Annotated in this window: 98 protein-coding genes, 5 tRNA genes and 1 pseudogene (2 of these 104 running past the window's edge); 51 read left to right on the plus strand and 53 right to left on the minus strand. The window is 66.4% G+C overall.

Annotated elements, in window-relative coordinates; translation table 11 throughout:
* The 3 genes in view from AC3A6F_RS16185 to AC3A6F_RS16195 are tightly spaced (at most 49 nt apart) and all read left to right on the plus strand, a layout consistent with a single transcriptional unit that may run on beyond the window.
* On the plus strand, window positions 1-127 hold the 3' portion of the coding sequence (locus tag AC3A6F_RS16185; RefSeq protein WP_487682458.1) for an HD domain-containing protein. 533 nt of this gene lie to the left of the window's left edge; 127 of the gene's 660 nt are visible here — the last part of the coding sequence; its start codon lies beyond the left edge, outside the window; its stop codon occupies window positions 125-127.
* A 49-nt stretch (window positions 128-176) separates the two neighbouring features.
* Window positions 177-1,421 (plus strand): MFS transporter, encoded by a 1,245-nt coding sequence (locus AC3A6F_RS16190; protein WP_487682460.1) that lies wholly within the window; start codon window positions 177-179, stop codon window positions 1,419-1,421.
* Between the two features lie 3 nt (window positions 1,422-1,424).
* A complete protein-coding gene (locus AC3A6F_RS16195; RefSeq protein ID WP_487682462.1) occupies window positions 1,425-2,267 on the plus strand; it encodes an EamA family transporter in 843 nt (280 codons plus the stop codon).
* 13 nt (window positions 2,268-2,280) lie between these two features.
* On the opposite strand, the gene AC3A6F_RS16200 is transcribed toward AC3A6F_RS16195, so the two are convergent.
* On the minus strand, window positions 2,281-4,449 hold the full coding sequence (locus AC3A6F_RS16200) for a TonB-dependent receptor plug domain-containing protein (RefSeq protein ID WP_487682464.1): 2,169 nt from the start codon (window positions 4,447-4,449) through the stop codon (window positions 2,281-2,283).
* Window positions 4,450-4,735: 286 nt separating this feature from the next.
* Between AC3A6F_RS16200 and asd the strand changes: the two genes are divergently transcribed.
* Complete coding sequence (asd, locus tag AC3A6F_RS16205) at window positions 4,736-5,590, plus strand: archaetidylserine decarboxylase (RefSeq protein WP_487682466.1); 855 nt, start codon at window positions 4,736-4,738, stop codon at window positions 5,588-5,590.
* Here the strand turns inward: asd and AC3A6F_RS16210 are convergent.
* Window positions 5,580-6,545, minus strand: a complete 966-nt coding sequence (locus AC3A6F_RS16210; protein WP_487682468.1) for a LysR family transcriptional regulator — start codon at window positions 6,543-6,545, stop codon at window positions 5,580-5,582. The genes asd and AC3A6F_RS16210 overlap by 11 nt on opposite strands.
* 111 nt (window positions 6,546-6,656) lie before the next feature.
* On the opposite strand from AC3A6F_RS16210, the gene AC3A6F_RS16215 reads away from it, so the two are divergent.
* The 10 genes from AC3A6F_RS16215 (at window position 6,657) to AC3A6F_RS16260 (ending at window position 17,004) form a co-directional block, all read left to right on the plus strand.
* The gene (locus tag AC3A6F_RS16215) at window positions 6,657-7,253 is read left to right on the plus strand and encodes an FMN-dependent NADH-azoreductase (protein WP_487682470.1); all 597 of its coding nucleotides are present in this window, start codon (window positions 6,657-6,659) and stop codon (window positions 7,251-7,253) included.
* Between the two features lie 40 nt (window positions 7,254-7,293).
* Window positions 7,294-8,163, plus strand: coding sequence for a pirin family protein (locus tag AC3A6F_RS16220; protein ID WP_487682472.1), 870 nt, complete (start codon window positions 7,294-7,296; stop codon window positions 8,161-8,163).
* A 104-nt stretch (window positions 8,164-8,267) separates the two neighbouring features.
* Window positions 8,268-8,738 carry a hypothetical protein gene (locus AC3A6F_RS16225; protein WP_487682474.1) on the plus strand — a complete coding sequence of 157 codons (471 nt, stop codon included), beginning with the start codon at window positions 8,268-8,270 and terminating at the stop codon, window positions 8,736-8,738.
* Window positions 8,739-8,810: 72 nt separating this feature from the next.
* Window positions 8,811-9,779: a succinylglutamate desuccinylase/aspartoacylase family protein gene (locus AC3A6F_RS16230; protein ID WP_487682476.1), complete on the plus strand. Its 969-nt coding sequence runs from the start codon at window positions 8,811-8,813 to the stop codon at window positions 9,777-9,779.
* Between the two features lie 99 nt (window positions 9,780-9,878).
* Complete coding sequence (locus AC3A6F_RS16235) at window positions 9,879-10,175, plus strand: ArsR/SmtB family transcription factor (protein ID WP_487682478.1); 297 nt, start codon at window positions 9,879-9,881, stop codon at window positions 10,173-10,175.
* A gap of 9 nt (window positions 10,176-10,184) precedes the next feature.
* Complete coding sequence (locus tag AC3A6F_RS16240; RefSeq protein WP_487682480.1) at window positions 10,185-11,249, plus strand: alkene reductase; 1,065 nt, start codon at window positions 10,185-10,187, stop codon at window positions 11,247-11,249.
* A gap of 229 nt (window positions 11,250-11,478) precedes the next feature.
* Window positions 11,479-14,136 (plus strand): aminopeptidase N, encoded by a 2,658-nt coding sequence (gene pepN / locus AC3A6F_RS16245; RefSeq protein ID WP_487682482.1) that lies wholly within the window; start codon window positions 11,479-11,481, stop codon window positions 14,134-14,136.
* Between the two features lie 7 nt (window positions 14,137-14,143).
* Entirely contained in the window at window positions 14,144-14,863 is a 720-nt protein-coding gene (locus AC3A6F_RS16250) for a hypothetical protein (RefSeq protein ID WP_487682484.1), read from the plus strand.
* A 381-nt stretch (window positions 14,864-15,244) separates the two neighbouring features.
* The gene (locus AC3A6F_RS16255) at window positions 15,245-15,682 is read left to right on the plus strand and encodes an acyl-CoA thioesterase (RefSeq protein WP_487682486.1); all 438 of its coding nucleotides are present in this window, start codon (window positions 15,245-15,247) and stop codon (window positions 15,680-15,682) included.
* 122 nt (window positions 15,683-15,804) lie between these two features.
* Entirely contained in the window at window positions 15,805-17,004 is a 1,200-nt protein-coding gene (locus AC3A6F_RS16260) for a right-handed parallel beta-helix repeat-containing protein (RefSeq protein WP_487682488.1), read from the plus strand.
* A gap of 26 nt (window positions 17,005-17,030) precedes the next feature.
* On the opposite strand, the pseudogene arsC reads toward AC3A6F_RS16260, so the two are convergent.
* Window positions 17,031-17,375, minus strand: a pseudogene (gene arsC / locus AC3A6F_RS16265) (arsenate reductase (glutaredoxin)); the annotation flags it as partial.
* 190 nt (window positions 17,376-17,565) lie between these two features.
* Here arsC and AC3A6F_RS16270 point away from each other — a divergent pair.
* Window positions 17,566-18,195: a 1-acyl-sn-glycerol-3-phosphate acyltransferase gene (locus tag AC3A6F_RS16270; protein WP_487682489.1), complete on the plus strand. Its 630-nt coding sequence runs from the start codon at window positions 17,566-17,568 to the stop codon at window positions 18,193-18,195.
* A gap of 9 nt (window positions 18,196-18,204) precedes the next feature.
* On the opposite strand, the gene AC3A6F_RS16275 is transcribed toward AC3A6F_RS16270, so the two are convergent.
* Complete coding sequence (locus tag AC3A6F_RS16275; RefSeq protein WP_487682491.1) at window positions 18,205-19,881, minus strand: SulP family inorganic anion transporter; 1,677 nt, start codon at window positions 19,879-19,881, stop codon at window positions 18,205-18,207.
* A 122-nt stretch (window positions 19,882-20,003) separates the two neighbouring features.
* A complete protein-coding gene (locus AC3A6F_RS16280; RefSeq protein ID WP_487682493.1) occupies window positions 20,004-21,494 on the minus strand; it encodes a GGDEF domain-containing protein in 1,491 nt (496 codons plus the stop codon).
* Window positions 21,495-21,649: 155 nt separating this feature from the next.
* Here AC3A6F_RS16280 and AC3A6F_RS16285 point away from each other — a divergent pair, with 155 nt between their 5' ends.
* The 5 genes from AC3A6F_RS16285 to AC3A6F_RS16305 all read left to right on the plus strand — a co-directional run bounded on the left by AC3A6F_RS16285 (window position 21,650) and on the right by AC3A6F_RS16305 (window position 26,610).
* On the plus strand, window positions 21,650-22,618 hold the full coding sequence (locus tag AC3A6F_RS16285) for an SDR family oxidoreductase (protein WP_487682495.1): 969 nt from the start codon (window positions 21,650-21,652) through the stop codon (window positions 22,616-22,618).
* 33 nt (window positions 22,619-22,651) lie between these two features.
* Complete coding sequence (gene ku / locus AC3A6F_RS16290) at window positions 22,652-23,731, plus strand: non-homologous end joining protein Ku (RefSeq protein ID WP_487682497.1); 1,080 nt, start codon at window positions 22,652-22,654, stop codon at window positions 23,729-23,731.
* A 2-nt stretch (window positions 23,732-23,733) separates the two neighbouring features.
* Window positions 23,734-23,967, plus strand: a complete 234-nt coding sequence (locus AC3A6F_RS16295) for a hypothetical protein (RefSeq protein ID WP_487682499.1) — start codon at window positions 23,734-23,736, stop codon at window positions 23,965-23,967.
* 152 nt (window positions 23,968-24,119) lie between these two features.
* Window positions 24,120-25,583, plus strand: coding sequence for a catalase (locus AC3A6F_RS16300; RefSeq protein ID WP_487682501.1), 1,464 nt, complete (start codon window positions 24,120-24,122; stop codon window positions 25,581-25,583).
* Window positions 25,584-25,734: 151 nt separating this feature from the next.
* Entirely contained in the window at window positions 25,735-26,610 is an 876-nt protein-coding gene (locus AC3A6F_RS16305; RefSeq protein ID WP_487682503.1) for a hypothetical protein, read from the plus strand.
* Here AC3A6F_RS16305 and ligD read toward each other — a convergent pair.
* Entirely contained in the window at window positions 26,573-29,143 is a 2,571-nt protein-coding gene (ligD, locus tag AC3A6F_RS16310) for a DNA ligase D (protein WP_487682505.1), read from the minus strand. The genes AC3A6F_RS16305 and ligD overlap by 38 nt on opposite strands.
* Window positions 29,144-29,368: 225 nt before the next feature.
* Here ligD and AC3A6F_RS16315 point away from each other — a divergent pair, with 225 nt between their 5' ends.
* Together AC3A6F_RS16315 and AC3A6F_RS16320 are read left to right on the plus strand one after the other, a co-directional pair.
* On the plus strand, window positions 29,369-29,662 hold the full coding sequence (locus AC3A6F_RS16315; protein WP_487682507.1) for a hypothetical protein: 294 nt from the start codon (window positions 29,369-29,371) through the stop codon (window positions 29,660-29,662).
* 150 nt (window positions 29,663-29,812) lie between these two features.
* On the plus strand, window positions 29,813-30,754 hold the full coding sequence (locus tag AC3A6F_RS16320) for a D-2-hydroxyacid dehydrogenase (protein WP_487682509.1): 942 nt from the start codon (window positions 29,813-29,815) through the stop codon (window positions 30,752-30,754).
* 13 nt (window positions 30,755-30,767) lie between these two features.
* Here AC3A6F_RS16320 and AC3A6F_RS16325 read toward each other — a convergent pair whose 3' ends face one another.
* A complete protein-coding gene (locus tag AC3A6F_RS16325; RefSeq protein WP_487682510.1) occupies window positions 30,768-34,652 on the minus strand; it encodes a sensor histidine kinase in 3,885 nt (1,294 codons plus the stop codon).
* 109 nt (window positions 34,653-34,761) lie between these two features.
* Between AC3A6F_RS16325 and AC3A6F_RS16330 the strand changes: the two genes are divergently transcribed.
* From AC3A6F_RS16330 to AC3A6F_RS16360, 7 genes are all read left to right on the plus strand, one after another.
* Window positions 34,762-34,838 (plus strand) — tRNA-Arg (locus AC3A6F_RS16330).
* Between the two features lie 134 nt (window positions 34,839-34,972).
* Window positions 34,973-35,049, plus strand: a tRNA-Arg gene (locus tag AC3A6F_RS16335).
* 79 nt (window positions 35,050-35,128) lie between these two features.
* Window positions 35,129-35,788 (plus strand): NUDIX hydrolase, encoded by a 660-nt coding sequence (locus AC3A6F_RS16340; RefSeq protein WP_487682512.1) that lies wholly within the window; start codon window positions 35,129-35,131, stop codon window positions 35,786-35,788.
* A gap of 44 nt (window positions 35,789-35,832) precedes the next feature.
* Window positions 35,833-35,909: transfer RNA gene (locus AC3A6F_RS16345), tRNA-Arg, on the plus strand.
* A gap of 152 nt (window positions 35,910-36,061) precedes the next feature.
* Window positions 36,062-36,138, plus strand: a tRNA-Arg gene (locus AC3A6F_RS16350).
* A gap of 154 nt (window positions 36,139-36,292) precedes the next feature.
* A tRNA-Arg gene (locus AC3A6F_RS16355) sits at window positions 36,293-36,369 on the plus strand.
* A 408-nt stretch (window positions 36,370-36,777) separates the two neighbouring features.
* Window positions 36,778-37,326, plus strand: a complete 549-nt coding sequence (locus AC3A6F_RS16360; RefSeq protein ID WP_487682514.1) for an FxDxF family PEP-CTERM protein — start codon at window positions 36,778-36,780, stop codon at window positions 37,324-37,326.
* A gap of 89 nt (window positions 37,327-37,415) precedes the next feature.
* Here the strand turns inward: AC3A6F_RS16360 and AC3A6F_RS16365 are convergent, their stop codons facing one another.
* The 3 genes from AC3A6F_RS16365 to AC3A6F_RS16375 are packed head-to-tail and all read right to left on the minus strand — an operon-like array spanning window position 37,416 to window position 41,852.
* Window positions 37,416-39,311: a sensor histidine kinase, YfiR-like protein-associated gene (locus AC3A6F_RS16365; RefSeq protein ID WP_487682516.1), complete on the minus strand. Its 1,896-nt coding sequence runs from the start codon at window positions 39,309-39,311 to the stop codon at window positions 37,416-37,418.
* A complete protein-coding gene (locus AC3A6F_RS16370) occupies window positions 39,308-39,895 on the minus strand; it encodes a TOL_0243 family YfiR-like periplasmic protein (protein ID WP_487682518.1) in 588 nt (195 codons plus the stop codon). The genes AC3A6F_RS16365 and AC3A6F_RS16370 overlap by 4 nt, the downstream gene beginning before the upstream one ends.
* A 16-nt stretch (window positions 39,896-39,911) precedes the next feature.
* On the minus strand, window positions 39,912-41,852 hold the full coding sequence (locus tag AC3A6F_RS16375) for a TOL_0244 family TonB-dependent receptor (protein ID WP_487682520.1): 1,941 nt from the start codon (window positions 41,850-41,852) through the stop codon (window positions 39,912-39,914).
* A gap of 394 nt (window positions 41,853-42,246) precedes the next feature.
* On the opposite strand from AC3A6F_RS16375, the gene AC3A6F_RS16380 reads away from it, so the two are divergent.
* The 3 genes from AC3A6F_RS16380 to AC3A6F_RS16390 all read left to right on the plus strand — a co-directional run bounded on the left by AC3A6F_RS16380 (window position 42,247) and on the right by AC3A6F_RS16390 (window position 47,482).
* Complete coding sequence (locus tag AC3A6F_RS16380; RefSeq protein ID WP_487682522.1) at window positions 42,247-43,083, plus strand: response regulator; 837 nt, start codon at window positions 42,247-42,249, stop codon at window positions 43,081-43,083.
* Between the two features lie 139 nt (window positions 43,084-43,222).
* Complete coding sequence (locus AC3A6F_RS16385) at window positions 43,223-46,279, plus strand: ATP-binding protein (protein ID WP_487682524.1); 3,057 nt, start codon at window positions 43,223-43,225, stop codon at window positions 46,277-46,279.
* A 186-nt stretch (window positions 46,280-46,465) separates the two neighbouring features.
* Window positions 46,466-47,482 (plus strand): response regulator, encoded by a 1,017-nt coding sequence (locus tag AC3A6F_RS16390; RefSeq protein WP_487682526.1) that lies wholly within the window; start codon window positions 46,466-46,468, stop codon window positions 47,480-47,482.
* Between the two features lie 261 nt (window positions 47,483-47,743).
* Here the strand turns inward: AC3A6F_RS16390 and AC3A6F_RS16395 are convergent, their stop codons facing one another.
* Entirely contained in the window at window positions 47,744-48,163 is a 420-nt protein-coding gene (locus AC3A6F_RS16395; protein ID WP_487682528.1) for a hypothetical protein, read from the minus strand.
* 225 nt (window positions 48,164-48,388) lie between these two features.
* On the opposite strand from AC3A6F_RS16395, the gene AC3A6F_RS16400 reads away from it, so the two are divergent.
* A complete protein-coding gene (locus AC3A6F_RS16400; protein ID WP_487682530.1) occupies window positions 48,389-50,053 on the plus strand; it encodes a response regulator in 1,665 nt (554 codons plus the stop codon).
* 31 nt (window positions 50,054-50,084) lie between these two features.
* On the opposite strand, the gene AC3A6F_RS16405 is transcribed toward AC3A6F_RS16400, so the two are convergent.
* Window positions 50,085-50,549: a hemerythrin domain-containing protein gene (locus AC3A6F_RS16405; protein WP_487682532.1), complete on the minus strand. Its 465-nt coding sequence runs from the start codon at window positions 50,547-50,549 to the stop codon at window positions 50,085-50,087.
* Window positions 50,550-50,740: 191 nt separating this feature from the next.
* Between AC3A6F_RS16405 and AC3A6F_RS16410 the strand changes: the two genes are divergently transcribed.
* Entirely contained in the window at window positions 50,741-51,463 is a 723-nt protein-coding gene (locus tag AC3A6F_RS16410; RefSeq protein ID WP_487682534.1) for a sensor histidine kinase, read from the plus strand.
* A 242-nt stretch (window positions 51,464-51,705) separates the two neighbouring features.
* Here AC3A6F_RS16410 and AC3A6F_RS16415 read toward each other — a convergent pair whose 3' ends face one another.
* The 3 genes from AC3A6F_RS16415 to AC3A6F_RS16425 form a co-directional block, all read right to left on the minus strand.
* Window positions 51,706-53,007: an NAD(P)/FAD-dependent oxidoreductase gene (locus tag AC3A6F_RS16415; protein ID WP_487682536.1), complete on the minus strand. Its 1,302-nt coding sequence runs from the start codon at window positions 53,005-53,007 to the stop codon at window positions 51,706-51,708.
* 105 nt (window positions 53,008-53,112) lie between these two features.
* A complete protein-coding gene (locus AC3A6F_RS16420) occupies window positions 53,113-53,895 on the minus strand; it encodes a LytR/AlgR family response regulator transcription factor (protein ID WP_487682538.1) in 783 nt (260 codons plus the stop codon).
* Window positions 53,885-55,165, minus strand: a complete 1,281-nt coding sequence (locus AC3A6F_RS16425) for a sensor histidine kinase (protein WP_487682540.1) — start codon at window positions 55,163-55,165, stop codon at window positions 53,885-53,887. The genes AC3A6F_RS16420 and AC3A6F_RS16425 overlap by 11 nt, the downstream gene beginning before the upstream one ends.
* A 234-nt stretch (window positions 55,166-55,399) precedes the next feature.
* On the opposite strand from AC3A6F_RS16425, the gene AC3A6F_RS16430 reads away from it, so the two are divergent.
* The 3 genes from AC3A6F_RS16430 (at window position 55,400) to AC3A6F_RS16440 (ending at window position 57,015) form a co-directional block, all read left to right on the plus strand.
* A complete protein-coding gene (locus AC3A6F_RS16430; RefSeq protein WP_487682542.1) occupies window positions 55,400-56,077 on the plus strand; it encodes a hypothetical protein in 678 nt (225 codons plus the stop codon).
* 101 nt (window positions 56,078-56,178) lie between these two features.
* Window positions 56,179-56,487: a hypothetical protein gene (locus AC3A6F_RS16435; protein WP_487682544.1), complete on the plus strand. Its 309-nt coding sequence runs from the start codon at window positions 56,179-56,181 to the stop codon at window positions 56,485-56,487.
* A gap of 99 nt (window positions 56,488-56,586) precedes the next feature.
* A complete protein-coding gene (locus AC3A6F_RS16440; RefSeq protein WP_487682545.1) occupies window positions 56,587-57,015 on the plus strand; it encodes a hypothetical protein in 429 nt (142 codons plus the stop codon).
* A 9-nt stretch (window positions 57,016-57,024) separates the two neighbouring features.
* Here AC3A6F_RS16440 and AC3A6F_RS16445 read toward each other — a convergent pair whose 3' ends face one another.
* The 23 genes from AC3A6F_RS16445 to AC3A6F_RS16555 all read right to left on the minus strand — a co-directional run bounded on the left by AC3A6F_RS16445 (window position 57,025) and on the right by AC3A6F_RS16555 (window position 78,038).
* Window positions 57,025-57,537, minus strand: a complete 513-nt coding sequence (locus tag AC3A6F_RS16445; protein WP_487682547.1) for a hypothetical protein — start codon at window positions 57,535-57,537, stop codon at window positions 57,025-57,027.
* Window positions 57,534-58,025: a hypothetical protein gene (locus tag AC3A6F_RS16450; RefSeq protein ID WP_487682549.1), complete on the minus strand. Its 492-nt coding sequence runs from the start codon at window positions 58,023-58,025 to the stop codon at window positions 57,534-57,536. The genes AC3A6F_RS16445 and AC3A6F_RS16450 overlap by 4 nt, the downstream gene beginning before the upstream one ends.
* Before the next feature lie 122 nt (window positions 58,026-58,147).
* Window positions 58,148-58,354: a hypothetical protein gene (locus tag AC3A6F_RS16455; protein ID WP_487682551.1), complete on the minus strand. Its 207-nt coding sequence runs from the start codon at window positions 58,352-58,354 to the stop codon at window positions 58,148-58,150.
* Window positions 58,355-58,366: 12 nt separating this feature from the next.
* Window positions 58,367-58,966, minus strand: a complete 600-nt coding sequence (locus tag AC3A6F_RS16460) for a DUF1444 domain-containing protein (RefSeq protein WP_487682553.1) — start codon at window positions 58,964-58,966, stop codon at window positions 58,367-58,369.
* Window positions 58,967-58,984: 18 nt separating this feature from the next.
* Window positions 58,985-60,307, minus strand: a complete 1,323-nt coding sequence (locus tag AC3A6F_RS16465) for a DUF6630 family protein (protein ID WP_487682555.1) — start codon at window positions 60,305-60,307, stop codon at window positions 58,985-58,987.
* 43 nt (window positions 60,308-60,350) lie between these two features.
* Window positions 60,351-61,661 (minus strand): DUF6630 family protein, encoded by a 1,311-nt coding sequence (locus tag AC3A6F_RS16470; RefSeq protein WP_487682557.1) that lies wholly within the window; start codon window positions 61,659-61,661, stop codon window positions 60,351-60,353.
* Window positions 61,662-61,900: 239 nt separating this feature from the next.
* Entirely contained in the window at window positions 61,901-62,467 is a 567-nt protein-coding gene (locus AC3A6F_RS16475) for a hypothetical protein (protein WP_487682559.1), read from the minus strand.
* A gap of 236 nt (window positions 62,468-62,703) precedes the next feature.
* Complete coding sequence (locus AC3A6F_RS16480) at window positions 62,704-63,888, minus strand: hypothetical protein (RefSeq protein WP_487682561.1); 1,185 nt, start codon at window positions 63,886-63,888, stop codon at window positions 62,704-62,706.
* Between the two features lie 8 nt (window positions 63,889-63,896).
* On the minus strand, window positions 63,897-65,435 hold the full coding sequence (locus tag AC3A6F_RS16485) for a polymorphic toxin-type HINT domain-containing protein (RefSeq protein WP_487682563.1): 1,539 nt from the start codon (window positions 65,433-65,435) through the stop codon (window positions 63,897-63,899).
* Window positions 65,426-66,256 (minus strand): TadE/TadG family type IV pilus assembly protein, encoded by an 831-nt coding sequence (locus AC3A6F_RS16490; protein ID WP_487682565.1) that lies wholly within the window; start codon window positions 66,254-66,256, stop codon window positions 65,426-65,428. The genes AC3A6F_RS16485 and AC3A6F_RS16490 overlap by 10 nt, the downstream gene beginning before the upstream one ends.
* Window positions 66,253-66,609, minus strand: a complete 357-nt coding sequence (locus AC3A6F_RS16495; RefSeq protein ID WP_487682567.1) for a DUF192 domain-containing protein — start codon at window positions 66,607-66,609, stop codon at window positions 66,253-66,255. The genes AC3A6F_RS16490 and AC3A6F_RS16495 overlap by 4 nt, the downstream gene beginning before the upstream one ends.
* Window positions 66,610-66,615: 6 nt before the next feature.
* On the minus strand, window positions 66,616-67,503 hold the full coding sequence (locus AC3A6F_RS16500) for a type II secretion system F family protein (protein WP_487682568.1): 888 nt from the start codon (window positions 67,501-67,503) through the stop codon (window positions 66,616-66,618).
* Window positions 67,504-67,519: 16 nt separating this feature from the next.
* Window positions 67,520-68,371, minus strand: a complete 852-nt coding sequence (locus AC3A6F_RS16505) for a type II secretion system F family protein (RefSeq protein WP_487682570.1) — start codon at window positions 68,369-68,371, stop codon at window positions 67,520-67,522.
* The gene (locus tag AC3A6F_RS16510; RefSeq protein ID WP_487682572.1) at window positions 68,368-70,074 is read right to left on the minus strand and encodes a TadA family conjugal transfer-associated ATPase; all 1,707 of its coding nucleotides are present in this window, start codon (window positions 70,072-70,074) and stop codon (window positions 68,368-68,370) included. Before AC3A6F_RS16510 ends, AC3A6F_RS16505 begins: the two co-directional genes overlap by 4 nt.
* Before the next feature lies 1 nt (window position 70,075).
* Window positions 70,076-71,485, minus strand: a complete 1,410-nt coding sequence (locus AC3A6F_RS16515) for a type II and III secretion system protein family protein (protein ID WP_487682574.1) — start codon at window positions 71,483-71,485, stop codon at window positions 70,076-70,078.
* Window positions 71,486-71,508: 23 nt separating this feature from the next.
* Window positions 71,509-72,597 carry a Flp pilus assembly protein CpaB gene (gene cpaB / locus AC3A6F_RS16520; RefSeq protein ID WP_487682575.1) on the minus strand — a complete coding sequence of 363 codons (1,089 nt, stop codon included), beginning with the start codon at window positions 72,595-72,597 and terminating at the stop codon, window positions 71,509-71,511.
* Window positions 72,598-72,623: 26 nt separating this feature from the next.
* On the minus strand, window positions 72,624-72,803 hold the full coding sequence (locus AC3A6F_RS16525) for a hypothetical protein (protein WP_487682577.1): 180 nt from the start codon (window positions 72,801-72,803) through the stop codon (window positions 72,624-72,626).
* Window positions 72,800-73,480, minus strand: coding sequence for a hypothetical protein (locus AC3A6F_RS16530; protein ID WP_487682579.1), 681 nt, complete (start codon window positions 73,478-73,480; stop codon window positions 72,800-72,802). The genes AC3A6F_RS16525 and AC3A6F_RS16530 overlap by 4 nt, the downstream gene beginning before the upstream one ends.
* 5 nt (window positions 73,481-73,485) lie before the next feature.
* A complete protein-coding gene (locus AC3A6F_RS16535) occupies window positions 73,486-74,235 on the minus strand; it encodes a hypothetical protein (RefSeq protein WP_487682581.1) in 750 nt (249 codons plus the stop codon).
* On the minus strand, window positions 74,235-75,242 hold the full coding sequence (locus AC3A6F_RS16540) for an OmpA family protein (protein WP_487682583.1): 1,008 nt from the start codon (window positions 75,240-75,242) through the stop codon (window positions 74,235-74,237). The genes AC3A6F_RS16535 and AC3A6F_RS16540 overlap by 1 nt, the downstream gene beginning before the upstream one ends.
* 44 nt (window positions 75,243-75,286) lie before the next feature.
* On the minus strand, window positions 75,287-76,129 hold the full coding sequence (locus tag AC3A6F_RS16545) for a hypothetical protein (protein ID WP_487682585.1): 843 nt from the start codon (window positions 76,127-76,129) through the stop codon (window positions 75,287-75,289).
* A complete protein-coding gene (locus AC3A6F_RS16550) occupies window positions 76,126-77,643 on the minus strand; it encodes a pilus assembly protein TadG-related protein (RefSeq protein ID WP_487682587.1) in 1,518 nt (505 codons plus the stop codon). Before AC3A6F_RS16550 ends, AC3A6F_RS16545 begins: the two co-directional genes overlap by 4 nt.
* 50 nt (window positions 77,644-77,693) lie before the next feature.
* Window positions 77,694-78,038 carry a Flp family type IVb pilin gene (locus AC3A6F_RS16555; protein WP_487682589.1) on the minus strand — a complete coding sequence of 115 codons (345 nt, stop codon included), beginning with the start codon at window positions 78,036-78,038 and terminating at the stop codon, window positions 77,694-77,696.
* A gap of 924 nt (window positions 78,039-78,962) precedes the next feature.
* On the opposite strand from AC3A6F_RS16555, the gene AC3A6F_RS16560 reads away from it, so the two are divergent.
* Both AC3A6F_RS16560 and AC3A6F_RS16565 read left to right on the plus strand, forming a co-directional pair.
* The gene (locus tag AC3A6F_RS16560) at window positions 78,963-79,103 is read left to right on the plus strand and encodes a hypothetical protein (protein WP_187271562.1); all 141 of its coding nucleotides are present in this window, start codon (window positions 78,963-78,965) and stop codon (window positions 79,101-79,103) included.
* Window positions 79,104-79,227: 124 nt separating this feature from the next.
* On the plus strand, window positions 79,228-80,472 hold the full coding sequence (locus AC3A6F_RS16565; protein ID WP_123071785.1) for a DEAD/DEAH box helicase: 1,245 nt from the start codon (window positions 79,228-79,230) through the stop codon (window positions 80,470-80,472).
* Window positions 80,473-80,481: 9 nt separating this feature from the next.
* Here AC3A6F_RS16565 and AC3A6F_RS16570 read toward each other — a convergent pair whose 3' ends face one another.
* Window positions 80,482-81,354 carry an AraC family transcriptional regulator gene (locus AC3A6F_RS16570; protein ID WP_487682592.1) on the minus strand — a complete coding sequence of 291 codons (873 nt, stop codon included), beginning with the start codon at window positions 81,352-81,354 and terminating at the stop codon, window positions 80,482-80,484.
* 67 nt (window positions 81,355-81,421) lie between these two features.
* Here AC3A6F_RS16570 and AC3A6F_RS16575 point away from each other — a divergent pair, with 67 nt between their 5' ends.
* Entirely contained in the window at window positions 81,422-81,778 is a 357-nt protein-coding gene (locus AC3A6F_RS16575; RefSeq protein ID WP_487682594.1) for a cupin domain-containing protein, read from the plus strand.
* Here AC3A6F_RS16575 and AC3A6F_RS16580 read toward each other — a convergent pair.
* The 3 genes from AC3A6F_RS16580 to AC3A6F_RS16590 all read right to left on the minus strand — a co-directional run bounded on the left by AC3A6F_RS16580 (window position 81,771) and on the right by AC3A6F_RS16590 (window position 85,173).
* Window positions 81,771-82,055: a hypothetical protein gene (locus AC3A6F_RS16580; RefSeq protein WP_487682596.1), complete on the minus strand. Its 285-nt coding sequence runs from the start codon at window positions 82,053-82,055 to the stop codon at window positions 81,771-81,773. The two genes, AC3A6F_RS16575 and AC3A6F_RS16580, sit on opposite strands and share 8 nt — an antisense overlap.
* A 7-nt stretch (window positions 82,056-82,062) precedes the next feature.
* Complete coding sequence (locus AC3A6F_RS16585) at window positions 82,063-82,338, minus strand: hypothetical protein (protein ID WP_487682598.1); 276 nt, start codon at window positions 82,336-82,338, stop codon at window positions 82,063-82,065.
* A gap of 144 nt (window positions 82,339-82,482) precedes the next feature.
* Window positions 82,483-85,173: a bifunctional acetate--CoA ligase family protein/GNAT family N-acetyltransferase gene (locus tag AC3A6F_RS16590; RefSeq protein ID WP_487682600.1), complete on the minus strand. Its 2,691-nt coding sequence runs from the start codon at window positions 85,171-85,173 to the stop codon at window positions 82,483-82,485.
* A gap of 116 nt (window positions 85,174-85,289) precedes the next feature.
* Between AC3A6F_RS16590 and AC3A6F_RS16595 the strand changes: the two genes are divergently transcribed.
* The 4 genes from AC3A6F_RS16595 to AC3A6F_RS16610 are packed head-to-tail and all read left to right on the plus strand — an operon-like array spanning window position 85,290 to window position 88,859.
* Entirely contained in the window at window positions 85,290-85,685 is a 396-nt protein-coding gene (locus AC3A6F_RS16595; RefSeq protein ID WP_487682602.1) for a hypothetical protein, read from the plus strand.
* A 56-nt stretch (window positions 85,686-85,741) separates the two neighbouring features.
* A complete protein-coding gene (locus tag AC3A6F_RS16600; protein WP_487682604.1) occupies window positions 85,742-86,092 on the plus strand; it encodes a hypothetical protein in 351 nt (116 codons plus the stop codon).
* Window positions 86,092-87,474, plus strand: a complete 1,383-nt coding sequence (locus tag AC3A6F_RS16605) for a TolC family protein (RefSeq protein WP_487682606.1) — start codon at window positions 86,092-86,094, stop codon at window positions 87,472-87,474. The genes AC3A6F_RS16600 and AC3A6F_RS16605 overlap by 1 nt, the downstream gene beginning before the upstream one ends.
* Window positions 87,471-88,859 (plus strand): multicopper oxidase family protein, encoded by a 1,389-nt coding sequence (locus AC3A6F_RS16610; protein ID WP_487682608.1) that lies wholly within the window; start codon window positions 87,471-87,473, stop codon window positions 88,857-88,859. The genes AC3A6F_RS16605 and AC3A6F_RS16610 overlap by 4 nt, the downstream gene beginning before the upstream one ends.
* Here the strand turns inward: AC3A6F_RS16610 and AC3A6F_RS16615 are convergent.
* The gene (locus tag AC3A6F_RS16615) at window positions 88,856-91,612 is read right to left on the minus strand and encodes a PAS domain S-box protein (protein ID WP_487682610.1); all 2,757 of its coding nucleotides are present in this window, start codon (window positions 91,610-91,612) and stop codon (window positions 88,856-88,858) included. The two genes, AC3A6F_RS16610 and AC3A6F_RS16615, sit on opposite strands and share 4 nt — an antisense overlap.
* Window positions 91,613-91,776: 164 nt before the next feature.
* Window positions 91,777-94,251 carry a heavy metal translocating P-type ATPase gene (locus AC3A6F_RS16620; RefSeq protein WP_487682612.1) on the minus strand — a complete coding sequence of 825 codons (2,475 nt, stop codon included), beginning with the start codon at window positions 94,249-94,251 and terminating at the stop codon, window positions 91,777-91,779.
* 179 nt (window positions 94,252-94,430) lie between these two features.
* Here AC3A6F_RS16620 and AC3A6F_RS16625 point away from each other — a divergent pair, with 179 nt between their 5' ends.
* Entirely contained in the window at window positions 94,431-95,936 is a 1,506-nt protein-coding gene (locus AC3A6F_RS16625) for an aryl-sulfate sulfotransferase (protein WP_487682614.1), read from the plus strand.
* A gap of 72 nt (window positions 95,937-96,008) precedes the next feature.
* Here AC3A6F_RS16625 and AC3A6F_RS16630 read toward each other — a convergent pair whose 3' ends face one another.
* Entirely contained in the window at window positions 96,009-96,335 is a 327-nt protein-coding gene (locus AC3A6F_RS16630) for a hypothetical protein (RefSeq protein ID WP_487682616.1), read from the minus strand.
* Between the two features lie 200 nt (window positions 96,336-96,535).
* Here AC3A6F_RS16630 and AC3A6F_RS16635 point away from each other — a divergent pair, with 200 nt between their 5' ends.
* From AC3A6F_RS16635 to AC3A6F_RS16655, 5 genes are all read left to right on the plus strand, one after another.
* Window positions 96,536-97,072: a nuclear transport factor 2 family protein gene (locus AC3A6F_RS16635; protein WP_487682618.1), complete on the plus strand. Its 537-nt coding sequence runs from the start codon at window positions 96,536-96,538 to the stop codon at window positions 97,070-97,072.
* Between the two features lie 180 nt (window positions 97,073-97,252).
* Window positions 97,253-97,561, plus strand: a complete 309-nt coding sequence (locus AC3A6F_RS16640) for an iron uptake protein (RefSeq protein WP_487682620.1) — start codon at window positions 97,253-97,255, stop codon at window positions 97,559-97,561.
* A 1-nt stretch (window position 97,562) separates the two neighbouring features.
* Window positions 97,563-99,242, plus strand: coding sequence for a PepSY-associated TM helix domain-containing protein (locus AC3A6F_RS16645; protein WP_487682622.1), 1,680 nt, complete (start codon window positions 97,563-97,565; stop codon window positions 99,240-99,242).
* A complete protein-coding gene (locus AC3A6F_RS16650; RefSeq protein WP_487682623.1) occupies window positions 99,235-99,561 on the plus strand; it encodes a DUF3325 family protein in 327 nt (108 codons plus the stop codon). The genes AC3A6F_RS16645 and AC3A6F_RS16650 overlap by 8 nt, the downstream gene beginning before the upstream one ends.
* A 225-nt stretch (window positions 99,562-99,786) precedes the next feature.
* Window positions 99,787-100,425 carry a superoxide dismutase gene (locus AC3A6F_RS16655; protein ID WP_487682625.1) on the plus strand — a complete coding sequence of 213 codons (639 nt, stop codon included), beginning with the start codon at window positions 99,787-99,789 and terminating at the stop codon, window positions 100,423-100,425.
* A gap of 235 nt (window positions 100,426-100,660) precedes the next feature.
* On the opposite strand, the gene AC3A6F_RS16660 is transcribed toward AC3A6F_RS16655, so the two are convergent.
* The 5 genes from AC3A6F_RS16660 to AC3A6F_RS16680 all read right to left on the minus strand — a co-directional run bounded on the left by AC3A6F_RS16660 (window position 100,661) and on the right by AC3A6F_RS16680 (window position 107,326).
* The gene (locus AC3A6F_RS16660; RefSeq protein WP_487682627.1) at window positions 100,661-102,721 is read right to left on the minus strand and encodes a TonB-dependent receptor; all 2,061 of its coding nucleotides are present in this window, start codon (window positions 102,719-102,721) and stop codon (window positions 100,661-100,663) included.
* A gap of 96 nt (window positions 102,722-102,817) precedes the next feature.
* Window positions 102,818-104,131: a fumarylacetoacetase gene (gene fahA / locus AC3A6F_RS16665; protein WP_487682629.1), complete on the minus strand. Its 1,314-nt coding sequence runs from the start codon at window positions 104,129-104,131 to the stop codon at window positions 102,818-102,820.
* A 19-nt stretch (window positions 104,132-104,150) separates the two neighbouring features.
* Window positions 104,151-105,101 carry an alpha/beta fold hydrolase gene (locus tag AC3A6F_RS16670; RefSeq protein WP_487682631.1) on the minus strand — a complete coding sequence of 317 codons (951 nt, stop codon included), beginning with the start codon at window positions 105,099-105,101 and terminating at the stop codon, window positions 104,151-104,153.
* An 83-nt stretch (window positions 105,102-105,184) separates the two neighbouring features.
* Window positions 105,185-106,138: a tripartite tricarboxylate transporter substrate-binding protein gene (locus AC3A6F_RS16675; protein WP_487682633.1), complete on the minus strand. Its 954-nt coding sequence runs from the start codon at window positions 106,136-106,138 to the stop codon at window positions 105,185-105,187.
* A 153-nt stretch (window positions 106,139-106,291) separates the two neighbouring features.
* Window positions 106,292-107,326: an alpha/beta fold hydrolase gene (locus tag AC3A6F_RS16680; RefSeq protein WP_487682635.1), complete on the minus strand. Its 1,035-nt coding sequence runs from the start codon at window positions 107,324-107,326 to the stop codon at window positions 106,292-106,294.
* A gap of 246 nt (window positions 107,327-107,572) precedes the next feature.
* Between AC3A6F_RS16680 and AC3A6F_RS16685 the strand changes: the two genes are divergently transcribed.
* Window positions 107,573-108,145: a TetR/AcrR family transcriptional regulator gene (locus AC3A6F_RS16685; protein WP_487682637.1), complete on the plus strand. Its 573-nt coding sequence runs from the start codon at window positions 107,573-107,575 to the stop codon at window positions 108,143-108,145.
* Between the two features lie 28 nt (window positions 108,146-108,173).
* Here AC3A6F_RS16685 and AC3A6F_RS16690 read toward each other — a convergent pair whose 3' ends face one another.
* From AC3A6F_RS16690 to AC3A6F_RS16700, 3 genes are all read right to left on the minus strand, one after another.
* On the minus strand, window positions 108,174-111,278 hold the full coding sequence (locus AC3A6F_RS16690) for a sensor histidine kinase (RefSeq protein WP_487682639.1): 3,105 nt from the start codon (window positions 111,276-111,278) through the stop codon (window positions 108,174-108,176).
* A gap of 81 nt (window positions 111,279-111,359) precedes the next feature.
* The gene (locus tag AC3A6F_RS16695) at window positions 111,360-112,562 is read right to left on the minus strand and encodes a Ca2+-dependent phosphoinositide-specific phospholipase C (RefSeq protein ID WP_487682641.1); all 1,203 of its coding nucleotides are present in this window, start codon (window positions 112,560-112,562) and stop codon (window positions 111,360-111,362) included.
* Between the two features lie 9 nt (window positions 112,563-112,571).
* Window positions 112,572-114,035: the 3' portion of a TonB-dependent receptor gene (locus tag AC3A6F_RS16700; RefSeq protein ID WP_487682643.1), read on the minus strand. The gene runs 807 nt beyond the window's last position; the window shows 1,464 of its 2,271 coding nt (coding positions 808-2,271); the start codon falls outside the window, past its right edge — the gene reads right to left on this strand; it ends in the stop codon at window positions 112,572-112,574.

The raw sequence follows: 114,035 nt of genomic DNA on the forward strand, positions 1-114,035 counted from the left end.
CATGGTCAAGCTGCAGAAGCTCCCGGACATGATGCAGACCGACGCCGCGCGTGCACTGGGCCGCGAGCGGCTGGCCAAGTTGCTGGCCTTCCGCGAGGAATTCGCGGCCGAATGGAGTGGATCCTAGGCTCTTAGAGCAATGCTAAGATAGACGAACTGTATTGACCGAGGTGTCCATGACCAGTTCGACCGCAGCACCGCAACCCGTCTCCGGCAAGCTCAATTTCGTCCTCGTCTGCGTCTTCATCGACATGCTCGGCATCGGCCTGATCGTCCCGGTCCTGCCGCTGCTGCTCGACCAGTTCGTCGACGGGCCGGACAAGCGGGCCTTGTGGTACGGGCTGCTGGCGGCGACCTTCGGTATCCTGCAGTTCCTGTTCATGCCGGCGCTCGGCGCGCTGAGCGACCGCATCGGGCGCCGTCCGGTGCTGCTGTATTCGATGGCCGGCATGTGCCTGAACTTCCTGGTCACGGCCTGGGCGCCCAGCCTGGCCTGGCTGTTCGTGGGCCGCATCATCGGCGGCATGTCGTCGGCCAGCATGTCGGTCGCCTCGGCCTACGCCTCTGACATCTCGACCCGCGAGAACCGCGCCAAGGCCTTCGGCAAGATCGGCGCCGCCTTCGGCCTGGGCTTCATCTGCGGCCCGATGCTGGGCGGCCTGCTGGGCGACGCCAACCTGCACCTGCCGTTCTACGTGGCGGCGGCGCTGTCGGCGGCGAACCTGGTGTATGGCTTTTTCTTCGTGCCGGAGTCGCTTGCCAAGGAAGGCCGCGAACCGTTCAAGCTGGCGCGCCTGAATCCCTTTTCGGCCTTGCTCCGATTGGTGAAGCGCGAAGACATCCGCGGCCTGGTGGTCGTGATCACCCTGGCCACCTTCGCCCAGATGATGCTGCAGTCGACCTGGGTGCTGTACACCACCTTCCGCTTCGACTGGACGCCGCGCGACAATGGCATCGCCCTCTTTTGCGTCGGCCTCGGCTCGGTGGTGGTCCAGGCCTGGCTGCTGGGCAAGCTGATCCACCGCTTCGGCGAGGTGCGGCTGTCGCTGATGGCGCTCACCTCCGGCATGCTCACCTTTCTCGCCTACGGCCTGGCCACCGAGGGCTGGATGATGTACGTCTTCATCCTGGCCAATGTGCTGGCCTATGCCACCGGGCCCGCCCTGCAGGGCATCGTCTCGAAGTCCTCGCCACCCGATCAGCAGGGCGAGGTGATGGGCTCACTGCAGTCGATCGGCAGCCTGGGGGTGATCGTCACGCCCCTGCTCGGCACCGGCATCCTGAGCGCGGTCAGCCACCTGCCCCCTGGCGACTGGCGGGTCGGCAGCAGCTTCTTCTTGTGCGCGGCCATGCAGGCGGTGGCATTGATCGTGGCGTGGCATTACTTTCGCAGCCATCAATATGCCGGCGTGAAGGCCTAGGCCATGCCAACCCACGTGCTTGCCGCGATCCTGTTCGCGGCCTTGCTGCATGCGGCGTGGAATGCCGCCCTCGAGTCGCAACCCGACACGTTCATGGCGGCGCTGGCCGTGACCAGCGGCGCCGCCGTGCTGGCTGCCCTTGCGCTTCCCTTCCTGCCGGCGCCGGATGCGTCCAGCTTTCCCTTCATTGCTGCCTCCAGCATGCTGCAGATCGCCTACTACCTGCTTCTGGCGGCAGCCTATCGGGTGGCCGACATCGGCCATGCATACCCGCTGATGCGTGGCGTCGCACCGGTCCTGGTGGCGCTGGGCGGCGGACTGCTGGCCGGCGAGTCGCTGCACGGCGCCCAATGGATCGCCATCGGCCTGATCTGCGCCGGCGGCGCCGCACTGACGCTGGGTGCGCGCGGCCACGCCTCGGGCGGGCTGCGTCCAACCGCCCTGGTGCTGCTCACCGCGACGGTGATTGCGGCATACACTCTGGTCGATGGCCTGGGCGTGCGGCGCTCGGGCGCTCCAGCTGCCTACACCGCCTGGATCTTCTTGTTAACCGGGATCGGCATCGCGGCCCTGTCATGGCGCCGCAGCGCCGGCCAGCTGCCGGCCTACCTGATCCGCCATCCCGGACTGGCGCTGATGGGCGGCGCAGCAACCACCGGCTCGTACGGCATCGCCTTGTGGGCGATGACTCAGGCGCCCGTCGCGGTGGTCGCCGCCCTGCGCGAAACCTCGATCGTGTTCGCCACCGCGATCGCCGTCTTCGTGCTGCGTGAGCGCGCCACCCGCGCCCGGATCTGCGGCGCCGGCCTGGTGGCGCTGGGCGCGGCGGCGGTGCGCCTGGCGTAACCGGGATCGACGGTCAAAACTTCAGCTCATAGTTCGCCTGGATGCGCACCGCGCCCGGATAATCGAAGCGGCGCTTCTCGACGCCGGCAACCGGATCGGCGTAGGTCACCTCGAAGCCCGAATCCTCGTGCGCCAGGTTCGATAGCGACAGCCGGACCAGCCGCTTCGGATCGAAGCGCCACGCCGCATAGGCTTCGAGGTCGGTGCGCGCTTCCGAGTAGTAGCCACGATTGGCGGTCACCCTCACCTGCCCGTTGCGCGTGAAGGCGACGCTGCCTCCCAGCGCCAGCGCTCCCGCCTTGTAGTCGAGACCGATATTGGCCGACAACGGCGTCTGCCGCTCCAGTCGGTTATCGGGGCCGGGGACCGATTTCACGCGCGCCCAGTGACGGCTCACGCCAGCACGCACATCGATCGCCGGCGCTTGCGCAAACAGCGAAGTCAGGGGGAATTTGGTTTCCAGTTCAAGCGTGCGGACCTCGGCGCGGCCGTCGTTCACCGGCGTGACGATCCAGCGGTAGCCGTCGAAGTAGATGCGGTTGCTGGTGTAGTCCTCGATGCGGCGCAGCGACGCACGCAGCGCGACCATCGCGCTCTCGGCCCAGTAATGTTCGTATCCGGCATCCACGCCCCAGGCCAATTCGGGCTTGAGCTCCGGATTGCCCTGGAAATCGGCCTCGGTAGCGCTGTTGTTTTCCCAAACCTGGCGGCGCGGCAGCAGATTCCACAGATCCGGCGCCTTGTAGGTACGGGTCACGGCGAAGCGCAGCTGGTCGCCCTTGCGGTCGGGGATCTTCCACAAGGTCTGCAGGATGGGACTCCAGACGTTGGAGCTGCTGCGGGTGGCGTCGAACGAGTCGCCCGAGGCGCGGATGCGGATACCTTCCCAGCGCAGGCCCAGGTACATCGACCACTGCGGCGTGATATTCCATTCATCCTGGGCGTACATCGCCATGCGGGCCACGCGCGCCTCGAACGTTTCGTCGAGCGGCAGGCCGGGCGGAAAGACCCGGATCGCGTCGCGTTCGTGGCGCATCTCGTCGCGCCAGCCGACGCCGCCGTCCCAGCCGGCCGCGATGGCGTGGCCGTTTTCCAGCTTGCGCATATACTTGCCGGTCGAATTCGCACCGCGATCACGCCAGCCGGAAGCGACCCAGCCGTCGGTGACCGGAACGCCAAGGGGGGCGGCGCCCCGGCGGAAGATCATGTTGTCGGCATTCTCGCCGCTGAGCCCCAGCTTGGTCTCCAGGGTCGCGCCGGAATCGAGTTCGGTGGTCCATTTCAGGTCGGTGCGCAGGTCTTCGGCGTCGGCCCTCATCCGGTTGTGCTGGTCGGGGACCGGTGGCGGCTGGCCGATCTCGGTCGCGATCGACAAATGGGTGCGGTTGCGGAAGCGATTGACGTTGACGAAGGTCTCGACACTGAACGTGTCGCCATCCGCCAGCGTCCATTCGAAACGCGGGGTCAGGTTCATCCGCCGCATGCGGCCCTCTTCCGGCGCGCTCGTCATCCGCGCCAGGGCAACTGCGCCGCCTGGCGCGATGGTCTCTTCGAAGATGCTCCAGGCGCGGTCATAGCGCTCCGCGGTCGCGTCGCCGGCGAGCGACCAGGCGAAACCCTCCCCGCGCTCGCTCAACTGCAGCGCCGCATTGGGGCCCCTGAACTGCGACGATTGCAGCATCCCCAGCTTGAGCTGGCGCTCGCGTTCCTTGGCAACGCGACGCAGGATGATGTTGACGGTGCCGGCCACCGACTGCGTCGAGAGGTCGGCAGTGGCCGCACGCAGCACTTCGATGCGTTCAACCACCTCGGGCGACAGCGAATCGAAGTCGAAGCCGCCAGGCGGCCGCTCGCCATTGATCAGGATCTGCGTATAGCCGGCGCCGAGTCCGCGCATCTGGATTTCACCGCCCCGCGCCTGGTTGGTGTTCACGGTCACGCCCGGCACACGCTTCAAGGCATCGAGCACCGAACGGTCGCCATAGCGGCCCAGCTCATCGCGCCCGATCACGGTGCGGGTGGCGGTGTCGTCGCGGCGCGGGTCATAGCTGGCGCTACTGCCCTTGATTTCTACCTGTGAGACAGGAGCTCCTGCTTCTTCCTGCTGTGCGCACGTCGGGCCGGCGAACGCCGCCAGGATGATGAGGGAAAGGGGACGGCGGCTTCGGTTCGGCGTTTTCAAAGGGGATCTCCTCGTTATTGGGTGTATATGGAGGAAATATATGCCCATCATTGGCACAATGTAAACGTCTTATTGGAAGTTTATGCTTCTCACATGAAGAATTATATTATTCCATGTACTAGCAATCCGAACTTCCATACAAAAGCATCAGCACCAGCGTTCGCCACTGTGCCACCACCTGGAGTACACTCGGGCATGCCTTGACATGGAAATATCATTTCCATTCGGCACTTTCGCTGTAGCACGCCCGCTATAATGCGCACTTTTCGAAGAAAGGCGATCGCCCGTGTCCCGCATAAAAGTCTTGCCGCAATACGTCATGCCGAAACAGGCGATGACCAACTTCGCCGGCCGTGTCGCCGGCCACAAGGGCGGGTCGATGACGACCAGCCTGATCCGTTGGTTCGTGGGCAAGTACGGGGTTAACATGGATGAGGCGGCCAATCCGGACATCGCCAGCTACCCCAGCTTCAATGAATTCTTCACCCGTCCGCTGCGCGACGGCGTGCGTCCGCTGGCGGCCAGCGACTATGTATGCCCGGTCGACGGCGCCATCAGCCAGTTCGGCGACATCGACGACCACCAGATCTTCCAGGCCAAGGGCCACAAGTTCACCACGGCCGAACTGGTCGGCGGCGACCAATCGCTGGCCGCGCATTTCCAGCACGGCCACTTCGCCAACGTCTACCTGAGCCCGAAGGATTACCACCGCATCCACATGCCGTGCGACGGCCGCCTGACGCGCATGATCTATGTGCCGGGCAAGCTGTTTTCGGTGAATCCGACCACGGCGCGCGGCGTGCCGGGCCTGTTCGCGCGCAACGAGCGCGTGGTGTGCGTGTTCGAGAGCGACGAATTCGGGCCCTTCGTGATGACGCTGGTCGGCGCGACCATCGTCGGCAGCATGGCCACCGTCTGGCATGGCGTCGTCAATCCGCCGCGCATGCCGCGCATCTGCGACTGGCACTACGAGCCGGGCCAGGTCACCCTGAAGAAGGGCGAAGAAATGGGCCGCTTCCTGCTCGGCTCCACCGTCGTGATGCTGTTCCAGCGCGGCGCCATCGCCTTCAATCCGGCCTGGGCGCCGGAAGGCAAGGTGCGCCTGGGCGAACCGATGGGCGAGCGGCCGCTCACCGCCTGAGTTCATCCTCCAGCGCCGCGCGCGCCTTGAATGCGGCCACCGCGGCATGCGGGCTATGGCCTTTCTCGGTGCACGCCGATTCGATCATCTCCAGGAAGGCCCGGGTCTTGGCCGGCATCAGCTTACGGCTTGGGAACACCGCCCAGCCGCTGGCGGTCGGCATATCCCATTCCGGCAGCACCCGCACCAGCTCACCAGTCTGAATATAGGGCTGGGCGAACAGCGTCGAACTGAGCGCGATGCCGGCGCCGCGCGAGGCGATGCGCGCCAGCAGGTCGGGCGAGTTCGCCGTCAGCCGCGCGTTGAGCGCGCGCTCCCACCTCAGCTTCCCGCGCATCAGGACCCACGGCATGGCCCCACCGGTGCGGCTCAGGATGCACAGCACGTCGTGTGCATCGAGGTCGTCGGGATGCTCGGGAATGCCTCGCCGCGCCAGGTAGCTGGGCGCCGCGTACAGGCCGGGCTGCTCGAGCGTGATCGGACGCGCGCTCAGGGTCGCGTCGTTCGGCAGATCGCCCATGCGGATCGCGATATCGAAATTCTCCGCCACCAGGTCGACCCGGCGCGGCGTCAGGTCCATCTCGAGCCTGACCGCCGGATAGCGCTCCAAAAAGCGCGCGATGACTTCGTTCAGGCCGCTGTTGGCGAAGTCGCCCGGCGCCGAGATGCGCAGCTTGCCGCTCGGTTCGCCCTGGCGGTGCTGGGCCAGCGCGCCGGCGGCGTCGACTTCGTCGGCCAGGCGGCGCGCGTGCTCGTACAGGCTGGCGCCGAATTCGGTGACCACCAGCTTGCGGGTCGTACGCTGCAGCAGGCGCTCGCCCAGGGTCGTCTCGAGCAGCGCCAGGCGGCGCGAGACGGTCGACTTGGGCAGATTGACGCGCTCGGCGGCGCGGGTGAAGCTGCCCGACTCGACGATCCGGGCAAACAGCAGCAAGTCATTCGGTTCCACATCCATGATTGTCCCACCAGCAGAATAATGTTATCCATTTTACTGGCTTCCGGACTGATTTTGGAATTGATAAAGTGTTCCCCATCGAAACTCTCTACCAAACGAAGGGGCCTGACCATGAACATCCTGCACATCACCACCAGCGTTCGCGGCGACGCATCGGAATCGACCCGCGTCACCCAGCAGATCGTCGACAAGCTGACCGCCGCCAACCCGGGCGCGACCGTCGTGCGCCGCGACTTCGGCGCCCAGCCGCACCCGCTGCTGGACGGCGCCACCGTCGGCGCCCTGTTCACCCCGGCGGACCAACGCAGCGCTGAACAAGCAGCGCGCGTCGCCCTGGACGATGCGCTGATCCTCGAGGCGCAGGCGGCCGACGTGATCGTGCTGGGCGCCCCGATGTACAACTTCGCGATGCCGGTGCAACTGAAAAGCTGGTTCGACGCGATCGCCCGCGCCGGCGTGACCTTCCGCTATACCGAGACCGGTCCGGAAGGCCTGCTGAAAAACAAGAAGGTGTACGTGGCCGCGGCCCGTGGCGGCGTGTACGACGAAGCGGCCGACCCGCAGGTGCCGCAGATGCGCGCCCTGCTGAACTTCCTGGGCCTGAACGACCACACCTTCATCTATTCGTCGGGCATGGCGATGGGTCCGGACGCCGTGACCCAGGGCCAGGCCGCGGCCAACGCAGCGATCGAGGCAGCACTGGCGTAATCTGCCGCCCGCCAGGCGGCGCAACCAACAGGAGAACAGCATGAATACCGCAGTTGCCACTACCACCATCCAGAAAACGCGTAGCGTCGAGCGCATCATCAACGGCCAGTTCGTGATGGACGGCGCGGGCGTGAAGATCAACCGCGTGCTGACCGGTCCCCTGCAGCGCCGCCTGGATCCGTTCCTGATGCTCGACGCCTTCGGCAGCGACAAGCCGGGCGACTACATCGCCGGCTTCCCGGAGCATCCGCACCGCGGCTTCGAAACCATCACCTATATGCTGGCCGGCCGCATGCGCCACCGCGACAGCGCCGGCAACGAGGGCATGATCACCGATGGCGGCGTGCAGTGGATGACGGCCGGCCGCGGCGTGATCCACTCCGAGATGCCGGAGCAGAACGAGGGCCTGATGGAAGGCTTCCAGCTGTGGCTGAACCTGCCCGCCAGCGACAAGATGGTCGAGCCCTGGTACCGCGACATCCCGCTCGAGGACGTGCCGCGTTTCACGTCGGACGATGGCGTGACGGTGCAGGTGATCGCCGGCAGCACCCACGGCGTGGCCGGGGCCGTGCAGCGCGCGCATACCGAGCCGCTGTATCTCGACCTGGAGATCCCGGCCGGCGTGAGTTTCGAGCAGCCGATCCCGGCCGGCCACAATGCCTTCGTCTACGTGTTCCGTGGCGAGGCGGTCATCGAGGGCAAGGGTGTCGGCTCGGGGCGCATGGCGATCCTCGACAATGCGCCCGGCGCCGATGGTGTGCGCATCAAGGCAGTGGAGAATACCCGCGTGCTGGTGCTGGCCGGACGTCCGCTGAATGAACCGATCGCGCAGTACGGTCCGTTCGTGATGAATACCCAGGCCGAGCTGCAGCAGGCGGTGGAGGATTTCCGGGCCGGCCGTTTCGTGTAACTGGTATCGCTGCAGGGCGCCCACCAGCCGCCCTGCAGCTCGCTGTGCGAAGGGGCCTGCCATGCGCTACACTCTCGGGATGACACAAGCGCAACAACATTGACATGGCACTGCTGGACACCCTGGGCGAGCTCTGGATGCGCGCGAGCCGGGCCATGGGCCTGGAAAACGCCGACCGCTTCCCGCCTGGCCACGCCTATCCCCATACTCGCTGGAACAAGGCGTATTTCGACATCCCGTCCGACTACAAGGCGGACCGGATGGAGACCATCGTCTGCGCCGCGATCGCCAACACTCCCTATGTGTTCGGCGAGATCCGCAACCCCACCCCACGCATGCAGCGCGCGCTGCTGTCCATCGTCGAGTCGCGCCTGCGCCGCGCCGATGCGCCGGCCGACCTGGTGCATCTGTTGATCAAGGCTTACCGCCAGCCGCATACGCCGGACATCGTGCCGGGATTGCGCGCCGCAATCGCCGCCAACGCCCAATACGACGCCAATATCCAGGCGCATGCGGTGCTGGCCTACCTGGGCGACGCGCCGGCGGGGTTTGGGGTGATCGAGGCACAGGGCTGAGCTGTCCTTTCGAGCCCTTGCGCATTGTCCGCTAGAATAACCACCCTCCTTCGTCCTACAGCCCACACCGCCATGACTTCCGCCCGCCAGTTCCAATTCAAATCCATCAACTACACGGCCCTAGCGGCCGGCCCGCGCGTCATCATCATGGGCGCCACCCATGGCAACGAGGTGTGCGGCACCAAGGCGATCCAGCGGGTCATGGAGGAAATCGACAGCGGCGTCCTGCACATCGCGGCCGGCAGCGTCACCTTCGTCCCGATCGTCAATCCGCTGGCCTATGCCCAGAACACCCGCAACGGCGACCGCAACCTGAACCGCGACCTGTTCCCCAAAGAGAAGCCGCTGGACTTCGAGGACCAGATCGCCAACTGGCTGTGCCCCCTGCTCGGCCAGCACGACGTGCTGCTCGACCTGCACTCCTTCGCCGCCACCGGCGAGCCGTTCGTGATGGTCGGGCCGCTCGACAACGACGGCACGCTGCAGCCGTTCCGCCACGCCGCGAAGGAACGCGCCTGGGCGCGCCGCCTGGGTGTGCACCGCTTCGTCGACGGCTGGCTGGCCACCTATGGCGACGGCGTGCAGCGCCGCAGCCGCAGCGCCGACGAACTGGAAACGGTGCTGCGCTACGGCGTCGGCACCACCGAGTACATGCGCAGCACCGGCGGTTTTGCGCTGACGCTGGAATGCGGCCAGCACGACGATCCGGCCGCGCCGGACGTCGCCTACCGCGCCATCATGAACACGCTGGCCCACCTGGGCCTGATCGCCGCCGCGGATCCGGAACCGGTCGCCTTCGACGAGATGGAAGCACTGTCGATGGTCGTGGTGCACGACAAGCTGCACGCGGACGACGCCTTCGTGCGTCCGTGGAAAAGCTTCGACCCGGTGAGCGAAGGCGAACTGCTCGGCCACCGCGCCGACGGCACGCCGGTAGTGGCCGAATTCGGCGGCCGCATTCTGTTCCCGGCCGCGAACGCCGCCGCCAACACCGAGTGGTATTACCTGACCCGCCCGAACGCGACTTTCGGCCGCGAGTAAGACCTTGAACAGGGCATTTCGAGCCGTCGCCAGCAAACATTTCTTGAATATCGTAAGATGACGATATTCGGATCGAAAGAAGCCGATATAAGGAAATCCATGGACATCGACGCGATCCACAAGGCCCTGGCCAACCCGGTGCGGCGCCAGATCCTGCAGTGGCTCAAGGAGCCGCAGCAGCACTTCATCGAGCAGGAACACCCGCTCGAGATGGGTGTGTGCTGCAAGCTGATCGACCAGAAAACCGGCCTGTCGCAATCGACCGTGTCGGCGCACCTGGCCACCCTGCAGCGCGCCGGGCTGGTGAGCACGCGTCGCGTCGGACAATGGATTTTCCTCCAACGGAACGAGGAAGCGATCCATGCCTTCCTCGCACAACTGAACGACGGACTTTAGGAATACCCGATGACTACAATGTTTGACCCGATCAAGGTGGGCGCCCTCGAATGGCCGAACCGCATCGTCATGGCGCCGCTGACCCGTTCGCGCGCCGATGGCGGCGCACGCGTGCCGAATGCGCTGATGGCCGAATACTATGTGCAGCGCTCGTCGGCCGGGCTGATCCTGTCCGAAGCGACGTCGGTGACCCCGATGGGCGTGGGCTATGCCGATACGCCGGGCATCTGGTCCGACGAACAGGTCGAAGGCTGGAAGATCGTCACCGAGGCCGTGCACAAGGCCGGTGGCCGTATCTTCCTGCAGCTGTGGCACGTGGGCCGCATCTCGGATCCGTCCTTCCTCGACGGCGAGCTGCCGGTCGCGCCGTCGGCAATCCAGCCCGATGGCCACGTGAGCCTGCTGCGTCCAAAGCGCCCCTTTGTCACCCCGCGCGCGCTCGCACTCGATGAAATCCCCGGCATCGTCGCCGCCTACCGCAAGGGCGCCGAGAACGCCAAAAAGGCCGGCTTCGACGGCGTCGAAGTCCATGGTGCCAACGGCTATCTGCTCGACCAGTTCCTGCAGGATTCCACCAACAAGCGTACCGACGCCTATGGCGGCCCGATCGAGAACCGCGCGCGCCTGATGCTCGAAGTGACCGACGCCTGCATCGACGTCTGGGGCGCCGACCGCGTCGGCGTGCACCTGGCGCCGGCCCGCGATTCGCACGATATGGGCGATTCGACCCCGGCCGAGACGTTCGGCTACGTGGCGCGCGAACTTGGCAAGCGCAAGATCGCCTTCATCTTCACCCGCGAAGGACAAGGTCCGGACGCACTGGGCCCGATGATCAAGAAGGAATTCGGCGGGGTCTGGATCGCCAACCAGCAGCTCACCCGTGAAAAGGCCGAAGAACTGATCGCCAGCGGCACCGCCGACGCGGTGTCGTGGGGCCAGCTGTTCATTGCCAACCCGGACCTGCCGAAGCGCCTGCAGCTGGGTGCGCCGCTCAACGAACCGAATACCGATACCTTCTACCATCCGGGCCCGGTCGGCTACACCGACTATCCGGAACTGGAACAGGCTGCCTGATTTTTCGTTTTCGCCACCGCTTCGCTGCCCTGTCGCCGGCGAAGCGGCGGCGCCTCTTTCAACGGGACCTACGCGGTCCCGTTTTTTCGCGTATTGACACCGACATCGAATCTGCATAGCGAAAGTACGCAATCTCTCCAACAGGTGTCCAGCGTGGAACGTTAGTGCTATTCTTGCGCGATTGACATTTCGCGCACCCAGATGCGCCCACCGAGAGAGAGGATATTCAGTGAACTTTCCTGCACACCGCACGATGGCCGTCGCCATCGCTTCCGCCTTCGTCTTCGGCGGCGCCGTCCACGCCGCGCCGGCCAAGCAAGCCGCCCCGGTCCGCGCCGAAACCGCCTTCCTGTCGCAGGACGACGCGTTTGCCCGTTCCGCGCGCATCGCGAACGTGGACTATGTGCTGGACTTTACGCTGACCGGCAAGGAAACATTCGCCGGCACCACGACCGTCACCTTCGACCTCAAGGACACGAATTCCGCCGTCACCCTCGACCTGAACAAGGCCACCGTCAAGTCGGTCAGCGTCAACGGCAAACCGGTCCAGGCTCGCTACAATGACTGGTTCATCACCATCGATCCGGCGCATCTGGCGAAAGGCCGCAACACCGTCACCGTCGCCTACGAGCGCCTGCACAGCACCAATGGCGAAGGCCTGCACCGCATGGTCGACCCGGCCGATGGCCGGGTGTATGCCTATTCGCACTTCGAGCCGGTCGCCGCCCAGCAAATGTTCCCGCTGTTCGACCAGCCCGACCTGAAGGCCAGCTATACCGTCACCGTCACCGCGCCGAAGGACTGGCATGTGGTCACCACCACCCGCGAAACGAAGATCATTGATGCCGGCGCCAACCGCCGCTGGACCTTCAAGCAAACGAAGCGCCTGAGCCCCTACAACTTCTCGCTGCACGCCGGTCCCTACCAGGTCTGGGAAGACAATAGCGGCAAGTACCCGATGCGCCTGTTTGCGCGCCAGTCGCTGGCCAAGCAGGTGGTTCCCGCCGACTGGTTCCGCCAGACCAAGGCCGGCATGACCTTCTTCGAAGAGTACTTCGGCATCCCCTACCAGTTCGAGAAATACGACCAGCTGATCGTGCCCGACTTCCTGTACGGCGCGATGGAAAACGCCGGCGCCATCACCTTCGCCGAAGCGCGCTACGGCGTGGCCAATATGACGGCCGACCAGAAGCAGTCGATGACCGAAGTGATCATGCACGAGATGGCTCACCAGTGGTTCGGCAACCTGGTCACCATGAAGTGGTGGAACGGCCTGTGGCTCAACGAGAGCTTCGCTTCCTTCATGGGCATCCTGGCCACCGCCGAATCGACCGAGTTCAAGGACTCGTGGCAGAAGTTCTACCAGACCGGCAAGCAGCGCGCCTATATTCAGGACCAGACCGCGAGCACCCACCCGATCGAGGTGCCGGTGCCGTCCTCAAGCAATGCCTTCGACAATATCGACGCCATCACCTATTCGAAAGGCGGCGCCGCCCTCAAGCAGCTGCGCCACCTGCTGGGTGAAGAAGTGTTCCGCCAGGGTGTGCACAACTACCTGGTCAAGTATTCGTGGCAGAACGCCACCCTCGATGACTTCATCAACACCCTGGCCAAGACCGCCGGCCGCGACCTGTCGGGCTGGACGAAAGAATGGCTGTACCACGCCGGCGTGAACACGATCGCCGCCAATTACAGCTGCAGCAACGGCAAGATCAGGGACTTCACCCTCACGCAAACCGCGCCGGGCAAGGACCTGCCGACGCTGCGCGAACAGCGCGTGCAGGTGGCGGCGTTCAAGATCGACGGCGGCAAGCTGTCCCTGATCAAGAACGTGCCGGTGACCTACAAGGGCGCGAAGACCGCGGTCAAGGACCTCGATGGCGCGGCCTGCCCGGACCTGGTCTATCCGAACTACGAGGACTGGGGCTATGCGAAAGTCCAGCTCGACGCCCGCTCCTTCGATACCGCGCGCACCAAATTGTCGCAAGTCGACGATCCGCTGCTGCGCGCCATGCTGTGGCAAAGCCTGTGGGACGGCGTGCGCGACGCCCAGCTGCCGCTGAACGACTTCATCACCGTGGCGCTGAACAATGCGCCGCAAGAGAAGGACTACACCCTGCTCGGCGACGTGCTGGGCAAGGTCGTCCAGTCGAAGGCCTACCTCGACGCCATGCGCCTCGATAACGCGTATGCGAAAGAGACCTATGCGGCCCTGGAGAAGATGGCCTGGGACGGCGTGCTGGCGCACAAGGCGAACGCCGACGTCCAGCGCCGCTGGTTCGGCCTCTACGTGAGCGTGGCCTCCAGCCCCGACGCGCTGGCGCGCCTGGCCGGCATCCTCGACGGCAAGATGGATGCCGCCGGCCTGCAGCTCACCCAAGACGTGCGCTGGTCGATCATCGCCCATCTCAACCGCTACAACCATGCCGGCGCCGACGGACTGATCGCGGCGGAGAGTGCGCGCGACAAATCCGACGCCGGCCAGGTGGCGGCGGTGGCTGCCACCGCGGCGCGCCCGGATCCGAAGGTCAAGGCCGAGTGGGTCGGCAAGATCGAAGACCTCAAGTCGCCGCTCCCATTCTCGCGCATCCGCACGGCGATGGGCAGCGTGTTCCCGGCCGAGCAGGGCCAGTTGAACGAGCTCGAGGCCGATGCGCGCCTGGCGCGCCTGCCGGCGATCGACAAGGCGGCGGGCCCGGTCTATATGCGCGCCTACGCCATCACCATGATCCCGACCGCCTGCACGCCGCAGAGTGTTCAGCGCCTGAGCCGCGCCGCCGACCAGATGAAGGACCTGTCGGCCTTCACCCGCCGCTCGCTGCTGGACACCTTGCAGAACGAGCAGCGCTGCGTGGCGATCAAGGCGGCGATGACGGCGCCGAAGTAAGCGCTTGATGCGCGCGGACGCCGGCCTGATGCCGCGCCGCGCGCCGGGTTGGCCGCTTGCGGCCACGCTCGGCGCGCACCTGCTGCTCGCATGGTGGTGGCTCGATGCCACTGGCGTGCGTTCGTTGCCATCCATCGTGCCGGCGCTGCGTGAATTCCTCGTGGTGCCGGTGCTGGTGCCGCCTGTCCCTGAATCCACGCCAGCCGTTCCAATTCCCCGTTCCACTCCTCGCTCGCCGGCACGCGTTCCTGTCGAAGCACAGCCCATCACGCCCCCCGCGGATGCCCCGGTAGCGGAGTCTGTCGCCGGACCCTATCCCGATCCACTGGCGCAGCCTTCGCCGCAAGACGATGCCGCATCCGAAGAAGCCACGCTGGCCGGCCGCGCCAGGCGTGCGGCCGGTAGCGTCGATCAAGACCTACGCAAGGGCAAGCTGGCCCCGCTCGAGCCGACCGACACGCCATGGAAGCGCTTTGCCAGCGCCGTCGAAGGCGCCCGCAAGGATACTTCGCGCACGCTGACCTCGGAGAGCTACACCTCGCCCGACGGCACCATCGTCTACCGCTTCCGCAAGAACGGCAAATATTACTGCCGCACCGGCGGCGGCGTGCGGCCGAGCATGTTCGGCGCCGAGGGCGGCGGCGCAGTCCTGTTCGACAAGCCCGGTGGCGGCGGCATCGCCGGCCTCGTGCCCTGCCCCTCCGGCGCCGAGTTCAAACGCGACTGAGCGTTGCCCGTCACGCCGCCGGACGGAACGCACAGCTCCGCCACCCGGCGCCATGCGCCGTCCGCTCCGCACTCTGCCGGCGGGTGTTCGCGCAGCAGCGCGCCCAGGTCGAGCGGCGCGCTGCTGCGCACCTTGACCCCGCGCGCGATCGGCACGCACACCGCGTCATGCCAGGCCGCCGCCTGACCTTCTGGCGTGGGCAGTGCACCGCGCAAGCGGACGGCGGCCTCCTCGCACGCGGCGCTGCTGGCGAACTCGCCGCGCAGGCTGCTGCTCTCCAGCGTGACATCGAGGTTCTGTTGCAGATACAGCAGCAGGATCATCGTGAACATATAGAATAACGAAGTTCGCGGCCCGGGCCGCGCTTGCAGAGGAAACACATTGGACTGGGATTATCCGCAACCGTTCATCCTGCCCGTCGTGCCGCAGTCCGGCGACATCGATGGCCTGAACCACACCAATAACGCGGTCTACGTGCGCTGGTGCGAACAGGCCGGCTGGGCCCACTCGGAGGGGCTGGGCCTGTCGCTGGACGACTACCGGCGCCTGGACCGCGCGATGGCGATCCGGCGCGGCGACTACGAATACTTGCTGCCCACCGTGGAAGGCGAGGCGCTGAGCCTGGCCACCTGGCTGGTCGGCGGCGACGGCAAGCTGACGATGGAGCGCCGCTTCCAGCTGGTGCGCGACAGCGACGGCGCCACCGTGCTGCGCGGGCGCTGGGAGCTGGTCTGCATCGAGATCGGCAGCGGCCGGCCGCGCCGCATGCCAGCCGAATTCCTGGACACCTATATGCCCGTGGTGGTCGCACCAGCCTGAGCCCCGGCCCGCGCGCATGGTTGCATTGCGCATGCTCAAGGACGAGTTTGATCGATCCGGCGTACCACCCGCTTGGGCGCGATCAGACTGGTTCCGTCACCCGATCCGACGACGAGGATGCGATGCTCCGGATTCTGCCCAAGATCCCGATCGATATGCGCCTGATCCTGTTCTGGCTGCTGGCCTGCCCGCTGCTGGCGGGGCAATTGCTGGCCGGCTGCCGGCTGCGCGACGGCGGGCACGAAGAATTGGTGGTGCCCGAGCTGGTGCGCACCCACCTCTATCTCGCGCCCAGCGGGTCGGACAGCAATCCCGGCACCCGCGCCGAACCCTTTCGCACCCTCGCACGCGCGGCCCAGGTGGTCACGCCGGGCACCACCGTGCACGTGGCGCCCGGCATCTATTCAGGCGGCGTGCGCACCGTCACCAGCGGCACGCTCGAAGCGCGCATCGTCTTCCAGAGCACCGAGCGCTGGGGCGCCAAGATCGTGCCGCCGCTCGACGCGCGCCAGAGCGCAGCCTGGGACAACCGCGGCAACTACGTCGACATCATCGGCTTCGAGGTCGACGGCACCCAGTACCAGAGCGGCATGAAATGGCTGAGTGGCATCTATAACGGCGGCTCGCACAACGGCGTGCACGGCAACCGCATCCACCACATCGGCAACGACGTGCCGTGCGAGCCCAAGGGCGGCTCGGGCATCGGCATCGACAGCTACTTCAAGGGCGTGGACGTGGTCGTGACCGGCAACCACGTGCACGACATCGGCCCACCAGGCTGCCGCTACATGCACGGCATCTATGTCAGCACCACGGCCAGCGTGCGGGGCAACGTCGTCTATCGCGTGTCGGGCGCGGGCATCCATTTGTGGCACGACGCCAACCGCGTGACCGTGCGTGGCAATACCGTGGCGGCATCCGGCACCGGCATCGTGGTCGGCGGCGGCGACTTTTATCACAGCAAGGGGCCGAACGACCACACCCACGTCAGCAACAACATCGTCTACGACAACGGCAACGGCATCCTCGAACAAGGGGCGATCGGCCGCCACAACAGCTTCCGCAACAACCTCGTGTACCAGAATGCCGGCGACGACTGGAAGCTGTCGCCCGGCCGCGAGCATACGGGCAGCATCAGCGCGCCGCCACAGTTCGTCGAATACAGCGCCAGCGGCACGCCGGACTTCCGCCTGCGCCGCGGCTCGCCGGCGATCGGGCAAGGCTTGCAGTCCGACTCGGCGCCGCCCGGCAGCGGCAATACCGGGGCGCGGCCGATACGCAAGGCCGATATCGGGGCGCTGCCGTCGGCGCCGCCGTCATAGCGGCGCCGCTTACAAGTCTTCGCTTACAGGATTTCGCGCACCCGCTCGAACGGACGGCACAGGCGCACGCCTTTCGGTGTGACCACGAAGGGCCGCTCGATGAGGATCGGATGCGCGGCCATCGCATCGAGCAGGGCGGCATCGTCTACTTCCGACCGGTCGAGGCCAAGCTCGGCGTACAAGGCTTCCTTGCGGCGCACGGCGTCGCGCGGCTGCAGGCCGGCATCCGCGATCAGGCGCGCCAGTTGCTCGCGGCTGGGCGGCGTGGCCAGGTACTCGATCACTTGCGGTTCGTGGCCGGCCTCACGGATGACGGCCAGGGTATTGCGCGAGGTGCCGCAGCGCGGGTTGTGGTAAATCGTGATATCCATTGTCATTACGCGTCGTATCGGATTGTTATCGGTTTGTCGTTCAGACAGCGGCATGATAACCACAGTGCATACCCGGCACCAGCGTTTTTGCTTGTCCCCCCTCCCCGCTCCGGCTAGAATCCCACGCTTGATTTTCTAGAGCGTAATGGAACTCCATAGCCACATGTCATTACGCCGTAACGGAGACCGGATGGACGATTACCTGCAGCGCCCCGAAGCATTGCCTACCCTGCGCCAGCGCACCGCGCTGCGCGTGCTGCAGCTATTCGGCTGGAAGGTCTACTTCAAACCGCTGCCCGGTCCCCACGGGATCGCGGTCATCTACCCGCATACCTCGAACTGGGACTTCCCCATTGGCATGGTCGCCAAATGGGCGCTGGATACCCCGTTCCGCTGGCTGGCCAAGGATACGCTGTTCCGCGGCGCGATGGGCCGCCTGATGCGCTACTGGGGCGGGATCGCCGTCGACCGCCGGGCGCCGATGGGCGCCACGCGCCAGCTGGCGCAGCAGATACTGAAGGAAGACTGGTGCTGGGTCGGCATCACGCCGGAAGGCACGCGCGGCTATCGGCCTCACTGGAAGAGCGGCTTCTACCACCTGGCGCAGACCGCCGGCGTGCCGATGCTTCTGGTCAGCTTCGACTACAAGAAGAAAGAGCTGCGCCTGACCGAAACGCTCCAGCCATCCGGCGACATCGAGCGCGACATGGAATTCATCCGCGCCGTGTACCGGGACGTCACCGCCCTCTTCCCGGAGAATGCGGCGCCGATCGTGCTCGCTTCGAAGGACGACAAGGACGCCGAGCGCAAGCGCGCCTGACGTTTTTTCTCAGGCGGCCGGCTGCGGCCGGCCAGCCGCACTCGACCCCGCCAGCCTGTCCCAGGCATTCGCCGCGCTCAGGAATACCTGCCCGCTAAGCTGGCCCAGCAGATCGCTGTCCCGCAGCCGGTCCATCACCGGTCCTTTCACTTCGGCCAGGTGCAGGGTCACGCCACGCTGGCGCAGCGACGCGTTCAACTCTCCCAGTCCGAACAGGGCCGAAGTGTCGATCGCATTCACCGCCGACAGCACCAGCACCAGGTGGGAGGTAGAGGCATGTTCCGCCAGTTCCTCGTCGATGCGCTCGTTCACCGCATCCACGTTCCCGAAGAACAGCCCGGCGTCGACCCGCAGCATCAGCAAGCCCGGCGTGGTCTCCGCCGAATAGCGGTCGACGTTGCGGAAGTGTTCGGTGCCGTGGATGCGGCCGAGCACCGCGATGTGCGGCCGGCTGGCGCGCCAGATCAGCGCGCCCATCGACAGCGCCACACCCACCAGCACGCCCGCCTCGACCCCCAGCACCAGCACGCCGCCGGCGGTGGCCAAGAGCGCCAGCGCGTCGGCGCGGTCGTAGCGCCAGGCGGTGCGCAGGGTCGACCAGTCGAGCATGCCAAGCACCGCCACGATGATGGTCGCGGCCAGCGTCGGCAGCGGCAGCAGGGCCAGCCAGCCGGTGGGCGCCACCAGCGCCAGGGCCAGGAGGCCCGCCGTGATCATGCTCGCCAGCTGGGTGTTAGCCCCGGCCGCGAAATTGACCGCCGAGCGCGAGATGCTTCCGGTGACGGGAAAGCCGCCGGAGAGGGCACTGCCGACGTTGGCCGCGCCCAGGCCGACCAGCTCGCGGTTGCTGATCAGCTTTTCGCCGCCGCGCTTGAGCGCCAGCGCCTGGGCGCCGGACATGCTGATCAGGAACACCATGAAGCCGATCAGGAGCGCCGGCTGCAGCAAGGCCTGCCAGTGGGCGCCCGAGGTGGCCAGGTTCAGTCCCGGCAGGCCGGCCGGCACCGCGCCGGTAGTGGCCACGCCCAGGCGGTCCAGGGCCAGCAAGGGCACCAGCGCGGTCGCGCCCAGCACGACGAACATCGGCGCCAGCTTGGCCGCGATGTCGGCCACGACGGGCTTGACGCGCAAGCAGCGCAACAGCGGCGCCAGCCATTCGCGCGCCATCACCAGCAAGGCCAGGGAGCCGAAGCCCAGCGCGATGCTGGGCCAGTGCGGCGTGGCGTCCAGTGCGATCGGGCCGCCGACCAGCGTGCGCAACTGGCCCCAGGCGATGACGATCGCCGAGCCGATGGTGAAGCCGCTCATCACCGGGCGCGAAAAGAAATTGGCGAGAAAGCCGATGCGCAGCAGGCCGCAGGCCAGCAGGACCAGGCCCGACATCAGCGCCAGCTGGGCCGCCAGCACGCCATACAGGCCGGTGCCGGGCGTGGCCAGCGGCGCCAGCGTCGACGCCGTCATCAGCGACACGATGGCCATCGGCCCCACCGATTGGGTGCTGCTGGTGCCGAACAGCGCGTACAGCAGCGGCGGGAAGATGCTGGCATAGATCCCGACCACCGGCGGCAGACCGGCTACCAGCGCATAGGCCATGCCCTGCGGGATCATCATCATCGCCACCACGATGCCGGCGCTGATGTCGCCCGGCAGCGCGGCGCGCCGGTACTCGCGCAGCCACTGAAGCATGGATTACCCTGGGACGTCTTGCCTGTTTGAAAGGCCGCTAGCGTAGCATAAATACTGCATATCGATATTCGGTTTGTGATCGCCCAACCTGCAGGCCTTGCGCAGGGCTGGCGGCAAGCCGCTCAGGACATCGCCAATTCCACGCAGTTGCGGCCAGCCCGCTTGGCGCGCGCCAGCGCGGCGTTGGCCCGCACCGCCAGCGAATCGCCACTTTCGCTCTCGCCCAACTGGGCCACACCCAGGCTGATGGTCACATGGTCGCAGCCCGGGATCTCGACCTGCTCGATCGCGGCGCGCAGCTTCTCGGCCATCTTGAGGCCGTCGATCGCGCTGGTATGCGGGGCGATCACCAGGAATTCCTCGCCGCCCGAGCGCACCAGCACGTCGCTCGCGCGCAGCAGCGCGCGCGCGGTGTTGGCCACGGTGCGCAGCACGATGTCGCCCACCGGATGCCCGAAGCTGTCGTTGACCTGGCTGAAGCGGTCGATGTCGAAGCTCACAAGCGCCAGCGGCAGGCGGTAGCGGCGGGCGCGCTTGATCTCTTGCTCGAGCAGGTGTTCGCCGTGGCGGCGGTTGGCGACCTCGGTCAGGGCGTCGGTGGTGGCCAGGTGGGTCACCCGCGTCAGCAAGACCTCGTTCTCGCGCGTCACCTCGGCCATGCGCAGGCCGTGCGAGGCCAGCTGGGCCAGGTCCTCCAGCGCCTGCAGCTGCGCGCGCGAGAAGGCGCGTGCATGGTTGAACATCAGGCATAGCGAGCCGCGCGGGCCGCCCGGGCCCTGGCCCGGGATCGGCAGGCCGACCACCATGCGCACGCCAAAGCGCTCCAGGCTGGCCGCCAGTTCAGGCTCGCCCGCCTTCTCCGGCGCGTCGAGCAGGGTGAATTCCCCGCTGGCGGCGGCCAGCAGGCCGGGGAAGGCGTGGCGCAGCGGCGACTGCAGCAGGCGGCCCTCGACCTCGAGCAGCGCCATCAGGTGCAGGCCGGCCACACCCTGCTCGGCTTCCAGGTGCAGGTCGTCGTCGCGGTGCTGGAACAGCGCCGCGTGCACCAGGCCCGGCCAATCCATGACGGCCGCACACAGGCGTTCGGCAAAGCGCACGCTGTCGTCGGCCTCGCCCAGCGCCTGCTGACTGGCGCCGCGCAGCGCAAGCAGGGTGTGCAGCTCGTCCTCGGCGGAGGTTGGCACGAGCACCGGCGCCAACGGTCGCGCGAAGCCGGTGCGCAGGCGCGCGTCGAGCAGCGCGCGGGTCTGCTGCGCGCGCAGCGGTCCGATGGCGTAGTCGATCGGGCCGAAGGCCATCAGCGCCGGCAACCAGCGCGCATTGGTGAAAGGGCACAGCGCCAGGGTCGGCTTGCCGGCCCGTTCGGCCACCAGGGCGCCCAGGGCCGCCAGGTCGATGCCCAGCTCGCAGCGTTCGAGGTCCAGCACCACGAGATCGGCCGGCTCGCGCGCCAGCAGGCTGCGCGCCTGCTCGGCGCCGGAGGCCACCCGCAACTGCGCGAACACGCCGGCACAGGCGCTCTGGAAATCGGCGCGGCGCTGGCCCACCGGGTTCACAAAAAGGCAGCTGTAGTCGATGTTCACTTCGTCCGCGTGCGCGCCGTCTTCTACCATCCTCATTCTCCAAAACGTTTCCAGGCATTACCGATTCGCCATGTTTGCCTCGCGAGTGTGCCATAACCTCGGCACTGTGTGTGGAACCGCACCGTCGCGCCGGGCCGTGCGTCCAATACTCTCCAGATCGAATGCATATTCATGGGAGAAGCGCGATGGGACAGCAGGACGATGTGGCGAACAAGCAGAAGGCCATCCAGAGCCGCCAGGACCAGATCGACGGCAGCATGCAGAAGGCCAAGAGTGACGACAAGGGCGCCGTGCAGACCGGCGTCCCGCAGCCGGAGACGCCGATGCCCGGCCAGCACCTGGCCAAGCCCGGCATCGAGGCGCAGATGGAACTGAAGCCAAAATTCATGGCGGAGGGCTACAAGGGCAGCGGCAAGCTGGAAGGCATGAGCGCCATCGTGACCGGCGGCGACTCCGGCATCGGCCGCGCGGTCGCCGTGCTGTTCGCGCGCGAGGGCGCCGACGTGGCCGTGATGTACCTGAACGAACACGAGGACGCCGAGGAAACCAAGCGCTGCATCGAGGCCGAAGGCCGCCGCTGCATCACCATCCCGGGCGATGTCAAGGACGCCGCCTTCTGCAACGAGGCAGTGGAAAAAGTCGTCGCCGAATTCGGCCGCCTGGACGTGCTGGTGAATAACGCCGCCTTCCAGGAACATGCGAACTCGCTGCTCGACATCACCGACGAGCGCCTGGACGAAACCTTCCGCACCAATATCTACGGTTACTTCCACATGGCGCGCGCGGCGCTGCCCCATCTGAAGCGCGGCGCGGCGATCATCAACACCGGCTCGGTCACCGGCCTGCAGGGCTCGAAGAAGCTGCTCGATTATTCGGCCACCAAGGGCGCGATCCACGCCTTCACGATGTCGCTCGCCTCGAGCCTGATCGAACAGGGCATCCGCGTCAATGCGGTTGCCCCAGGCCCGGTCTGGACCCCGCTGAACCCGGCGGACCAGACGCCCGAGCAGCTGAAGGAATTCGGCGCCGCCACCGACTACAAGCGCCCGGCCCAGCCAGAAGAACTGTCGCCGGCCTATGTGTTCCTGGCCTCGCCCGTCTGCTCGGGCTACATCACCGGCATCGTGCTGCCGATTACCGGTTCGGTCGGCTGACAGGCCGGTCTGCGAATTACGAGGAGAGCATCCATGCGCAGCATGTGGAAGGGGGCGATCAGTTTCGGGCTGGTCCATATTCCGGTCGATATGTACACCGCGGTCGAAAGCAAGGGGCTGGACCTGACCATGCTCGACCGCCGCGACTTTTCGCCGGTCGGTTTCAAGCGCTACAACAAGGGCAACGGCAAGGAGGTGGCGTGGGACGACATCGTCAAGGGCTATGAATATGAAGACGGCGAGTACGTCGTGCTGTCCGACGAAGACCTGCGCCGCGCCAACCCCGAGGCGACGCAGACCATCGACATCCAGGCCTTCGTGGATGCCGAGGACGTACCGCTGATCTACTACGACCAGCCCTACTACCTCGCGCCCGGCAAGGGCGGCGCCAAGGTGTATGCGCTGCTGCGCGAGACCCTGCGCGAGGCCGGCAAGATCGGCATCGCGCGGGTGGTCATCCGCGTCAAGCAGCACCTGGCGGCGCTGGTGTGCGTGGGCGACACCATCGTGCTCAATACCCTGCGTTATCCGGACGAGATGCGCGACGCGGGCGAACTCAAGATCCCGTCGCCCGACTCGAAGACCGCCGCCGTCACCGTCAAGGAACTCAAGATGGCGATGGCACTGGTCGAAGGCATGAGCGAGGACTGGGAGCCTAAGCAGTACCACGACACCTACCGCGAGGACGTGCTGGCCCTGGTCAAGAAGAAGATCAAGGCCAAGCAGACCAAGACCATCACCCAGCCCGAACCCGAGAAAGAGAAGCGCACGAGCGGCAAGGTCATCGACCTGGTCGCCCTGCTCCAGGCCAGCCTGGGCAAGAAGCCGGCCAAGGCCGCGCTGGCGGCGCTCGAAGATGACGACGACGATGACGACGATCCGCCGCCGCGCAAGTCGAGAAAGCCGGCCGAGGACGACGACGACGACGACGCTCCCGCGCCGCGCGCGCGCAAGACGTCCGGCGCGGGCAGCCGTTCGGGCGCCACCGCCTCCAAGTCGACCGGCACTGCCGCGAGCAAAACCGCGGCCAAATCGTCGGCCAAGCCGACCGCAAAGAAAGCCGTGGCCAAAAAGGCAGTCGCCAAGGCCCCGGTACGCAAGAAGGCGGCGTGAGGATGGGGGAATTAATTGACCTTCTCCAATGGCCGGCCATGGTGGTCAGCCTGTACGCCGCCTTCCTGATCGGTTCCAAGCGCGCCGAACGCCGGGTGTTCGGGTTCTGGATGTTCATCCTCAGTAACCTGATGTGGATCGTCTGGGGCTGGCACGACGAAGCCTGGGCCCTGATCACCCTGCAACTTGCGCTCATGGCGATGAATGTCCGGGGCATTTTCAAGAACGACCACTGACGTTCCCGGGAGGCGGCGGCGCCTCCCGGCATCTCTTCCTTGAGCTGTATTGTAAAAACCTATCAATTTAATTAAAGTAATTAGCTTTTACTTATGGGGATTGCTCCGTAGAATCTATCTCATTGAAATCACACGCAATGAGGAGTCTCCGCATGAGCCAACCCCGCCTGACCACCGCTTCCGGCATCCCGCTTGCCGACAATCAGAATTCGCTGAGCGCCGGCCCGCGCGGCCCGCTGCTGCTGCAGGATTTCCACCTGATCGAAAAGCTGCAGCACTTCAACCGCGAGCGCATCCCTGAACGCGTCGTCCACGCCAAGGGCTCGGGCGCCTACGGAACCTTCACCGTCACCCATGACATCACCAAGCTGACCAAGGCCAGGCTGTTCGGCCACGTCGGCAAAGAGACCCCTGTGTTCCTGCGCTTTTCGACCGTCGGCGGCGAAAAGGGCAGCGCCGATACCGAACGCGATCCGCGCGGCTTCGCCCTGCGCTTCTACACCGAGGAAGGCAACTGGGACCTGGTCGGCAACAACACGCCGGTGTTCTTCATCAAGGACCCGATCAACTTCCCGGATTTCATCCACACCCAGAAGCGCGATCCGCAGACGAACCTCAAGTCGGCCAATATGATGTTCGACTTCTGGAGCAATGCGCCGGAAAGCCTGCACCAGGTGACGATCCTGTTCTCGGACCGCGGCACCCCGGACGGCTACCGCCACATGGACGGTTTCGGCAGCCACACCTATAGCCTGATCGATGAACAGGGCGAGCGCGTCTACGTGAAATGGCACTTCAAGACCCGCCAGGGCATCAGGAACCTGAGCGCGGCGGATGCCACCCGCATCGCCGGCAGCGACCCGGATCACGCCCAGCGCGACCTGTTCAATGCGATCGCGGGCAACGACTTCCCGCAGTGGGACGTGCAGGTGCAGGTCGCGACCATCCAGGAACTGGAAGCCTGGAGCGCACGCACGGGCTGGAATCCATTCGACCTGACCAAGGTCTGGCCGCATGGCGACTTCCCCGTGCAGCCGGTCGGCGTGCTGGAACTGAACCGCAACCCGCAGAACTACCACGCCGAAGTCGAGCAGGCCGCCTTCTCGCCGGCCAATGTGGTGCCGGGCCTGGGCTACTCGCCCGACAAGATGCTGCAGGGCCGCCTGTTCGGCTACCACGACGCCCAGCTGTACCGCGTCGGCACCAACCACCAGCACCTGCCGGTGAACGCACCACGCTGCCCGGTCCACAACCACCAGCGCGATGGCGCGATGGCAATCTCCAACGGCGGTTCGGCGCGCAACTACCACACGCTCAATAGCGTGGGCGCCGGCGCCACCGGCATGGGCCACGGCGAGCGCGAACTGGCCCTGGAAGGCGATGCCGGCCGCTTCGATTTTCGCGGCCAGGAAGACGATTACACGCAGGCCGGCAACCTGTTCCGCCTGATGGACGCCCAGGCGCGCCAGAACCTGTGCGACAACCTGGCCGGCCCGCTGAGCCAGGTGGACGAAGTCATCCTGCAGCGCCAGCTGGGCCACTTCGACCAGGCCGATCCAGCCTACGGACGCGGCGTGCGCGCCTCGCTCAAGGCGCTGGGACGCAACGTCGACTGATCCAGTAGCGCCTCCCTCCTTCCGCCACCCGGGACTGCCGTTCCGCGTGGCGGTTTTCTGTGTTGCGCGAGATGCGCATTCCCGTACAGGGCATGCTCGGCCATACTCCGGAACCGCGCCGTCGATGCGGCCAACCCAACCGGATCCCCGCATGCTCGCACCAACCGCCCCACGACAACCCCTGCTGCTTGCAGCGAGCCTGGTACTCGCCGGCGCCATCGCCCTGACGATCCACGTGGCGATGCTGGCCTGGGGCATCCCCTTTCCGATGTCATCGCCGCCGGCCTGGGCGCGCTGGCTCAACCTGTCGCTCGCGATCGGCGCGGTGTTCGTCGTCCTGCGCGTGGCCGGACCGGCGTTCGCGCGGCGTGGCTTCGTGGCGCGCACACTCATCGTCTTCGCCCTGCTGCTCACCATCCGCGAAACGGCGCGCGCCGGCATCATGAGCGGCGTGGTGACGAGCGGATGGGCCTATTCGGCGATCGGGCTGATCGAGCCCGTGGCACGGATCCTGATCCAGGCCGTGCTGTGCGTTGCCGCCGTGCGCTGGGTGCGCGGCGGCGTGTCGCTCGTCTTCGCCGCTTTGGCGACGGGGGCAGTATGCATGGGAGGCCAGCTGCTGGCCGGCATGGCGCTGGCGCCGCTCATGGAGCACTTCGCCTGGCTCGCCCGTCCCGCGCTATACGTCTTCCCCTACCCCTTCCACGTCACGCTGGCTGCGTATCTCACCATGCTCGAACCGGTGATCGGCGCGACGTTGTTGCTCGCCCTGGTATGGGAGCGCCTGCCCGGAACGAAGCTCGCCCGTCTGCTGACTGCTGCGCTGCTGGTCGCGCTGCTCAAGGGAATCGTCGGCATCACTTTCGTGTTCAGCTTTTTCATGCAGCAGCCGCCGCTGGAAGGAATGCTCAGCTACAGCCAGTTCCTGTTCGAATTCCTCGCCCTCGGCTTCCTGGCCGCACTCGCCTGGGACGCCTTCGGGCCAGGGATCAAGGCGCAAAGCCGAGCGCCTTCATCGCCTTCGTGAGCGTCTTCGCCGCACTGGCGTAGCCTTCCCACGGCGCGTTGCCCTCGTCCAGCCGCGTGTGCACATTGGCCACCGTCCACTGCGTGCTCGACTTCAGGCCCGGCAGTTCTTCCCAGCGCAGCGGCACCGAGATCCCGAGTCCGGGCCGCACCCGCGCCGACCAGGCGGCGACGGTGGTTGCGCCCTGCCCGTTGCGCAGGTAGTCGATGAAGATCTTGCCGACCCGGTTCTTCGGGCCGCTCTTGAAGGCGAAGCGGTCGGGCAAGGTGTCGGCCATATGCCGCACGATCGCCTGCGAGAAGGCCTTCACCGTATCCCAGTCGTAGCTACCCTTGATCGGCACCACCACGTGCAGGCCCTTGCCGCCGCTGGTCTTGAGAAAAGCCGGCAAGCCCAGCTCGTCGAGGAAGGCATGCATCAGCTGGGCCGCTTCCTGCATCGCCGGCCAGTCGACGCCCTCGCCCGGGTCGAGGTCGAATACCATGCGGTTCGGCTTCTGGTACGTGCCCTTGAGCGCGTTTTGCGTGTGGATCTCGACCACGTTCCACTGCGCCGACGACAGGATGCCCTCTACTTTCGCTACTTCGAGCATCGGCGGATGGTCGGGATCGAGCGCCTGATCCAGCTGGCGCAGGCCCGGCATCTTGCGTACGTCGGCATGCTTCTGGAAGAACAGCTCCCCGCCCACGCCCTCGGGCGCCCGCACCAGCGACACCGGACGCCCCTTCAGGTGCTCCATCATCAGTTCGCCGACCAGCGCGTAATAGCGGATCAGGTCAAGCTTGGTCGCGCCGCTTTCCTTGTCGATCACGCGGTCGCCGTTCGTGATCTTCATCGATGCCGGCAGCTTGCCGGGCGCCGCGACGGGATCCTCATCGTCCTTTGGCGTTGCTTCGGTCATGTGCTGTGCCTTCTCACGTGTGATGCCCTTGGCCGGCTTGTCTTCGCGCAGGCCCTGGAATACCGGATGGCGCACGGCGCCGGCGCTTGTCCATTCCGAGAAGCTGACCTCGGCCACCAGCACTGGCTTGACCCAATGGTGCTTGCGGCCGGGGACGGCGCGCGCCGGGAATGGACTTTCATCGGTGCGCAACTTCTCCAGGCGCTTGGCGATCGAGGCCAGCGAGGAATGGTTGAAGCCCGAGCCGACGTTGCCCGCGTAACGCAGCACTCCCTCCTCATCATACGTCCCGAGCAGCAGCGCACCGATGCCGGTGCGCGAACCCTTGGGATCGGTAAAGCCGCCGATCACGAACTCCTGGCGTAGCCCGCACTTGAGCTTGATCCAGTCGGGCGAGCGCCGCGACACGTAACGCGCATCGCGGCGCTTGCCGATCACGCCTTCCAGGCCGATCTTGCAGGCGGCGACCACCAGCTCGTCCGGCTTGTCGCCGAATTCGGCGGAGAAGCGCACCTTGTCCGACTTCTTCTTTGCCAGCAGTTTTTCGAGTAGGCCGCGCCGCTCGACCAGCGGCAACTCGCGCAGGTCGTGGCCGTCGAAGTACGGCACGTCGAACAGGAAGAATTCGATGTGCTCGGCATGCTTGCCGTCGAAGGCCAGCTGCAGCTTGCCGAAATCGGGCTTGCCGCTCTCGTCGTGGACCACGATTTCGCCGTCGTACCAGCCGTCGGGGAGCTTCATGCGCTCCAGCTCGGCCTTGAGCGGCAGCAGCTTGTCGGTCCAGTCGTTGGCATTGCGCGTGATCAGGCGTACCGCGCCATGCTCGATGCGCGCCAGCATGCGGTAGCCGTCGAACTTGACCTCGAATACCCAGTTCTCGGGGTCGGGCGGCGGCGCATCCACCAGTGTGGCCAGCTCGGGCGAGAATTTCTCGGGCAAGGCGACCAGATCGGCTACCGGCGCCACCGTGGGCTTGGCGGCCGCTTTTTTCTTCGCAGCCGTCTTCTTTTTCGGCGCCGGCGCATCTTTTTCTTCCTCTTCCTCGCGCAGCGCGTCGACCTTGCGCTGCGCCCGCTCGGGCATCGGCAGACTCTTGACGCTGTCGGGCATCTCGTCGACCAGGGAGAATTCCTCGGACGAGCGCGCATACTCGTCCTTTTCCTTGATCAGGAGCCATGGTTCCTGCTTCTCACTGCCGCGGCCCTTCATGCGCACCAGGGTCCAGCGGCCGCGCATCTTGTGCCCATGCATCTCGAACTTGATGCTGCCCTTGGCGAATCCCTTGTGCGGGTCTTCCAGCGGTTCCCAGGTGCCCTTGTCCCAGATGATGACTTTCCCGGCGCCATATTGCTTGGCCGGAATCGTTCCTTCGAAATCGGAGTAGGAAATCGGGTGGTCCTCGACGTGCACCGCCATGCGCTTGTCGTGGGTGTCGTAGCTGGGCCCTTTCGGCACCGCCCAGCTCTTCATCGTGCCATCCAATTCGAGGCGGAAATCGTAATGCAGGCGGCTGGCCCAGTGCTTCTGGATGACGAAGGTCAATTCATCGACGCCGGGCGTGCCGCCCTCGGCGGGCTCGGACGTGATCGTGAAATTGCGCTTGGCTTTATAGACTTTCAGTGCGTCGGGCATGGCGGTGCTCCTGGACCTATTGATCACAGCCTATTCCAGCCTACCGTCGAGGACTGTTCGGCAACGAACGCTGACCGGACCGTTACGATAAATGTAAGTGGATGTAAATCCGGTCAACTGGACCGTAACGGGCCCCGTTATCAGCTCAGTAACACGGGGAAAACAACTCCACGGAGCCCCACACGAGAGCAACCGAGTTTCAAACCACTTTAAAGGAATGACACCATGAGCAAAATCGCCGCTACCCTGATCGCTGGTCTGTTCGCTACTTCCGTGTTCGCCCAGACGCCTGCCGCCACCACCGCTACCCATGCCGAAGCGCAGGCCAATAAAGATGCAGCCAAGGCCGACGCCAAGCATGCGAAAGAAGTCGCCAAGGCCGACGAAAAGGTAGAGAAAGCCAACGCCGAAGCAAAGGCCGACGTGGCCAAGGCAGAAGCGAAAGCATCCGAGAAGAAAGCTGAAGCCAAGGCCGACCAGGCCGAAGCAAAGGCCGACAGCGTCGCCCGCTCGCAGTAATCCCCACGGCTCAGGGCCCTCACCAGAAGCCGGCTCGAGCCCCACCATATCGCGGCGTCCCCGACGCCGCTCCCATGCAAAAGACAGGCCTTCCTGTCTTTTGCCTTGTCTGTTCTACAATAGGCTTTTGCCCGCTGTGTAAAGGACATCATGGACCGTATCGTCTTCCTCGACCGCGACAGCCTGCAAGCCAATGTGCGCGTGCCGGGCTTTGCGCATACCTGGCAGGATCACGCGGGCACCAGCCCGGACGAGGTCGTGGAACGCCTGGCCGGCGCCACTGTCGCGATCACCAACAAGGTGCCGCTGCGCGCGGACGCGATCGCGCGACTGCCCGACCTGAAGCTGGTCGCGGTCGCGGCCACCGGCCTTGATAACGTCGACCTGGCCGCCTGCCGCGAAAGCGGTATCGTGGTCTCGAACATCCGCGACTACTCGCTGGTCTCGGTGCCGGAACACTGCTTCACCCTGATGCTGGCGCTGCGCCGCAACCTGCGCGCCTTTGCCCTCGACGTCGAGGCGGGCAAGTGGGAAACGTCCAGCCGCTTCTGCCTGCTCGATCATCCGATCGGCGACCTGGCCGGCAGCCGCCTGGGCATCGTCGGCTACGGCGCGCTCGGACAACGCGTCGCCGGCATCGCGCGCGCCTTCGGCATGCGGGTGGCCGCCACTTCGCGTTCGCCGATCAAGGACCCGGACGTCACCGAACTGGCGCTGGACGAACTGCTGTCCACCTCGGATATCGTCAGCCTGCACCTGCCGCTCACCGAACAGACCCGCGACCTCATTGGCCGGCGCGAGCTGGGCCTGATGAAGCCGGGCGCGCTGCTGATCAACACCGCGCGCGGCGGCCTGGTCGACGAGGCGGCGCTGGCCGAGGTGCTGATGGAAGGCCGCATCGGCGCCGGCTTCGACGTCCTCTCCAAGGAACCGCCATCGTCCGCCAATCCGCTGCTGGGCCTGCGCCTGCCGAACTTCATCCTGACCCCGCACGTGGCCTGGGCCAGCGCCGGCGCGATGCAGACGCTGGCCGACATGCTGGTCGATAATATCGAGGCCTGGCGCGCGGGCGCCCCGCGCAACGTGGTCTAAACGCCGTCTTTTCTTACACTTGCGCCGGCGCGTCCGGGGCGTGCAGCGGCAGGTCGAGCACGAACAACGTGCCAGCGCCGGGCGTGCTTTCGACCCGGATCGTCCCGCCCAGGAGGCTGGTGACGATGTTGTAGACGATGTTCAGGCCCAGCCCGGTGCCGCCCTGCCCCATGCGGGTGGTGAAGAAGGGATCGAAGATGCGGCCGAGATGGGCCGCCTCGATGCCGCGGCCATCGTCGCGGAAGCTGATGGTCACCCGGCCGTCGTGGGGCGCGGCGCAGATCATCATGGTGCCGCCCGGCCCCTCGAAGGCGTGCAGCATGGCGTTGTTGACGAAGTTGATCAGGACCTGGCCCAGCGGGCCGGGGAATCCATCCATCACGATCCCGGCCGGCACGTCGAGCAGCAGGCGGTGTTCGGCCAGGCGCACCGTGTTCATCAGCGTCGCGACGATCTCATGGCAGGCCTGGGCCAGGTCGAAGCGGCGGCGCTGGGCGCTGGCCTGGTCGACCGAGACCTGACGGAAGCTGCTCACCAGTTCGGCCGCATTGTGCAGGCTGCGCACGATCAGCTCCGACGCCTCTCTCGACGCATCCATGTAGTCTTCCAGGTCGGAGCGCTTGAGCGTGGCGTGCGAGAAGCGCGCCGCCACCGCGTTGGTGCGCTCCTGCAGGGTACTGGCCATTAGCAGGCTGTTGCCGATCGGGGTGTTGAGCTCGTGCGCCACGCCCGCCACCAGCGAGCCGAGCGAGGCCAGTTTCTCTTGCGCCGCCAGCTGGGCCTGGGTTTCCTTCAGGCGCAGATAGGCTTCGGCATTGTCCATGGCCACGCCGACGTAGGCGGCCAGGGTGCCCAGCATGTCGAGGTGGACCTGGCCGTAGGCGCCGGGCTGGCGGCTCTGGACGGTCACCGCGCCCAGCACCCGCTCGCCCACCGTCACCGGCACGCACAGCAGCGAGCGCGGCGCCAGCGCCGCCGTGCCCGACACCGCCACCGCATCGACCGCGTCGACCGGCTGGGCCAGCACGGCCGGCAGTTCCGCCTCGACGTCGATCAACAGGAATGCGCGCCCCTCGGCCACGCAGCACGACAGCAGGTGGCGCGCCGGGTCAAAGCGCAGCTCGCGCGGCGCCATGCGCCGTCCCACCATCATCGCATACGGCAGCTCGAGCATCCCGCGCTCGGGGCGCCATAGCGCAACCGCGAACACCGGCGCGTCCATCAGCGCCACCACGTGCTGGTACAGCGTGCTCATGATGGCCTCGTTGTCGAGATTCGTGGTCAGCACCCGGCCCATGTCGGACAGCAGCGCGATATTGCGGTGCGCGCGCTCGACCGATTCCTTCTGGCGCTCGACTTCGCGCTTGTCGCGTTCGGCCGCTTCCTTCTGCAGCAGCAGTTCGGCGGTGCGGGCATGGACTTCGCGCGCCAGCAGCCCCTTCTGCTCGACCAGCGCGCGCACCCGCAGCCGGTAGGCCATGTACGATAACGCCAGCACCGCGGCCGCCGCCAGCGTGCGGAACCACCAGGTCTTCCAGTACGGCGGCGTGATCGTGATCGCCAGCGTGGCGGCATCCGGGCTCCACAGGCCGTCCTTGTTGCTGGCCCGGACCCGGAACACATAGCGTCCCGGATCGAGGTTGGTATAGGTCGCGAAGCGCCGGCTGGCGTTGGTGTCGACCCAGCCCTGGTCGAAGCCCGCGAGCTGGTAGGCGTAGCGATTGCCCTGCGGGTCGGCGTAGTGCAGCGCCGCGAATTCGAGGGTGAAGACGGTGTCGCGGTGCGACAGCGTGATCTCGTGCCGGGTCGACAGGTCGGCGACTGCACGCGAGCGGTTCAGCACCAACAGGTCGGTGATCGCCACCGTCGGCGGAAACGGGTTGTCGCGCACTTCGGCGGGCTGGAACGAGGTCATCCCGTTGATGCCGCCGAAATGCATCTGCCCGTTGGCGCCGCGCCAGGCCGAGCCGACGAAATAGGAACCGTCGATCAGGCCGTCCTTGGCCGAGTAGCTCTTGGTCTGGCCATTGACCGGATCGACCCGCGTGATCCCGGCCGTGGAACTGACCCACAGGGTGCCGTCGTCGTCCTCGAGGATGGCGCCGACCGAGGGCGCCTCGCCGGCATCGGCAAAGGAATAGAAGCGGAACCAGGTGCGCTCGCCGTCGCGCATCATGCGGTGCAGCCCGCCCGCGGTGCCTACCCACAGCTCGCCCGAGCGCGACTCGTGCAGGTAGTTGACGCGGCTGTGGCGCAAGGTGCCGGGATCGGACGGGTCGTTGCGAAAGCGGGTGAAGGTATTGGTGGCGCGATCGAAGCGCTCCAGGCCCGACTCGGTGCCGATCCACAGGATGCCGTGCCGGTCTTCCAGCAGCGCGCGGCCATAGTTGTCGCCCAGGCTGGTGGGGTCGAGCGGGTCGTTGCGCCAGCTGCGCGTGGTCTCGGCCCCGGGCGCCAGCGCCGACAGGCCGTCGCGCGTCGTCACCCACAAGGTGCCGTCACGGCCGGCGCGGATCGCCTGCACATGGCTGGCGTTCGGTCCGGGGCCCAGCGCCACCCGGCCCATGCCCCCGTCCGGGGCGCGCCACAGCAAGCCGGTCGGGGTGCCGATCCACAGCCGGCCGCGGGCGCTGGCGAGCGCGGTTACCCTGTCGCCCAGCAGCGCCCCACGCACGCGGCTGGCCTGGCGAGTGGCGGGGTCGAGCAGCATCAGGCCGTCGCTGACGGTGCCGACCCACAGGCGGCCGGCGGAGTCGCCGGCGATGGCGCGCACCCGCGCGCGGCCGATGCCCTCGGTGTCGCCATAGCGCGCGAAGCCGCCGCTGGCCAGGTCGGTGCGGTTGATGCCGCCGAAATACGTGCCGACCCACAGCGTGCCGGTGCGGTCGACCAGCACCGCCGGCACCTGGTTGTCCGAGAGGCTGTGCGGGTCCTGGGCCGCGTTGCGGTAGCTGATGAAGCGGCCGCTGGAGGGATCGCGCCATTTGAGGCCATCGGTCTCGGTGCCGACCCACAGCTGGGCTCCGCTGTCGTGGTACAAGGTCTTGACCTGCACCTCGCCCATGCCATCGGCCGCGCCCATGCGCTGGCGCTGCGGCGCTCCTTCGTCCAGACGCCAGGCTTCGAGCCCGGACGCGCTGCCGACCCACAGCGTGTCGCGCGGCCCCATCGACAGCGCCAGCACCGTGTTGCCCTTGATGTCGGCTGGCGGCGCGAGCGCAAAGTGCGTGAAGCGGCCGCCGGCCGGCTCCATCCGGTCCAGGCCGGCCGCCGTGCCCACCCACAGCGCGCCCGCATTGTCGAAGGCGAGCGCATTGACGCGATCGTCGCGCAGGCTGGCGCGATCCTCGGGGTCATGCACATGGCTCCGGTGCCGGCCGGTGGCCGGGTCGAAGCGCACCACGCCGTCGGTGGTCGCCAGCCACAGCGCGCCATCCGGCCCCGGCACGATGGCCACGACCGAACGCAGCACGCTGCGCCCTTCATCGGCCAGCGCATGGCGCTGGAAGCGGCCGGTGGCAGGATCGTGGCGCGCGAGCCCGCCCTTGGTGCCGAACCACAGATGGCCCTGGGGATCCTCGTAGGAGGCGGACACATAGTTATCGGGGATGCTGCCCGGATCGTTGGTGTCGTTGCGGTACACGGTCATCCGATAGCCGTCGAAACGGTGCAACCCGGCCTGGGTGCCGAACCAGATGAAGCCCTGGCGGTCCTGCAAGATATTGATCACCGAATGCTGGGACAGGCCGTCGTCGACCGACAGCCGCTCGAAGCGCAGGCTGCGCTGGGCGGCGCTCGCGTCATTGGAAATGCCCACAGCGAGCATGCCCAAAACGACCAGCAACAACAGGAACACGCAGCGACACGACGTGGCGCGGACAGTGGCGAAACCCGGCATGGCAATCCAATTAATCATCCTGCCATCAAATCTACCAGAGGAGTTTGCTTAGGTGAAATATTTTGAGTCTTCCAGAAACGACAGCCCGCTGCTATAATGCGTGCTTCGGGCGGCTGTAGCTCAGCTGGATAGAGTACTTGGCTACGAACCAAGGGGTCGTGGGTTCGATTCCTGCCAGCCGCACCAGAAAATACGAAGGGCCAGATCGCAAGATCTGGCCCTTTTCCTTTGGCGCTGCGGTACGCGATCCGGTCACGATGCCCTGATCGGCAATGAACCTTTGCCAAGACGCCCACCTCCCGCTATAATGCCTGCATTGGGCGGCTGTAGCTCAGCTGGATAGAGTACTTGGCTACGAACCAAGGGGTCGTGGGTTCGATTCCTGCCAGCCGCACCAACCTTCTTCAGATAAGGGCACTTCGCAAGAAGTGCCCTTATTGCTTTGGGCCTGCATTTTTGCTTCAGCCATCCTTGCCATGACCGACGCCGCCGTCCACCATCCCCAACCCGACGAGCACGGCAAACCCGTGCTGATTGCCCGACCTTCGCTGCCGACCGCGCCCGACACCTGGCGCGACCCGGCGCGGGTCGCAACCGTCATCCCGCTCGGCGCCCTACCCCCGATGCTGAACGGCGTGCCGTTCGCGCCGTGGATCGACGCGCCCGCCACGAATACGGCATGGGGCGAGGTCGCGGGACAGGCCAATGTCGCCGAACCGACGTTCGACCTGCCGCCGTCGAAATCCCCGGCCGCCGGCGTCGTGATCGTGGAAGACGATGGCCGCATGTGGGCTGTGTCGCCATCGAATCGCTTCGGCGGCTATGACGCGACCTTTCCCAAGGGCCGGGTCGATCCTGGAGTCAGCCTGCAAGCCACGGCGATCCGCGAAGCGTTCGAGGAATCCGGCCTGCGGGTCCAGATCCTTGCCCACCTGGTCGACAGCGTACGCACGCTGACCTATACCCGCTACTACCTGGCGCGCCGGGTCGGCGGCAATCCAGCGCTGATGGGATGGGAAAGCCAGGCCGTGCACCTGGTCCCACAGGCGGATTTGCCGGTGGTGTTGTGCAATCCTAACGATCAGGCGGTCATCGACGCACTGAAGCAGTCACTTGCGAATAAATTTTCCCGATAACCCTTTGCCAAGAAGAACAAGCATCGCTATAATGCGTGCCTCGGGCGGCTGTAGCTCAGCTGGATAGAGTACTTGGCTACGAACCAAGGGGTCGTGGGTTCGATTCCTGCCAGCCGCACCAACTGTTTCAAAGAGAATGGCTCAGAAAAAATTCTGAGCCATTTTTCTTTCAGGCGCAGGCCAGCAGAATTGTCGAGCAAGCAGGATCGCATGCCAGGCAATATGGTCAGCACTTTGCCAATTCTTCGCATGCCGTTATAATGCGTGCCTCGGGCGGCTGTAGCTCAGCTGGATAGAGTACTTGGCTACGAACCAAGGGGTCGTGGGTTCGATTCCTGCCAGCCGCACCAACTGTTTTAAAGAGAATGGCTCAGAAGAAATTCTGAGCCATTTTTCTTTTCCGACCAGGACGTGACGATTCGCAGATCGGAAACGCCACCCCGCCCGCCCTCAGCCCACACGACTTTACCAACTCACCACATGCTGCTATAATGCGTGCCTCGGGCGGCTGTAGCTCAGCTGGATAGAGTACTTGGCTACGAACCAAGGGGTCGTGGGTTCGATTCCTGCCAGCCGCACCAACTGTTTCAAAGAGAATGGCTCAGAAGAAATTCTGAGCCATTTTTCTTTTCCGCTCGCAGCAATGCGCCAGAGCTATTGGCGCTCATCCCTTTCGCGCTGTTCAGCCGGGTACGCGTTCCGTCAACGGCCTCTACGCCAGAGAGCTCCAATAGTTTGCGTAGGACTTCGCTTACATATGTCTAGCAAACGGCTGGTATTTTCTGCTCTACAACGCAGGATAGCTGCGCTCTCCTATGACGGCGCGTTCGATCGCTATCGCGCCAGCAAATAGTTAGCCCTGAGAACAAATTTCTTGTTCCATAAGCACACTATCGCCGGAGATGCATTTATTTGCTCTTTTGTTAGCATGAAGTTCCGAACTCTCAACCAAGGCTGCAGGTCGCGGCTGACTATTAGCGAGGACAGACATGAAACGATCTCTCATTGCTGCAATGGTGCTGGCTGGCGCGTCATCGTTCGGTTCTTCCGCCGTGATGGCGCAGGACGTCATCGGTGAATCGCCGCAGGCGCTGGACCTGGTCGATCTGACCGCCTATTTCGGCGACACCTTCGCCGCCGGGAACGCGGGCAACACCTTCGCCGACCAATTCACCTTCACGATCGCGAGCACGATCGGCCACAACCTGGACGCCGTGGTCGCCTCGAGCAGCCGCAGCGGCGACGTCGGCCTGGACATCACCGGCCTGGCCCTGTACGGCGCCGACGACGTACTCATCACCGCGGGAGAGGAAGTGCAAGCCGGCGCCATCGATCTGTGGTCACTCGCCAGCGACAACCTGGGGGCCGGCGACTATTACCTGCAGGTGAGCGGCGAACTGCTGTCGGCCGACGGCGCCAGCTTCGGCGGCGCGGTGGCGCTGGCGCCGGTGCCCGAGCCCGGCACCTATGGGATGATGCTGGGCGGCCTGGGTGTGCTGGGATTCCTGGCCCACCGCCGCCGCGCGAAGCACGACTGACGCCTCCGCCAGCCTGACGCACGTAAAAAAACGGAAGCGCATTCAGCGCTTCCGTTTTCATGTGCCCTACACTGCGATGCACTGCCCTCCTATGTCCGCAGCTTCTTGACGACGCTGCGCGTGCCCAGGATTTCCTCGATCTGCTCGAAGCGCACCGGCTTGACCATATGGTGGTCGAAACCGGCCTCGAAGGCCAGCTGGCGGTCTTTTTCCTGGCCCCAGCCGGTCACCGCGATCAGCACTGTCAGGGCGCCGCTCGGCAGCTTGCGGATGCCGCGCGCCAGGTCGTAGCCCGACATATGCGGCAGGCCGATGTCGAGGAAGGCATAGTCCGGGCAGAAGCGCGCCGCCGCGGCCAGCGCGTCCGGACCGTTGTGGGTGATCACCACGCTGTGGCCCATCGCGGTGAGCAAGGCGCCGATGCTGTTGACGAAGTCGACGTTGTCGTCGGCCAGCAGGATGCGGTAGCTCTCGGTGCTGATGAAGGCGGCCGGGGTCGGCTTGGTCGGCGGCTCGGGTTCGACCACGATCGGCAGGCGCACCAGGAAGCGGCTGCCCAGGCCCAGGCCTTCACTGAGGGCGGTAATGGTGCCGCCGTGCAGCTCGACCAGCTTGCGCGCCAGCGACAGGCCCACGCCCAGGCCGGCGTTGCTGCGTTCCAGGGTCGAGTCGACCTGCACGAACATCTCGAACACCGAATCGAGCATGTCCGGCGCCAGGCCGATGCCGGTGTCGGCCACTTCCAGCACCAGGGTCTTGTCCTCCACCGCGCCCCTGAGCATCACCTTGCCGCCGCGGTTGGTGTACTTGGCGGCGTTGTTCAGGAGGTTCGACAGGATTTGCGCCAGGCGCGTGGCGTCGCCATGCAGGAACACCGGACGGTCCGGCAGCTCCAGCACCAGCTCGTGCCCGTGCAGCTCGATATACGAACGCACCACCTCCAGCGCGTCGTTGACGACGGCCTTGAGCTCAACGCGACCCATCTTGATGGTGAACTTGCCGGTATTGATGCGCGAGACATCCAGCAGGTCGTCCACCAGGCGCACCATCTGGCGCAGCTGCCGTTCCATGATGTCGGTGGCGCGCTGGGTGGCCTGGGCGTCGCCGCTGCGGATGCGCAGGATGTCCAGGCCGGTGCGGATCGGCGCCAGCGGGTTGCGCAGCTCATGCGCCAGGGTGGCCAGGAATTCGTCCTTGCGGCGGTCGGCCACGATCAGGGCGCCTTCGGCGCGCTGGCGCACTTCCATCTCGTGTTCGAGCGTGCGGTTGGCCGCCTGCAGCGCATCCGAGCGGCGGCCGATCTCGGCCAGCATGTCGTTGAACGCTTCGACCAGCACGCCGATCTCGCCTTTCTCCTTGCCCGGCACGCGCAGCGAGAAGTCACGGCGCAGCATCACCTGACGGGCGACGTCGGTGACCGCCTCCAGCGGGCGCGTGATCGAGGCCTGCAGCCGCGACGCCACCAGGGCCGCGATCACCAGGGCGCCCAGCAGCACGCCGCCCAGGATGGCGCCATAGCTCAGGGCCCGGTCCAGCACGCCGTAGCGCGAACGCAGGTAGACGGTGCCGATCCGCTCGCCGTTCTCGACGATGTCGCGGTACAGCACGACTTCGCCGCGTTCGATGCGGTAGCCGGCCGGCTCCGGGCGCTCGGGCAGCTGGGCGCGCACGTCGGGCCGCACATAGGTGGCGAAGCGGGTGCCGTTGGCGGTGTAGACCGCCGCCGCCACGATCTGCGGACGCACGCGCAGCAGGGTCAGGCTCTGGGTGACGTCGGCCGTATCGTTGAACGAGACCGCGGGCGCGGTCACGCTGGCGACGATGTCGGCCTGGGTGGTGAGGTCGTCGATCCAGTAGCGCTGGAAGGTGCGCAGGTCGAGCAGCAACATCGCCACGCCGGCGGTGAGCAGGGCCACCACGGTGGTCGCAACCGCCATCAAAATCAATTTGCTCCGGACGGAACCGGTATCGTGCATCGGCATCATGAGGCTCCTTTCTGCACGCGGTTCGCGACCGTCAGCAGGCGCGAACTGAGCTTCATATTCTTCTTTTCCGCCGCATCGAGCGAGACGTCGAAACGGACGCGCTCATCGACGATCGTAAAATTGATCACGCTGCCGTGCTGCAGGCAGCCTTCGCATTCGCTCACGGTCAGCCAGGCCGGCGAGCCGCGCAGCAGGCGCGCCGTGCGCGCCTCGTCCTGGCCGGCCACGAACAGCAGGTGCGCCGGCTGGGCCAGCTCTTGCTCGCGCAGCGCGCGCACGACGATCGTGCGTCCCGCCACCATGCGCCCGGTGGCGATCCGCGTCAGCTCGGCCGCCATGTCGTCGGCGCCGAACACGCCCAGGGTGAAGGGCGTGGCGGCGTCGGCGAAGGCCTGCGGCGGAAAATCGGCGTAACCGAGGAATTTATACAGGAAAGCCGCCTTCACGCGCCGCTCGAGCGCCGGCGCCGCGGCCTGCGCGGCCACCGGCAGCAGGGGCGCGCCGACGCCGGCCAGCAGCAGGGGCAGCGCCAGGGCCCGGCATGCCAGGCGGCGCTGCGGGCGTTCGGGTTGAGTGATTGTCATGGAATCCATTGGCCAGTCAAAAACGCAGCGCCGCGCTGGCGAACACTGTTCGCTCGATCAGCTGGCGGCTGCCGGCCGCGCCGTATTCGGCGTGGCGTCGGTGCAGCAGGTTACGCCCGACAAGGGCGATCTCGAGATCGGGGCTTACCTGCCACGCCAACCGCGCGTCGAGCTCATGATAGCTTGGCAGGGCAGCCTGCGGCATATCCGCGACGTAACGGAGCGCCAGATCGGCCCGCAGGCGCGCACCCAGTTCGTGCGCGCTGCGCAGAGTCCAGGTCACGCGCGGATCGTTACCAGCAAGAAAACTCAGGCCGGTGCTGTCGCGGCTGGTCGGCTCGCGCCCGACATCCACGTCCTGCAGCACCGTTCCCGCATGCAGGCGCCAGCCGCGCGCAGCCTGCCAGCTGGCCCACAGCTCGACGCCGCGCAGCGCGCCCTTGCCCAGGCTTTGCAGGACATAGGCCGCTGGCGGATTGGCGCCCGCGGCGGTCCGTTCCAGCGTGCGCAGGCGTTCGAAATCCGTATAGAAGGCGGTGGCCGACCACGACAGCGAAGGCAGGGGCTGGGCGCGGTAGCCCAGCTCGGCCACGCGCGCCGTCTCCGACACCACGTCCGCGCCGCCCCCGACCAGGTAGGCGTTGGGATCGAGCGGGTCGATCACGTAGAAGTCGCGGTCGATGCGCGACGGCGCGCGCACCGTGCGCGACAGCGCCGCCCACAGCATCGAGCGCGCATCGACGTCCCATGCCAGGCGCAGGCTGGGCAACACCTCGCTGCCGGTATATACATTGTGTTCGATGCGCACGCCGGCGCTGGCGCGCACGTCCCGCGCCAGGCTGACTTCATCCTGGACGAACAGGTGCGACCAGCGCAGGCTGCGGCGCGCCGGCGTAAAGCGCAGCAAGGGCCCGTTGTCGATCCGGTCGCGGCTGTAGCGATAGCCGCCGCCCCAGGCCAGGTTGTGGCCGTCCAGGCGCAGCAGGTGCTGGGCCTCGACGTCGAAGGTGTCCAGGCGCTGCGCACCGACGCCCTGCTGGTCACGCCGCGCATGATCGATCCAGGCCTGCAGGCGCACGCTCTGATTCTCGTCCAATCGATGCTCGACCCGTCCCAGCAGGTTGGCGCCCGAGGTTTCGGTGCGCGACTGGTCGCCGCCGGCCCGCAGGCGGCCGTCGTGGACGTCGCCGCTGAACGTGGCATCAAGGGCATCGGCCTCCCAGTCGAGGCGGAAACCCGCCTGCTGGCGCCCCATGCCGCCGGCATCCGGCCCGCCTGCGTCGAGCGCGAGCCCGTCGACGTCCATGCCCCGCGCATAGGCGCGCCAGTGCGGCCCGCCCTCGAGCTGCCCGCCATAGCGCACGCTCGCCCCCTTTTCTCCGGCGCCGGCATGCGCCGTCGCCAGGCCGCCATGGGTCTTGGCGGCGCTGCGGGTGATGACGTTGATGACGCCGTTGACGGCATTCGTGCCCCAGGCCGTGCCGCCCGGGCCGCTGATCACTTCGATGCGCTCGACGTCTTCCAGCGCCACGTCCTGCATTTCCCAGAACACGCCGGAAAACAGCGGCGAATACACGCTGCGGCCATCGACCATCACTAATAGCTTGTTGGCCAGCGGCGACAGGAAGCCGCGCGCGCTGATCGCATACGACCCGGCGCCGATACGCGCCACCTGCAGGTTCGGCGCCAGGCGCAGCGCTTCGGGCAAGGTGGTGGCGCCGGAACGGGCGATCTCGGCGCCCTGGATCACATAGACCGATGCCGGCGCGCGCGCGAGCAGCTCGTCCTGGCGCGACACCGAGGTCACCACGATGTCGGACAGTTCTTCAAGGGAATAATCGGCGAGCAGTACGGCTTGCCCCGCCGGCGGATCGAGCGGCCGCGCATGCGCCTGCACCGCACAGGCGCAGGACAGCAGCGCGATACCGGCGCGGGCGAGCAACGTAGAAGATGACATAGTTGCCATCCTAGAACATTTTCGCGCACGCACCAAGTGCGCACACGCTACAGTGCGCACTTGACATTCCCTGAGGGATATTTATAAAGGCTATGACTGGTATTGGAAATATAAATTGGACTGATTTGACGCAATGCAGCATCATTCACCTGTCTCCTCTATTCTCCTCCTAGGAAATAGATTCAGCCCGCCTCTCACGATGCGGGCTTTTTTTTGCTCGGCCGCCTCCCCTGCTTGCTAGTGGCCGCAACAGCGGCCTCAATCGCATGTCAGCTGCGTTGATGTTGGTTAGTTACAAAATCAATCTGTGCGCTCGCGCACGCTTGTCAAAGCATCCCGCGGCCTTTTGGTGTAGGATGCCCGCCATATTTTCGTTTTTACAACAAGCCAGCCCATGCCCGACCTCGACACCTCCGCCCGGAGCACCGCATCCTACGACTGGTCGGCGACCGCGCTGGGCGATGCCGCCCACTGGCCGCTGCCACTGCGGCTCGCCAGCGACCTGCTCCTCAATTCTCCTGTGCCTACCCTGCTGGTCTGGGGCACGGAGACGATCACGGTGTTCAATGAGTCGTATGCGCTGTTGGCCGGCCCCGGCTACGGCCGGGTTCCCGGCGGTTCGGTGCCGCCGGTGCTGCCGCCTCCGCTGGCAGCGGCCGGCAAGACGCTCGAGGCCGCCTGGCGCGGCGAGGCCGGCGTGGTACAGGACACCTCCCTCACCTTCCGCCGTCTCGACGGCAGCCAGGAGTCGCGCTTCGACCTGCGCCTGACCCCGGTGCGCGACGAGACCGGCGCCGTGCGCGGCGTACTGGTGGCGCTGGCCCCGGCTACTGCGGCGCCGCAGCAGGAAGACACCGGCGGCGGCGCCATGCGCATCCTGGTGGTCGAAGACAACGTCGACTCCCAGTACCTGGTGTGCGAGATGCTCAAGGCCTTCGGCCACGAAGCCGACGGCGTCGCCCATCCGGACGACGCCCTGGCCCTGCTCGCGCGCCAGCGCTACGATGTGCTGTTCTCCGACGTCAGCCTGCCCGGCATGTCGGGCGTCGACCTGGCCACCCGCGCGATCGCGGACGATCCGTCGCTGCGCGTCATCTTTGCCTCGGGCTATGGCGACACCCTGCTGCGCCACCTGTCCTTCCCTTACCAGTCGCTGCAGAAGCCCTACGAGATCGACCAGTTGCAGGATGCGCTGTCGAAGGTGGCGCACCGGCCCGGCAAGGGCGGCTGAAGCGGGCGGCTGAAGCGGACCGGTTCGAGCGCGCCCCGAGAACCTGCCCCGGCAGGTTCCAAGCGTGTGTGTCAGACCGGCTTGTCTGGTCTACAATGAAACACATCCTGCCCGGTCTCGGGCGTTCCGCAACCCCGGCATGAACAATCCCTCCGACCATTCCAGCAGCACCCCGTGCCACGTGTCCAAGCAAGACCTGGCCGCCGCCCGGCAAGAGCTGCAGCGCGCCACCGAACGCATGGAAAACATGCTCGAAAGCCTTACCGACGGCTTTTGCGCGGTCGATCGTGACTGGAACATCACCTATATCAACGGCCGCGCGCTGCAGATGGTGGCGCCGCTCAACAAGAGCCGCGACAGCCTGGTCGGGCGCCGGCTGTGGGATGAATTCGAAGACCTGCACGGCACCTCGGTCGCCGCCGACTGCCGGCGCGCGATGGAGGAGCGGATCACCGTCAACAAGGAATTCTTCTACCGCCGCCTGCAGTGCTGGCTCGACATGCGGGTCTATCCTTCGCCCGACGGCCTGACCCTGTACTTCCAGGACATCACCGCGCGCAAGCTCGACCAGCAAGCCCTGATCGACAACAATAACCGGCTGCAGCTCGCCATCGCGGCCGGCCGCCTGGGCGACTGGCGCTGGGACGCGGCCAGCGACCGCGTCACCTTCGGTGCGCGCGCGGCCGAGATCCTCGGCCTGCCCGAAGGCGTGGCGCTCGAATGGCCGCTGCTGCGCGCCCGCCTGGCCCAGGAAGACCGGCCGCGGGTGCGGCGCGCCGTGCTCGAAGCCTTCTCCCAGGGCAAGGACCTCGACCTCGAATGCCGCCTGCTGCCGCGCGACGGCCATGCCGGCGGCGCGCCAAGCGGCCAGCCAGCCGCGCGCTGCGTGGCCCTGGTCGGCCGCCCCGACCATGCCAGCCCGGCCCAGGGCGGCGGCGTGCTGGGCATGACCGGCATGGCCCAGGACATCAGCGCGCGGCGCGAAGCCGACGACCACCTGCGCCAGAGCGAGGAAGAACTGCGCGCGCTGGCCAACACCATCCCGCAGCTGGCCTGGATGGCCGACCCGACCGGCGCCATCGTCTGGTTCAACCAGCGCTGGTACGAATACACCGGCATCACCCAGAGCGAATCGACCGGCTGGGGCTGGAAAGCGGTGTACGACCCGGCGGTGCTGCCGGCCGTGCTCGAGCACTGGGACGAATCGGTGCGCACCGGCTCGCCGTTCGAGATGGAATTCCCGATCCGCGGCGCCGACGGCAACTTCCGCTGGTTCCTCACCCGGGTCGAGGCGGTGCACGACCGCGACGGCCGCGTGGTGCGCTGGTTCGGCACCAATACCGACGTCGACCAGGTCAAACGCGCCGAGCAGGCGCTGCGCGAAGAATCGCACGTGCTCGAACTGCTCAACAGCACCGGCAGCATCCTCGCATCGACCCGCGACCTGCGCTCGCTGATGCAGGCCGCCACCGACGCCGCCGCCGGCGTCTGCGGCGCCCGCTTCGGCGCCTTCTTCCACTATGGCGAGCAAGGCGCGGGCACGCTGTTCTCGCTGTACACGCTGTCGGGCGCCACCTCGGCCGAGTTCCAGGATTTCGCCGCGCCCGGCGCCAGCGCCCTGTTCGGCCCCGGCTTGCGCGCCGACGGCCTGGTGCGCATCGGCGACCTCGGCCACGATCCGCAACACGCCGCCAAGGCGCCGCAATTCGGCCTGCCTGCCGGCCATCCGCGGGTGCGCAGCTACCTGTCGGTGCCGGTCACGGCGCGCTCGGGCGAGCTGCTCGGCACGATGTTCTTCGGCCATCCCGAGCCCGGCGTGTTCACCGAACGCAGCGAGCGCATCGTCAGCGGCATCGCGGCCCAGGCCGCGATCGCGGTCGACAATATCCGCCTGGTGGAAGCGGCCAGCCGCGCCGCTGAGGAGCGCAAGGTGCTGCTCGAGAACGAGCGCGAGGCGCGCGCCGAGGCCGAGCGCACCAGCCAGATGAAGGACGAATTCCTGGCCACCCTGTCGCACGAGCTGAGGACGCCCTTGTCGGCGATCCTGGGCTGGTCGCAGGTGCTGCGCCGCGGCAGCCGCGACGGCGCCGACCTGCAGCGCGGCCTGTCTACCATCGAGCGCAATGCGCGCGCCCAGGCCCAGCTGATCGAAGACCTGCTCGACATGAGCCGCATCACCTCGGGCAAGGTGCTGCTCGACATGCAGACCGTGGCGCCGGCCAGCTTCATCGACGCCGCCATCGAGACCGTGCGCCCGGCGGCCGACGCCAAGGGCATCCGCATCGAGCGCCATTACGGTGCGGACGTGCCCCCAGTGGCGGGCGACCCGGGCCGCTTGCAGCAGGTGATCTGGAACCTGCTGTCGAATGCGATCAAGTTCACCCCGCGCGACGGGCTGGTGACGATCGAGGTCGGCAAGCGGGAGGAACAGGTCGCGATCACGATCCGCGACAACGGCGCCGGCATCGGTCCCGAATTCATCACCCATGTGTTCGAGCGCTTCCGCCAGGCCGACGCCTCGATGACGCGCACCCACGGCGGCCTGGGCCTGGGCCTGTCGATCGTCAAGCACCTGGTCGAGCAGCATGGCGGCACGGTGCGCGCCGAGAGCGCCGGGGTCGGCCAGGGCGCCAGCTTCACCATCGAGCTGCCGGTGGCCAAGACGCCGCCGCGCTCCATCGACTCGGCCCGCGCCCGGATGATCCGCGAGTCGCCGGCGCAGTCCGCCGACGCCGGCCTTGCCGCCCAGGCGGCCGAGGGCGCGATTCGCGATCTGCGCGGCACCTCGGTGCTGGTGGTCGACGACGACCGCGATGCGCGCGAGCTGATCGCCCGCATCCTGGCCGATTGCCAGGCCAGCGTGCGCCTGGCCGCGAGTGCGCGCGAGGCCTTCGAGATGCTGCAGGCCGCGCCGCCCGACCTCCTGATCAGCGACCTCGGCATGCCCGAGGTCGACGGCCTGGAACTGCTGTCCTGGGTGCGGGCGCTGCCGCGCGAGGCGGGCGGACAGGTCGCCGCCATCGCCCTGACCGCCTTCGCCCGTTCCGAAGACCGGCTCAAGGCGCTGGAAGCGGGCTTTTCGGCCCATGTCTCGAAGCCGGTCGAACAGACCGAGCTGATGGCCGCGATCGGCATGGTGACCCTGCCCGCCACGTCGCCGCTGGTGAACGGAGGAACCCGCACGGCGGGCCGTTGACAGGCGGCCAATGAGGTATAGCCAATGAAATGTAGCCGTTGTCGGCCGGTCGTTCATGTTCCTACCCGCTCACGCGGCGCTGTCCTACAAGAAATTTTGAGCTGTTTGCTAGACTAAGTAGTGATGGGTTCAAGCCCGATTCCACCCAGAAGGGAATCCGCTCCATACGAATAGACGAGAAAAAGCATGCCGAGCAGACAAGACATTTTGAACGCGAAAATCCTGGTAGTGGACGATTCGCCCGACAATATCGAATTGATGGAAGAGATATTGCGTGAGGAAGGCTACACCTGTGTCAGCTCGACCATGCTGCCAGAACAGGTCTGCCCGCTCCACCGCGAGCACAACTACGACCTGATCCTGCTCGACCTGCAGATGCCGGGTCTGAACGGCTTCCAGGTGATGAAGGGGCTCAAGGAGATCGAGCAAGGCGGCTACCTGCCGGTGCTGGCCCTGACCGCCCAGCCGAGCTTCAAGATCGCCGCGCTCGAAGCCGGCGCCCGCGACTTCATCAGCAAGCCCTTCGACCTGCTCGAAGTGCACAAGCGCATCCACAATATGCTCGAGGTGCGGCTGCTGTACAAGGAACTGGCCCAGTATTCCAAGGCGCAGCAGGAGCTGGCCCTGCACGACGCCCTCACCGGCCTGCCCAACCGGCGCCTGCTGGAAGACCGCATCGAAACCGCCCTGCAGCACGCCAACCGCAGCCATGCCAAGGCAGCCGTCATGTACCTCGACCTGGATGGCTTCAAGGCGATCAACGACACCTACGGCCATGCCTACGGCGACGACATCCTCAAAATGGTCTCCCAGCGCCTGCTGTCGAGCTCGCGCAAGGAAGATACCGTGGCGCGCCTCGGCGGCGACGAATTCATGGTCGTGCTGGGCGATATCCATAGCCTGGCCGACGCCCAGGGACCGGCCTCGAAACTGGTCGAGGCGCTGTCCGAGCCCTTCTTCATCAACGACCTCACCTTGCGGCTGTCGACCTCGATCGGCATCAGCATCTATCCGGACGACGCCGAATCGGTCGATGCGCTGATCAATATCGCCGACTACGCGCTGTACGAAGCCAAGCGCGCCGGCAAGAACCGTTTCTGTTCGCCGGCGGCGAACCGCCAGGCGGCGGCCAAGACCTCGGCCGCGCCGAGCCAGGCGACTTCTACTGCAGCACCGGTGGAGCTGGCAGCGCAGCATCGCTGAGCGGTGCTTTTTCCTCACTTTACGTGCACACTTAGGTTCCCGCCTTCGCGGGAACCACGTTAAATCCGGGGCTGGATAGGTCGACCTATCCGACTTCGGCCACGTACAACAGCACGTCGTTCCCGCGCAGGCGGGAACCCAAGCTCCTCATCCAGCACCACTCCAGCCCCCGCCATCCTGCAGCCCAACAAACCTGCAAAACAAACAGGCCACGCAACTTTTGCCGCGTGGCCCGCCCGCTAATGCCAATTAACGAAAATCTCAGCGTTTCTCGTCCACCGGGCACTCGCGAATCTTGCTCTTTTCTTCGATCGACTGCGCATGCTGGTGGTCATGGCCCGCGTCGACCATGTCCGGCGCCACCTCGATGCGGGTGATGCCGGCATCGACCGAGATCGGATCGCTGGCCGGGAAGGTCATTTCGACCGCGTCGTCGAGCAGCGTTTCCTCGGCCTTTTCCTTGTTGGACAGGCCTTCGCAGCCAGACAGCGCCTTGATGGCGATGGCGTACCGGATGACCTCCAAGTTCGCCAGGTCGCCAATCGTCTTCACGCCCAGCGTGTCGGCCAGTGCAGCGGCCTGTTGCTCGCCGATGCCGCGCAGCGCCGATAACGGCGCATCGCTCAGCTCGCGGAAAGTTTTACCGTGGAATTGTTCATTTACAATGGTGTCGATATTCATGTTATGTCCTTTCTTGTAGGCGTCCCGTCCGCCAGCGAACCGGTTCGATTCCACTATGGCATAGCACTGTGCCGACGTATGTGCGGCACCGAACATCGCTACAGGCCGCACGATTGATTTATTTGCCAAGTGGCACTTATGTCACATGCTATGATGGCGCGTTTTGCATGGTATTTACTCGAACATAACTATAAGTTTAGAATCCTTAGTCGGGCGAGCACAGCAATGTTGACGGAATCCCTCGTGGCGAACAGCGATAAACCCAAGATCCTGGTGGTCAATGACGACCCCGCCAGCCTGCTCGCGCTCACCAGCCTGCTCGACGGTCGTGCCGATGAGGGCAATTACACCGTGCTGTCGGCCCGCTCCGGCCAGGAAGCCTTGCGCCAGGTGCTGCTGCACGATTTCGCCGTGATCCTGCTCGATGTGAACATGCCAGGCATGGACGGCTTCGAGACTGCCGAGGCGATCCACCAGCGCACCCGCTCGGCCGACATCCCGATCATCTTCGTCACCGCCTTCCTGGCCGACGAGATCGATCGCCTCAAGGCTTACCAGCGCGGCGCCGCCGACTTCCTGTTCACCCCGGTCATTCCGCAGATCCTGCATGCCAAGGTGTCGGTATTCGTCACCCTGGCCATGAAGAACGAGGAACTCAAGCGCCAGGCCGAGAAGCTGTCCCAGCACGCTTCGGAGCTGACCGCCACCAACCGGCGCCTGGTGCGCGAGATGGAAGAGCGGCGCGCCGCCGAGAGAAAAAGCCACGCCAAGGACGAGTTCCTGGCCATGCTCGGACACGAGCTGCGCAATCCGCTGTCGGCGATCACCAGCGCCTCGAGCCTGATTGGCCTGGCCGGCGCCGCGCCCGATACGGTGGCCCGCGCCCGCGCCATCATCCAGCGCCAGAGCCAGCACCTGTCGCGCATCGTCGACGACCTGCTCGACCTGTCGCGCGCGATGTCGGGCAAGATCCTGCTGGCGCGCCAGGCCACCGACCTGTCCAGGCTGGTGGCCGGCTGCCTGGAGACCTTCCGCGCCACCGGCCGCACGGACGGCTACCGCATCGCGGTCGAGCTGGCCCCGGGCTGGGTCGACGGCGACCCGACCCGCCTGGAACAGATCGTCTCGAACCTGCTGGACAATGCGCTGAAATACACGCCAAGCGGCGGCGCCATCGACATCGCCCTGGCGCGCACCGGCGACGACGTCGTACTCACCGTGCACGACTCGGGCGTGGGCATCCCGCCCGAACTACTGCCACAGGTGTTCGACGTGTTCGTGCAGGGCGCGATCTCGATCGACCGCTCGCAGGGCGGCCTGGGGATCGGCCTGTCGCTGGTGCGGCGCCTGGTCGAGCTGCACGGCGGCAGCGTGGCCGCCGACAGCCCCGGCGCCGGACTCGGCTCCAGTTTCACGATCCGTCTTCCATGCGCCGAGCTGGCGCAATCGACCGGCGCAGGCGAACCATGCGCGCCGGCGCTGGCGCCGCCTGCCGATACCGGCAAGCCGTCAGTGCTGCTGATCGAAGACAATGAAGACGGGCGCGAGATGATGGCGACCATGCTGGCCGCCTATGGCTACCCGGTGTACCAGGCCGCCGACGGCCTGCAGGGTGTGGGCCAGGCGCATGCCTGCCGGCCGGACGCCGCGCTGGTCGACATCGGCCTGCCGGGCATCGACGGCTATGAGGTGGCGCGGCGCCTGCGCGCCGACCCGGCCACGCGCACGATCCGCCTGATCGCCGTGACCGGCTACGGCCTGCCGGACGACCAGCGTCGCGTGATGGAAGCCGGCTTCGACCAGCACCTGGTCAAGCCGGTGCAGATCGAGCGCCTGCTGGAAGCGCTGGCGGCCGCGGCTCCGGCCCCGGCCGGCACTGCAGCCGCCTGAAGCCGCTGCAGTTACAGCAGCGGCTGCGCGATTACGCCGTGGCGAGCAGCTCGTCGCGGCGCGCCGCCATCTCGGCGCCCAGGGCGTCCAGGTCGAGCTTGAGCTTGCGCACTTTCGGGAACATCTCCTCTTCTTCCTCTTCGACGTGGTGCTCGATGTACTCGCCCAACACCGTGACCTTGGCGTCGTACAGGTCGTCGCCCGGCTCCATTTCCTGGATCTGCGAGATCAGGTCCTTGGCCGAAGCGTGTTCGACCACGGCTTCGTCGAGCATGTCTTCCATCTCCTTCGACACCGAGCGCAGCGCCGGATAGAAGATTTCTTCTTCGATCTGCGTGTGCATGATCAATTGCTCGCAGATCTCGTCCGCCAGCTTCTTCTTGCTGGTGGTGGCGCGCTCGCCCAGTTCGTCGAATTGCTTGAACAGCGCCTTGACTTCGTCGTGCTGGCTGGTCAGGAGCTCAATGGCGTCCTGTTGCTTGTCTTTTTTCGTCATGGTAATACCCCCGGATCTATTTGATAGTGGTAGCTCGCTGGCCACATAAGCAGCATGCGCCGTTAACACCACGCAGACTGTACGGGAGCGCACGCTGTGCATGTACAACGTCTGCTGACTGGCAACGCAGGACGCGCGCCGCCGGATTGCCAACTGTTGTATGATTTGGGAAACATTTAACAGAGCCTACGATGACCGAACCGGCCCCATCGCCCCCCGACCTGGAGCTCGAACGCCAGGTCGCGGCGCGCACCGCAGAACTCACCGAGATGCTGGCCTGGCTGGCCAACTGCTGGGACCAGGAGCGTCGCCAGCTGGCGCGCCAGCTGCACGACAGCCTGGGCTCGTCGATGACGGCACTGACCATGCACCTGGCCCTGCTGACCCAGAACCTGCCGGCCGACAGCAAGGCGCGCGAACGCGCGGCCCAGATGAAGACCCTGCTGGCCGGCATCATCGAAACCAACCGCACGATGCAGATCGAGCTATGGAACGACAAGCTCGAGTTCCTCGGCCTGCGCGCCGCGTTGGCCGAGCTGGTGCCCGCCTTCGGCGCCGAACGCGGTCTGAACGCCCGCGCCAGCCTGCCCGACGACGACGACGCCTGGTCGCGCGAACACGGCGTGCTGCTGCTGCGCTGCGCCGAGGAAGGCCTGCGCAATGCCGCCGCCCATGCCCAGGCCACGCGGGTGGACGTGATCCTCGACGACGACGGTGAGATGACCATGCTCACCGTGCGCGACGATGGCGTAGGACCGGGCGAAAACGCGCTGGAGACGGCGTCGAAGGGCTGCCACGGCCTGCGCCTGCTGCGCGAGCGCGCGCGCTACCTGGGCGGCAATTTGACGCTGACGCGCAGCGATACTGGCGGCGCGGTGTTACAGATGACTTTGCCGCGCGAGGTGGCGGCCTAGATCTTATCGGGGCCTGCGTCTTGTCGGGGCCAGGTCTTATTGGGGCCTGCGGCGCAAACACGAACCGCTAACGTAAAAACGTCGTTCCCGCGGAGGCGGGAACCCAAGTCGTATATGCCGCCACTTAATTTTTTCTAAGTGGTGCATTGAGAGACTTAGGTTCCCGCCTGCGCGGGAACGACGTGTTGGGGCTGACGAAGGAAGGCGGCCGGCGGCAACGTACGGCCCACCAGCCTACCCCCTCAATGCAGCTTGACCAGCGGCGTGCTGCGCCGGATCAGGAAGCGTGCTACCGCCAGCAGCGCGGTGCGGGTAATGCCCATCACCGCCCGGTGGTGCATCAGGTGCAGGCTGGCGTACATCGTGCGCGCCACCGCGCCCTGCACGAACCAGCTGGCGCCGCGCAGCGAACCCATCAGGCTGCCGACGCTGGTGCTCTGCCCCACCGAGACCAGCGAACCATAGTCGCGGTATTCATACGGCGTGTCTTGCGGCGCCTGGCCCTTGTCCATGCGCAGGAAGGCGGTCACCAGATAATCCGCCTGCTGGTGCGCGGCCTGGGCGCGCGGCGGCACCGGCGTGCCGTTGCCGTCGATGCAGACGGCGCAGTCGCCCAGCGCCCAGATATTCGGCACGCCTTTGACGCGCAGGTTGGCGTCGACGTCGAGCCCGCCGCCGCGCGCGGTCGGCAGTCCCAGGCTGGCCAGAAGTTCGGGCGCGCGGATGCCGGCGGCCCACACGCACAGGTCGGCCGGATACACATTGCCCTTGCCGTCGAGGACCTTGTCGGCCTCGATCGCGGTAACGCGGCAGTCGGCCACCACATTGATGCCGCGCTTGCCGAGCAGGTCATGCGCCGCGTTCGACACCCGTTCGGGCAGCGGCGCCAGGATGCGCGGCGCGCCTTCGAGGATGGTGATGCGCACATCGCGCTTGACGTCCATGCGGGCAAAGCCATAACGCGCGTACGCCCCGGAGGCTTCGCGCAGTTCGGCGGCCAGCTCGACGCCGGTGGCGCCGCCGCCGATGATAACCACGTCCAGGCCGGTTTCCTTGCCTTCTTCGCGCTGCTGTTCGACCGCCAGCATCAGGCGCAGCATGCGCAGGCGGAAGCGCTCGGCGTCCTCGGTCGCGTTCAGCGAAATCGAGTGCTCTTCGGCGCCCGGGACGCCGAAATAATTCGAGGTGCTGCCGATCGCCATCACCAGCGAGCCATAGCCCAGGCGCCGCAAGGGCAGCACTTCTTCATTGTCGCTGGCGGCGCGCACCGCGCCGATCTCGATCGCCTGACCGGCGGCATCGAGTCCCGTCATCGGGCCGAGCACGAAATTGAATCCATTGTCGTGCGCCAGCATGGCGTACGACAGTCCTTCCTGGTGGATGTCCAGGGTGCCGGCCGCAACTTCGTGCAGCGACGGCTTCCAGATATGATAAAGGCGGCTGTCGACCAGCGTCACCTTGGATGGGCCCAGTTTGCGGCCCAGTTTGCAGGCCAGCTCGAGTCCGCCGGCGCCGCCACCCACGATCACGATATCGCTACGCAAGTTGCCTCCCTCACAATGCCCTGCCCGGCAACGGCGCCGGGTCCTCGGACAATGTCGATTTTACTATGGCGGCGTGAATAACGTTGCGCGTGTCAATATTGTTGACTACATATTACGGAAGAGACCCATGAACGACTGACTGACAGTCAGCGTCTCGGGCCGGTTCCTGAGCCGGATCGTGCCGCGCCCGCTCTCGTCGCGCGCCACGCCGGCCACTGCGCGCAGGTTGACGATGGTCGAGCGGTGCACCTGCTTGAACATGGTCGGGTCGAGCACCTCGAGCAGGTCGCGGATGGGTTTGCGCAGCAGCGACTCGCCCTCAGCCGTCATCACCACCGTGTACTTGGAATCGGCCTGAAAATACGCCACATCGTCGACCAGGATCAGGCGCGTCTCGTTGCCGCGGCTGGCCGTCAGCCACACCAGCGGCTGCGTGCGCGGCGCCGGCGGCGCCACCACCTGCAGCCGCGCCAGCAGCTCGGCAAGTTGGGCGGCGTCGACGCCGCCGCGCGCCAGGCGCTCGCGCACCCGCGCCACGGTGGCGTTCAGGCGCTCGCGCGCCACGGGCTTGAGCAGGTAATCAACCGCGCCTCGATCGAAGGCATCGAGCGCGTATTGGTCATAGGCGGTGACGAACACGATCTCGGTACGCAGGCCCGCCGCCAGCATATTCGACGCCACCTCGAGGCCCGACAGCCCCGGCATGCGGATATCGAGGAAGGCGACGTCGGGCCGGTGGGTCTCGATGGCTTCCAGCGCGCTGCCGCCGTCCTCGCACACGGCGACGATATCGAGCCCGGGCCAGGCTTCGAGCAGCAATTTGACCAGTTCGTCGCGCAGCAGCGCTTCGTCTTCGGCGACCACGCATGTGACGGTATCAGGCGGCATGACGACCTCCCGCTCCTTGCAGCGCCAGCGGCACCGTGATGGTCGCCGCCACTCCGCTCGGGAAGTTGGCGACGATGGCGAAGCTGGCGCCATTGCCGTAGGCTAGGCGCAGGCGCTCGCGCACATTGCGCAGGCCAATGCCGGTGCCGGCGCCTTCGCTCGAGAAGCCGCGGCCGTCGTCGGCCACGGTCACGGCCACCGCCTGCGCATGTTCGCCGCCCACCGCCCGCGCCAGGATCCAGACCGTGCCGCCGCCGGGCTTGGGCTCCAGCCCGTGCTTGATCGCGTTCTCGACCAGGGTCTGCAGCATCATCGGCGGGAACACCAGCCGGCGCAGCTCGTCCGGCACGTCGACCTGTAGCGCCAGGCGCGGTCCCATGCGGATGGCCAGGATGTCGAGGTAGGCGCGCGCCCGCTCGAGCTCTTCGCCCAGCGTCGACGGCGCATCCTCGGTGCGCGGCAGCGAGTGGCGCAGGTACTGGATCAGGTTGCCCAGCATGGCGTCGGCGCGCGCCGGGTCGCTGCGGGTGAGCACCTGGGCGCTGGCCAGCGTGTTGTACAAGAAGTGCGGTTCGACCTGGGCATGCAGCAGGTTCAGGCGCGCCACCGTGAGTTCCTTCTCGGTCACGCTCTCGCGCACCTGATTCGCCTCGGCGCGGCGCCGCTCGGCGATGCGGCGCGCGATGGCCCGCACCACGGCCTCGGCGTTCTCGAGGTTGGTGCCGTGGTCGACCAGGAACCAGTCGGTCCAGGCCGGCGCCTCGGGCTCGCAGATCAGGGTGACGCTGCCGGCCACATCGCCGTTGGGCGTCACCGTGGCCAGGATCTGGTTGCGCCGATTCCCGAAGACTTCCAGGCCCCACAATTGAGATGCTTCCTTGCCATAGGGGTCGATGCGCGCGACCTTGGCCCGCACCTGCAGGCTGTCGCGCGCGCTGTCGACGACGGTGGCGCCGGGCAGTTCGCGAATGGCGGCGTCGATCATGTCGAAGGCCTCGCCCGCTTCGAGCGGGATCTCGATCTGGCGCCGCTGGCGGTTCGACAGGGTGCTGGCGTCCAGGTGGCCAATCACCAGGCGCACCCGCCGCATGTGCGAAAACACTTCCAGCAGCACCCAGCCGCACAGGGCGAAGCCGAGCAGCGGGCCGAGGGGGCCGAAATCGAAGTCGACCCGGCCCAGCCAGGTCTCGTTCAGGGTGATGACCAGGGCGAGGTAGACCGCCAGCCAGGCCAGCAGCAGGCGGAACACGTGGAACAGGCTTGCAAACATGATGTGCTTTCGGATGGTGAGAATGGGCCCACCATAGGCTATCCATTCCTTGCAAGACAGCATTATGCGACGGAGTCGGGACTGGGCCGACGAAACCGGGGCCGGGCGGCATGGAGCCGGTACGCGCTCGGACGAAGAGACTGTTGCTTTCTACCTTTCATTACAATTTTCAGACATGCCCTACCCCGCCCCTGCCCGCTACAATCTCGCCTTTCCGATCAAAGGGTTTTACAGATGGTACTGAAACGCATCGTTGTCGTGCTGGCCGCCACGCTGGCCGCCGCTTCCGCCCACGCCGAGATCGGCGCCGCCGTCACCGCCACGCTGGGCACCACCGGCGCCGGCGTGCACCTGGTCGTGCCCATGGAGAGCAATCTCAACGGCCGTTTCGGCATCAATTACCTCAAGCACGACTTCGACAAGCGTACCGGCGGCATCAACTACGACGCCAAGGGCAAGCTGCAGACCTTCGACGTGCTGTTCGACTGGTATGTGATCGCCAACAGCCCGTTCCGGCTGACCGGCGGCATCCTCTACAACGGCAACGAGATCAAGGGCCGCGGCCGTCCGAATGCCAACGGCCAGTACCTGATCAATGGCCGCGGCTATACCGCGGCCGACGTCGGCAACCTGGATGCGAACATCGATTTCCAGAAGGCCGCGCCGTACGTCGGCATCGGCTGGGGCAACGCCCTTACGCCGAACAAGCGCTGGAACTTCAGCGCCGACCTCGGCACCTTCTACCAGGGCAAGGCGCACGTCAACCTGGTCAGCCGCGGCTGCACCAGCTCGCGCGTGACCTGCACCGTGCTGGCGACCGACGTCGCGCACGAAGAAGCGCGCCTGAGCGAAGAACTGTCGGACTACAAATTCTTCCCGGTGCTGCGCGCCAGCGTGTCGTACAGCTTCTGAGCCGCGGACGGCGCGGAATCTCGCGTGCCTATGCAGAGCGGTTTGCAAATGCATTTTCGATGCTGAACAATGCAGCTTGTCTATCACGCCGCCTGGTTCCCATGACCACTTTCAAAGCTGCATTGTTACTGTCCGTCCTGCTCACATCACATGCCTCCCAGGCAGCTCCGGTGGCGGATCTGAAACCACAGGAACTGGCCGCCTACCTGGCTGCGCATGAAACCGTCGTAGTCCAGTTCACTTCACCGGATCCGAAATGCAGGTACTGCCCTGGCGCTGCGCAAGCCTACACGCGCGCGGTCGCGCCGGCCAAGGATCCGAGTGTGAAGTTTGCCCGCGTCCAGTGGCCGGTCTGGCACAAATTTCCCGATTTCGGAAAGATCGAAAAGCCGTTCGGATTGCCCGAGTAGCTGATCTATTCGAAGGGCGAAGTCATCGGCAGCATCGCCGCAAAACCCGGCGACGCACGGGTCTTTCTGGCGAAGGTGCAGCAAGCCCGGGACAATCCGATGAGCACGACGGACCGGCAGCGGGCGTACATGCTCGCGGCCCAGGAGCCGGCGAAGCCGATGTCGGTACAGGAAGACCAGCTTGTGCGTATCATGGCGCGCAAGGATTTCATGACCGAACTTCTGTCGACCTGCGAGGAACGCTATCCGGAAGTGCGCAGCAAGGTGCAGGGGGCGCACCGCAATTGGCTGCAATCGCAGGAAAAGGACCTGGACAGCGCCGCAATCGTCATCCTGGCGCGCAGCAAGCACGAGGACGCAAAGCTGACGACCTCGGTCACGGACAGAGAGCGCCGCAAACTGCAGATCTGGGCGACCGATCACGCGGGTCTCTTGCCCAGGAAAACACCGGAGGCCGGGGAATGCCTGAAAATGGCAGATAGTCTCGGTTCGCTTCCGCCGATTGGCCAGGCCGGCGCGGCGCAGTGATTCGGCCGCTCACCGGTCCTTTTTCGCACGCGCGATTTCGGACTGCAAGGCACGGATATTCTTCTCGTGCTGCAGCGTTGTCTCCTGCAGGCGTTTGAGCTGCTCGGCATCGAGTTTTGCCCGCATCGCAGGGGCTTGCAGAACGCGGATCTTCGACTCGAGCGCCACATTTTCGGCACGCATTTCTTCCTCGAGGATGCCCAATCGATCGCGGTCGCGCTGCTGCTGCTCGCCAGATGCGATCTGGTAGCTGGCAGCCATGGGCAAAGCCGGTTCTGCTCGCTTCGGGATCGCCTGAGCGCCGCCTGCCGGGCTTGACGCATCGCTGCCACTCTCGTTGCCAAGGTTCCCCGCCGGCGCTGGCCTCGCCGCGCGCCGTCCCTGGATCACTTCAACGCCCTGGGCGTTGACGTAGCGCGGCGCATCGACCGCCTGCGCATGCGATACACCTGGCGAGATGCACAACAGCGTCGCACACGACATCGCCATCCGGGTAAGACTGCCTGACATCCTCTTGTTCATTTGACTCGTCCTGCCGGTAGATACTTGACGTTGGTCCAGGCACGACGCAGCACCTCGGTCAGGCTGGGCAGCTTGCCCCTGGTGGTATAGACGTTGAACACGACCGGGAACTTGCCGGGCGCCTGCCCGACGAACACCGAGACATCCATCGCCACGCCGTCGGCCTTGCCAGTGAACCAGCCTTCATAACCCTGGATGTCGCCATACCGGGCTTGTCTGACCGGAATGGCGAGGCTGCGCTCGCGGCTAACGCCGAAGTTCTCGCTGGCGCGCCGGATTGCGGCGCCCGCCATCTGGTGCGTTCCATCCGCGAGCACCTTTTCTTCCGGCCAGCTCACGTAGGTGATGACGGTTGGCGGGTGATAGTTGGGAGGGCTTTCGGCCACGAAGGTGGGGCGGCCGGTCTCGTTCGACAAGCGTGTTTCCCACGGCGGCTGGTTCTCCACCCAGACCTCGAGTCCGAGCTCCTGCACATGAAAGATCTGCATGTGACGCAGCTCCGGCGGCCTGCCATTCGCACTACGAGTCTGGGCACGGGCACCGGAAAATGGCAGCAGCCAGCCCAGCAGAAGTGCATGACTGCCCGCGAGCGCGAGACGGCGGTGCGGCCTCATTGCCCTCCCCCCGATCGCACGATCGCGCCGCCCATGCCCATCAAGGTCAGGACGATGACGGCGAGTATGCTGTACCAGCGCCGGCTGCGGGTGAAGGCAAGCCGCCAGTCGAAACGGCTCGCCAGGAAGCATGCGACCCAGACGAGGACATAGCTCACCAACGCTCGGCCAAGCAGATTTCCAAGTACAAAGCTCAACGACATTCGGACTCCTCGTTATTGACCGTCGAACAGCGCCCAGCTGCCGCCGCGCCGCACCATCACCTGGGTCGACAGCCGGTGCGGATCGTTGTGTTCGTCAAAGAACTGCTGCGCCTGCTGACGCAGGGTCGCTACGGCGTTCGGGTCGGCACTGTCGCACATCAAAATGCGGTCGCGGCGCGGCGCGCTGACCAGGATGTCGCCGCGCACCTGCGCCGCCATGCTGTCCCACAGACCGTCCACCAGCAGCAAGGTCGCTTCCAGGTCTTCCCCGGTCACGGCAACATTGCAACCGTCCTTGGCAAAGAACTTCGGCTGCGGCAAGGCACGCTCGAAGTTAGCGCGTGCGATTCCGGGAAGCTCGAAAGCAGAGACAGCGACGCTCTCGACCAGCTTCGGGGTGGCCATCATGAAACTGTCGGGCAAATCGAAAGCATAGGTGACGATCAGCTCGCCGCACAACGGCGTGTGACTCGGTTGCTGCTCCGGCGGCACACCCGCGGCCTGCAGCGCCCGCAAGAAATTGATGTGCTTGATGCGGGGCTGGAGCTGGTCGGCGCGCAGGGCCGGGAGCGCGGGTTGGGCGGTTGCTTTCTTCTTGAACAGTCCAAACATGGCGAGTCCTTGTGGTGGTTAATCGTTGTAGGCCGCTTCAGGCGTGCGGGTGCGGATTTTCAGCGTGATGCTCAGTTCGATGAGTTCCGCGTGGTAGTCGGCCTTGACGACGACGGCATGCCAGGCGTCGTCGTCATTGTCGAGGTCGACGAGGCGGTAGCCGCGCCCTTCCAGCCAGGACGAGAAAGCAAGCAACCCCGCACTGCAGCGAGCCGGTCCAAAAGGTGGTCCCGCTGGACCATCGAATTCGCCGAGCGCCCGATCTTCGGCCACAGTGGACGCTTGAATCAAGACCGTTTCGTCGTCCTTGATATCACCGTGAACGGCTTGACCGGCTTCGCTCAGCGCTTCCATCAGTTCGTGGATATCATCGAGCTTGCGAGGTTTTCCTGTCACTTCCAGAACCGACTCGGTTGCATCTATGTTTCCGTCGCAGACCAGTTCGATCCAGCGTGCTATGCCTTTGCGTTTGGTTTTCGCGAGGTCAGCCTTTTTCGGTGGCGGCGGAGCAATGATCTGTACTCCGGGCCCGGCAGCTATGGGTCGCCACGCATCGCGAGTATGGCGCACATGCATTCGGTAGTAATCGACCAGATCCCGAGGATAGTAAGGATGGTCATTGAACACGCTGTCGTCAATATCATACGCGCACACCGCCAGCGCAACCTCAAATGCAAAGTCGCAGAACAAGCGATCCTTGCCTGGCGCAGTATCAAGGTCAGGCTTCCATCCCCAAGGACGCATCATGCGGCACCAGTTTTTCATATAGGCTGCAAATGCCTCGCTACGATGGTCCGCATCGGCAGCAAGTGCATGCAAAAACGGATCCATCCAGGCCACCGCGTGCTTGTCCGCCTTATATTTTTTTGCGAGAGCGTGATCCGGAATAAATGCTTGCACCAGCAGATCAATAACATAGCTCCTCTTCTGAAAATCGACAGGCAGGAATTTTCGAAACACTGAAAGATATTCAGATGATTCGACGGATAGCAGGGCGATGCCCACAAAAGCTGCATCTGCTCGATTCATCGCGTCAATCGGCGAATAATTTCTCTGTTCAGCTCTTCCATTGAGCCGTACGAACTCGCTATTCTCGGCCATCAAACTGGCACGATTGCGGATGACGTCCTTGATCGAATCCAACGTATCCCCGGCGCCATATTTACGAACAACCAGCCTCAACGTGGTAGCCACGGCCTGTAACTTGAACCAGGCTTCCTCCTCCAATGATTCTGGCACTAGGGCAGAAATAAATTCCTCTTGCTGAATTATTTCACCAATTTCTTTCCGATAGCGTTTCAAATTACCACTCGGATCACGCATTTCCTTCTGATCAGTCATGGGTCCCATTTAACAGTCCAAACATGGCGAGTCCTCGTGGTGGTCAATCGTTGTAGACGGCTTCGGGCGTGCGGGTGCGGATTTTCAGGGTGTTGCTCAGTTCGATAAGTTCGGCGTAGTAATCGGCCTTGACGACGACGGCGTGCCAGGCGTCGTCGTCGTTGTCGAGGTCGACCAAGCGGTAGCCATGTGGCTGCAACCACTGCGCGAACGCCAGCAAACCGGCGCGGCAGCGGGCCGGTCCGAACGGTGGGCCTGGCGGGCCGTCGAACTCGCCCAAGCCGCGTCGTTCGGCCACCCGCCCGGACAGGATCAGCGTCGTCTCGTCATCCTTGATATCGGCGTGGATAGCCTCGTTCGACTCGGCAAGCGCAGCCATCAATTCACTAATATCGTCAAGTTTGCGCGGCCTGCCAATCGTCTCTAGCACCGCTTCCGTTACATCGATATTGCCGTCGCAGACCAGTTCGACCCAACGTGCTATGGATTTGCGTTTTGACTTGGCCAAGTCAGCTTTCTTCGGCAAAGGAGGCGCGGCTACTGGCACACCGGCTCCAACGCCATGCTCACGCCAGGCATCGCGGGTATGGCGCACCTTGGTTCTGTAATATTCGACCAGATCACGCGGATAATATGGGTGGTCATTGAACGTGCTGTCATCGATATCGTAGGCACACACGACCGCCGCCACTTCGAACGCAAAATCGCAGAACAGGTTGTCTCCACCCCATTCGGGTTTGAGGTCAGGCTTCCATCCCCAAGGTCGCATGATGCGGCACCAGCTTTTCATGTGCAGAGCAAGGGCGTCGGCGCGCTCCCCTGCCGGCTTCGCCAATGCGCGTTGAATCGGGTCCATCCACACAGCTGAGTATTTATCGATCTTGTACTTCCGAGCCATACTAAAACCGGGAATGAACGCCTTGAAAAGAATATCTGTCAGGTAGGCTCGAGATTCAATATCTGGATCGATCAATTTTTGAATCAATCCAATATATGCTTCTGACTCAACGACAAGCAAAGCCAAAAAAGCGAACGCGGTGGAATCACGCCATATACCATAGACCGCGTAGCCCGGCTTTTTGTAATTTTCGGTGAGATTCTGGAGGAGCCTCTGGTCCTGGATCAGGAGATTCGTATGTACCCGCACGGCGCCTTGAATCTCTTCCAGCGCATCGCCTCTACCGTAACGATGTAAAACAATTTTCTTTGAATATTGCGCCTGCTCTCGACAGTAGTAATTAATTTTTCGCTCAAGCGGGACAATTTCGAAATTTTCCTCGCGCCACCCCATAAATCGATTGTATTCTTTGAATAAATAATCATAGCGGTCTGCATTTCCTTGTGAATCGCGCATCTCAAATTCTCCAATATTCATCCTGCAAATACTTCATCCACTTTTTCCTCGCATGCCCGATCTCGCCGGCCCGAGCGCGGATGTTGCGCTTTTGTTCGAGTGTCGTCTCCTGCAGCCGGCCGAGTTGCACGGGATCGGTTTTCCAGCGCAACTCGGCATTAGTCAGAGTACGGCTCTTTGATGCAAGTGCGCTGTAGCGAAGCTGGCTTCAGCCGGCTGCCAGAAGATTCAAAAGCGGCCTACTTGCCAGCAGGCGGGAGATAGCGGATCTTCGTCCATGCCCGACGTTGCTGCTCCGCCAGCACGTCGATCTTTCCCCGAAGCGTGTAGATGGTCAGCGCCACCGGGTACTTGCCAGGCTGTTGGCCCACGAAGACTGTCACGTCCAGGGGCATACCGTCCGCCGCGCCGGCGAAAGTCGCTTCGTAGCCCCTCAGCACGCCGTACTCGGCTTTCAAGACTTGAACCGCCTTCGCCTGAACGGGAGTCCGCCCAAAATTCAGGCTCGAGTGCTTGATTGCACTGGTCGCCATCGCCTGCATCGATTTCTGGTCTACCTTCTCTTTCGGCCAGGACGCGAAGCTCATCACCGTCGGCGGATAATAATCCTGCGGGCTCTGGGCGTAGAAGGTTGGGTGCCCACTTTTCGATGACATCTGCGTTTCCCAAGGCGGCTGGTTCTCGACCCACAACTCCAGCCCTAGTTCGGGCACGTGGTGGATCTGCATTTCTCGCAACGCGCGTCGGCCCGGGTCGGCTGCAGCGTCCAGCGCGAATAGTGCGAACATCAGCTGAGAGACGGCCATGACCGCGCCACTCAATCTCACCGCACACCCCCGCCACTGACGACGGCGGATGCGAAGCCGAGCATCGTCAATAGCACGGCCGCCGCCAAGGCATATGGGTTCAGGCAGCGCGCAAATGCCGGGCGCACTCGCATACACGACGCCACGAAGCAGGCGAACACCAACATATAACTGATCATGGAGCGGCCGACCAGATTTCCGAGCACTAAACTCAGCGACATTGTTTCCCTTTCCAATTAATTCTCGGGGCCGCCGATGAACGGGGTGTGGTGGACGGTCAATCGTGCACGCGGAATCTTTAGCCAGTCATTCAGTAATAGCGTGAGGGTGCGCGCGAGATCGTCGTCTGCGACATGCCATTCGATGGGGTGAGTGGAATTGACATGGTCGAGCGCCGCGATCTGCTGTCGTGCCTGGCCGACAAAGAACAGTCCGCCGATCAGCTTTGCATCATCGCGCATGAAAGGAAGTAGGTTGAAAGGGTATCCCTTCAAAATGTTCTTGAACAGCCTAGCGTATAGCAGCGCTCCGCGCTCGGCATCGTAGCCATCGAATACGGTGAATCCGACCACATAGCCGCGGTCCGCTGACGCGCCCGTTACCTGCTGCAGGTAGGCCCGCTCGTCCACATCGAGTGGCAATCCGGCAAGGACATGCCACTCGTTGAGATGGAAGCGATCGAAGATCGCCTGCATGGCGGCGCCTTGCGCGACCTGGACTCGATTGGCGGGCTCCGGAACCTTATCACCCAGACTGAGCAGGATACGGTCATCTCCAAGTCGCGTGGCAGCATAAGGAAGCTCCTCCGGCAGGCAGGGCACGATGAGCGGATGACGCAGATAGTTGAACCAGCCAACGCGCAGTACCCGCGGTATCTCATGGTCACTAACGGCAGCCCTGTAGAAATCGGCAGGCCAGACCTCCAGCAGGTCCGGGTCCCAGGCTGCGATCGCCGCCTCGACAACCGGGCGCATGGCCTGCCCCACGAGAAAGCTCTGATCACCTGAGGGAAAGGTCATCGACAACTTTGTTGGATAGTTTTCCCCACCTATTACAAACATCAGCTCGACATGGTCGGGACGCGAGTGATAGTCGCCGCCGCTTGCGTCGGCGGCGGCAGAATACATTGAGAACCTGAAACCATCCCTATCCATTGACTCGTCGGTCACGTTGCCGTACGCATCGAGCGAGCTGACCCCGGAGTTCTTCTTCTCCGGTCTTGCAACGGCGCGCAGCGTCCTAGCCAGGTCGCTGAGATCGCGCTGCAGCGGCTCGAACCGTGTCTTGCAGAGCACCTCCCAATACGCCAGTTTGGGATGCACCTCTTTCAGCGCGAGCAGAAGGCAGCGAACGCCCTCTACGGCCTGCCCGAAGTTGAAAGAGCGATTGTAAACATTGAGAAACATTTTAATTGTTTGCATTGATATACCTAGTTGACGATATCTGGTGTAAAAACGACGACCAACCGCTCTATTCCTTCAATGTTGGAGTCGGCGAACAGCTTGGTGAGCACATCCGCTACCTCCTTGTTCGACACATGCCACTCGATCCTCATCGGCGCGGGTGCGGCCTTAAGCTGACCCTGCGCCTTGGCAAGCTCTTTATCCTTTATCTCTTTTATCAGGCCTGGCGGCTCACTCTTGAGGAGCAAGTTATCCGCGGAGTAATGCTTCGCATCAAGCAGCACATTGCGGCTGGCATCGTAGCCGTCGAAGTCAACCTCACCCACTCTGTACTCGATGCTCTTGGGTGCGCCGGTGACCTGCTTTTCGAAGCGGTAGTGCAAATTATCTGGCCGTTTGATCGAACGCCATTTGCCAGGACCGCCGTCGCTCGACCCAATCGCATAGCCGGACGGGCTACGCGGAGCGCGGTAGGGCATATGAAGATCGCACTTCGCGTTATGCACCCACAGTTCGCTCTGCCCTGCGAAATAATTAGGTGTCCCGGCGACACTGAAATTATAGACCCGCAGGCTTTGCTCGACTGCGGTATTGTCGAGCACTAGCGAATCGTCCTCACGACCAGCGATGACGTCGTCCTCACGCACTTCGGAGGCGACGGTCCACCCCTTGCCCTGCACCCAAACGGGGTGTTCGTCCGTCAGGCGTAGCGTTTCCGATTCCGTCCTGAGCAGCCAGTAATCAGGAGCGGTCCGATTGAATACCTGGGTTACCTGACGCGGGTGGTCATGGAAGCTGCTGTCATTGCGCGAGAAGACCGTCTGGCCCGCGCGGACTGTTTCAACCGGCACCATGCCATCAGGAGTCGAAATCGCCGTACCGGCAGCGAAACTGGCGCAGCCGACATCAATCTTCACCTGCTTGACTGCCTCTGCGACATTGCCGCCGTATTTGGTCAGCTTGGTGGCGACCTTGATCGCGATCGCTGGGCTGACATAGCCGCCTATGACCTTGCCAAGGTCATAGGGACCACACTGACTGGCCTTCGTCAGCGTATCGACCGCTCCCTGCCCCAGCAACTGGCCAAGCTGCTTGATGGTCTCCTTGGGATTGTTGTAGAAAGCCTTGCCGAGGTCGATAAGGCCACCCACCACGGACCCGAGGTTCGTAACCAGCTCAATGATGTCGGTGATCTGGTTTTTTAATCCTTCGAGCAAGCCCTTCACGAACTCGTAGCCGTACACCAGCGAGCCTTTCACGCTGGACCACAAGCTGCCCCAGAAGCCCTCGTCTTCCGGCTTCGCTCCCTTATTATCAATACTCCCCTTCGAGCACACATCCTCCAGGAAGCGGCAGTTGTGATCGGAGGCGAACTTGTCTTTCGCTGCCTGATTGATGAAGCAGGTCGCAGGGGATTCGCAAATGCGCCAGGTAATACCCGCGCCGGGGGCCGGCGTGGACTGCTGGGCAAGCGCGGACAACGGCGGTAGCAAGCCGAACACGACGATCAGGAAACTCGCGAGGATGCGCGCAAAGGCGCCATGCGCACGGAAGATCAAGGGCATATAGGCGCTCCCGGGTCGTCAGGGATGGTCGGGTCTGGAGGCAACGGTGTGCCGGGCTCTGCAGGCTCGTCCGGGTCCCCCGGCACACCCATATCGGGCGGCGTGCCCGACCCACCACCGAGATTCTCTTCATGAAAAGCCGACTGCATGCGCAGGATCGCCTCGCTCCGAATCTGCACCCGTGGTCCGCGCACGCCCGGCGCCGAACAGGGCGCATCCATCCCCGGCGTCGGGCCGATGCCGAACGGGTTTTGCATGCCACTCCCTTCAGTGGCCGCCGACACCGCATTCACAGCCGAATGCAGCATGCGGTCGATCACCGGCACGACCAGGCGAAAGCAGTAGGTCACGCGCACGTGCAGCAGGTTCGCGTCCTGCACCGATAGCTGCGAGCTGCTGCCAGCGGCCGTGGTGCGGTAATGCAGCGTGTCGTTGGGCAGCTCGCGCCCATCCTCGCCATCCAGCCGCGCGCGGCCGAAGTCTGCGAGCGCGGCGCCGGTGGGGTTGAGCACCTCGATGTCGGTGATATTGCTGGCGGCCGCCGTCTCGAGCGTGGCCTTGGTCAACGCGTCTGCGTAGCCGGCGGCGCTGGCCTGGTGTGCGAACAGCGGGGTCAGGCCGCGCGCGAGCGCATTGCGCATGGCGCCGTGGTCGCCGTTGTGCAGCGCGCCGGCGCGCGCGGCCAGCATGGTGGCGTAGTTGAGCGTCGCGCGCGCCTGGTACATCAGGCCGAGCTGTATGGTCCCGAACAACATCACCACCAGCACCGGCAGCACCACCAGCAGCTCGACACCGGCCTGGCCAAGCTGACGCGCGTTCATGGGGCCTCCAGTGGCAGGCGCACGCCCGGTGCGATGGCGCAGCGCGCGGCTTCGCCCGCGGCCAGCTCCAGCACCGCGGCGGCACGCCAGTGGCCGCGCATGCGGCGCGGCTGCACGCCGCCGGCGACCTTCAGCACCAGGCCGTCGCGGCACAGGAAGACGACGTCGATGGCATAGCCCATGCCAATCGTATGCACCATATTGCATGGGCTGATGTAAAGGGCCTCGTGCGCGCGCAGCGGCGGACGGGCCAGCAGGCCGCGCATGCGCGCCAGCGCGGTCGTGGCCAGCATCACGTCGAGCCGGCGCGGCGTGGAGGCGGTTTCGAACTGGATCGGGATGGTCTTGAGCATGGCGATTCAGAACTTGATACCCGAGGCCATGAACTTCATCGCGATCGGGAACATCAGCACCAGGAAGGTCACGGGGAAGATGAAAACGACCAGCGGGAAGATCAGCTTGACGGGCGCCTCCATCGCCAGCTTCTCGGCCAGCTGGAAGCGCTCGACGCGCCGCTGTTCGGACTGCGCGCGGAAGGTCGCGCCCAGGCTGGCGCCCATGCGTTCGGCCTGGATCACGGCGCTGATGAAGCTCGACACCTGCGGGATGCGCACGCGCGCATCCATGCGGCGCAGTGCATCGGCGCGGGTGAGGCCGGCGCGCAGGTCGCGCAGCACGAAGGCGAATTCGTTCTTGAGCGGACCGGCCGGCCCCTTGTCGACCGCCTGGGCGATCGCCCCGGCCATGTTCAGGCCTGCTTCCACCGACATGGTCAGAAAGTCGAGGTAGGCCGGCAGCGCCTTGACGATCAGCTTCTGGCGCCGCTTGAGCGTCTCCTTGAGCCAGATGCGCGGATAGACGAAGCCCAGACCCGCGAGGGCGATGACCCAGAACGGGTTGAACAGGCCCGCCATCGACAGCACCAGCGCCGTGAACCCGGAAAACAGCGCCAGGCTGACCAGGCACAGGGCAATAAACTGCGTCGGGTTCATCAGGTAGAACATGCCGGACAGCCGCAGCGTCTCTCCCGGGCCGGCCAGCAGCGACTGGGGTATGTTGCGGCACAGGTGGTAGTCGACCAGGCGGACCACGGGCCACAGCAGGCGCAATGGCCGCGGCAAGGGGTCAAGGTAGGCGCGGTCTTCCTCGGGCACGTCTTCCTTCAGGCGCACCGCGCCGTGGATCAGGGCGGCGGCCAGCAGCACGAAGGCGGCGCCGACCAGCAGGGCAATGACGAATGGGTTCATGGTCGCGGCTTCCCGTTCAGACGTCGATAGTCGTGATGCGACGGATGAAGTGGTAGCCGACCAGGATCGTCACCACCATCACGCCCAGCGTCACCCAGCCATACCAGGCGTTGAACAGCGGCGCCATGGCTTCCGGCTCCATCACGTTCAACACCGCCACCAGCATCACCGGCAGGCCCGCCATCACCAGGCCCTGCATCTTGCCCTGCGCGGTCAGGCTCCTGATCTTGCCTTCCATTTGCAGCTTGGCGCGGATGGTCCTGGCGATCGATTCGAGCGTTGCCGCCAGGTTGGCCCCGACCTCGCGCGACAGCGCCATGCCAGCCGTGACCAGCGCCAGGTCCTCCAGCGGCACCCGCTTTTCCATCGATTCCAGGGCCACGGCAAAGTCGACGCCCAGGCGCATCTCGCGCAGCAGCAACGCGAACTCCTGCGAAATCGGCGGCTTGCCTTCGCTGGCCACGCTGTCGAGGGCGAGCGGCAGGCTGGCGCCCGCGCGCAGGGCGCCGGTGATCATCATCAGGGCGTCGGGCAGTTGCTGCTCGAACTGCCGCAGCCGGCGCCGGGCGATGTGGGCCACCACCAGGCGCGGAGCGACGAAGGCCAGCACGACGGACATCAGCACGAATACCAGGTTGCCGCTCACGACCCAGGCCGCCAAAGGCAGGACGATCAACACCGACAGGTTGATCACCATGATGCGGCGCTCGTCGGTAAAGATGAACATATTCTCCAGGTCGGCCCTGGCGCTGATCGCCACCTCGGCCTGGCGCGTGCGGAACCAGCGGCTGCCGAAGTGCAGCGCCAGCCAGGCCAGCGCCAGCATGGCGAAGAAGATCGCGGCGATGATGAAGGTGCGCTCGTTCATGCCGGATGCACCCGTTTCATCGGCGCGCTGTCGCGCCGGAAGATGGAAACGTCCACCGGCATCCCGCGCCGCATCAGGTCCTGGTAGAAATCCGGTATGTGCCCGGTGGGCACCAGGCGTCCGCACACCTTGCCGTTGGCGTCGAATCCGTCCTGCTCGAACTGGAAGATGTCCTGCAGCTGGATCAGGTTGCCCTCGATGCCGGTCACTTCGCTGATATAGGTCACCTTGCGGCTGCCGCAGGAAAAGCGGGTCTGCTGGACGATCAGGTCCACGGCCGACGCCACCTGCTCGCGGATCGCCTGCATCGGGATCTCCAGGCCGCTCATCAGGGTCATCACCTCCAGCCGCGACAGGCAGTCGCGCGGGCTGTTGGCGTGGGCCGTGGTGAGCGAGCCGTCGTGGCCGGTGTTCATCGCCTGCAGCATGTCGAGCGCTTCGCCGCCGCGGCACTCGCCCACGATGATGCGGTCGGGGCGCATACGCAGGCAGTTCTTCACCAGGTCGCGGATGGTGACCGCGCCGCGGCCCTCGATATTGGCGGGCCGCGCTTCGAGCGACACCAGGTTGGGTTGGTTCAGTTGCAGCTCGGCGGCGTCTTCCACCGTCACGATGCGCTCGTCGTCCGGGATGAAATTGGACAGCACGTTGAGCAAGGTGGTCTTGCCCGAGCCGGTGCCGCCCGACACCACGATGTTGGCGCGCAGCTTCACCGCCACTTGCAGGAAGGCGACCATCTCGGCGCTGATGGCGCCGAAGCGGATCAGGTCCTCGCCCACCAGCTTGTTGCGCGCGAACTTGCGGATGGTGATGCTCGGCCCGCGGATCGCCAGCGGCGGGATGATGGCGTTCACGCGCGAGCCGTCCTTCAGGCGCGCGTCGACCATCGGCGAACTCTCGTCGATGCGGCGTCCAAGCGGCGAGACGATGCGTTCGATCGCCGAAATCACCGCCGCGTCGTTGGAGAACGAGATATTCGATCGCTCCAGGCGCCCTGCCCGTTCGACGAACACGTCGTTATGGCGGTTGACCATCACCTCGCTCACTTCGTCGTCCGCCAGCAGCGACTCCAGAGGGCCCAGGCCCACCACTTCGTTGAGCACGACGTCGCACAGCGCCGTGCGCTGCTCGCGCATCGACTCGAATGCGCTGTCGGTGTCGATCAGTTCCTCGATCAGCTTCTGCACCGTGGAGCGCAGCTCCGCGTCGGCCATGCGCGCCACGTTCACGCGCCGCAGGTCCATGGCGGCGATCAGCATGCGGTGCAGCTGGCCGCGCATGGCGATGCCTTCGGGACGCTCCAGCGGGTTCGCGCTCGGCTCAGGCTGCGGCTGCGGCTGGCGCGCTGGCGCCGCTGCGTGGGGCAGCACCGTCACCGGAAGCGGCGCCGGCGCCGGATGAGGTCGCGCCTCTTCGGACACGTGCGCCATGATCCGGTAATCGGCCAGCTCGATGGTGTCGTTGCTGGCCAGCGGCCCGTATTGATTGACCTCCTTGCCGTTGACCTTGAGCGGCGCCATGCCGCCGCCGTCCCTGACGAACAGCCCCTCCTCGCCCAACGCGAACTCGAGCTGGCGGCGTCCCACGCGCCAGCCCTGCAGCACGATGAGGCTGCCGGCTTCCTTGCCGAGGAAGCAGCTGGCGCCCTTGCTGGTCGCTTCCGCCACCAGCTGGGCGCGCCGAAATACCTGGATACGAATCATATTAGTTCCGATAGAAGTCGAGGGACGGATCGGGGATGGGTGTCTGGGACTCCTTGCGCTGCAGTTCCAGCACCTTGTCCTCGAAGCCCTTCTTGTTCGCTTCACCACGTTCGCGCAACTGCTGCGCCAGTCCGTCGCCCGGCGCGATGATCTCGGGTTCGAGCAGCACCACCAGCTCCGATTTACTGTTGCGGAAGTCGTCCGAGCGGAACAGCCGGCCCAGGATCGGGATGCGGCTGATGCCCGGCACGCGATCGACCGCGTTCGCCATTTCGCTGTTGACGAGGCCCGACAGGGCCACCATCTCGCCCTCCTTGATGCTTATTTCGGTGTTGGTATTGCGGGTCAGGAAGCCGGGAACCCCGGCCACCGTCACCGCCGGATCGATCTGCGACAGCTCGGTCGAGACCTTGGCCGTGATGATGCCGTCGGCGTCGATCTGCGGTTCGATCTGCAGGATGATCCCGTAGGGCTTGAATTCCACGCTGGTGGAGCCGAACGCCCCGGCGAGCGGAATCGGCACTTCGCCGCCTACCTGCAGGCGCGCCTTGCCGCCGCTTTTCGCGGTCAGTTCGGGCGAGGCCAGCACCTGCACGTCGCCGCTCGACACGCCCAGGTTCAGGCGCGACGTCAGCGAGGTCGCCAGCCCCAGGAAGTGGCCGCCCTTGCTGCCGTTGCGGGTCACGAAGGGCGGTGTCGGCGACAGCAGGTCGTCCTCGGGCGTGTAGGCCCGCGGCGGGTCGTACACGCCCTTGTCGGTGGCGATGCCGATATAGCCGGCGGTGGGGCCGTTGGCGCTCTTGGCCCAGTTGATGCCAATCGATTCGAGCAGCGAGCGCCTGACCTCCACGAAGTGCAGCCGGAACAGCACCGAGCGGGTAAAGGCGCTGCCCTGGTCTTCCTTCACGTTGAGCACCACGCCCGGCACGCCGCGCAGGCCGGCGCCCAGCCTGGCCAGCGCGTCGCGGTGGGCCACGCCGGTCAGCACGATCTCGTTGCCCAGCGTCTCGACCTTCACGCCCTTGAGGTCGCGCGTGAGCAGGTCGATCTTGGCGCGCGTCTCGGCCAGGTCCTTCGGCACCACGTGCACCCGGTAGGAATGCACTTCGTCCCTGGTCCAAACCAGCAGGCTGGTGGTGCCGACCTGTTCGGCGATCAGGAGCAGGTTGGCGTCGACCGTGGTGGTCGACAGGATGTCGCCGCTGCCCAGCGCCAGGCGCACGATTTTGCCGCGGATCGGCAGCATCGCGATCTCGCCGGCCACGATCGTGATTGGCTTACTCTGGTGGTAGCTGATGCCGGGAGCGGCGTCGCGCGTCCGTGCGGGGGCGGGCGCGCCTTCGGCATGCGCGGTATGGGGCAACACGACGGCGATGACAAGCAGGGCAAGTACGAAAGACGGCTTGAGCATGATGATTGTTTTTCTGATTCAGGTTAGAAGCCGCCGCCACGCAGCGAAGGAACGGGTTCGGTGACGCCCGCCGGCACCGGCATGGGTGGCAGCTGCACGGCCGGGGCCTCCGGGGCCGGCGCCGGCATCGCACCGCGCCCCTGCTCGCCGGCCGCCTGCATGGCCCGGATCTGCGACGGCAGCAGGTCAATGCGCGCCACCAAGTTGCCGCGTCCGCCGACGATGAACTCGATCCCAGCATCGCGCCCGCGCGCAGCGGCCGGCATCAGGTCGCGCGCACGCAGCGTGCGCAGCGCTAGCGCGTCGCGGTCGTTGCGGCCGCGCAGCACGACCCGGAAAGTGCCCATGCGCTGGCCTACCATCAGCTTGGCCGCCTCCTGCGGCTTGACCAGCAGCGTGATCGAATCGAAGCTGCGTTCGTAATCGGTCTCGGCGCCGCCCTCGACCTCGCCCGGCCGCGCCATCCGACTGGGGTCGAGCGCCGGATTGCTCACGTCCTGGAATTCGCGGCCGGTCGCCAGCACCACCATGTCCTGCATGAAGAGCGATGCCTGCTCCTGAGCCTTGTCGTCCTGTCCTTGCTGGCGCTCGTGCTGTCCGCCGGACGAGCGCGAGATCAGGAAGATGTCGACCCGGTGGTTGGGCCGCAGGGTCTGGGCAATCGAATTGAGGTTGTCGATATCGATCGTCATCGCCCGCGTTCCGTGAGGCAGTACAGCGGCGACGTCGTCGACCTCGGGCTGCTGCAGGTCGGACATGCGCACCGGGCGACCGCGCAGCACCGGCCGCGCCAGGCGCAGGCCCTGGGCCGACGGGAAGTCCTTGGCCAGCAGGGTGTCCGGATAGACCAGGTCGTCGTCCACCGGGCGCGACACGAAGCGCGCGCCACCCAACACCGTGCCGGCTTCGACGTCGGCATTGGGCACCACCACCTGGACTTTGGGCGTGGTCTTGACGCGGCTGCTCGCGGCCAGCTCGGCGCGCATGGTCTGTTCGCGCTGTTGCAGGTAGTGGTAGGCGAGCGCGGCCACCCCGGCCGCGATCAGGGCGGCGAAGAGCAGGAGCGCGAGCGGGCTGGTGAGCCGCGCGGCGAGTTTCGAGTTGATGGCCATATCGTTATGTTCAAAAAGGGAATCGGTCAGACACTCATGGAAATCGCGTATGAAAACGCCAGGTAGGCGCGCCGGATCGCGTCCAGCAAGGCATCGAGCGGCGACGGATCGAGCGCGGCCAGCACCAGCGCCACCACGGTCAGCGCCAGTACGATCGTGTACTCGGTCATCGCCTGGCCATCGGTATGGCGGCGGGGCGGGCTCATAGCGCCTCCGAGATGGTCATGACGATCTGCGTGCCGCCCTCGCGCCACATCATCAGCTCGACCTGGCCGCGCCCGCGGCGGGCATTCACCAGCAGCGAGGCGACGCCGTTGGCCGGGTTGACGATCTGGTGCGAGCGCAGGCCGTTCCAGCCCTGGTCGCCCAGCTGGCGCATGAAGAACTCGCCCAGCTGGTCGAGCGTCCGCTGGGAGCTCATGGTCACCACCAGTCCCTTGCGGCCGTCGTCGTCGCTGGCCACGCTCGACGCCACCTTGGCGTCGGGCGGCAGCGGAACCCCCATCGCCGCCGGGCTGGCGGCGGCGCCGCTGTGCGGGGTGCTGCGCGCGAGGTAGCCGAACACGCCGTTGCGGTTCACCAGCTGCAGGGTCACCAGGCAGCCCTTGCCCAGGGCAGAAACAGTGTCCCAGCCCATCGCATTGGCGCGCCGGACGTCGAATCCACCCTGCTTCCACTGTTGTTCGACCCGATCGAGCACGCTGCTTGCCGTGCCCGGCCCCTGCACCTGGTTGATCGCCATCGACAGGCCGTTGACCACGGCCTTGCTGGCCACCGGTACCGCCGTGAGGCCTGGCGGCACCTGGCCGGGGCAGGCTTGCGCAAAGGCCAGGGGCATCAGGAGGCACAGCCCGGCGAGGCTGGAAAGATGGAGCGTCTTCATGGCGGTCAGGGCGAGGTGCAGCGATCTGCGATGCGGGTCAAGGTGGCGCGGTCGGTGATCTTGATCGGCACTTTCCCGTGAAGGCGCGCGATGGCCTGCCGGCCCGCTGCGGCTTCCTCGGGTGTGCGGGCCTTGGCCAGGGCCTGTTGCAGGGCCGCTTCGGCTGCGGCGCGCTCGCGTGCCATGTGCGCCTCGCGGCGCGGCAACTCGGCCAGGGCCTTGGCGGCGCGGGCGCGGTCGGCGGGCGACTCCGCGCTCTTGGCCGCCAGTTGCAGCATGGTGCGGGTGCCGTCGAGATTCGGCGTCGTGCCGCTCGACATGTCCATCTCTGTCACGTATTCCCAGGTCCTGGCGTCCAAGCGCCGGATCGTGAGCGTCAGCTTGCCGGCTGGGCAGCTTTCCACCAGCACCACGCCCTGCGCGCTGCGCCGCGTTTCCTGGTTGGTGCACGTGCCCTTGCCGAACGCCGGCGGCAGCTGGGGCGGTCCGGCCTTCACGCACTGGGTGACCGGCGCGCCGCCCTTGTAGACCTTACGGCCGCTGTCCGCGCCCGCGACCACCGAGCGCGTGGCCTGGTCGCCGCTGGCGCCGTCTTCCTCCGTCTTGATGATTGCCTGATGCGGCCCGACCTGGTGCTCGGCCTGCCCCACGGTGTCGACCCGGTACAGGCCGGGCATTGGCAGCTCTTGCGCGAGCACGGCGCCGGCATGGACCGCCAGCGCGAACAGGGCCGGAACGGTGGCGTGGCGCAGCATCAGCGCACCACCATTTCCACGCGCCGGTTTTTGGCGCGTCCATCTTCGCTGGTGTTCGGGGCCGTTGGCGCGAAATTGGCCACGCCCTGCGCCTGCAGGCGCGCCGCCGCGATGCCATGGCGCGTGACCAGCGCGTCGACCACCGCTTGCGCGCGGCGCCGCGACAGGTCGACGTTGCCCGCCACCGCGCCCTGGTTGTCGGTATGGCCGACGATGAACACGGACAGCGCCGGGTTGGCCTTGAGCGCCGCAGCCATCTCGCCCAGCGTGTCGCCGGACTCCGGCTTGATCACGGCCTGGTTGGTATCGAACAGGACGCCGTACAGCGCGATGCGGCCCTCGCGCTCGAGCGACGCGCCGATCTTCGCCGCGTTGACGCTGACCTTGCCACCCTCGATGCTGGCCGACTCGATCACCTGCACCAGTTGCTGCACCCGGCCCGCGTTGTCGCGGTCGTTGTCGCCCGCGCGCAGCGCGATCTGGACGTTGACCGAGTCGGCTCCGCTGCGTTTGCGTGCATGCAGGTAGTGAAAGCCAGGCTTGTATTCGAACATGCGCCGGACGTACCCATCCGATCGTCCCCTGCCGGTCCAGCTCATGTTCTCGACCCAGCGCACGATCTTGTTCTGCACGAGATCGCGCTTGCACTGCGCCTCCTCGCAGCGGTAGAGCATCTCGAAACCCGCCTGCCTTAGCGCCTCTTCGTAGTTGCGGAACACCTCGAGCGGCGCGCGCCCTGCCGGGGCCCAATAGATGCGGTTCGTTAGCTTGCCTTCGAGCTGCGCGATCTCGACACCCTTGCTACCGGCGACCAGGGCCTTGGCCGGACCGTAGTTCTCGCCGCCATGCAGGTAGAGCATCGAGCCGGCATAGCGTGTGATGAGCGGATGGTCGGCCGCACCTGGCAGGTCGGTGTCATACCTGCCCGCGCACGCCATGGAGCTTGCGCAGGCCAGGAGCAGCGCGACGACCGGAACGAGCACAGCGCGGTGGAAAAACGGTTGCATCGATTCGAACCTTTCTTTCGTGGTTAACAATGTGCGCATGCGCGCTATCTCAGGCGGTCGGCCGGCACGACGTCGACCGCGATCTTGCCCACCTCGATGCCCGGCGCAGCGGCCGCATCCCAGGGTCGGATGCCCTCCCTGGCGGCCGTTACGACTGCGCCCAGGCCCTGGGCAGTCGGCACCGTGCGCGTAACCATTGCGCGGGTGGCGCCGCTGCCGTTGGCGCCCCAGGTATTCGAGAGGATCGCGCCGGTGGCGCTGAAGTCGAGACCTTGCCAGCCGCCGGGCGTGCCGCCCCACAGGCGCGCATACACCGCGCTGTCGCGCGCAATGTCCGCCAGCGATACGGTCGATAGCGCCAGCGTGTCGGTCGGCAGGGGCGGCACGAAACCGGCCACGCCCCTGACCTCGATCGCAGACAGCGCCGCCATCGAGGCGCCGGCGACGTCGCGCTGGGGCGTCGTACGCGCTCCTTGCGCATCGAAGCTGTCGTAGCTGGCCAGGTAGGCGACGCCGGCGGCATCGCGCCACATCGGGTCGATGCCGTTCGCCAGCGCCGTATTGGCGCCGTCGGTACCGCGGATGACGCTGGCGGTGGCGGCGCGGTCGCTGAACAGGCGCGCCGCGATCTCGCCCTTGATGGCGGCGGCGCTCTTCTGGTTCGGCCCATTGATGCCGTTGAACTCCGTGCCCGATTCGTCGTACCAGACGGTGCGCTCCCAGGCGCCGTAGCGCGCCGCCATCGTGGCGACGTGCTGCACATCGACGAATTTTCCGAGCGCGGCGACCGCCAGGAACAGTGGCACCAGGAGCAGCACCGCGGCCACCAGGAATTCGGCGATTGCCTGGCCACCCTGCGGGCTGCGCGGATGCGGGCGCCGGCTCATTGGGCTGCCCACGATGCGGCGCGATCGTCGATGCTGCGGTCGACGAGCCGGCTCTGCCAATACGGGTTGAACTGGTTGGCGACTTCGGTCTTGCCGTCGCCGCGGCGCCAGCCGGTACGCGTGAAACTGCTGGCGGCCTCGTTGCCGGGGCGGTAGAAATAGGCATGGGCCGACGACAGCGCGCGCATCGTCTCGCCGCGCATGCCATCTTCCAGCCGCAGCTGGTCCGAATCGTGCAGGATTTGCGACGAGGTACGCATGGTGTCGGCGATGCGCTGGACTTCGATCGTGACTGGGGCGGCGCCGCCATTCAGCTCGGGCGCCTGATTGGCCGGGATGGCGCTGCCCGGATTGGCCACGTCGCGGTAGTAGTCCTGCAGGCCGCCGGCGCCGTCGAGCGTGCCCCCCGGTCCCTCGGACTGATAGCGTATGAAGCCCTGACCAAGGGCAGAGGCGCCGCCGAAGGCATAGCTTGCCGTGGGGTTGCCGCGGTAGCCGCGCAGGCTGTCGTAGTCGCCTCCCCTGCCGGCCACCGCGCCGCCGGCGCCGCCGAGCCCGAAATTGCCGTCGATATGCGGTTCGGTGCTGGTGCTATAGCAGACACCGGTCCAGCAGGGATACCAGATGGTGCAGCTCGCGACACCCCCACCGGTGGTGGCGTCGAGCGCCAGCCAGCGCTTCTTGTCTTCGCTGAGCTGGCTGGCGCCGGCGTGGACGAAGTCGAAGCGGGTGTACGACCTGACATGGTTTGGCAAAATCCGGCACAGCTTGCTCGTGCTGGACCAGCGTGGCAGCGGCGAGGAAGGACGCACCCGGCTGAAGCGGTCGGTCGACTGTTCGCTGACCACCACGTCGGCGAAGCGGTCCGCTTCGGGCGAAGGATCGTTGGCCCGATGGCGGACGGTTGCATTGCCCCACTTCACGATCTGGACATTGGTGCGGCCGAGCCGGAATGCACCATTGGTCAGTTCAGCCGCGGGGTCGTTGCGTGCGACAACTTCGTCGGCCACGAGCGCCATGTCGAGAATGGTGGCGGCGTGGTGCGCGTGCTGCGCCGTCTCATGGGCCCTGATCAGGCGGCCGAGACCCGACACCGCGACCGGCGCCACGGCCGAAAACGCCGCATCCACTTGCCTGATCGGCACCGACTTGCCGAGATTCCAGGTGGGCTTGGAGGTCGGGTAAATGGACGACTGCAGGTCCAGCGCCAGTTCGTCCATCCGGTCACGGGTGTCGGCCGCGTCTTCGAGATAGGATTTCAGGCTGACCATCTGGACCACCGCCACCTGGTTGGCCACGATCGAGCGGTTGGTGTAGGCGGCAAAATTATGGTCCCGCGCCTGCAGCAGCGCCGCGCTGTAGGCGCCGGCATCCGCCGCATTCTGCAGACGGGTCTTGGCGTTGGCCAGCATGCCGCTATTGAACAGAAGCAGCGCAATCAAGGCGGCGACCGCACCAAACACCAGCACGAACGCCATTGCCTGCCCGCCCTGCCGCATCGGTGCGCTTGTCATTTTTCCGCTTGCCAACATCATCGACCCGTCAAACCCTCATGTGTTGCCGGTCAATTGCTGCCCGTACCGCCAGTGCCGCCAGTGCCGCCAGCGCCACCCTGGTCGTTGTCGGCGTTGTAGGTTGCCATGCCCTTGGTGGCATCCGCACGGGTGGCGGCGGTACTGGCGGTGGTGCCAGCTGCAGAAATCTGGCTGGAGGAATCGACACCCGCCATCTCGTTGGCCAGGCCAGCAGTCTGGTTACGCATCGTCTGGCCAAATACAGAATACACACCGATTGCGGCGACCGCGATCAGCGCCACGATAATCACGTATTCCATCATTCCCTGGCCGCGTTGGCGATGCAGGTTCAACTTGAATTTAATCATCATTTTCTCCATTAGATAATCGGTCATCGTCTTAATCCGGATCAAACACTTCGAATGCGGGCCAATAATATAATCAGTTTTCGCGCACAACAAGAAGTTTTTGGCTTTTACCTACCAAATATAATAGAGTCAACATTCATTTTTTTCTGTTAATATAATTTCCAAAATACAATCGCGTGAGTGTCTAAGCAATAACGCACGATCAGATAATATATTCTTAGTGGCAATTGTTTTCATAGCAAAGATATTCATCCTCTCTATTTCAAGATAGTGGCAATCGATATAATAATTGTCTTTACAAAATGCAATTCCAGGTGGATCGCGGCCCGGGTGCGCATAGGGAGTGAGGGCAGATGGCGGCGGGCTGGGCGGAGGGATCGCCAGAATCCCCAGGCACAGGAACGGGGCGGTGAGAACCCGTCAGGCGGCGTGTGCGTCGTGGTTTGCACGTATAGGTACTCTTTGGAGATTTTCCGGATTTGCGCGTGGCGTTATTCGAGCCGGGTATGCAGTCGACATAAAGTCCCAACTCAATGTTTAGCGCTCCCCGATGCTAAATAATCGATCTGCATATCGATAACCAGCATTCGATAATATTCGTGAGTATTAATAAATCCGACTCCTCGAATCCTCACCAAAACTCACTTGCGGGGATTTTCGCGTTTTTCGCTATTTTCCCTAAAATATTAAGAAGCGTTTATGCACAAGGCATTTCAAAAGCATGCCTTAAGCGAACTTATCTCACTCAATTATTTCAGCTGCATGAGTTGAATATACAAGAGCGTTGCGAGAAATTGATTGTTATTGACTGGAGTAAATATGCACGCCGAGCCTGCCGAACAGTGTGTCACCGCAAGCACCAGGCGCGCCATGAACCTGGCAGGCGATGAAGCGCGCCGCGCCGTGCCCGGTCGGCGTAAGATGGACTCACACCAACCGGAGGAGATCATCATGCAACGACGCATCCTTCCCGCCGCCGCGCTCATCCTGGCCTGCCTGTCCCTCGGCGCGTGCCGCGAACACAACGAGCCGGTCAAGCCGATCGCCGACCTCTCCGCCAGCGTGCTCACTACGAGCGCGCCGGCAGCGTAATCCCGCACGCCGATCGGCCCCACAAGACCCCGGTGCGGCCGCCGCCCAGCCGCCGTTATCGCCATGCCGGCCGCGGCAGGGTAAACTACGCGCTGTTCATTTCCGTCCCAAGGTTCTCCCACCCATGTCGTTCGCATCCCTCGGCCTGATCGACCAGATCGTCCGCACCCTCGACGCCCTCGCCTACCACACCCCCACCGCCGTCCAGGAGCAGGCGATTCCCGCCGTGCTGGCCGGCCGCGACGTGATGGCCGCGGCCCAGACCGGCACTGGCAAGACCGCCGGCTTCACCCTGCCGATCCTTCAGCGCCTTGCCAAGAGCGGCGAGGTGGGCAGCAATGCGGTGCGCGCGCTGATCCTGGTGCCGACCCGCGAGCTGGCCGAGCAGGTGCACGAAAGCGTGCGCACCTATGCCGAAGGCCTGCCGCTGCGCACCATGGTCGCCTACGGCGGGGTGAGCATCAATCCGCAGATGATGGCATTGCGCCGCGGAGTGGACGTGATGGTCGCCACGCCGGGCCGCCTGCTCGACCTGCAGCGCCAGAACGCGGTGCGCTTCAATGAAGTCAAGACCCTGGTGCTCGACGAAGCCGACCGCATGCTCGACCTGGGCTTCGCGCGCGAGCTCGACGGCATCATGAAACTGCTGCCCAAGAAGCGCCAGACCCTGCTGTTCTCGGCCACCTTTTCGGACCAGATCCGCGCGCTATCGAACCAGATGCTGCGCGAGCCGGTACGCATCGAGGCCACGCCGCGCAACACCACCGTCGCCGCGGTGAAGCAATGGATCATCACCGTCGACAAGAAGCGCAAGCCCGAGCTGTTCGTGCATCTGCTCAAGCGCCATGACTGGACCCAGGTGCTGGCCTTCGCCCGCACCCGCAAGGGCGTGGACGAGCTGGTGTCGCTGCTCGAAGCCAAGCGCATCACGGCCGACTCGATCCACGGCGACAAGCCGCAGCCGGCGCGCCTTCGTGCGCTCGAACGCTTCAAGGCCGGCGAGGTGCGGGTGCTGGTCGCGACCGACGTCGCCGCGCGCGGCATCGACATCGACGACCTGCCGGCCGTGATCAACGTCGACCTGCCGATCGTGGCCGAAGACTACGTGCACCGCACCGGCCGCACGGGCCGCGCCGGCGCCACCGGCGAGGCGGTGTCGCTGGTGTGCGCCGACGAAGTCGAGCAGCTGGCGGCGATCGAGGTGCTGACCCGGCAAACGCTCGAGCGCGTCGAAGAACCGGGCTTCGTGCCCGACCACCGGGTGCCGCTGACGGATGCGAAGGGGCAGATCGTCAAGAAACCGAAAAAGCCCAAGAAGCCGAAGGGCGATGCGGCGGTGGTCAGCGAGGACGTGCGGTTCCGGCGCTAGCGCGCGCACTCAGTCGGCTGCCACGCCGGTTGCGCAATGCATGCCGCGCCATGCCGACGGCGTGACGCCAACGCCGCCCTTGAAGCGGCGGGTAAAGTGACTCTGGTCGGCGAAACCGCATGCGAGCGCCACCTCCGCGAGCGGCATGCCCAGCCGCATCCGCGCTTGCGCCTGCGTGATGCGCACGGCATTCAGGTAGACGTGCGGCGGCATGTGGTAGGCGGCGCTGAACGCGCGCGTCAGGTGCGCACGCGACAAGCCCGCCACGGTGGCCAGGTCCGAGACCGTCATATCGTGTGCGTAGCAGGTCCGGATATAGTCCCTGACCCGGGCCAGCGCCGCCCCACCGGCGCCACGGGATTGCGCGGCAATGACCTGCGGCCGCTCCGCGTGCCGGCCCAGCATCGTGCCCAAAAATGCGCGCATCAGGGATTCAGCGCGCAGCGATTCGAGGCGTGATTCAGCGAGCGCTTCGGCCAGGCTGGCCGACAAGGCCCTGAACCGCTCGGTCATCTGTCGGTCGGTGACGTGCGGCCTGGCGAAGTAGCACCTGCGCCGCGGTTCGACGTCCGCGTCCGTGCAGCTGGAGACGAAGTCCTCGGGAAGATACCAGAGCGTATAACGAAAACCATCCTCAGTCCCCGGCCGGCCATCGTGGTCGTCGTCCGGATTGAACAGCACGAAGTCCCCGGCCTGGCTGTCGTATTGGCGGCCCTTGCAACGGAAGCGCTGGATGCCGTACGTCGTGGCGCCGATGACGAAGCCTTCGTGGCTATGCCGTTCGAAGGCATGGTCGGCAAAGTCGGCCTGCATCAGCGTCACGCCATGGGGCAACGCACCGAATGTGGCCTGGTTGACTGAGCGGCGGGAGTGTTTACGCATGCAACAATTGTACAAGACCGCAGCGGGCAGACCGGCAAGAATGGCGCTTTTACTCCAAGGACGCCATATGCACACTCCGATCGACCTGGCCACCAAACTGGCCACCTTCAGCGAGGCCTGGCAGCCTCGCACCGTCGCGCTGTTCAATGGCCATGACGTGATGGTGGCGAAGCTGCGCGGCGACTATCACTGGCATGTGCACGACGACACCGACGACTTCTTCCTGGTCTTGCATGGCCGGCTGGACATCGACATCGAGGATGGGGAAACCGTCAGCCTGACGGCCGGCCAGGTGTATATCGTCCCCGCAGGCGTTCGTCACCGGCCGCGGGCGAGCGAAGAGGCGCATATCCTGCTGATCGAACCGACCGGGACCCCGAACAGCGGCGACCCGCTGACCGCCGCCCCACGCCGCGTCATTTGACGGATGCCGAAGGCTCCCCGTTCTTCACCACATAGCGCCGGTACTGCCATTCGAATGCGTACCAGGTCAGGACGCCGAACACGGTGCCCGCGATCAGCCAGGACGGGATGTTGTAGACAAGGGAAGGCACGAACTGCTCGGGCTTGCTGAACCATCCGGAGATCACGAAGAACAGGTACATCGGGATACCGTAGGCGAGCAGTCCCCGCTTGACGATCCACGATGCCATGCCGGCTTCGCGGTACTTGAACCACCTGATCGCGTGTACTTCCTTCATCACGCTGCTAGCGCCGATCCAGGCTGCGCTCGATCGATGCGCCGGCCGCGTACAGCAGGATGAAGGCCGGCGTCATGAACAGGCCATAAGCATCGGGCCACGAGATGATTTCCAGCGCGCGGTCCAGGCCCAGCCAGTGCGCCAGCGCCAGCTGGGCCGCGATCGGCAGCTCCAGGTAGGTGAACTGCGACTGGTAGTCGACATTGCCCAGCGAGACGATGCCGAGACAGGCCGCAATGAACAAGGCGTAGGGAGCGCAGAAAAAGAGACCGAGTCGGGACATCGTGATCGATACGAGGTTCGAGTTGCAAATGCTGAGGCGGATCGTCACGACGTGACAGGGCGACAAGTACGGCAAGAATGGGCGCTACGATACCATCGTGGCCGCGTGCAAAGTTCACCTTTTGTCACGAAACCTCGCAAAACCCTAACGTAATGCAAGGCGCATTTTTCGGATGCCTTCTTCGCCGTCGATCGTCACCTCGAAACCCAGCTTTTTCACCATGGCGACGATGCGCGAATTCTGCGGCAGCGCCTCGCCCACGATTTCGCCGGTGCCGCGCGCCCGGCAGTATTCGATCAGCTTCGTCATCATGATCCGCCCCAGCCCCATGCCCTTCAGGTCGGAGCGCACGGTGACGGCGAATTCGGCACTGGTGTTGTCGGGATCGGCCACCACCCTGCCTACCGCCAGTGTCTCGTTGACGCCTTCGGCATTCTTGCGGGTGGCGATGAAGGCCATCTCGCGGTCGTAGTCGATCTGGGTAAAGCGCGCCAGCTGCGAAGGCTGCAGCTCGCGGATGCGCACGAACATGCGGTAGCGGATGTCGTCGGGGGTGAGCGCATCGAAGAACGCCAGGTGGGCCGGGCCGTCCTCCGGGCGGATCGGGCGCAGCAGCAGCGGCGCGCCGTGCCAGGCTATCGTTTCTTCTAGCTCGCGCGGATAGGGACGGATTGCCAGGCGGTCGAGCGTGCTGCCCGAGCGGTCGGCCAGCGCCAGGCGCATGCGCGCATCGAGCACGGTCGCGCCACGGCTGTCGGCCAGCAGCGGGTTGATGTCGAGTTCGACGATCTCGGGAATATCGGAGACCAGGCGCGAGACCTGGATCAGCACCGCCAGGATCGCATCCAGGTTGGCCGGCGGACGGTTGCGGTAGCCGGCCAGCAGGCGCGCCACCCGCGTGCGGTCGACCAGGTCGCGCGCCAGCACCAGGTTCAGCGGCGGCAGGGCCACCGAATGGTCGTCGGTGACCTCCACCGCTATCCCGCCCTGGCCGAACACCAGCACCGGCCCGAACACCGGATCGGTGGCGGCGCCGACGATCAGTTCATGGCCATTGGCGCGGCGGCACATCGCCTGCACCGAAAAGCCGTCGAAGCGCGCCTGGGGGAACAGCTCGTCCAGGCGCTTCCTCATGCGCTGGGCGCTGGCGCGCACCGCGTCGTCGGAATCGAGGTCGAGCGTCACGCCGCCGAAGTCCGACTTGTGCATCACGTCGGGGGTCAGGATCTTGACCGCGACGGGATACCCGATGGCGCGCGCCGCCGCTACCGCGGCCTCGACGTCGGGCGCGGCGCGGGTCTCGACCAGGGCCAGCCCGTAGGCGCGCAGGATGGCCTTGGTCTCGGGATCGGACAGCAGCAGGCGTTTATTGGCGATCGCCTCGCGCACCAGCGCCCGCGCGCTGCTGCGGTCGGGCGCCATGTGGCCGACCATCGAGGGCGGCACTTCCATCAGGAGGTTCTGGTTACGGCGGTAGTTCACCAGTTGCAGGAAGCCGGCCACGCCGTCCTCGGGCGTGCGGAAGGTCGGCATGCGCGCATTGGCGGCGATGGTGCGCGCCTCGAGCACCGAGGCGCCGCCCAGCCAGCACGACAGGATCGGACGCGAGGCGGCGCGCGCCAGCGGCGCGATGGCGTTCGCCACTTCGCGGCTGTCGACGGTGGCGGTCGGCGAATGCACCACCAGCACGGCGTCAACCTGCGGGTCCTTGAGCAGGGTCTCGAGCGCGGCCGCGTAGCGTTCGGGCGGCGCGCCGCCCAGCAGGTTGACCGGCAGATTGGCCAACTTCGCGCCCGCCCCGCCGGGCAGCAGCGCGTCCAGCTGGGCGATGGTCTCGGGCGACAAGGTGGCGGCCGTGCCTTTGCCGTAGCGCAGCGCGTCGCGCGCCAGCACGCCGGGACCCGCACCGTTGCTGACGATGGCCAGCCGCTCGCCATGCAGTGGGCGCGCATGGGCCAGGGTCTCGACCGCCGCGAACAGCTGCTCGGTGGTGTAGACCCGCAGCATGCCGGCGCGCCGCACCGCGGCGTCGAACACGTCGTCCTCGCTGGCCAGGGCGCCGCTCTCGCTGGCCACCGCGCGCACGCCGTCCTCGCCGGAGCGCGACTTGAGCACCAGCACCGGCTTGCTGCGCGCCGCGGCGCGCGCCGCCGACATGAACTTGCGCGCATAGCGCAGCTGGTCGACGTGGAGCAGGATGGCGCCCGCGTGGCCGTCGCTGGCCAGGTAGTCCAGCACGTCGCCCAGGTCGACGTCGCTCGAGTCGCCCAGCGAGATGAAGTGCGAAAAGCCGATGCCGCGCGTGCGGGCCCAGTCCAGCACGCCCGTCATGAGGGAGCCGGATTGCGAGACGAAGGCGATCCGGCCCGGCAGCGCGCCGCTGTGGGCCACGCTGGCGTTCAGGCCCAGGCCCGGCGCCAGCAGGCCGGCGCTGTTCGGTCCGAGCAGGCGCAGCAGATAGGGATGGGCCGCGTCGAGCGCGGCCTGGCGCAGGCTGCGGCCGCGTCCATCGCGCGCCTTCGCCATGCCGCTGCTGAGCACCACCGCCGCGCGCGTGCCGCGCTCGCCCAGCTGGCGCACCAGCTGCGGCACGGTCGCCGGCGGCGTGCAGATCACGGCCAGCTCGGGCGCCTCGGGCAGGTCGGCCACGCTGTCGTAGCAGGGCAGCTCGCCGACCTGCTCGTACTTGGGGTTGACCGCGTACAGCTTGCCCTTGAAACCGCCGCCCAGCAGGTTGTCGAGCAGGGTCGTGCCCATGCTGCCGGGGCGCTCGGAGGCGCCGATGAGGGCCACCGATTTCGGCGCGAACAGGTATTGCAGGTTGCGAACGCTCATTGACGGGGGACCTTTTCATCGGCAAGTAGTGACACATCGTATCAAACGCCGCGGCCCGACGGCGCGTCGAAGCCGGGGCTTGCCGCCAGGGGTGCCAGGCGTGCTAGAATCGCCGCGTGAAATATTTCGTCCGTCTCCTGCTCGTATGGCTGATGCTGCTGGCAATCCCGTTCCAGGGAATCGCTTCGGCCGCCATGCTTGCGTGCGCGCACGATGCGCCACAAGGGACGCAGCAGGCCGCGCATGCTACTACGGCGCACCACGACGCCGCGAGCAGCCCTTGCCACGAGACGCAAGACACGGCGCCGGACCTTGCCCAGGATGCGCACGATCACGACGGCAGCTGCAGCGCCTGCGCCGCATGCTGCATGGGCGCCGCCATGGCGCCCGCGGCAGGCGTCGCGCCGCCGGCGCCCTCCCTGGCCACCGCCCTCCTCATAGCCGCCACCGGCCGCCTCGCCGCGGTCGACCTCGCGCTGCCCGAACGACCGCCCCGCTTCCCGCTCGCCTGATTTCGCCCGCCGCGCCCCGTGCGCGGCCCGCCGTATTTCATCCGAACGAGGACACCATGTTTATCCATACCACCGCGCCATGGCGCGCGGCCGCCCTGCTGGGCGCATTGCTCGCGGCCATGCCCGCCGTCGCCCAGCACACCGCCATTGACCCCACCGCCGCCGTTCCCGAGACGCGCTACCAGAGCGCCCACGTCCAGCGCCCGCCGGCCGCCGCCGCGACCACGCCCGACCGCAACTGGCGGGAAAGCAACCGCACCGTGGCCGGCCAGCCGGCGCATGCCCATCATGGCGCGCATGCCGATCATTCCGGGCATGCCGGCCACGCCAAGCCCGCCCAGAAGGCGCAGCCGAAAGCGGACAACCATGAGCACCATGGCCACCACGGGCATGGAGAACACCACTGATGGCCGCGCCAATCATGTCGCGCAGCGCGCTGGCCGCAGCCGGCGCGCTGCTGCTGGCCGGCTGCGCCAGCACCAATCCCGATACCGCATTCCGCATCAGCGCCGACGAGGCGCGCGCCCGCACCGGCGTCGAGGCGCGCCTGCTGCGCAATGACGACGACCGGCGCGCGCTGGCATCCGAGATCGACGCCCTGCTCAAGGAGCCCCTCGGCCTGGACGCCGCCGTGCGCATCGCCGTCTTGAACCACCCGGGCTTGCAGGCGAGCTACTGGGACGCCGGCATCGCCCAGGCCGACCTGGCCCAGGCCGCGCGCCTGCGCAATCCCTCGTTCGGCTTCTCGCGCATGGATGGCGGCGGTAGCCGCGAGATCGAGCGCGGCGTGTCGCTCGACCTGGCGGGCCTCTTGACCATGCCGCTGCGCCAGCGCATGGCCGAGCGGCGCTACCAGGAGACCACCTTGCAGGTCGCCGCCGCCATCGAACGCCATGCGATCGCCACCCGGCGCGCCTGGATCGAGGCCGTGGCCGCCGGCCAGGCGCTCGACTATGCGCGCCAGGTCGCCGCGGCTGCCGACGCCTCCAGCGAACTGATGGAACGCATGACCCTGGCCGGCAATGCCAGCGCGCTCGACCTGGCGCGCGAATCGGCCTTCCATGCCGAAGCCGGCGCCGCCGTGCTGCGCGCCGGTCGCGCCCGTGACGTCGCCCGCGAACACCTGACGCGCCAACTCGGCCTGTGGGGCTTTCATGCCGGCTACGCGCTGCCCGAACGCCTGCCCGAGCTGCCGGCGCAGCCGGTCGAACTGGCAGGCATCGAGCGCCTGGCCCTCGAACAACGGCTGGACGTGCGCGCCGCGCGCGCCGCCGCCGCCGGCACCGCCGCCGACCTCGGCCTGACGCGCACCACGCGCATGGTCAATGTGCTCGACCTGGGCTATGCCAGCAAGAGCGAGACGGGAGAGCCGCGCAGCGAAGGCTATGAGATCTCGCTCGAACTGCCGCTGTTCGACTGGGGCGGCGCTCGCGTCGCGCGCGCGGAAGGCATGTATATGCAGGCCGTCGGGCGGGTCGCCGAGACGGCCGTGAACGCGCGCAGCCAAGCGCGCGCCGGCTACCTGGGCTACCGCGCCAGCCACGACGTCGCGCGCCACTACCGCGACCACGTGATCCCGCTACGCCAGAAGATCGCGGCCGAGACCCTGCTGCGCTACAACGGCATGCTGGCCAGCCCCTTCGAGCTGCTGGCCGATGCGCGCGAACAGGCGGCGGCGGTGCACGCCACCATCGACGCCCTCAAGGATTTCTGGCTGGCCGAGGCCGACCTCGAAGCCGCCCTGGGAGGCCGTCTGCCGCCCGCACACGAACACAAGGAAGCACAATGACCAACCGCAGATCGTTCCTGACCGGCGCTGGCGTGACCATGCTGGGCGCCTCGCTGGTGAGCAAGGCCGGCGCGGCCTCGCTGCCCGAAGCCCCCGTCCACACCTCCGCCGCCACCGCGGCCCCGCTGGCGCCGCCGAGCGGCCGTCCCTACAACCCGGTCGTGACCCTCAACGGCTGGACCCTGCCCTGGCGCATGAAGGACGGCGTCAAGGAATTCCACCTGGTGGCCGAACCCGTGGTGCGCGAACTGGCGCCGGGCATGCAGGCCAATCTGTGGGGCTATAACGGCCAGAGCCCGGGCCCCACGATCGAGGTGGTCGAAGGCGACCGGGTGCGCATTTTCGTGACCAACAAGCTGCCCGAGCACACCAGCGTGCACTGGCACGGCCAGCTGCTGCCGTGCGGGATGGACGGCGTCACCGGCCTCACGCAACCCGGCATCCAGCCCGGTAAAACCTTCGTCTACGAATTCGTGGCGCGCCATGCAGGCACCTTCATGTACCACCCGCATGCCGACGAGATGCAGCAGATGGCGATGGGGATGATGGGCTTCTGGGTGACGCACCCGAAGAATCCACGCCAGCATGCCGTCGACCGCGATTACGTGATGCTGCTGTCGTCCTACGACATCGAACCGGGCAGCTACACCCCGCGCACCAACACCATGCTCGACTTTAACCTGTGGACCATCAATAGCCGGGTGTTCCCGGGCCTGGATTCGATGGTTGCCGGGCTGAACGAGAAGGTGCGCATCCGCGTCGGCAACCTGACGATGACCAACCATCCGATCCATCTGCACGGCCACCGCTTCGAGGTGGCCGGCACCGACGGCGGCTGGGTGCCGAAATCGGCGCGCTGGCCCGAGGTCACCACCGACGTCGCCGTCGGCCAGATGCGGGCCATCGAGTTCGTGGCCGATGCGCCGGGCGACTGGGCCTTCCACTGCCACAAATCGCACCACACGATGAACGCGATGGGGCACGACGTGCCGACCCTGATCGGCGTCGACCACCGCGGCGTGGCCGAGAAGATCAACCAGCTGGTGCCGGGCTATATGGTCATGGGCGACAAGGGCGGTTCGATGGGCGACATGAAGATGGCGCTGCCGCACAACACCCTGCCGATGATGAGCGGCGACGGCCCCTTCGGCAACCTCGAGATGGGCGGCATGTTCACGGTGCTGAAGGTGCGCGAAGGCCAGAAGCGCGGCGACTACCGCGATCCCGGCTGGTACAGTCATCCCGCCGGCAGCGTCGCGCGCGAGTGGACCGGCGAGGTGCCGGCCGCCGCCAGCGCACCGGCCGCCAGCCCGGCGGCGCCGGCCGGCCCGGCCCTCAACGCGCGCAAGCCCGGCGCGAAGGACCACGGCGGCCATCAGCACTAGGAGCCAGCACGCTCCTGCGTCACCCCGCGCAGCAGCTCGATCAGCTGCTGCGGCGCGACCGGCTTGGTCAAGTGATGATCGAAGCCGGCCGCCAGCGAGGCGGCGCGGTCTTCCTGCCGGCCGCGTCCCGTGACCGCGACCAGGTAGGGGCGCGGGCACTTGTCGGCCAGGATAGCCGCCACTTCCAGTCCGCTCATCTCGGGCATGCCGAGATCGAGCACCACGATGTCGGCGCAGCGCGCATGGTACAGCCGCAGCGCCTGGGCGCCGTCGTGCGCCACCGTCACGGTCGCCCCTTCCGAACGCAGCAGCCAGGCCAGCGACTCGGCGGCGTCGACATTGTCGTCGGCCACCAGGATGTGCCTGCCGGTGACGGCGCCGCCGGCCGACTCGCCCTCGGCGTGCATCTCCGGCTCGGCCGCCTCGCACAGCGGCAGGCGCACGATGAAGGTGGCGCCCCGCCCGGCCCCGTCGCTGTCGGCGTGGATGCTGCCGCCATGCAGTTCGACGAAGCCCTTGGCCAGCGACAGCCCGATTCCCAGCCCGCCCTGGGCCAGGTGGCGCGCGCTGGCGACCTGCACGAAGGGATCGAACACGCGCTCGATCATGCCGTGGTCCAGGCCGACGCCATTGTCGGCCACCCATGCCACCGCCTCGCCATTCTCCGAGCGCAGCCCGATCTCGAGCGCGCCGCCGGGCGGCGTGTACTTGGCCGCATTATTGATCAGGTTCGCAAACACCTGGGTCAGGCGCAGCGCGTCGGCCTCGACCCACAGGGGCTCGTCGACCAGCCGCAGCGCCACCTGGTGGCGCCCGTTCTCGATCAGCGACATGCTCGCTTGCAGGGCGTCGCGCATCAGGCGTCCCAGGTCGACGCGCGCGCGCCGCAGTTCGATCTTGCCGCGCCCGATGCGCGACACGTCCAGCAAGTCGTCCAGCAGGCGCGCCATCTGGGCCACCTGGCGCCCGACCATGGCCGCGATCCATTCGATGCGCTCGGGCGGAAGCGACTTGCTGCGCAGGAGCGAGGCCGCGTTGGCGATCGGCGCCAGCGGGTTGCGCAACTCGTGCGCCAGGGTGGCGATGTACACGTCCTTGCGCTGGTCGGCCTCGCGCAGGCCATCCATCGCCTGCTCGCGCTCGGTCACGTCCAGCACCAGCGAAAACACGGTCAGTATCTGGCCGGACTCGTCGACCAGCACCGAGTTGTACCACTCGCAGCACAGCACGCGGCCGTCGCGGGTGCGGTTGCGGTTGCTCGACTTGGCGTGGCGGGTGGGCGAATCGAGCAGGCGCCGGATCATCTGGCCCACCTGGTCGGCGTCGCTCTCGTGGATCATCGGCAGCGCATCGATGCGCTCGCCGACCACCTCATGCTGGCGCCAACCGAACAACTCTTCGGCGCGCCCGTTCCACAGGGTGACGACCAGGTCGCGGTTCCATTCGATCACGGCCAGCGGCGTGTTCTCGACCAGGTAACGGGTCTGGTCCAGCGCGCGCGCCAGCGCCGCGCTGGCCTCGGTACGCTCGGTGATGTCGCCCACCACGATCACCGCCGCCGCCAGTTCGGCGGCGCCGTCGCGCAGGGGCGCGCCGCTCACCGTATGGGTGCGCCGCACGCCGTCATGGTCGCTTTCCAGCACGGCGTCGTGAAACGTCTCGCCGCCGACCGCGCGCGCCACCGGATCGCGGATCAGGTCCAGCATCGCGGCGATGCCGGTGTGCTCCCCAGCCAGTGCACCGGCGGCGCCCGGCGCAAAGCTGGCGGCCATCCGGCCGGCCTGGTCGTTGGCCATCACGCAGCGGCCCGCCGCGTCGACGATCAGCACCCCGTCCGGCAACTGCTGCAGCACCGTCCCCAGCAGGCTTTGCCATTGGGCGCGGGCGCGGGTTTCGATCATTTCCTGGAACGTCGCGTGCAGGCGCGCGTGCAAGGCGATATTGTCGATCGCCAGCGCGCCCAGCACGAACAACGCGGCCGCCAGACCGTACAGGCGGCCGGCATAGAAACCGAGGTCGAACATGCCGCCATTGAGCACGCAGGACAACGCGACCTCGAACACCCAGGCCGCCATCGCCACCGCCAGCCAGACATCGAGCACGGTGCGCGGACGCTTGCGCACGATCGCCCACAGCACCCCGACCGATAGCGCGAGTACGGCGCCCGCGATCCAGTGATAGAGCGGCAGCGTGCGATCTCCGTCCATCAACGGCGGCAGCCAGCGGGCGCCCGACGTCGACACCAGCACCAGCAGCGCCGCGACCAGCACGATCAGCAGGGCGCCGATGCGCATGAAGTGCGGCGGCAGCGGCGGCGCATGGGTGCTGCGGGTATAGCCGAGCACGAACAGGGGGAATAGCGCATGCCAGGCGACGTGCAGCCAGGGCGTGGTCTGGTGATTGCCGCCCAGCACGCCCTGGTCGGCGAACAGGCCGGGAAAGGTCAGCAGGTGGGAGCTGGCGATCAGCGCCGTGAGCAGGTAGCCCAGCACCAGCAGGCCGAGCGCGCGCGAACGTCCCGTGTGGACGTGTCCGAGCAGCAGGATGCCGGTCAGCAGGTTGGCGCCGATCAGCACCGAGCCGTACATCGGGATGAATTCCGGCGCCCGCGCCAGCGGCAAGCCGGCGGCCGGCGCCAGCAGCGCGAAGGCGAGCGCCAGGCCGCCCAATACCCACACCACGTGGCGCAACTGGGCGCCGCTTGGATGATGCTTTACCAGGTCCGTCGGTTCCGCAAGAACGCCGTGTCGCATGTATCTCCCCGTGGAGGATCCGGCGGGGGCAGCATGCTTTTTGGGCTGTCCGGGCGGTGTCTGGTTTTATTGTCGTTTCAATAAAATATAGCGCAATTCGCCATGCATGGGGCTGGAATTTAATGTCTTATCGTCCATAAATGATACCCAGCGACGAACAAACCCTAGGCCGGGGCGCGTGCGGTGACCGGGTAGCCGGCGCCGTCGATGGCGGCCACGATGCGATCCAGGTCGGCCTGGCTGTCGATGCGTACGCTGGCCTTGTCGAGGTCGATCGTGACCTGCGCCTCGGCGTCGACCGCCTGCACCGATTTGGTAACGCGGCCCACGCAGTGATTGCAGCTCATGCCTTCCACGGTCAATTCATACATGGTGTTTTCTCCTGTCGTTTGGGGCGTTGCCGCCCCGGTGGTTGAAGTGGATACGGATGGGGGTACAAATGCGGGTGCGCTTGCCGCTGCAGGCGCCGGCGTCCAGCGCCGCAACAGCAGCGCGTTGGCGACCACGCTGACCGAGCTGAGCGCCATCGCGGCGCCGGCCAGCACCGGATCGAGCAGCCCGAAGGCCGCCAGCGGCAGGCCGATCACGTTATAGATGAAGGCCCAGCCCAGGTTCTGGCGGATCTTGCGATAGGTGCGGCGCGACACCGCGATGGCGTCGGCCACCAGCCGCGGGTCGCCACGCATCAGGGTCACGCCCGCGCTGTGCATGGCGACGTCGGTGCCGGTCGCCATCGCCATGCCCACGTCGGCCGCCGCCAGCGCCGGCGCGTCGTTGATGCCGTCGCCGACCATCGCCACCTTGCGCCCCTCCTGGCGCAAGCCTGCGACCACCTGCGCCTTATCAAACGGCAGCACCTCGGCATGCACGCGTTCGATACCGAGCGCCTGCGCCACCGTGCGCGCGGCGCCCAGGCTGTCGCCGCTGAGCAGGACCGGCTCGATGCCGGCCGTCTTCAGACGCGCGATGGCGCTTGGGGCGCCCGGCTTGATGCGGTCGCCAAAGGCGAGCAGGCCCAGCACCTGCACCCGGCCGTCCCTGCGCACGGCCAGCCAGGACACGGTGCGGCCGGCCGCTTCATGCTGCTCGCCACCCGCAGCTGGCACGCCCAGTTCATCCATCAGGCGCCGGTTGCCGAGCACGATGGTGGCGCCGTCGACCTCGGCCTCGACGCCGCGGCCCGGCAGTGCGCGCGCGGCACTGGCCGCTGGCAGCGCCAGTCCCTGGCGCGCCGCTTCCTCGAGCACGGCGCCCGCCAGCGGGTGGGAACTACCCTGCTGCACGCTGGCGGCCAGCGCCAGCAGCCGCGCCGGATCGGCTCCTTCATGGGCCAGCAGCTGCGGCTTGCCCTCGGTCAGGGTGCCCGTCTTGTCGAACACGACGACGTCCAGCGCATGCGCGGTTTCCAGCGCCTCCGCGTCCTTGATCAGGATGCCGTGGCGGGCTGCCGCGCCAGTGCCGACCATGACCGCGGTGGGCGTGGCCAGCCCCAGCGCGCAAGGGCAAGCGATCACCAGCACCGCCACCGCATTGAGCACGGCCGCCTGCCAGTCGCCACCCGCCAGGCCCCAGCCCAGCAGGGTCGCCAGCGCGATCGCGAGCACGACCGGCACGAACACCGCGCTGACCCGGTCCACCAGGCGCTGGATCGGCGCCTTGACCGCCTGCGCATCCTCGACCATGCGGATGATCTGCGACAGCATCGTCGCCGCGCCGACCGCCGTCGCCTCGACCAGCAGCAGGCCGTCGGCATTGACGGCGCCGCCGGCCACCCGCTCACCCGGTTCTTTGGCCACCGGCAGGCTCTCGCCGGTCAGCAGCGACTCGTCCAGGTGACTGCGGCCGTCGACCACGACGCCGTCGGCCGGCACCCGCGCGCCGGGCTTGACCACCATCAGCTCGCCCACGCGCAGCGCGGCCAGCGCCACCCGCACGTCCTTGCCAGCGCGCCGCACCAGCGCCTCGTCGGGCCGCAGGCGGCCCAGTGCGTCGAGCGCCGCCAGGGTCTGGCGCTTGGCGCGGCCTTCCAGCCACTTGCCGAGCAGGACCAGGGCGATCACGACCGCCGAGGTTTCGAAATACAGGTGCAGCTGGGAATTGGCATGGACACCATGTGCGTCCGCGCTCAGGAGCAGGTAGACCGACAGGCCATAGGCGGCGCTGGTGCCGAGCGCCACCAGCAAGTCCATATTGCCGCTGCCGGCGCGCAAAGCCTTCCAGCCGGCGCGGTAGAAGCGCGCGCCGAGCCAGAACTGGACCGGCGTGGCCAGGGCCAGCTGCAGCCAGCCGGGCAGCATCACGTCATGACCGAACGGTGCGGCCAGCATCGGCAGCACCAGCGGCAGGCAGAGCAGCATGGCGGCGGCCACCGGCCACCAGGCAGGCAGCGCGCCCTTTTCCTTGCGCCGGGCGGGGGCCGCGCCGGTGGCGTCGGGCAGTTCGATGCCAGCTTCGTAGCCGGCTGCGCGCACGGCGGCCGCCAGGGCATCCGGCGCGGCCCCGCCCTGCACGCTGGCCTTCTCGGTGGCCAGGTTGACGCTGGCGCCGCTCACGCCCGGCACCGCGCGCAGCGCCTTCTCGACCCGCGCCACGCACGAGGCGCAGGTCATGCCATCGATGATCAGGACAGTGTTGTTCATTTGCTTGTTCCTCGAATCCATACCGAGAGGATAGTCCTTCCCATGGTGGGAAGGTCAAGCGTTTCGTATTTAGTTCGCGCAACCGACTTGCGCCGGTCGCAGGCACGGGTCCGCCGAAGGGGATACAACGAGAGCTGGGCCTCGCTTCGAGGATTCGGCACCGACCCGCGGGAGAAAGCATGAAGTCGCCAGCCACGCTTTTGCTCTGGATACTGATAACCATCCTGTTGTCCGCCTGCGGCAGCGACGACGACAAGACCCAGGCCGAGCGCGCGGGGATCGGCGCCATCGCCCAGTCGGCCGGCGCCACGCCTTTCGTGGCGCAGCTGAGCTATACGCTGGACAACTTCGCCCACCTCGACAGCGTGCACTACACGATCGCCGGCCGTCCGGGTTCACATTCGCGGCCGGTTGCGGTCACCTACGACCACGCCTGGCTCGGACGGCGCGCGGCCTGGGATGCTTCCGGCAAGCGCATCGCCGTCCCCGTCTTCGGCCTGTATGCCAACCACCGCAACGAGCTCACGCTCACGACACGCTTTCGCGACGGATCGACCCACGTGACGCAGGTGGCGGTGGCCACCGGCCCCTACACCGGCCCGGCCACGGTCTATGCCACGCCCGAGGTGCGCACCGCGCGAGGGGCGGGCTCGCCCGGTATCGAATACATGCTGATCAAGAACGGCGTCACGACGCCGGTCATCCTCGACAGCGACGGCCAGATCCGCTGGGCCGGCAGCGCGCCCGGCAGTTCAATCTCCTCGCTGTTCGGCGACGACGCGTTCTATGTGGGCGACCCGGACGCTCCGTTGCTGCACCAGGTCGACGTCGACGGCAGCGTGCGCAGCAGCCGGCTCGACGACGCGCGCTTCACCAACTTCCACCATGACTTGGCGCACGGCAAGACCGGCTTCCTGGCCGAACTCGACGCCCTGGTCGGCAATGTGCGGCTGGTGGAGTCGATCGTGGCCGAGATCGACATCTCGGGGCGGGTGCTCAAGGAATGGGACCTGGGCCAGATCTTCCGCGCGACGATGCGCGCCGGCGGCGACAATCCCGACACCTTCGTGCGCGACGGCATCGACTGGTTCCACATGAACTCGGCCATCTACGATGCCCACGACAATTCGCTGCTGATCTCGAGCCGCGAGAATTTCGTCGTCAAGCTCGACTACGACACGGGCGCCATCCGCTGGCTGCTGGGCGACACCACCAAGCACTGGTACGTCAACTATCCGACGCTACGCGCGCTGGCCCTGCGCGTCACCGAAGGCAAGGTGCCGATCGGCCAGCACTCGCTGTCGGTCGCGCCCAACCGCGAACTGCTGCTGTTCAATAACGGGCTGGCCAGCGCAGAACAACCTCCGGGCGCACCGGCCGGCCAGAACCGCAGCTACAGCACGCCGTCGCGTTATGCGATCGATGAAAACGCACGCACGGCGCGCGAAGTCTGGACCTGGGATGCCGACCGCGAATTACTGTCAGACATCTGTTCGTCAGCGTATGAAGGGGCGCCAGGGCAATACCTGGTAGCCTATTCGTCGCTGGAGCAACGTACCCAGGCGCGGCTGGTGGCGGTCGACAGCGCGGGCAGGGTCGCCTTCGACTATATCTACCCGAGCACAGTCTGCAATACGGTGTTCATCGCCCAGCCCTTCCGGTTCGAGGAGCTGCGGCTGCGCTAGGAAACTGTTTCGACAGCTTCCAGCGAGAGCGCGCGGCGCTTGCGCCCGGGCCAGCGCCCCGTCAGCTACCCGTCAGCTGCCCAAACCGAAGAAGACACCGACCGCCAACTCCACCCACAGCGCGGCGAAGACCAGCGCCAGCGCGCCGACGGCGGCGACCCGCTGCCATGGCCGCCAGCGCGCCGCCCGGCGCGCGGTACGCAAGCAGGCCAGCCCGGCACCGGCCAGCAGCAGTGCGGCGGCGGCGAAATCGCCGCCAGTCCACGCCACTTGACGCGTGAATTGCATGGCGACCAACGGCGCCAGGAGAATCATCGCGGTCGCCAGGCCGACCCGCAGCAGGTCGATGCGCAGCGTGTTCCTGTCCGCGGGGACGTCCTGTGAATCTGCGGTATGCATGGTGATCTCCTGGATTTGGGTAGCCGGCATGCGGCGCAGGCCGCACGCCATGTTCACATCCTAATCCTGTTACGACGAGGAAGGAAGCTCCTTCGCACACCACGCGCAGCGGGTCCCATGTCACAACGCTGAAAAACTTTGTTACATACTTACTTGCAAGTATTTATATACTTGCGAATGCCACCACTCTGATGCCGACCATGCGCTTTCTGCCCCTCCTGCCGTCCGCCCTGCTTTGTCTGGCCGCCTCCCAGGCCACCGCCAGCATGGAGCAGCTTCGCCAGCCCGGCGTACCAAGGGCCGCCACTGCCAGCACGGCAAGTAGCGGCGCGACCTCAGGCGACCTGGCGGCGCTGCGCGCGGCCGAGCAGCACCGCGCCCAGGCCGTCGCCAGCCGCGACGTGGCCTCGTTGCGCAAGCTGATCAGCGGCGACTACTACCACGTCGAGACGGGCGGCCGCGCCCGCACCAAGACCGAATTCCTGCAACTCCTGAGCCGCGATGAGTTCGAATTCCGTTCCTACGAAGTCGACGATATGGAAATCAGGCTGCTCGACAATGGCCGCGCGGCGCTCGTCACCGGGCGCTTCCGGGCCGAGATGCAAGGCGCCAGCCGGCTGCGCGGACGGTTCGTGCGCATGTGGGTGCTGGGACCGGATGGCTGGCGCAATACCATACAGCAAAGCACCGAGATTCGCCCGCTCGCCAGCCAGCGCGAGGCCCAGGCACTGCGCTAGTCAATACAGTCATGCGCCCGGCTCGCGACGCGCAAGGCGTCCGACGCCTGCCTGCCACGGCCGTGTTCAAAATCGGCGCGATTGCTTGTCAAGGCGGCGTGATGCATCTATCATGAGAATGATTATCATTTGCTGTCGCATTTACAGCTTTTCATTCTGCCACGCCCAACCAGCGCGCCCATGACCTCACTGACTCTCACGCCCCGCCACATCGCCACGCGCACCGCGGTGGCCATCCTCGGCGGCTACGCCTTCACCTGGGGCGTCGTCGCCCTGGGCATCGCCCTGCTGTACAGCCTCGGCATGGAATTCCACGATGCCGAGCACCTGTCCTACATCATCGGTTTCCTGGTCTTCCTGACCGCCTTCCTGGTGGCCTTCGCCACCCAGGGATTGCGCAAGGTAGCGCTGGTGCTGGTAGGCGGCGGCGCGCTGATGAGCGCGGTGGCCTGGTGGCTGCAGAGCCTGATCATCGCGTCGGGAGTCTGATATGTTCCCTAACTTCCGCCACACGATGGCCTGGCTGCACACCTGGTTCGGCCTGGCGCTGGGCCTGGTGCTGATGGTCGTGTTCTTCTTCGGCTCGCTGTCCGTGTTCGACCGCGAAATCGACCGCTGGGCCATCCCCGACACCCGCTACGAACCGCAGCCGATGCCGTCGTTCGACAAGATGCTGGCGCCGATCTTCAAGGAGATGCAGCCCGACGCCGCCGCCCGCGCCATGACGGCGCCACTGGCCAACGGCCCGCTGCCGGCCCATTTCGACACGCCGCGCAGCTGGGGCGCCTATACCACCCACCGCGATCCGGTGCTGCTGCTGTTCGCCGGCTACGAAGTGCCGAACGCTAAGGACCACGAAACGGCGATCTGGGCCAACCGCACGGTCGACCCGCGCACGGGAGATGCCCTGCCAGTGGATCGCCTCAAGATCGGCAGCGAATTCTTCTATCCCCTGCACTACAGCCTGACCTTCGACTGGAAGAACGTCGGCTACTGGATCGTGGGCTTCTCGGCCCTCATGATGCTGATGGCCCTGGTCACCGGCGTCATCATGCACCGCAAGATTTTCCGCGAACTGTTCACCTTCCGTCCGAAGAAGAGCACCCAGCGCAGCATGCTCGACCTGCACAACCTGACCGGCGTCGTGGCCCTGCCCTTCCACTTCTTCTTCGCCTTCACCGGCCTGGTGATCTTCGCCTACATCTATTTCCCCGTCACGCATACCCAGCTGACCCCGCTGCACGACCGCCACGAACTGATGGAATCGAAGGAAACCGGCCTGCCGCACGACCGCGCCGGCGTGGCGGCCCCGATCGCCTCGGTCGACGCCATGGTGGCCGAAGCCCAGCGCCGCTGGGCCGCCAAGGGCATGGCCGGCGACGTCGGCTACCTGAACATCCAGCACGTGGGCGACGCCAACAGCTATGTCAGCGTGTACCGCGCCGGCACCGACCGCGTGCAGCTGACCGGCGAAGGCATCCACTTCAAGGCCTCCACCGGCGAGCTGCTGCGCGAGGACCCGCCGCCGACCGTGGTGGCGCGCATCAATGAGTTCCTGACCGGCCTGCACCTGCAGCACTTCAAGCACTGGCTGCTGCGCTGGCTGTACGTGCTGGGCGGCCTGTCGGGCGCGGCCTGCATCGCCACCGGCCTGTTCTTCTTCGTCGAGAAACGCAAGCGGCAGCATGCCAAGCAGGGCGTGAGCGGCGCGCGCGTGGTCGACGCGATGTCGGTCACGGTCGTCACCGGCATGCTGGTGGCCACCCTGTGCATGCTGATCGCCAACCGCCTGCTGCCCGACGTCATGCCGGCCGGCTGGCCGCTGCGCGGCGCGATGGAGAAATACCTGTTCTGGGGTAGCTGGATCGTGGCCGGCGCGCACGCCTTCTGGCGCACCGCCGCCGTCGCCGATGGCCGCCTGGCCCCGGCCTGGCGCGAGCAATGCCTGGCAGTCGCCGTGCTGGCAGTGACGGCGCCGGTGCTCAACTGGATCACCACCGGCGACCACCTGCTGCGCACCATCGCTTCCGGCTACTGGCCGGTGGCCGGCGCCGACCTGTTCATGCTCACCGGCGCCGTGCTGGCGGTGCTGGCCGCGCGCAAGCTGCGCCAGCGCGAAGCGCGCCCGCTGGCGGTCAAGAACGTGACCCTGGAGGCCGGTCATGCCTGATGCGCTGCTCCTGCTGTTGGCCCTGCTGGCCTCCCTGGCCGGCATGGGCTGGTTCGCCCTGTCGATGGACGTGCACTGGACCCAGGCAAGGGGTGCGGCGCCTCTCCCCCCGGCCCTGGCCAAGACCCTGCGCCTGGGCGGCGCAGCAAGCCTGCTGCTGTCGCTGGTCCTCTGCCTGACGGTGGATTCGCCATCGATCGCGGTGCTGGTATGGTTCATGGCGCTGGCCGGCGCCACGCTGACGATCGCCTTCACGCTCACCTGGCGCGCCAGCATCCTCGGGATGCTGGTATTCTGGACAAGACCAGGCGCCCGGTGAGTTGTCCCTGGGGTCGCGTTCGCGCGCCCCGTCCTTCTTGCCGGTTTTGCCCGCATGGCACGTCGCCGGAACGGCGCGATCGAGAGGGTCGCGCATTCCACTTGACCTCAAGCACGCTTGAGGTTGTGTAATACGACCTGACCATGCAAACCGCGGGACCGACCGGTCCCGGTGCAACGTTTCATGCCGGAACAGTGTTCCCAACCATCTGAACGGAGAATGATCATGCCTTATGCACTGCCGCCACTGCCGTACGCCTACGATGCCCTCGAGCCGCATTTCGATGCGCGCACGATGGAAATCCATCACACCAAGCACCACCAGACCTATATCACCAACGTCAACAACGCCCTGGCCGAGGCCAGCGTGGCCGAGGTGCCGGTTGAAGAACTGATCGGCAATATCGGCGCGCTGCCGCAGAACATCCAGAACGTGGTGCGCAACAACGGCGGCGGCCACGCCAACCACGCGCTGTTCTGGACCGTGCTGAGCCCGGATGGCGGCCAGCCTTCCGGCAAGGTGGCCAAGGCCATCGAGGACGATCTGGGCGGCTTCGACCGTTTCAAGGACGCCTTCACCAAGGCCGCGCAAACCCGCTTCGGTAGCGGCTGGGCCTGGCTGACCCTGGGCAAGGACGGCAAGCTGCTGGTCGAAAGCAGCGCCAACCAGGACAATCCGCTGATGGGCGAGTTTGCCGGCATGTCGGGCGGCACGCCGATCCTGGGCCTGGACGTGTGGGAACACGCCTATTACCTGCAATACCAGAACAAGCGCCCTGACTATATCGCGGCCTTCTTCAACATCATCAACTGGGCCGAAGTCGAACGCCGCTACGAGGCGGCCCTGGGCAGCCAGGTCGGCTAACAAGCACTGCACCAGGCGCGTCGCTACTGCCCGCGCAACAACGTCGTCCCCGCGCAACAACGTCGTCCCCGCGCAACAACGTCGTCCCCGCGCAGGCGGGGACCCAAGCTTACATGCGTAGCCACTTAATTTTTGTTAAGTGGTTCGTATAAATACTTGGGTCCCCGCCTGCGCGGGGACGACGTTTTTAGGCTGGCGAAGGAATCGATCCGCCGGCTGAATGCAAGTTCTGGAACTACAGTTTCACGTTCAGCGACACATACGCCGCCCGGCCATTGCCCGACGAATACATCGGCTGCGCCTGACTCGCTGGCCAGAAGAAATTGTCGTACCACGCGTATTCATAGCGGCGGTCCGCGATATTCTTGACCTGCACGTCGACGCTCACACGCGGCGTAATTGCGTAGCGCACATTGGCGTCGAACAGCACAAAGCCGCCGTACTTGCCCAGCTCGTTCGGGCTATCAATGAAGTAATTGCCCTGGGCCCGGCCCTGCAGGCCGAAGTGCCAGCGCGCGGACGGGTGGTAGTCAAGGCCCACATTGCTGATGTGGCGCGGCGTTGAGAATACTTCCTTGCCCGCGAGCGACACGCCGTCGGCGGCAAAGGCACTGACCACTTCGGCCTTTTGCAGCGAATGCGAGGCCCACAGCTCGAGCTTGTCCGTGACCTTGCCCGACAATTGCAGGTCGATGCCTTCGCGCCGCGTCTCGCCCAGGCCGACCGTGGTGCCGGTGGCCGGCATATTCGCCACTTCGCCGGTCGCATCCTGGCGCCAGATCGCCAGGCGCAGGTCGCTGCGCGCACTGGCTTTCAGCTTGATGCCGACTTCCTTGCCGGTATTGACCGAGGCGTCGAACGGCGCCTGGCCCGGCACCAGATAGGCCGGGCCGACCGAGCCGGTGAGAATCTGGAAGGTGCGTCCCCAGTTGCCATACACGCTCACGTCCTTGGCCGGGCTGTACACCATGCTGAACTTGGGCTGCTTGATCCAGCCATAGTCCTGCAAGCCGGCGGTCTGGCCGGCCCCTGCCACGCCCGGCAGCGAGCTGCTGCCCGTGAAGCGGTCGACGCGGTAGCCCGGAACGATCCTCAGGGTGTCGGTGGCCTTGATGACCGCCTGCACATAGGCGCCGACGTTGTTGAGCTTGTAGCGGTCGTCGTTCTGGATCGCGGCCGGGGTACTGAAATCGCTCGGCAGCGCGTACAGATAGCGCTGGCGCTTGTAGCCATTGTCCTGGCGCTCGGTGTTGACGCCGCCATCGACCGTCACACGCTCGCTGGCGCGCCAGGTCAGCGTGCTCATGAAGCCGAGCTGCTGCTCGTCCCACAGGCGGCGCTGGCGCGGGGCGTGGCCGGCCGGGTTGCTGGTGAAGGTGACGCGGCGGTCGTCCTTGTACTCGTTGTAGTACAGCTTGTTACTGAGGAAGGCATTTGGCGAGATCTGCCAGTCCAGGTGCGCGCTCGCATGGTGCATGTCGCGCTCGGTGAAGTCGTTGGCATTCTTGGCCGGCGACTGGCGCCGGTCCTGGGCCAGCTCCGCGGCCGTCAGGAAGCCAGGCTCGTCGGCGTCGTGGCGGTAGGTGCGCAGGATCACGCCGCCGGTCAGCGACTTGTCCTTCGAGGTCAGGAACCACTTGCCGCCCACCGAGTACTTGTCGGAATCGCCGTGATTGCGGCGGTAGCTGTCGGTATCCTGTTTGGCCAGGAAATAGTTCTGCGAAAAGCCGTCAGCTTCCTTGCCGTAGGCCAGCTGGGCCTCGCGGGTATTGAAGCTGCCGACCGTGAAGCGGCCGTCGAGGTAGTTGCCGCCCTGGCGCGTGCCGAAGTTGATGTTGCCGCCGATATTATGCAGGCCGTAGCGCGGGTCATTGGTGCCGCGCACCACCTCGATATAGTCGACTTCCAGCGGGAAGATCATGTCGATGAAGCGCTGGTTGCCGCTGTTGACGTTGCTCGGAATGCCGTCGATCAGCACCTTGATGCCGTTGATATAGCCCTCGCCATTGAAGGCGCGGAAAGTCACCTTGCCCGACTCGGCGCCCATGCGGGTTTCGGTGAGCTGGATGCCGGGCAGCTGGCCGACCAGCTCCCAGCTATTGGTCACGTTCTTGTCCTCGATCTTGTCGGCGCCGAGCACGTCGACCGAGGTCAGGACGGTGCTCGAGCGCAGCGCGCCGGCATCGCGCTGGGCGCTGACGCGCACCTCGCCCATCACGATGGCGGGGTCGGCGGCATGGACGGCGGGCGCGAGGCCGGACAGGCCCAGCGCCAGGGGGAGCAGCTTTATTTTCATTATCGGGGAACTCGGAGTATCACAGGAATTCGATAATGATATCCCATTCTCAATAATATCGGCAAGCCGCGTCCGGGCCGCTGAAACGATTGGGGGTCAGCGCGCGGCGCAGGCACGCGCCATCGGCATGGCCGCCAGCACGGTCCCGGCGCATGCGCCGAACCCGATGCGCCGGTAGCCCGGCCGCTCGCAGAAGCCGCGCAGGATGACGGTGTCGCCATCCGCGAGCCAGCGGCGCGTCTCGCCATTCGACAGCGCCAGCGAGCGCCGTCCGGCGGCGCCCAGCTCGAGCAGCGAACCGCCCTGCTCCGGCTGCGGTCCGGACAGGGTGCCGGTGCCGAGCAGGTCGCCGCTGCGCAGCTTGCAGCCGCCCACCGCATGGTGGGCAATCATCTGCGCCACGGTCCAATAGGCGTCGCGGTAGTTCGACCGCATCAGGCGTTCGGGCGGCAGGCCGGCGCGCGCCATGGCCGCGCTCTGGAGCCATACCTCAAGGGTGATGTCGATCGCGCCAAGCTCGCGGTTGCGCGCGGAGTCGAGATACGGCAGCGGCGCGGGGTCGCCTTCGGGCCGCAACGACGGCGCGCGAAACGGCGCCAGCGCCTCCGGCGTGACGATCCAGGGCGAGATGGTGGTGGCGAAGCTCTTCGACAGGAAAGGCCCGAGCGGATGGTATTCCCAGGCCTGGATGTCGCGCGCGCTCCAGTCGTTGAGCAGGGTGAAGCCGAACAGGTGTTCCTCGGCGTCGCCGATCGCGACCCGGGCCCCGGACGCATTCGGCTTGCCGATGAAGGCGCCGAGTTCAAGCTCGAAATCGACGCAGGTCGACGGGCCCAGTACCGGCTCGATTGCAGGTGCGCCCGGGGCCAGCGCCTGGCCGTGCGGACGGTGGAAGCGCTGGCCGGAGACGCCGATCGACGAGGCGCGGCCGTGATAGGCCAGCGGCACCCACTTGTAATTGGAACCGAGTGGACTGTCGGGAAAGACCATCCGTCCGACCGCGGTCGCATGGTGGATGCCGGTATAGAAGTCGGTGTAGTCGCCGATCGCGCACGGCAGCCCCAGCTCGACATCGGCCTGGGCCACCAGGGCGGCGCGCGCCAGCCAGGCTTCGCGCTTGGCGCTGCCCTCGGCCAGGCCACGCGAGACGGCGTTGCGCAGCGCCTCGCGCGCCGCCCTTCCCTGTCCCATCAAGCGGTTCATGTCGGCGTCCGCCAGCAGGCCGGCGCGTTCGAGGTCGAGCACCTGGTCGCCGATGGCGACGCCGATATGCCAGGCCAGTTCGCCCTTGCGCCGGAAGCGCCCGAACGGCAGGTTCTGGATCGGGAAGTCGGTGTCCGGGGCGTTCGCCGACGCCACCCAGCTGAAAAGGCTGGGGTCCAGCGTGCGGTCGAGCTGCGGATTGTTCATCGCATATCCTCCGGCCGGGTCAGTGATTGAGGAAGTCGAGCAGGGCTTCGTTGAAGCCGGCCGGATCCTGCCAAGGTGCGAAGTGGCTGACCTTGCGCAGCACGAGCAGGCGCGCGCCGGGGATGACGGCGGCCGCGTACTTGAAGTGGCGCATGGTGATGAATTCATCGTGGTCGGCCGCCGCGATCGCGATCGCCGGGCCGCGCAGCGCCGCCAGCTGGGCGTCGGTGTAGTCGGGCTCCCTGGCCTGCATCGCCGCCACCGCATCGCCCAGCCGCATGAAGCCCTGCGGATCGGGGGCGATGGCCTCGTAGTCGGCGCGCAGGCGCGGGCCGATCAGCGGCAGCACCGGCGACGGCAGCGGCGCCTCGATGTGGCGCTGGTTGACGTTGGGGCCGAAGGCGAACAGCCGGCTCACGCGCTGCGGCTGGCGCATCGACAGTTCCAGGCCGACGATGGCGCCGTCGCTCCAGCCGGCCACCGCGGCGCGGCGCAGCTTGAGCCGGTCCATCACCGCCGCGACGTCCTGCGCCATCAAGGCATACGACAGCGGCTGCTCGCCCAGGGTGCTGCGGCCATGGCCGCGGCTGTCGACCAGGATCACGCGATGCTTGCGCGCCACCAGCGCGCGCACCTGGTGCCCCCAGCCCAGGCTGCTGGCGCGGCCGCCATGCAGCAGGATCACGGGCGAGCCATGGCCCACGATGCCATACCAGATGCGCGCGCCCGCATGCTCGACGTGGCCCTGCTCGGCCAGCGCCGGCAGCGGCGGCACCGCGGGCAGGGTTTCGTAGCGCGGCGGACGGGCGCTCGCGGTAGCGGTGGCGTCGGTCTGTGCGCTCGCGCTGGAGCTGGCGGCGGCCAGCACCAGCGCCGCCAGCAGGGTCGTGAGGGCGCTCAGGCAGGAATACAGCAGGACCGGGTGCGCGGCCTCATTGGCGTGAGCGACGTGTCGGGATGGCTTGTTCATCGTGCTTTCCATGGAAGTGGGAGGGGGTGCAGCGTTCCCGGATAGTTACGCTGCGCCGTCCCGGCCGGATGCACGATGGTCCGCTACTCCAGCGCCGCCCCGGACTGCCTGACCAGCGCCGTATGCTTGTCCAGTTCGGACGCCAGGAAGGTGGCCGCCTGCGCCGGGCTGTTGCCGATGAACGTCATCCCCTGCCGCGCCAGCGCATCCCGCACCTCGGTCGCGGCCAGCGCCTCGCGCGCCAGCGCATGGTAGCGCGCCACCAGTTGCGGCGGCAGGCCGGCCGGCGCCACCAGCGCCAGCCAGGCGTCGAAGCTATAGCCCGGCAAGCCCTGCTCGGCCAGCGTCGGCACGCCCGGCAGGAAGGCCGAGCGCTCCCGGGTCGACACGCCCAGCGCGCGCAGCTTGCCGCTGCGGATCAGGGGCGTCGCCACCGTCACCGACAGGAAGCCGAACTGCACCTGCTTGCGCAGCAGGTCGGCGGTCATCTGCGCCGTGCCGTTATAGGGCACGTGCTGGACGTCGAAGCCGCCCGCCTCGGCGCGCAGCAGTTCGACGGCCAGGTGCAGCAGGCTGCCGGCGCCGCCGGAGCCGTAGTTGAGCACGCCCGGCCGCGCCCTGGCCAGTGCGATCAGGTCTTGCGCGCCTTGCACCGGCAAGGAGGGAATCGCCACCAGCACCAGCGGAAAGCTGCCGATCACGGTGATCGGCGCCACGCCGGTGAGCGGATCGAACGGCAGCGCCTTGCCCATGGCGCGATTGATGACGTGGTTCGAGGCGACCATGCCCAGCACCGATCCATCCCTGGCCCCGCGCACGATCTGCGCGGTCGCCGGCACGCCGGAGGCGGCGGGCTGGTTCTCGACCACCACCGGCCGGCCCAGCGCCTGTGAAAAATGGCGGCCGATGAGGCGCGCCGCGAGGTCGGCGGTGGTCCCGGGGGCGAGCGGCACGATCATGTGCACCGGCTGCGCGTCGGGCGGGGCCGCGTGCGCCGGGGCTGGCGGTGCCAGGGCCACGGCCAAGGTCAAGGCCAAGGCCAGAAACGTGTTCGTCGCGCTCGAATGCATCCGGATTCCTTTCCTTCGATGCCGGCGAAGATAGCAGATCGGGGCGGGCGGCGCACTCCCGCCAATGGCCTGCCCCCGCCTCGCCATATCCCGCGGAGGCCGTCGCGCACAGCGTCGTTATCAGCCGGCGTCCAGCCCTTGCAGGAAGCCGATGAGTTCCTCGTTCAGGCGCTGCGCCGCCTCGTGCTGGACCCAGTGCCCGACGTCTTCCAGCCGCACCTGCTTTACCAGCCGGGGCTGGAAGCGCCGCAGCTCCTCCAGCGACGGCGTCGTCGGGTGGAAAAACCGGCACAGGCCGTCGGCCGCGCCCCAGACATAGAGCGAGGGCTGGCGGATCGCGGCATGCCTGAAGGCCGACATCAGATCGAAACTGAGGGGCAAGGCCCGGTAGTAATTCAAGCCGCCGCGAAAGCCGCTCTTCTCGAAGGCGCGCACCGTGTGCCACACATAGGCCGGATCGGCCCATGGCGGCGCGGCCACCGGCGCCGGGCGCAGCATGCCGCGCGCCGGATCGACCGGATCCCAGCGCTGTCCGGGCGGCGGGCTGGCCGATAGCCAGTACAGGATCGCGGGGATCGATTGCGATGCGGGAGCGAACAAGGTCTCGCGCCCGGGCTTGATCCAGTCCAGCGCATAGTAGCGTTCGCCCAGCCCCTTGTTGCGCAAGTCGCTCCAGGTATCGACGTCGCCGCGCGGAGCGTACGGGATGCTGATGCTGACCAGCGCGTGGAAACGGTCGGGCCGCAGCAGGGCCGCACGCTGGGCATGGTCGGCGCCCCAGTCGTGGCCGACGATGACCGCGCGCTCGATCTTCAGGGCGTCCAGCACACCGACCAGGTCGCCGACGATGTGCAGCGAGGTGTACTGGCTGGCATCGGGCGGCGCAAAGCTCTCGCCGAAACCGCGCATGTCGAGCGCCAGCGCGCGGTAGCCCGCCTCGGCCACGGCGCGCATCTGGCTGCGCCAGGTCTCGGCGGTATCGGGAAACCCATGGCAGAACAGCACCGCCGGCCCCTCTCCCTGCTCGAGTACGTGGAACGATTCACCGTTGATGCTCAGCCTGTGCCGGCGCAGGGGCGGCGCAGCGGGACGCTGGAGCGTCGCCAGGGCCGGAGCGGCCAGGCCCAGGCCGGCCACGGAGGACGCCAGCAGCACGGATCTTCTGGCGCGGGATGGCGGCGCACCGGACTGCGGCGTGGAAGAATGAAGTTTGCGTGACATCGACGACATGACTGACCTCTCTTCGTAGAGTCGGCGGGGCGCGCAGTTTCTGTCACAATACCCGCAAGAACAACGCGCGTCAGGCCGACGTGTTAGCTACCAATGGTAAGTTACCGTTGGTAGCAACCGTTGGTAGCAACTATACGCGCGCTGCGCATGCCGTCAAGCGAAGGACAATAGTTGACGAACAAGTTACCGAGGGCCGACCGCAGGGCGCAGCTGCTCGATCATGCGCACGCCATCGTGCGCGAATGCGGCACCGATGCGCTGACCCTGGGCGAGCTGGCCCGCCATGCCGGCGTGAGCAAGCCGATCGCCTACAGCCATTTCGAGACCCGTTCGGGCCTGCTCATCGCCCTGTATCGTGAAATCAACGAGCGCCGCCTGGCCGCGGTCGCAGCGGTGCTTACCGAAACGTCGCCTGTCCTGTCCGACATCGCCCGCGTCGTGTCGGACGCCTACATGGCCTGCCATGCCGCGCTCGGGCCGGAATGGCATGCGATCGGCGCCGCGATGCGGGGCGATGCCCGGATGCAGGCTTGCCGGCAGCAGATGCTCGACGGCTATGTGGACTTCTTCCATGCCGCCCTGGCGCCGGTGTCGAGCCTGCCCGGCGACGTCGTGCAGCGCCGCTGCATCGCCATCATCGGCGCGGCCGAGGCGCTGTCGGACGCCATGGTGCGCGAACACGTGACCGAACAGACCGCCTCAGACGAGCTGTGTTCGCTCATCCTCGCCTGGCTTACCTGTTAACCATCCCGGAGGATCGGGCTTCGACGGCTCAGGCGCCGCGCAGCCAGCCCCGCCGCCAGAACGGGCGGCGCCTGTAGGCTGTGCGCGCCGGCAGCGCCAGCACGACCCGCGTGCCGCGCCCGCCCATCGCACCGCCCGGCACCGCGCCGCTATGGATGTCCAGCCTGGCGCCCATGCGCTCGGCGCGTTCGCGCATGCCGCGCAAGCCCCAGTGGTCGGGCCGGCCGTGCTCCTCGAGCCAGGACGGGTCGATGCCGCAGCCGTCGTCCGCCACCGTCAGCACGAAGGCGCCGCGCCGGTAGGCCACGTCCACCGTCACCTGCGCCGCCCGGGCATGGGCGAAGGCGTTGCGCAGCGCCTCGTGTCCGATCCGGTAGACCTCGTCCAGGATGGCCGGCTGCAGGCGCCTGACCGTTCCTCCAACCGTAAACGCGAAGCCGCAAGCCCACTGCGAGGCCAGTTCCTCGCCCGCCGCCGCCAGCGCCTCGTGCAGCTCGCGCACGTCGAGCGGCCCGCCGCGCAGCGCGCGCACGCGGTCACGCCCTTCGACCAGCACCTGGTCGGCGCGCGCCAGCGCCTGCTCCAGCTGCGCCCGGGCGGGGGCGCCGGGAGGCAGCACGTCGGCCGCCGCCTGGAAGCGCAGCACCAGTCCATGCACGCCCTGCAGCAAGGTGTCGTGCAGCTCGCGCGCGATGCGTTCGCGTTCGCGGTGGCGCTCCTGCAGGCGGTCGCGCACGCGCTCTGCCGCGCGCCGCGCGGTGGTCCGGTAAACCATCCGCAAGGCCGCGAGCAGAAGCAGGCCGGCCGCCGCGAGGAACAGCGGATGGCGGTAGAAGGCGCGCGCGACGCGCAGCACCAGCACGGCCTCGCGCGGGCTCGGCACGCCATCCTTGTTCAGGGCAATGACGCGAAAAACGTAGGCGCCCGGCGCCAGCCCGGTATAGATGGCCTGGCGCGCGCGGCCGGCGTCCACCCAGTCGGTATCGAAGCCGTCCAGCCGGTAGCGGAAGCTCAGGCGCTCCGGCGCGGCCAGGCTCGGCGCCGTGTAGTCGATGGCGATGCGTTGCACTCCCGCCCCGAGGCTGAGCGGCGCATCGGACGCGAGCCTGGCGCCGTCGACGCTGACGGCCTCGATCTCGACCGCCGGTCCCGGTTCGGCCGGCGGCAGGCGCGCCGGATCGAGCGACACCACGCCGCCGCCCGTCGAGAACCACAGCCGGCCATCGGCGGCGCGCACGGCGGTCGGCAAGGGCAGTATCTGGTGCGGGTCGTTCGCCAGGCCTCCCAGGGCGTCGAAGGAGCGGTAGCGCAGACGATGGCCGGGCGTGGCGGCGGCGCGCCGCAGTTCGGCGGCGCCGATCTGGAAGATACCCGCCCGGGCATGCAGCCACAGGTCGACCTCGCGACCGTCGGCCCCTGGCACCGGGACGATGGCATAGATGTTGTCGAACACGCCGTCGTCCGGCAGCGGCAGGCGGCGCAGGCGGCCCGCTTCCACATAGGCCAGGCCATGCTGGCCGCCGACCCAGGTGCGGCCGGCATGGTGGGCCAGCGCGGTGACGTGGCCGAGGTCGAGACTTTCGGACGCGTTCCAGCGTAGCGTTTGCCCGCCGCGGCGCGCTTCGAGCAGGCCGTCGCGGTAGCCGAACCACAGCCAGCCGTCGGGCGCGGCCAGCGCGCTGACCGGCATGCGCTGGCTGTCGCGGCCCGGCGCCACCGGCGCCCTCGCCCACCCGTGCGCCTCGAGCCGGAACAGGCCGACCTTGTTGATCGAGACCCACAGCACGCCTTGCGCATCGCGCGCCATCGCGCGCACCGGCGCCTGGCCGGTGGCGCCGGGCGGCAGGCCGGCGACGAACGTCAACTGCGTGCCGTTCGAACGCCAGATGCCCGCCGGGCCGGCCATCCAGATGCCGCCGCCAGCGTCGCGCAGCGCGCTGTTGACCGGCGCCGGCATGGCCAGCGCCTGCACGTGGCCATCCTGCAGGCGCAGCGCCGAGCCGCTGCCCGGTCCGCCCCACAGGCTGCCGTCGCCGGCGGCGGCCAGCGCCACGTTCAGCGCGCCTGCAGGGAAAGCCGACGGCGCCAGGATGCGCGGCCGAAAGCGATCCAGGCCGGCATTGGTGCCGACCCACAGGTTGCCGGCGCCGTCCAGGTGCAGCCGCCACACGAAGTCCGAGCTCAGGCCCTGCCTGGCCGTGAAGCGGCTGGCGCCGGCCAGCGCCGCGACGCCGTCGGGACGCGCCACGTGCAGCAGGCCGCGGCCGGTCGTACCGAGCCACAGCCCGCCGGCGCCGTCGAACGTCAGGCTTGTCGCCGGCACATCGAGGCGCGTCGTGCCGGACGACAGCGCGCGACCGTCCAGCACCACCCGGTGCACCCGGCCGCCCCGGCGCTCGGCCAACCAGAGCGCGCCATCGGGCGCCTGCGCGATCTGGCTCACGCCATCGACCTGCAGGCCGGTGTCGGTGAAGCGCCGGTCGCCGTCGCGCAGGTAGTACAGCTTGTGTTCGCCGGCGACCCACAGCACGCCGGCGCGGTCGACGAACACGGCGCGGGCGCTGGCGTCATCGATGCCCTGGTCGCGGCCGATGCGCCGCCAGGCGCCGTCCACCCGCCGCGCCAGGCCGTCTTCGGCGGCGGCCCAGACGGCCTTGCGACGATCCTGCGCCAGGCCGAACACCACCCCGGCCGGGGCGTCGGGACTACGCTCGCGCGCGAGCGCGGCCCCGTGACGGGCCAGGGCCACGCCGCCGCTGCGCAGTCCGACCCACAGGCTGTCGCCCTGCGCCAGCAAGGACGACACGATGGCCGGCGCCCCGCGCGCGTCGGACGGGTGGCGCCGGAAGCGCAGGCCGTCGAAGCGCACCAGGGAATCGTTGGTTCCGAGCCAGAGATAACCGTCGGCGCCGTCGACGATCGCGCCGACCTGGCTCGGGCCGCCATTGGCGGACAGCCAGCGCCGGTGCTCCAGGCGGTCGGGGTCATGTTCGTGCGCGGTTGCCGCCGCCACCGGCGCCGACAATACCAGCGCCAGCGCGATCGACGGCAGCAGCAGCGCCAGCGCCGCCAGCATGCGCAGTCCACCGCGGACCCGCCCCTGTCCAACGTGGCGATGTTGCAGGATTTTCATTGCCCGATGATAGCATCGGCGTCGCGGCGCTCATCAACACATTCCGCGGCAGGTCGTGCAACACATAACCCACCCAGGCCGTCACCGGCGGCCGGCCGTCCCGGCGCGCGGACAGGCGCCGGGACGGCAGCGCGCGCTCCCGCCACCTGGCAGCCGCACCACATAATCAGTGCCATAGCCATTGCCCTCCACCTCGAAATCGGTCGACACGATCTGCGCGCCGCTGGCAAAGGCCGCGTCCGCCCGCTCGTGGCTGTCGACCTTGGCCTCATGGGTCTCGATGTCGGAGCGGGTCCGCACCAGATAGCCTTCGTCGACATACCTGCGAATCTCGGCGCCGCGCACCAGCGCGTTGTCGAACATCAGGAAGGCCGCGTGCTCCTCGCCGGGCTGGGCGCGCAGGAAGGCCGCGCGGCCGCGCAGCGAAGGATGGCCTTCCAGGTAGCCGGCGGCGCCGTCCGGACCATTGGCCGTGATCATCAGGAACAACACCTTGCCGCGCGCCTGCGCCAGGGTCGGCCAGTCGCCGGCGCGGACCGCAGCGTTGAGCGTGGCGTGGTCGCCGCGCACGTCGTCCGGCGTGATGATGCGCTCCCTGCCCATCGCCTCCACCAGTTCGCGGTCGAGCGCGTCGAACAGCGCCGGCGTGAACGGCACGGTTTCCGTGGCGTCGGGCAGGATCGGCATGTGCTGGTTCTTGGCCTCGACCAGCAGGAACAGCGGCACATGGCCGGGATGCGCGTCGGACCAGGCGCGCACCTGCGCCAGGCAAATGCGCAGGGTCGGGCAGCTGCTGCGAAAATCGATGTCGGGAATGTGCAGCACCTTGAAGCCCGGCTTGTCCATGCCGGTGGCGTCATGGGGAAGCAGGCCGGCAGCGCCCTGGGCGCGCAGCAGCCGGTAGCCGGCCGGGTCCAGGAACCGGCCGCCTTCGGGATCGGGATTCACGTCCAGTTCGAGGCTGCGCACGCCCAGGTCGAGCTGCGCCGCCAGCGAAGGATGCGCGTAGCGCAGCATCTCGGACGGCCGCATGGGGTTCGGGTGCTCCTCCTCGAACAGCGCCCGCGCGGCCGGCGGCATGCGCTCGACCAGCCGCCCGAGCGAGTCGCCCAGCCGCTCCTCGAACAGCGCCGCCATGCGCGGATCGAGACCTTGCGAATAGCTGTTATGGGTGCCGAGCACCTGCAGCGCGTTGATGCGCAGGTCGCCCGGCAAGTCGGGTGCATCGGCGGCCATCGCGCATGCGCACGCCAGCGCCGCGGCCAGCATCAGTATCTGTTTCATGTCGCGGCCTCAGAAGTGGTATTTGGCGAAGGCGCCCAGCGTGCGGTAGGCATTCGGCGTCGTGTAGTGCAGCAGGCCCAACGGGCCGTACGGCTGGTAGCCGGTCGAGAAATAGCGGTTGAACAGATTGCGCGCATACAGGCCGTATTCGAAGTCGCCGTCGCCCGGCGACAAGGTCACGCGCGCATTGACCAGCGCATAGCCAGGCACCCGCGAGTAGGCCGGCTGGCCGACGATGGTCCATAATTTGCTGCGCACCGCCATGTCCAGGTGCGCCCGCATTTGCGTGTTCGCTCCAATCATGGCCTGGTAGTCGACGCCGAAGGTGCCGGCCCAGCGCGGCGAGTTGGTCAGGCGGCTGCCGGTGTAGTCGGTCCTGGCGTCGTACACATAGTCGGTGTATTTGCCGTTGGTGTAGTTGAGCGCCGCGTTCAGGGTCAGCGCCGGCATGGCGCGCCAGGTGGCGCCCAGTTCCGCGCCCGTGCTGCGCAAGCCGCCCGCATTGCCGATCACGGCCTGCAGGGTCGGACTGCCCGGGATCGTGGTCACCACCGTGGTCTGGAAATCGGTGAATTTTTGCGCGAACACATTGGCATTGAGCCGCAGCGTGCGCCCCAGCAGCTCCGACTTGACGCCCAACTCGAGGCTCTTGACCGTCTCGTCGCGATAGGGATTGTACTTATTGCCGACGAAGGCGATGCCGGCCGGCTTGTAGCCGGTGGTGTAGCTGGCGTACAGCATCGTGTCTTTCGACAGCCGGTATTGCGGCGCGACCCGGTACGAGAAATCGTTGCCGTCGACCGTACCGTCCTGGTACAGCGGCGGCGGGGCGGTGGCCACGAAGCTGTTGTCCACCCCGGTGATCGGCCGGCTCGGGACATCGATGTAGTCGAGCGACTGGCTGTTGCGGTCGCGCGTGTAGCGCGCGCCGACCGACACGCTGGCCTGCGGCGTCAGGTTGAACTTCATCTGGCCGAAGGCGGCGACGGTCTCGCTGCGCGCATCGAACAGCGAGGCATTGCCCGGCTTGCCGATGGCGCCGGTGACGGCGTACAGCTGGGTCAAGGGCACGCCGGCCGGCGACAGCAGCGGCGCGCCCAGCGTGGCCCACTGCAACTGGGTCTGCTCGGCGTCGAGCTTGTTGTAGAACAGGCCCGCCACGTATTCGACGAAGCCGCCGGAGGCCGAGGCCAGCCTGAATTCCTGGCTGTACTTCGACGTCTCCAGTTGCCCCTTGTTGTACGGGACATAGGCATAGATGTGGTGCGGCACCAGGTTGGCCGGCGTATCGTTGTCGTAGGTGGAGCCGCGGTAGGCGGTGATCGAAGTCAGGCTCGCGTCGCCCAGTTGGTAGCGCAGGCGCAGCGAGGTGCCCCACTCTTCGGTGGTCAGCTCACCGAACGAGGCGTCGGCGTTATTGGCGTTGCGCGGGCCGGGGGTCACCCCGGCTGCGAGCTGGGCGGCGGTCACGTG

It is taken from the genome of Massilia sp. Soil_C_3 (genome assembly GCF_057657035.1).

Excerpts from the sequence above, each read along its gene's own strand:
- AC3A6F_RS16190 (WP_487682460.1), top strand. The coding sequence starts at position 177 with ATGACCAGTTCGACCGCAGCACCGCAACCCGTCTCCGGCAAGCTCAAT.
- AC3A6F_RS16195 (WP_487682462.1), top strand. The coding sequence starts at position 1,425 with ATGCCAACCCACGTGCTTGCCGCGATCCTGTTCGCGGCCTTGCTGCAT.
- AC3A6F_RS16210 (WP_487682468.1), bottom strand. The coding sequence starts at position 6,545 with ATGGATGTGGAACCGAATGACTTGCTGCTGTTTGCCCGGATCGTCGAG.
- AC3A6F_RS16215 (WP_487682470.1), top strand. The coding sequence starts at position 6,657 with ATGAACATCCTGCACATCACCACCAGCGTTCGCGGCGACGCATCGGAA.
- AC3A6F_RS16220 (WP_487682472.1), top strand. The coding sequence starts at position 7,294 with ATGAATACCGCAGTTGCCACTACCACCATCCAGAAAACGCGTAGCGTC.
- AC3A6F_RS16225 (WP_487682474.1), top strand. The coding sequence starts at position 8,268 with ATGGCACTGCTGGACACCCTGGGCGAGCTCTGGATGCGCGCGAGCCGG.
- AC3A6F_RS16230 (WP_487682476.1), top strand. The coding sequence starts at position 8,811 with ATGACTTCCGCCCGCCAGTTCCAATTCAAATCCATCAACTACACGGCC.
- AC3A6F_RS16235 (WP_487682478.1), top strand. The coding sequence starts at position 9,879 with ATGGACATCGACGCGATCCACAAGGCCCTGGCCAACCCGGTGCGGCGC.
- AC3A6F_RS16240 (WP_487682480.1), top strand. The coding sequence starts at position 10,185 with ATGACTACAATGTTTGACCCGATCAAGGTGGGCGCCCTCGAATGGCCG.
- AC3A6F_RS16250 (WP_487682484.1), top strand. The coding sequence starts at position 14,144 with ATGCGCGCGGACGCCGGCCTGATGCCGCGCCGCGCGCCGGGTTGGCCG.
- AC3A6F_RS16260 (WP_487682488.1), top strand. The coding sequence starts at position 15,805 with ATGCTCCGGATTCTGCCCAAGATCCCGATCGATATGCGCCTGATCCTG.
- AC3A6F_RS16270 (WP_487682489.1), top strand. The coding sequence starts at position 17,566 with ATGGACGATTACCTGCAGCGCCCCGAAGCATTGCCTACCCTGCGCCAG.
- AC3A6F_RS16275 (WP_487682491.1), bottom strand. The coding sequence starts at position 19,881 with ATGCTTCAGTGGCTGCGCGAGTACCGGCGCGCCGCGCTGCCGGGCGAC.
- AC3A6F_RS16280 (WP_487682493.1), bottom strand. The coding sequence starts at position 21,494 with ATGGTAGAAGACGGCGCGCACGCGGACGAAGTGAACATCGACTACAGC.
- AC3A6F_RS16285 (WP_487682495.1), top strand. The coding sequence starts at position 21,650 with ATGGGACAGCAGGACGATGTGGCGAACAAGCAGAAGGCCATCCAGAGC.
- ku (WP_487682497.1), top strand. The coding sequence starts at position 22,652 with ATGCGCAGCATGTGGAAGGGGGCGATCAGTTTCGGGCTGGTCCATATT.
- AC3A6F_RS16295 (WP_487682499.1), top strand. The coding sequence starts at position 23,734 with ATGGGGGAATTAATTGACCTTCTCCAATGGCCGGCCATGGTGGTCAGC.
- AC3A6F_RS16300 (WP_487682501.1), top strand. The coding sequence starts at position 24,120 with ATGAGCCAACCCCGCCTGACCACCGCTTCCGGCATCCCGCTTGCCGAC.
- AC3A6F_RS16305 (WP_487682503.1), top strand. The coding sequence starts at position 25,735 with ATGCTCGCACCAACCGCCCCACGACAACCCCTGCTGCTTGCAGCGAGC.
- ligD (WP_487682505.1), bottom strand. The coding sequence starts at position 29,143 with ATGCCCGACGCACTGAAAGTCTATAAAGCCAAGCGCAATTTCACGATC.
- AC3A6F_RS16315 (WP_487682507.1), top strand. The coding sequence starts at position 29,369 with ATGAGCAAAATCGCCGCTACCCTGATCGCTGGTCTGTTCGCTACTTCC.
- AC3A6F_RS16320 (WP_487682509.1), top strand. The coding sequence starts at position 29,813 with ATGGACCGTATCGTCTTCCTCGACCGCGACAGCCTGCAAGCCAATGTG.
- AC3A6F_RS16325 (WP_487682510.1), bottom strand. The coding sequence starts at position 34,652 with ATGCCGGGTTTCGCCACTGTCCGCGCCACGTCGTGTCGCTGCGTGTTC.
- AC3A6F_RS16340 (WP_487682512.1), top strand. The coding sequence starts at position 35,129 with ATGACCGACGCCGCCGTCCACCATCCCCAACCCGACGAGCACGGCAAA.
- AC3A6F_RS16360 (WP_487682514.1), top strand. The coding sequence starts at position 36,778 with ATGAAACGATCTCTCATTGCTGCAATGGTGCTGGCTGGCGCGTCATCG.
- AC3A6F_RS16365 (WP_487682516.1), bottom strand. The coding sequence starts at position 39,311 with ATGATGCCGATGCACGATACCGGTTCCGTCCGGAGCAAATTGATTTTG.
- AC3A6F_RS16370 (WP_487682518.1), bottom strand. The coding sequence starts at position 39,895 with ATGACAATCACTCAACCCGAACGCCCGCAGCGCCGCCTGGCATGCCGG.
- AC3A6F_RS16375 (WP_487682520.1), bottom strand. The coding sequence starts at position 41,852 with ATGTCATCTTCTACGTTGCTCGCCCGCGCCGGTATCGCGCTGCTGTCC.
- AC3A6F_RS16380 (WP_487682522.1), top strand. The coding sequence starts at position 42,247 with ATGCCCGACCTCGACACCTCCGCCCGGAGCACCGCATCCTACGACTGG.
- AC3A6F_RS16385 (WP_487682524.1), top strand. The coding sequence starts at position 43,223 with ATGAACAATCCCTCCGACCATTCCAGCAGCACCCCGTGCCACGTGTCC.
- AC3A6F_RS16390 (WP_487682526.1), top strand. The coding sequence starts at position 46,466 with ATGCCGAGCAGACAAGACATTTTGAACGCGAAAATCCTGGTAGTGGAC.
- AC3A6F_RS16395 (WP_487682528.1), bottom strand. The coding sequence starts at position 48,163 with ATGAATATCGACACCATTGTAAATGAACAATTCCACGGTAAAACTTTC.
- AC3A6F_RS16400 (WP_487682530.1), top strand. The coding sequence starts at position 48,389 with ATGTTGACGGAATCCCTCGTGGCGAACAGCGATAAACCCAAGATCCTG.
- AC3A6F_RS16405 (WP_487682532.1), bottom strand. The coding sequence starts at position 50,549 with ATGACGAAAAAAGACAAGCAACAGGACGCCATTGAGCTCCTGACCAGC.
- AC3A6F_RS16410 (WP_487682534.1), top strand. The coding sequence starts at position 50,741 with ATGACCGAACCGGCCCCATCGCCCCCCGACCTGGAGCTCGAACGCCAG.
- AC3A6F_RS16420 (WP_487682538.1), bottom strand. The coding sequence starts at position 53,895 with ATGCCGCCTGATACCGTCACATGCGTGGTCGCCGAAGACGAAGCGCTG.
- AC3A6F_RS16425 (WP_487682540.1), bottom strand. The coding sequence starts at position 55,165 with ATGTTTGCAAGCCTGTTCCACGTGTTCCGCCTGCTGCTGGCCTGGCTG.
- AC3A6F_RS16430 (WP_487682542.1), top strand. The coding sequence starts at position 55,400 with ATGGTACTGAAACGCATCGTTGTCGTGCTGGCCGCCACGCTGGCCGCC.
- AC3A6F_RS16435 (WP_487682544.1), top strand. The coding sequence starts at position 56,179 with ATGACCACTTTCAAAGCTGCATTGTTACTGTCCGTCCTGCTCACATCA.
- AC3A6F_RS16440 (WP_487682545.1), top strand. The coding sequence starts at position 56,587 with ATGAGCACGACGGACCGGCAGCGGGCGTACATGCTCGCGGCCCAGGAG.
- AC3A6F_RS16445 (WP_487682547.1), bottom strand. The coding sequence starts at position 57,537 with ATGAACAAGAGGATGTCAGGCAGTCTTACCCGGATGGCGATGTCGTGT.
- AC3A6F_RS16450 (WP_487682549.1), bottom strand. The coding sequence starts at position 58,025 with ATGCAGATCTTTCATGTGCAGGAGCTCGGACTCGAGGTCTGGGTGGAG.
- AC3A6F_RS16455 (WP_487682551.1), bottom strand. The coding sequence starts at position 58,354 with ATGTCGTTGAGCTTTGTACTTGGAAATCTGCTTGGCCGAGCGTTGGTG.
- AC3A6F_RS16460 (WP_487682553.1), bottom strand. The coding sequence starts at position 58,966 with ATGTTTGGACTGTTCAAGAAGAAAGCAACCGCCCAACCCGCGCTCCCG.
- AC3A6F_RS16465 (WP_487682555.1), bottom strand. The coding sequence starts at position 60,307 with ATGACTGATCAGAAGGAAATGCGTGATCCGAGTGGTAATTTGAAACGC.
- AC3A6F_RS16470 (WP_487682557.1), bottom strand. The coding sequence starts at position 61,661 with ATGCGCGATTCACAAGGAAATGCAGACCGCTATGATTATTTATTCAAA.
- AC3A6F_RS16475 (WP_487682559.1), bottom strand. The coding sequence starts at position 62,467 with ATGGCCGTCTCTCAGCTGATGTTCGCACTATTCGCGCTGGACGCTGCA.
- AC3A6F_RS16480 (WP_487682561.1), bottom strand. The coding sequence starts at position 63,888 with ATGCAAACAATTAAAATGTTTCTCAATGTTTACAATCGCTCTTTCAAC.
- AC3A6F_RS16485 (WP_487682563.1), bottom strand. The coding sequence starts at position 65,435 with ATGCCCTTGATCTTCCGTGCGCATGGCGCCTTTGCGCGCATCCTCGCG.
- AC3A6F_RS16490 (WP_487682565.1), bottom strand. The coding sequence starts at position 66,256 with ATGAACGCGCGTCAGCTTGGCCAGGCCGGTGTCGAGCTGCTGGTGGTG.
- AC3A6F_RS16495 (WP_487682567.1), bottom strand. The coding sequence starts at position 66,609 with ATGCTCAAGACCATCCCGATCCAGTTCGAAACCGCCTCCACGCCGCGC.
- AC3A6F_RS16500 (WP_487682568.1), bottom strand. The coding sequence starts at position 67,503 with ATGAACCCATTCGTCATTGCCCTGCTGGTCGGCGCCGCCTTCGTGCTG.
- AC3A6F_RS16505 (WP_487682570.1), bottom strand. The coding sequence starts at position 68,371 with ATGAACGAGCGCACCTTCATCATCGCCGCGATCTTCTTCGCCATGCTG.
- AC3A6F_RS16510 (WP_487682572.1), bottom strand. The coding sequence starts at position 70,074 with ATGATTCGTATCCAGGTATTTCGGCGCGCCCAGCTGGTGGCGGAAGCG.
- AC3A6F_RS16515 (WP_487682574.1), bottom strand. The coding sequence starts at position 71,485 with ATGCTCAAGCCGTCTTTCGTACTTGCCCTGCTTGTCATCGCCGTCGTG.
- cpaB (WP_487682575.1), bottom strand. The coding sequence starts at position 72,597 with ATGGCCATCAACTCGAAACTCGCCGCGCGGCTCACCAGCCCGCTCGCG.
- AC3A6F_RS16525 (WP_487682577.1), bottom strand. The coding sequence starts at position 72,803 with ATGAGCCCGCCCCGCCGCCATACCGATGGCCAGGCGATGACCGAGTAC.
- AC3A6F_RS16530 (WP_487682579.1), bottom strand. The coding sequence starts at position 73,480 with ATGAAGACGCTCCATCTTTCCAGCCTCGCCGGGCTGTGCCTCCTGATG.
- AC3A6F_RS16535 (WP_487682581.1), bottom strand. The coding sequence starts at position 74,235 with ATGCTGCGCCACGCCACCGTTCCGGCCCTGTTCGCGCTGGCGGTCCAT.
- AC3A6F_RS16540 (WP_487682583.1), bottom strand. The coding sequence starts at position 75,242 with ATGCAACCGTTTTTCCACCGCGCTGTGCTCGTTCCGGTCGTCGCGCTG.
- AC3A6F_RS16545 (WP_487682585.1), bottom strand. The coding sequence starts at position 76,129 with ATGAGCCGGCGCCCGCATCCGCGCAGCCCGCAGGGTGGCCAGGCAATC.
- AC3A6F_RS16550 (WP_487682587.1), bottom strand. The coding sequence starts at position 77,643 with ATGACAAGCGCACCGATGCGGCAGGGCGGGCAGGCAATGGCGTTCGTG.
- AC3A6F_RS16555 (WP_487682589.1), bottom strand. The coding sequence starts at position 78,038 with ATGACCGATTATCTAATGGAGAAAATGATGATTAAATTCAAGTTGAAC.
- AC3A6F_RS16560 (WP_187271562.1), top strand. The coding sequence starts at position 78,963 with ATGCAACGACGCATCCTTCCCGCCGCCGCGCTCATCCTGGCCTGCCTG.
- AC3A6F_RS16565 (WP_123071785.1), top strand. The coding sequence starts at position 79,228 with ATGTCGTTCGCATCCCTCGGCCTGATCGACCAGATCGTCCGCACCCTC.
- AC3A6F_RS16570 (WP_487682592.1), bottom strand. The coding sequence starts at position 81,354 with ATGCGTAAACACTCCCGCCGCTCAGTCAACCAGGCCACATTCGGTGCG.
- AC3A6F_RS16575 (WP_487682594.1), top strand. The coding sequence starts at position 81,422 with ATGCACACTCCGATCGACCTGGCCACCAAACTGGCCACCTTCAGCGAG.
- AC3A6F_RS16580 (WP_487682596.1), bottom strand. The coding sequence starts at position 82,055 with ATGAAGGAAGTACACGCGATCAGGTGGTTCAAGTACCGCGAAGCCGGC.
- AC3A6F_RS16585 (WP_487682598.1), bottom strand. The coding sequence starts at position 82,338 with ATGTCCCGACTCGGTCTCTTTTTCTGCGCTCCCTACGCCTTGTTCATT.
- AC3A6F_RS16590 (WP_487682600.1), bottom strand. The coding sequence starts at position 85,173 with ATGAGCGTTCGCAACCTGCAATACCTGTTCGCGCCGAAATCGGTGGCC.
- AC3A6F_RS16600 (WP_487682604.1), top strand. The coding sequence starts at position 85,742 with ATGTTTATCCATACCACCGCGCCATGGCGCGCGGCCGCCCTGCTGGGC.
- AC3A6F_RS16605 (WP_487682606.1), top strand. The coding sequence starts at position 86,092 with ATGGCCGCGCCAATCATGTCGCGCAGCGCGCTGGCCGCAGCCGGCGCG.
- AC3A6F_RS16610 (WP_487682608.1), top strand. The coding sequence starts at position 87,471 with ATGACCAACCGCAGATCGTTCCTGACCGGCGCTGGCGTGACCATGCTG.
- AC3A6F_RS16615 (WP_487682610.1), bottom strand. The coding sequence starts at position 91,612 with ATGCGACACGGCGTTCTTGCGGAACCGACGGACCTGGTAAAGCATCAT.
- AC3A6F_RS16620 (WP_487682612.1), bottom strand. The coding sequence starts at position 94,251 with ATGAACAACACTGTCCTGATCATCGATGGCATGACCTGCGCCTCGTGC.
- AC3A6F_RS16625 (WP_487682614.1), top strand. The coding sequence starts at position 94,431 with ATGAAGTCGCCAGCCACGCTTTTGCTCTGGATACTGATAACCATCCTG.
- AC3A6F_RS16630 (WP_487682616.1), bottom strand. The coding sequence starts at position 96,335 with ATGCATACCGCAGATTCACAGGACGTCCCCGCGGACAGGAACACGCTG.
- AC3A6F_RS16635 (WP_487682618.1), top strand. The coding sequence starts at position 96,536 with ATGCGCTTTCTGCCCCTCCTGCCGTCCGCCCTGCTTTGTCTGGCCGCC.
- AC3A6F_RS16640 (WP_487682620.1), top strand. The coding sequence starts at position 97,253 with ATGACCTCACTGACTCTCACGCCCCGCCACATCGCCACGCGCACCGCG.
- AC3A6F_RS16645 (WP_487682622.1), top strand. The coding sequence starts at position 97,563 with ATGTTCCCTAACTTCCGCCACACGATGGCCTGGCTGCACACCTGGTTC.
- AC3A6F_RS16650 (WP_487682623.1), top strand. The coding sequence starts at position 99,235 with ATGCCTGATGCGCTGCTCCTGCTGTTGGCCCTGCTGGCCTCCCTGGCC.
- AC3A6F_RS16655 (WP_487682625.1), top strand. The coding sequence starts at position 99,787 with ATGCCTTATGCACTGCCGCCACTGCCGTACGCCTACGATGCCCTCGAG.
- AC3A6F_RS16660 (WP_487682627.1), bottom strand. The coding sequence starts at position 102,721 with ATGAAAATAAAGCTGCTCCCCCTGGCGCTGGGCCTGTCCGGCCTCGCG.
- fahA (WP_487682629.1), bottom strand. The coding sequence starts at position 104,131 with ATGAACAATCCGCAGCTCGACCGCACGCTGGACCCCAGCCTTTTCAGC.
- AC3A6F_RS16670 (WP_487682631.1), bottom strand. The coding sequence starts at position 105,101 with ATGAACAAGCCATCCCGACACGTCGCTCACGCCAATGAGGCCGCGCAC.
- AC3A6F_RS16690 (WP_487682639.1), bottom strand. The coding sequence starts at position 111,278 with ATGAAAATCCTGCAACATCGCCACGTTGGACAGGGGCGGGTCCGCGGT.
- AC3A6F_RS16695 (WP_487682641.1), bottom strand. The coding sequence starts at position 112,562 with ATGAAACAGATACTGATGCTGGCCGCGGCGCTGGCGTGCGCATGCGCG.